This is a genomic window from Micromonospora sp. GCM10011541 (assembly GCF_042650725.1).
In the GTDB taxonomy this organism is placed as follows: Bacteria; Actinomycetota; Actinomycetes; order Mycobacteriales; family Micromonosporaceae; genus Micromonospora; species Micromonospora sicca.
This window is the reverse complement of record NZ_JBHSBP010000012.1, coordinates 113,247-228,589: the sequence shown is the minus strand read 5'-3', so window position 1 is coordinate 228,589 and position 115,343 is coordinate 113,247. Positions and strand designations below refer to the sequence as shown.

At 71.0% G+C, this 115,343-nt stretch carries 84 protein-coding genes and 4 pseudogenes (2 of these 88 cut by a window edge); 31 read left to right on the top strand and 57 right to left on the bottom strand.

Features of this window, described 5'->3' with window-relative positions; translation table 11 throughout:
* The 7 genes from ACFOYX_RS07935 to ACFOYX_RS07905 form a co-directional block, all read right to left on the bottom strand.
* Positions 1–145 carry the 5' end (the start) of an ATP-binding protein gene (locus tag ACFOYX_RS07935; RefSeq protein WP_322440241.1) on the bottom strand. 302 nt of this gene lie to the left of the window's left edge, so the window shows 145 of its 447 coding nt (coding positions 1–145); it begins with the start codon at positions 143–145; its stop codon lies beyond the left edge, outside the window.
* A 314-nt stretch (positions 146–459) separates the two neighbouring features.
* Positions 460–3,615 carry a M36 family metallopeptidase gene (locus tag ACFOYX_RS07930; protein ID WP_322440242.1) on the bottom strand — a complete coding sequence of 1,052 codons (3,156 nt, stop codon included), beginning with the start codon at positions 3,613–3,615 and terminating at the stop codon, positions 460–462.
* A gap of 365 nt (positions 3,616–3,980) precedes the next feature.
* Positions 3,981–5,996: a CocE/NonD family hydrolase C-terminal non-catalytic domain-containing protein gene (locus tag ACFOYX_RS07925; RefSeq protein WP_322440243.1), complete on the bottom strand. Its 2,016-nt coding sequence runs from the start codon at positions 5,994–5,996 to the stop codon at positions 3,981–3,983.
* A 424-nt stretch (positions 5,997–6,420) separates the two neighbouring features.
* Complete coding sequence (locus tag ACFOYX_RS07920) at positions 6,421–10,146, bottom strand: carbohydrate-binding domain-containing protein (protein ID WP_322440244.1); 3,726 nt, start codon at positions 10,144–10,146, stop codon at positions 6,421–6,423.
* A 268-nt stretch (positions 10,147–10,414) separates the two neighbouring features.
* The gene (locus ACFOYX_RS07915) at positions 10,415–11,509 is read right to left on the bottom strand and encodes a LacI family DNA-binding transcriptional regulator (protein WP_322440245.1); all 1,095 of its coding nucleotides are present in this window, start codon (positions 11,507–11,509) and stop codon (positions 10,415–10,417) included.
* A 165-nt stretch (positions 11,510–11,674) separates the two neighbouring features.
* Positions 11,675–12,448, bottom strand: coding sequence for an SDR family oxidoreductase (locus ACFOYX_RS07910; protein WP_322440246.1), 774 nt, complete (start codon positions 12,446–12,448; stop codon positions 11,675–11,677).
* Positions 12,449–12,506: 58 nt separating this feature from the next.
* Positions 12,507–13,391, bottom strand: a complete 885-nt coding sequence (locus ACFOYX_RS07905; protein WP_322440247.1) for an NAD(P)-dependent oxidoreductase — start codon at positions 13,389–13,391, stop codon at positions 12,507–12,509.
* Between the two features lie 432 nt (positions 13,392–13,823).
* Between ACFOYX_RS07905 and ACFOYX_RS07900 the strand changes: the two genes are divergently transcribed.
* On the top strand, positions 13,824–15,008 hold the full coding sequence (locus tag ACFOYX_RS07900) for a low temperature requirement protein A (protein WP_322440248.1): 1,185 nt from the start codon (positions 13,824–13,826) through the stop codon (positions 15,006–15,008).
* Here ACFOYX_RS07900 and ACFOYX_RS07895 read toward each other — a convergent pair.
* Together ACFOYX_RS07895 and ACFOYX_RS07890 are read right to left on the bottom strand one after the other, a co-directional pair.
* Complete coding sequence (locus ACFOYX_RS07895) at positions 14,973–16,199, bottom strand: low temperature requirement protein A (RefSeq protein ID WP_322440249.1); 1,227 nt, start codon at positions 16,197–16,199, stop codon at positions 14,973–14,975. The genes ACFOYX_RS07900 and ACFOYX_RS07895 overlap by 36 nt on opposite strands.
* Positions 16,200–16,319: 120 nt before the next feature.
* Positions 16,320–17,492: an ROK family transcriptional regulator gene (locus ACFOYX_RS07890; protein WP_322440250.1), complete on the bottom strand. Its 1,173-nt coding sequence runs from the start codon at positions 17,490–17,492 to the stop codon at positions 16,320–16,322.
* Positions 17,493–17,611: 119 nt separating this feature from the next.
* Between ACFOYX_RS07890 and ACFOYX_RS07885 the strand changes: the two genes are divergently transcribed.
* The 3 genes from ACFOYX_RS07885 to ACFOYX_RS07875 are packed head-to-tail and all read left to right on the top strand — an operon-like array spanning position 17,612 to position 20,750.
* Positions 17,612–18,931, top strand: coding sequence for an extracellular solute-binding protein (locus ACFOYX_RS07885; protein ID WP_322440251.1), 1,320 nt, complete (start codon positions 17,612–17,614; stop codon positions 18,929–18,931).
* The gene (locus ACFOYX_RS07880; RefSeq protein WP_377533859.1) at positions 18,928–19,905 is read left to right on the top strand and encodes a carbohydrate ABC transporter permease; all 978 of its coding nucleotides are present in this window, start codon (positions 18,928–18,930) and stop codon (positions 19,903–19,905) included. Before ACFOYX_RS07885 ends, ACFOYX_RS07880 begins: the two co-directional genes overlap by 4 nt.
* On the top strand, positions 19,902–20,750 hold the full coding sequence (locus ACFOYX_RS07875) for a carbohydrate ABC transporter permease (protein ID WP_322440253.1): 849 nt from the start codon (positions 19,902–19,904) through the stop codon (positions 20,748–20,750). Before ACFOYX_RS07880 ends, ACFOYX_RS07875 begins: the two co-directional genes overlap by 4 nt.
* Before the next feature lie 107 nt (positions 20,751–20,857).
* On the opposite strand, the gene ACFOYX_RS07870 is transcribed toward ACFOYX_RS07875, so the two are convergent.
* On the bottom strand, positions 20,858–23,530 hold the full coding sequence (locus ACFOYX_RS07870) for a hypothetical protein (protein WP_322440254.1): 2,673 nt from the start codon (positions 23,528–23,530) through the stop codon (positions 20,858–20,860).
* Positions 23,531–23,584: 54 nt separating this feature from the next.
* Positions 23,585–25,195 (bottom strand): beta-N-acetylhexosaminidase, encoded by a 1,611-nt coding sequence (locus tag ACFOYX_RS07865; RefSeq protein ID WP_322440255.1) that lies wholly within the window; start codon positions 25,193–25,195, stop codon positions 23,585–23,587.
* Between the two features lie 185 nt (positions 25,196–25,380).
* Here ACFOYX_RS07865 and ACFOYX_RS07860 point away from each other — a divergent pair, with 185 nt between their 5' ends.
* Positions 25,381–25,722 carry an MmcQ/YjbR family DNA-binding protein gene (locus ACFOYX_RS07860; RefSeq protein ID WP_109799791.1) on the top strand — a complete coding sequence of 114 codons (342 nt, stop codon included), beginning with the start codon at positions 25,381–25,383 and terminating at the stop codon, positions 25,720–25,722.
* An 11-nt stretch (positions 25,723–25,733) separates the two neighbouring features.
* Here the strand turns inward: ACFOYX_RS07860 and tnpB are convergent, their stop codons facing one another.
* The 4 genes from tnpB to ACFOYX_RS07840 all read right to left on the bottom strand — a co-directional run bounded on the left by tnpB (position 25,734) and on the right by ACFOYX_RS07840 (position 30,096).
* A complete protein-coding gene (gene tnpB, locus ACFOYX_RS07855; RefSeq protein ID WP_322440256.1) occupies positions 25,734–27,131 on the bottom strand; it encodes an IS607 family element RNA-guided endonuclease TnpB in 1,398 nt (465 codons plus the stop codon).
* A 285-nt stretch (positions 27,132–27,416) separates the two neighbouring features.
* Complete coding sequence (locus ACFOYX_RS07850) at positions 27,417–28,490, bottom strand: PIN domain-containing protein (protein ID WP_109805987.1); 1,074 nt, start codon at positions 28,488–28,490, stop codon at positions 27,417–27,419.
* Positions 28,491–28,698: 208 nt separating this feature from the next.
* Entirely contained in the window at positions 28,699–29,865 is a 1,167-nt protein-coding gene (locus tag ACFOYX_RS07845) for a low temperature requirement protein A (protein WP_322440257.1), read from the bottom strand.
* A 108-nt stretch (positions 29,866–29,973) separates the two neighbouring features.
* Complete coding sequence (locus tag ACFOYX_RS07840) at positions 29,974–30,096, bottom strand: ribosomal protein bL36 (RefSeq protein WP_238453250.1); 123 nt, start codon at positions 30,094–30,096, stop codon at positions 29,974–29,976.
* 203 nt (positions 30,097–30,299) lie between these two features.
* On the opposite strand from ACFOYX_RS07840, the gene ACFOYX_RS07835 reads away from it, so the two are divergent.
* Entirely contained in the window at positions 30,300–30,812 is a 513-nt protein-coding gene (locus ACFOYX_RS07835; RefSeq protein ID WP_322440258.1) for a DinB family protein, read from the top strand.
* A 42-nt stretch (positions 30,813–30,854) separates the two neighbouring features.
* Here the strand turns inward: ACFOYX_RS07835 and ACFOYX_RS07830 are convergent, their stop codons facing one another.
* Positions 30,855–31,940, bottom strand: coding sequence for an SRPBCC domain-containing protein (locus ACFOYX_RS07830; protein WP_322440259.1), 1,086 nt, complete (start codon positions 31,938–31,940; stop codon positions 30,855–30,857).
* 225 nt (positions 31,941–32,165) lie between these two features.
* Between ACFOYX_RS07830 and ACFOYX_RS07825 the strand changes: the two genes are divergently transcribed.
* Positions 32,166–33,356, top strand: a complete 1,191-nt coding sequence (locus tag ACFOYX_RS07825; protein WP_322440260.1) for an MFS transporter — start codon at positions 32,166–32,168, stop codon at positions 33,354–33,356.
* A gap of 52 nt (positions 33,357–33,408) precedes the next feature.
* Here the strand turns inward: ACFOYX_RS07825 and ACFOYX_RS07820 are convergent, their stop codons facing one another.
* From ACFOYX_RS07820 to ACFOYX_RS07805, 4 genes are all read right to left on the bottom strand, one after another.
* Positions 33,409–33,789 carry a carboxymuconolactone decarboxylase family protein gene (locus tag ACFOYX_RS07820; RefSeq protein WP_322440261.1) on the bottom strand — a complete coding sequence of 127 codons (381 nt, stop codon included), beginning with the start codon at positions 33,787–33,789 and terminating at the stop codon, positions 33,409–33,411.
* A gap of 278 nt (positions 33,790–34,067) precedes the next feature.
* Entirely contained in the window at positions 34,068–34,391 is a 324-nt protein-coding gene (locus ACFOYX_RS07815; RefSeq protein ID WP_322440262.1) for an STAS domain-containing protein, read from the bottom strand.
* Positions 34,388–34,903: an ATP-binding protein gene (locus ACFOYX_RS07810; RefSeq protein WP_322440263.1), complete on the bottom strand. Its 516-nt coding sequence runs from the start codon at positions 34,901–34,903 to the stop codon at positions 34,388–34,390. The genes ACFOYX_RS07815 and ACFOYX_RS07810 overlap by 4 nt, the downstream gene beginning before the upstream one ends.
* Before the next feature lie 94 nt (positions 34,904–34,997).
* The gene (locus ACFOYX_RS07805; protein WP_322440264.1) at positions 34,998–35,471 is read right to left on the bottom strand and encodes a molybdenum cofactor biosysynthesis protein; all 474 of its coding nucleotides are present in this window, start codon (positions 35,469–35,471) and stop codon (positions 34,998–35,000) included.
* A gap of 197 nt (positions 35,472–35,668) precedes the next feature.
* Between ACFOYX_RS07805 and ACFOYX_RS07800 the strand changes: the two genes are divergently transcribed.
* A complete protein-coding gene (locus ACFOYX_RS07800) occupies positions 35,669–36,532 on the top strand; it encodes an SAM-dependent methyltransferase (RefSeq protein WP_377533857.1) in 864 nt (287 codons plus the stop codon).
* 112 nt (positions 36,533–36,644) lie between these two features.
* Here ACFOYX_RS07800 and ACFOYX_RS07795 read toward each other — a convergent pair whose 3' ends face one another.
* The 3 genes from ACFOYX_RS07795 to ACFOYX_RS07785 are packed head-to-tail and all read right to left on the bottom strand — an operon-like array spanning position 36,645 to position 38,721.
* Positions 36,645–37,382 carry a class I SAM-dependent methyltransferase gene (locus ACFOYX_RS07795; protein ID WP_322440265.1) on the bottom strand — a complete coding sequence of 246 codons (738 nt, stop codon included), beginning with the start codon at positions 37,380–37,382 and terminating at the stop codon, positions 36,645–36,647.
* Positions 37,379–38,059 (bottom strand): DUF2064 domain-containing protein, encoded by a 681-nt coding sequence (locus tag ACFOYX_RS07790; protein WP_109800539.1) that lies wholly within the window; start codon positions 38,057–38,059, stop codon positions 37,379–37,381. The genes ACFOYX_RS07795 and ACFOYX_RS07790 overlap by 4 nt, the downstream gene beginning before the upstream one ends.
* Positions 38,056–38,721 (bottom strand): glycosyltransferase family 2 protein, encoded by a 666-nt coding sequence (locus ACFOYX_RS07785; RefSeq protein ID WP_322440266.1) that lies wholly within the window; start codon positions 38,719–38,721, stop codon positions 38,056–38,058. The genes ACFOYX_RS07790 and ACFOYX_RS07785 overlap by 4 nt, the downstream gene beginning before the upstream one ends.
* Before the next feature lie 134 nt (positions 38,722–38,855).
* On the opposite strand from ACFOYX_RS07785, the gene ACFOYX_RS07780 reads away from it, so the two are divergent.
* Positions 38,856–40,253: a hypothetical protein gene (locus ACFOYX_RS07780; RefSeq protein ID WP_322440267.1), complete on the top strand. Its 1,398-nt coding sequence runs from the start codon at positions 38,856–38,858 to the stop codon at positions 40,251–40,253.
* Positions 40,254–40,281: 28 nt separating this feature from the next.
* Here ACFOYX_RS07780 and ACFOYX_RS07775 read toward each other — a convergent pair whose 3' ends face one another.
* The gene (locus tag ACFOYX_RS07775; RefSeq protein WP_322440268.1) at positions 40,282–41,343 is read right to left on the bottom strand and encodes an NAD-dependent epimerase/dehydratase family protein; all 1,062 of its coding nucleotides are present in this window, start codon (positions 41,341–41,343) and stop codon (positions 40,282–40,284) included.
* Positions 41,344–41,587: 244 nt separating this feature from the next.
* Here ACFOYX_RS07775 and ACFOYX_RS07770 point away from each other — a divergent pair, with 244 nt between their 5' ends.
* The 3 genes from ACFOYX_RS07770 (at position 41,588) to ACFOYX_RS07760 (ending at position 44,000) form a co-directional block, all read left to right on the top strand.
* Positions 41,588–42,973, top strand: a complete 1,386-nt coding sequence (locus tag ACFOYX_RS07770) for a molybdopterin-dependent oxidoreductase (RefSeq protein ID WP_377533856.1) — start codon at positions 41,588–41,590, stop codon at positions 42,971–42,973.
* On the top strand, positions 42,966–43,442 hold the full coding sequence (locus ACFOYX_RS07765) for a hypothetical protein (RefSeq protein WP_322440269.1): 477 nt from the start codon (positions 42,966–42,968) through the stop codon (positions 43,440–43,442). Before ACFOYX_RS07770 ends, ACFOYX_RS07765 begins: the two co-directional genes overlap by 8 nt.
* Positions 43,443–43,709: 267 nt before the next feature.
* Complete coding sequence (locus ACFOYX_RS07760; RefSeq protein WP_377533855.1) at positions 43,710–44,000, top strand: STAS domain-containing protein; 291 nt, start codon at positions 43,710–43,712, stop codon at positions 43,998–44,000.
* A 251-nt stretch (positions 44,001–44,251) separates the two neighbouring features.
* On the opposite strand, the gene ACFOYX_RS07755 is transcribed toward ACFOYX_RS07760, so the two are convergent.
* From ACFOYX_RS07755 to ACFOYX_RS07745, 3 genes and pseudogenes are all read right to left on the bottom strand, one after another.
* Entirely contained in the window at positions 44,252–44,380 is a 129-nt protein-coding gene (locus ACFOYX_RS07755) for a hypothetical protein (RefSeq protein ID WP_322440285.1), read from the bottom strand.
* Positions 44,381–44,560 (bottom strand): annotated as a pseudogene (locus ACFOYX_RS07750) (SpoIIE family protein phosphatase); the annotation flags it as partial.
* Between the two features lie 15 nt (positions 44,561–44,575).
* Entirely contained in the window at positions 44,576–44,698 is a 123-nt protein-coding gene (locus ACFOYX_RS07745) for a hypothetical protein (protein ID WP_322440271.1), read from the bottom strand.
* A gap of 2 nt (positions 44,699–44,700) precedes the next feature.
* On the opposite strand from ACFOYX_RS07745, the gene ACFOYX_RS07740 reads away from it, so the two are divergent.
* A complete protein-coding gene (locus ACFOYX_RS07740) occupies positions 44,701–44,874 on the top strand; it encodes a hypothetical protein (protein WP_322440272.1) in 174 nt (57 codons plus the stop codon).
* Positions 44,875–45,096: 222 nt separating this feature from the next.
* A complete protein-coding gene (locus ACFOYX_RS07735) occupies positions 45,097–45,618 on the top strand; it encodes a hypothetical protein (protein WP_377533854.1) in 522 nt (173 codons plus the stop codon).
* Here the strand turns inward: ACFOYX_RS07735 and ACFOYX_RS07730 are convergent.
* Positions 45,602–45,805 (bottom strand): hypothetical protein, encoded by a 204-nt coding sequence (locus ACFOYX_RS07730; protein WP_322440275.1) that lies wholly within the window; start codon positions 45,803–45,805, stop codon positions 45,602–45,604. The two genes, ACFOYX_RS07735 and ACFOYX_RS07730, sit on opposite strands and share 17 nt — an antisense overlap.
* Positions 45,806–46,185: 380 nt before the next feature.
* Here ACFOYX_RS07730 and ACFOYX_RS07725 point away from each other — a divergent pair, with 380 nt between their 5' ends.
* The 5 genes and pseudogenes from ACFOYX_RS07725 to ACFOYX_RS07705 all read left to right on the top strand — a co-directional run bounded on the left by ACFOYX_RS07725 (position 46,186) and on the right by ACFOYX_RS07705 (position 53,202).
* A complete protein-coding gene (locus ACFOYX_RS07725; protein ID WP_322440276.1) occupies positions 46,186–47,289 on the top strand; it encodes an L-dopachrome tautomerase-related protein in 1,104 nt (367 codons plus the stop codon).
* A gap of 551 nt (positions 47,290–47,840) precedes the next feature.
* A complete protein-coding gene (locus ACFOYX_RS07720) occupies positions 47,841–48,830 on the top strand; it encodes a hypothetical protein (RefSeq protein ID WP_322440277.1) in 990 nt (329 codons plus the stop codon).
* A 421-nt stretch (positions 48,831–49,251) separates the two neighbouring features.
* A complete protein-coding gene (locus ACFOYX_RS07715) occupies positions 49,252–50,973 on the top strand; it encodes a hypothetical protein (RefSeq protein WP_322440278.1) in 1,722 nt (573 codons plus the stop codon).
* A 28-nt stretch (positions 50,974–51,001) separates the two neighbouring features.
* A pseudogene (locus ACFOYX_RS07710) lies at positions 51,002–51,238 on the top strand (transposase); the annotation flags it as partial.
* 110 nt (positions 51,239–51,348) lie between these two features.
* Entirely contained in the window at positions 51,349–53,202 is a 1,854-nt protein-coding gene (locus tag ACFOYX_RS07705) for a xylan 1,4-beta-xylosidase (protein WP_322440279.1), read from the top strand.
* 92 nt (positions 53,203–53,294) lie between these two features.
* Here the strand turns inward: ACFOYX_RS07705 and ACFOYX_RS07700 are convergent, their stop codons facing one another.
* From ACFOYX_RS07700 to ACFOYX_RS07680, 5 genes are all read right to left on the bottom strand, one after another.
* Positions 53,295–54,854: a glucoamylase family protein gene (locus tag ACFOYX_RS07700; RefSeq protein WP_322440407.1), complete on the bottom strand. Its 1,560-nt coding sequence runs from the start codon at positions 54,852–54,854 to the stop codon at positions 53,295–53,297.
* A 30-nt stretch (positions 54,855–54,884) separates the two neighbouring features.
* A complete protein-coding gene (locus ACFOYX_RS07695; RefSeq protein WP_236647344.1) occupies positions 54,885–55,694 on the bottom strand; it encodes a carbohydrate ABC transporter permease in 810 nt (269 codons plus the stop codon).
* 100 nt (positions 55,695–55,794) lie between these two features.
* Positions 55,795–56,724, bottom strand: a complete 930-nt coding sequence (locus ACFOYX_RS07690; protein ID WP_322440408.1) for a sugar ABC transporter permease — start codon at positions 56,722–56,724, stop codon at positions 55,795–55,797.
* Between the two features lies 1 nt (position 56,725).
* Positions 56,726–57,985: a sugar ABC transporter substrate-binding protein gene (locus ACFOYX_RS07685; protein ID WP_322440409.1), complete on the bottom strand. Its 1,260-nt coding sequence runs from the start codon at positions 57,983–57,985 to the stop codon at positions 56,726–56,728.
* 166 nt (positions 57,986–58,151) lie between these two features.
* Positions 58,152–59,183, bottom strand: coding sequence for a LacI family DNA-binding transcriptional regulator (locus ACFOYX_RS07680; RefSeq protein ID WP_109800475.1), 1,032 nt, complete (start codon positions 59,181–59,183; stop codon positions 58,152–58,154).
* A gap of 119 nt (positions 59,184–59,302) precedes the next feature.
* Between ACFOYX_RS07680 and ACFOYX_RS07675 the strand changes: the two genes are divergently transcribed.
* Positions 59,303–61,705, top strand: coding sequence for a beta-galactosidase (locus ACFOYX_RS07675; RefSeq protein WP_109800474.1), 2,403 nt, complete (start codon positions 59,303–59,305; stop codon positions 61,703–61,705).
* A 56-nt stretch (positions 61,706–61,761) separates the two neighbouring features.
* Here ACFOYX_RS07675 and ACFOYX_RS07670 read toward each other — a convergent pair whose 3' ends face one another.
* The gene (locus ACFOYX_RS07670; protein ID WP_322440410.1) at positions 61,762–62,499 is read right to left on the bottom strand and encodes a VOC family protein; all 738 of its coding nucleotides are present in this window, start codon (positions 62,497–62,499) and stop codon (positions 61,762–61,764) included.
* Between the two features lie 99 nt (positions 62,500–62,598).
* Between ACFOYX_RS07670 and ACFOYX_RS07665 the strand changes: the two genes are divergently transcribed.
* Positions 62,599–62,919 carry a transposase gene (locus tag ACFOYX_RS07665; RefSeq protein ID WP_369292961.1) on the top strand — a complete coding sequence of 107 codons (321 nt, stop codon included), beginning with the start codon at positions 62,599–62,601 and terminating at the stop codon, positions 62,917–62,919.
* 849 nt (positions 62,920–63,768) lie between these two features.
* Here ACFOYX_RS07665 and ACFOYX_RS07660 read toward each other — a convergent pair.
* The 10 genes and pseudogenes from ACFOYX_RS07660 to ACFOYX_RS07615 all read right to left on the bottom strand — a co-directional run bounded on the left by ACFOYX_RS07660 (position 63,769) and on the right by ACFOYX_RS07615 (position 83,435).
* A complete protein-coding gene (locus ACFOYX_RS07660; RefSeq protein ID WP_322440411.1) occupies positions 63,769–64,956 on the bottom strand; it encodes a low temperature requirement protein A in 1,188 nt (395 codons plus the stop codon).
* 415 nt (positions 64,957–65,371) lie between these two features.
* Positions 65,372–67,970: pseudogene (gene rph, locus ACFOYX_RS07655) on the bottom strand (rifamycin-inactivating phosphotransferase).
* 551 nt (positions 67,971–68,521) lie between these two features.
* A pseudogene (locus tag ACFOYX_RS07650) lies at positions 68,522–68,956 on the bottom strand (VOC family protein).
* A gap of 730 nt (positions 68,957–69,686) precedes the next feature.
* Positions 69,687–73,967, bottom strand: a complete 4,281-nt coding sequence (locus ACFOYX_RS07645; RefSeq protein ID WP_322440412.1) for a discoidin domain-containing protein — start codon at positions 73,965–73,967, stop codon at positions 69,687–69,689.
* A 90-nt stretch (positions 73,968–74,057) separates the two neighbouring features.
* The gene (locus ACFOYX_RS07640; protein WP_322440413.1) at positions 74,058–76,910 is read right to left on the bottom strand and encodes a discoidin domain-containing protein; all 2,853 of its coding nucleotides are present in this window, start codon (positions 76,908–76,910) and stop codon (positions 74,058–74,060) included.
* A gap of 140 nt (positions 76,911–77,050) precedes the next feature.
* Positions 77,051–78,706, bottom strand: coding sequence for a glycoside hydrolase family 13 protein (locus tag ACFOYX_RS07635; RefSeq protein ID WP_322440414.1), 1,656 nt, complete (start codon positions 78,704–78,706; stop codon positions 77,051–77,053).
* Positions 78,707–78,799: 93 nt separating this feature from the next.
* A complete protein-coding gene (locus ACFOYX_RS07630) occupies positions 78,800–79,687 on the bottom strand; it encodes a carbohydrate ABC transporter permease (protein ID WP_109803810.1) in 888 nt (295 codons plus the stop codon).
* 13 nt (positions 79,688–79,700) lie between these two features.
* Positions 79,701–80,660, bottom strand: a complete 960-nt coding sequence (locus tag ACFOYX_RS07625) for a carbohydrate ABC transporter permease (protein ID WP_109803811.1) — start codon at positions 80,658–80,660, stop codon at positions 79,701–79,703.
* A gap of 81 nt (positions 80,661–80,741) precedes the next feature.
* Positions 80,742–82,121 (bottom strand): ABC transporter substrate-binding protein, encoded by a 1,380-nt coding sequence (locus ACFOYX_RS07620; protein ID WP_109803812.1) that lies wholly within the window; start codon positions 82,119–82,121, stop codon positions 80,742–80,744.
* Positions 82,122–82,427: 306 nt separating this feature from the next.
* The gene (locus ACFOYX_RS07615; protein ID WP_336634370.1) at positions 82,428–83,435 is read right to left on the bottom strand and encodes a LacI family DNA-binding transcriptional regulator; all 1,008 of its coding nucleotides are present in this window, start codon (positions 83,433–83,435) and stop codon (positions 82,428–82,430) included.
* A gap of 369 nt (positions 83,436–83,804) precedes the next feature.
* Between ACFOYX_RS07615 and ACFOYX_RS07610 the strand changes: the two genes are divergently transcribed.
* Complete coding sequence (locus tag ACFOYX_RS07610; RefSeq protein WP_322440415.1) at positions 83,805–85,829, top strand: glycosyl hydrolase family 28-related protein; 2,025 nt, start codon at positions 83,805–83,807, stop codon at positions 85,827–85,829.
* A 77-nt stretch (positions 85,830–85,906) separates the two neighbouring features.
* Here the strand turns inward: ACFOYX_RS07610 and ACFOYX_RS07605 are convergent, their stop codons facing one another.
* Positions 85,907–86,416, bottom strand: a complete 510-nt coding sequence (locus ACFOYX_RS07605; protein WP_322440416.1) for a DUF5709 domain-containing protein — start codon at positions 86,414–86,416, stop codon at positions 85,907–85,909.
* Positions 86,417–86,590: 174 nt separating this feature from the next.
* Between ACFOYX_RS07605 and ACFOYX_RS07600 the strand changes: the two genes are divergently transcribed.
* Positions 86,591–88,249, top strand: a complete 1,659-nt coding sequence (locus tag ACFOYX_RS07600; protein WP_109803898.1) for an FAD-dependent oxidoreductase — start codon at positions 86,591–86,593, stop codon at positions 88,247–88,249.
* Positions 88,246–89,697, top strand: a complete 1,452-nt coding sequence (locus ACFOYX_RS07595) for an ATP-binding protein (RefSeq protein ID WP_322440417.1) — start codon at positions 88,246–88,248, stop codon at positions 89,695–89,697. The genes ACFOYX_RS07600 and ACFOYX_RS07595 overlap by 4 nt, the downstream gene beginning before the upstream one ends.
* Positions 89,698–89,704: 7 nt before the next feature.
* Here ACFOYX_RS07595 and ACFOYX_RS07590 read toward each other — a convergent pair whose 3' ends face one another.
* Entirely contained in the window at positions 89,705–90,535 is an 831-nt protein-coding gene (locus tag ACFOYX_RS07590) for a siderophore-interacting protein (protein WP_322440418.1), read from the bottom strand.
* A complete protein-coding gene (locus ACFOYX_RS07585) occupies positions 90,532–91,551 on the bottom strand; it encodes an ABC transporter substrate-binding protein (RefSeq protein WP_109803816.1) in 1,020 nt (339 codons plus the stop codon). The genes ACFOYX_RS07590 and ACFOYX_RS07585 overlap by 4 nt, the downstream gene beginning before the upstream one ends.
* A gap of 68 nt (positions 91,552–91,619) precedes the next feature.
* Here ACFOYX_RS07585 and ACFOYX_RS07580 point away from each other — a divergent pair, with 68 nt between their 5' ends.
* The 3 genes from ACFOYX_RS07580 (at position 91,620) to ACFOYX_RS07570 (ending at position 94,551) form a co-directional block, all read left to right on the top strand.
* Positions 91,620–92,684: an iron ABC transporter permease gene (locus ACFOYX_RS07580; RefSeq protein ID WP_322440507.1), complete on the top strand. Its 1,065-nt coding sequence runs from the start codon at positions 91,620–91,622 to the stop codon at positions 92,682–92,684.
* Positions 92,681–93,706: an iron chelate uptake ABC transporter family permease subunit gene (locus ACFOYX_RS07575; RefSeq protein WP_322440419.1), complete on the top strand. Its 1,026-nt coding sequence runs from the start codon at positions 92,681–92,683 to the stop codon at positions 93,704–93,706. The genes ACFOYX_RS07580 and ACFOYX_RS07575 overlap by 4 nt, the downstream gene beginning before the upstream one ends.
* Before the next feature lie 65 nt (positions 93,707–93,771).
* On the top strand, positions 93,772–94,551 hold the full coding sequence (locus ACFOYX_RS07570) for an ABC transporter ATP-binding protein (protein ID WP_375373464.1): 780 nt from the start codon (positions 93,772–93,774) through the stop codon (positions 94,549–94,551).
* 178 nt (positions 94,552–94,729) lie between these two features.
* Here ACFOYX_RS07570 and ACFOYX_RS07565 read toward each other — a convergent pair whose 3' ends face one another.
* A complete protein-coding gene (locus ACFOYX_RS07565) occupies positions 94,730–95,611 on the bottom strand; it encodes a winged helix-turn-helix transcriptional regulator (protein WP_322440420.1) in 882 nt (293 codons plus the stop codon).
* 84 nt (positions 95,612–95,695) lie between these two features.
* Between ACFOYX_RS07565 and ACFOYX_RS07560 the strand changes: the two genes are divergently transcribed.
* Positions 95,696–96,952, top strand: coding sequence for an MFS transporter (locus tag ACFOYX_RS07560; protein ID WP_322440421.1), 1,257 nt, complete (start codon positions 95,696–95,698; stop codon positions 96,950–96,952).
* Between the two features lie 32 nt (positions 96,953–96,984).
* On the opposite strand, the gene ACFOYX_RS07555 is transcribed toward ACFOYX_RS07560, so the two are convergent.
* Positions 96,985–97,644 (bottom strand): YoaK family protein, encoded by a 660-nt coding sequence (locus tag ACFOYX_RS07555; RefSeq protein ID WP_161557940.1) that lies wholly within the window; start codon positions 97,642–97,644, stop codon positions 96,985–96,987.
* A 158-nt stretch (positions 97,645–97,802) separates the two neighbouring features.
* Between ACFOYX_RS07555 and ACFOYX_RS07550 the strand changes: the two genes are divergently transcribed.
* Positions 97,803–98,483: a GntR family transcriptional regulator gene (locus tag ACFOYX_RS07550; protein ID WP_236648201.1), complete on the top strand. Its 681-nt coding sequence runs from the start codon at positions 97,803–97,805 to the stop codon at positions 98,481–98,483.
* Between the two features lie 3 nt (positions 98,484–98,486).
* On the opposite strand, the gene ACFOYX_RS07545 is transcribed toward ACFOYX_RS07550, so the two are convergent.
* From ACFOYX_RS07545 to ACFOYX_RS07510, 8 genes are all read right to left on the bottom strand, one after another.
* The gene (locus tag ACFOYX_RS07545; protein WP_322440422.1) at positions 98,487–100,277 is read right to left on the bottom strand and encodes a gamma-glutamyltransferase family protein; all 1,791 of its coding nucleotides are present in this window, start codon (positions 100,275–100,277) and stop codon (positions 98,487–98,489) included.
* Positions 100,274–101,275 carry an oligopeptide/dipeptide ABC transporter ATP-binding protein gene (locus ACFOYX_RS07540; protein ID WP_322440508.1) on the bottom strand — a complete coding sequence of 334 codons (1,002 nt, stop codon included), beginning with the start codon at positions 101,273–101,275 and terminating at the stop codon, positions 100,274–100,276. Before ACFOYX_RS07540 ends, ACFOYX_RS07545 begins: the two co-directional genes overlap by 4 nt.
* Positions 101,272–102,336 carry an ABC transporter ATP-binding protein gene (locus tag ACFOYX_RS07535; protein WP_322440423.1) on the bottom strand — a complete coding sequence of 355 codons (1,065 nt, stop codon included), beginning with the start codon at positions 102,334–102,336 and terminating at the stop codon, positions 101,272–101,274. Before ACFOYX_RS07535 ends, ACFOYX_RS07540 begins: the two co-directional genes overlap by 4 nt.
* Positions 102,336–103,220 carry an ABC transporter permease gene (locus ACFOYX_RS07530; RefSeq protein ID WP_322440424.1) on the bottom strand — a complete coding sequence of 295 codons (885 nt, stop codon included), beginning with the start codon at positions 103,218–103,220 and terminating at the stop codon, positions 102,336–102,338. The genes ACFOYX_RS07535 and ACFOYX_RS07530 overlap by 1 nt, the downstream gene beginning before the upstream one ends.
* Positions 103,217–104,173 carry an ABC transporter permease gene (locus ACFOYX_RS07525; RefSeq protein ID WP_200213248.1) on the bottom strand — a complete coding sequence of 319 codons (957 nt, stop codon included), beginning with the start codon at positions 104,171–104,173 and terminating at the stop codon, positions 103,217–103,219. Before ACFOYX_RS07525 ends, ACFOYX_RS07530 begins: the two co-directional genes overlap by 4 nt.
* Before the next feature lie 6 nt (positions 104,174–104,179).
* Positions 104,180–105,856, bottom strand: coding sequence for an ABC transporter substrate-binding protein (locus tag ACFOYX_RS07520; protein ID WP_322440425.1), 1,677 nt, complete (start codon positions 105,854–105,856; stop codon positions 104,180–104,182).
* A gap of 223 nt (positions 105,857–106,079) precedes the next feature.
* On the bottom strand, positions 106,080–107,627 hold the full coding sequence (locus tag ACFOYX_RS07515; RefSeq protein ID WP_322440426.1) for a glycosyl hydrolase family 79 C-terminal domain-containing protein: 1,548 nt from the start codon (positions 107,625–107,627) through the stop codon (positions 106,080–106,082).
* Positions 107,628–107,968: 341 nt separating this feature from the next.
* The gene (locus ACFOYX_RS07510) at positions 107,969–109,666 is read right to left on the bottom strand and encodes a glycosyl hydrolase family 28-related protein (protein WP_322440427.1); all 1,698 of its coding nucleotides are present in this window, start codon (positions 109,664–109,666) and stop codon (positions 107,969–107,971) included.
* A gap of 269 nt (positions 109,667–109,935) precedes the next feature.
* Between ACFOYX_RS07510 and ACFOYX_RS07505 the strand changes: the two genes are divergently transcribed.
* Positions 109,936–113,685: a glycoside hydrolase family 2 TIM barrel-domain containing protein gene (locus ACFOYX_RS07505; protein ID WP_322440428.1), complete on the top strand. Its 3,750-nt coding sequence runs from the start codon at positions 109,936–109,938 to the stop codon at positions 113,683–113,685.
* A gap of 48 nt (positions 113,686–113,733) precedes the next feature.
* Positions 113,734–115,343: the 5' portion of a hypothetical protein gene (locus ACFOYX_RS07500; protein ID WP_377533853.1), read on the top strand. Its footprint extends 52 nt past the window's final position; 1,610 of the gene's 1,662 nt are visible here — the first part of the coding sequence; its start codon is at positions 113,734–113,736; its stop codon lies off the right edge, out of view.

Below are 115,343 nucleotides of genomic sequence, written 5' to 3'. Positions count from 1 at the left end.
GCACCGCGTTGGTCACCAGTTCATGAACGGCCAGCACGAAGTCGTCTCCGGCTTCGCCGGGCAAGCCGACCGCCGCGACCTGCGCGGCAAGCAGATGCCGTACCTGCGTCACCGTGGCGCCCGTGAACGGCTGCGACAGCAGCACGACCGGTGGACTCCCGTGCACGCCCACGCTCACCAGGTCACCGCCGTCGAGCCGCCGTCGCTCATACCGGCAGGCTAACCACCAACGGCGGATCCGCGACCGTTGCTCTCCGGCAAGCACACTGCCAGTGACGCAAGGGTATCAAAACCTGCACAACTGGCCTCCACAAGGACGCCCGGGAGATTCAGCGCGTCGGGAGGGGTCGGACACCGGCAGGGGCAGGAGGTGGTGGCTGCCGGGCGTCCAGCAGCCACCACGCAACATACGGCACGGACAGGTTCAGGAGAAACTGCTCCAGCACCCCACGCTCTGCGTCACCTCGTGTCGGTCGCGGTGAGGGTGAACGGCACTGCGGCGCCCAGCCACAGCTGGGTGAGGACGTAGTGGGCCCCACTCGGGATGGTGCCGGACTCGTCCGCGGCCGACGAGGCCGCCGAGCCGAGCAGGGTGCATGACTCGTCGTAGAAGTACAGGTCGAAGTCGTACGGCGTGACGGTGTCGCTGTGAACCTGCGCCTCGTGTGCCCCGTCGCCGAAGCTGTCCGGCAGCTTGGTGACCCAACCGTCCGCGCCCTGCGCCGGCGCGGCCGGCACCGCACAGGCCGTCTTGAACGCGGTGGCGGTCACGCCGGTGGCGTCCTCGGCCGTGCCGGTGGACGGGTTACCCGCGACGATGAGCCCGCTGTCGGTCACCGGTGCGTCCGGCGGGGACGGCGGCAGCGGCTCCACCCCGATAGCGGTCTGCGAGAAGACCTGCAGCTCGGCGGTTTGCACGTCGCTCTTCGTCTCGCCCAGCGAGGCGTCGGTCCAGAACCGCACGTACTGCGCCTGCACCGCCTTCGGCAGAGTGAACTGCTTGTAGTGCAGGTCGGGTGCGGTGGGGCGGGGCGTCTGGTAGCCGAACGCCTCCGGCTTGGTCAGGACGGTCTGCCAGTTCGCCCCGTCGGTGGAGGTCTGCAGGGTGAACGAGCGCAGCCCCTCGAATCGGGCGGTGGTGAAGGCGCTGACCTGGACCGACGAGATCTGCGCAGGAGCGGCCAGTTTGATCACCGCGTTGCCGGTCTCCCGGCTGGCTTTCCAACTGCTGGCCTCGGTGTCGTCGATCAGCCGTGCGGCGCCGGTCGCCGTTGCCGAGACAACGGTGGCGCCGTTGGCGGCAGACGCCAGGTTGGGCGCCAGAGCGAACCGCAACGCGGAGGTGGTGCCGGCGGTGACCTTCACACCAGAGAAGGTCCGGGCGCCGAAACCCTCAGCCGTGATGGTCACCGGGTAGGTGCCGGCGGTCACCGGCGCGGAGAACCCGCCGTCCACGGACGAGGTCCGCAGCGGGGTGACCCTGGCTTCGAAGACGCCCAGGCTGATGCGGGCGCCGGGAATCGGCTTGCCGGTGGCGGCATTCACGACGGTGCCGGTCAGGGTGCCGTTGCGGGCCGGATTGACGTGCTCGTAGGACGGGGTGGGGTCGGTGTCGTCGCCGTCGTCGGTGGCGGCGTGCAGGCCCAGGCCCCGCTTGGCGAAGGCACCGTAGACGGTGTCCACCAGCGCGGCATAGTCGGATCTGCCGTGGTAGCGGTTGTCCAGTGCGGTGCGGATCGCGTCACGCATGTCGATGAACGAGGGGTCCGCCGGGGACAGCGGCATCGCGTCGGTGACCAAACGCGCGGCAATCTCACCGCCCGCCGCCTCGCCGTAGCGAGCGACGAGGGCCTTACGCATGTCCCACAGCGTGGCCGTCCAGATCTCCCCGTCGGAGTGGACCTCGGCGCCGCCGAGGTCGTATCCGATGTCACCGAAGCCGGTGGGGTTCTTGTCGTAGCTCCAGTTCCGGATGCCCCGGTCGGTGTTGCCGGTGGCGTGCTGGCCGACCACGGCCGTGGTGGCGAGCTTCTTGCCGTAGAGATAGTTCAGCGCATACCAGTCGCCCCAGCCCTCACCCATGGAGCCGGACTGGTGGGTGTTGAGGGCGTTGTCCTCACCACTGACGTACCGGTTGGACAGCCCGTGTGCGTATTCGTGCTCGATGACGGAGGCGTCGAAGTTGCCGTCCGAGTACGGCCCCTCGAAGCTGTCGTTGACCGGCTCCCACAGGAACATGCCGCTCCAGGCCGGGATACCGTCGGGCAGAGTGAGCATGTAGGCGTTGTCCCGGCCGGTGTACGTCGGTGCGCCGCCGCTGGTCGCGCCGGCGTGCACCAGCCCGAGGACCGGGTCTCCACCCGAACCGCCGTTGGCGCCGTTGCTCACCTGGAAGTTGCCCCCGGACTCAGTGAAGCCCAGCGCCCGGAACTCGTCGTGGATGCGGTTGTGGTGCCAGAACAGGTTCGTCGCCGCCGGATCGAGATCCAGGACATAGCTCGGCGGTACCGCCTGGCCCTTGCTGCGCGCCCAGTTCGCGGAGTACGCGTAGTTGAACTGCGCGGTCGGGCTCACCGGCCGCGGTCCCTGGTCCGCGGGGACCAGGAAGTTCGAGTAGTTGGCGTACGTGTTCGCGTTGTTGCCGAAGGTCGTCGGCCCGGCCACGCCCACCAGCCCGGTCGGGTCGACGTAACCCGACGGCGACTGGGCGGTCGGCCCGAACGACTTGACGACGGGTGCGCCGCCGGCCGGCGCGCCCGGGTAGTTCTCGTAGACGGTGCCCTCGGCGTCGCGCGCCACCAGGGACGTCTGGTACAGCGTCTCCCCGGTGGACGCGTCGACCACGGTGTCCCACGCCTGATCCAGGGCCTTGATAAACAGCACGCGGTAGGCCGGCCGGGCGCCGTCGCGTGTCGGGAACGCCGCCTTCTGCACATACGACTCACCGGCGAAGGGGCCCTTCGCGAAGACCTGGAATCCTGCACGGTCTGCGGTCGGCTGCGCCGTGTAGGCCACGCCGGGGGCGAGCTTGCTGGCCACACCTTCCAACACCTGGCCGGCGGACAGCTTGTGCCCAGCGGTGAGCCCGCCGCCGCGGGCGGAGTTGCCGGCGTAGGAGAGGACCTTCCCGTCGCTGGTCACCGCCACGCCGAGGCGCCCCCCGCGGACCGCAGGAACCCCGGCGAACGTCTGCGCGAAGTTCACCACGTGCGTGCCGGTGCCGACGAGTTCGTGATCCCGCAAGACCGTCAGCGCCGCGACGTCCGCCGCCGTCAGGCCGAACGCGTCACGATGGGCGTCGATGAAGGACCGGGCCACCTCGATCGCGTTCCCCGAACGCGGGCCGGTGAGCCAGCCACCGTCTTTGCGGATCGTCCGAGGCGTGCCGAACCGCCCGTCCCAGCTGACCCGCGTGCCGGCGCCCGCGGCGCCCACCAACTCGCGCACCGCAGACAGTTGAGCGTCGGTAGGTCGTACGGACTCCGACGTACGGCGGACATCGAGCCGCTCGACGCCCGGTGACCCGACATCGACGACGGCCGAAGCGGCCGATGGAGTGAGTGTCAAGACCAGGGCGAAGGCCGCCCCGACGGCCAGCGGTGGACGGATACGCATGGAAGCTCCTCTGAAGGTCGGAATCATGCCTGCGTCGTGTCGGAGGTAGTAACCCCTCGTGATGGACATCGACGTCAACCGCTGAAGCGCAACAACCATCGGCCAAGCGCCGCCGGCTGCCGATCACCACCCCGTCCCAGGACTGAGGGATGACCGGCACCTCCTTGCCGTCGAGCCGACCTGGCGACCGGTGGGAACCGGTACGCGCGGGCTAAGACGCAGGCAGCGTGGCCGGTAGGGTACCGGCGGGCGTATCGGCCGTGGCTGCCAGAGCCGGGCATGTGGCTGCGGTTTCACCGGAGCGCCCGTCACAGTCGGTGGCAGGGGGTGCACCAGCCTTGTGGTCGCCGCCCCGGTGCCGTTGACTACTGCATGGTGATCTCGGCGTCCTGCCGGACCGGCAGCACGAGGCGGGTGGCGGACAGGTCCAGTGTCGCCGTCACCGCGGCGTTCGGTGCCCGGTAGGTCGGGTGGTCGACCTGGGCCAGGTCCAATCGGATCCGGTGGCCGGCAGCGAACGTCCAGTGGTTGCCGTACAGCGGCACCTGGACAATCCCGCTGTGGGCGTCGTACCCGTTGAAGTCGAACCGGTAGACACCTCGGGTTACCAGCACGGCAGTGCCGTCGGGCGAGACGTCCCATACCCGCGCGATCAACACGGCGCCGGCCGCGCCCGGCGTCGCGGCGTACCGGGCCTGAACGTGGCCGACGCCGACGAAGGTCTGCCCTGCGGGCAGCGGCCGCGACAGCGACGTGTACCCGCCGCCGGTCGGCGTGGCCAGTCGTGCGGACATGCGGCAGGCCGGGCCGCTCGCGGTGTTGCCGCCCGCGACTGCGTCGGTGGCGGGGCCGTCCGGGTCGCTGGCGCCGGCCGTCGCTGGCAGGAGGGCCTCGCCCTGGTATTCCACGATCAGCCTGCCGTTGGCGAGGGCGGCGGGGCTGGGTGCGCTGATCGCGTCGGCGGCAGTCGCAGTGCCCTCGCACCGCGTGGGGTAGCTGGAAACGGCGGTGCGCGCGGGTCGGCCGCCGGCTATGTTCGCCTGCAGGAACGTCCACGCCCCTTGGTTGATCGCTTGCCACACCGTCGGCGGGTTCTGCGCCCGGGAGTGCCCGACGTCGCCCACCATCACGGCGACCGGCCAGTCCCGGTCGAGGCTCTTGAGATAGGTGAACATCCGAAACGACTCGACGGGCGGGAAGAGGTCGTCGGTCCAGCCGGAGACGGACAAGACCGCCGGCTCGCGGCCCGCGTTCCGGCCGATGCGCCACCCAGGCTGGTAATACGCGGAGTGCCAGGCGCTGAAGGCGGTTCTCACCTGGGCCATCATCGGGTCGTCCACACGGCCCGAGCCGCCGTACGGCTCCCCCGCGTTGACCCTGCCAAGCCAGGCAGTGAACGGCTCCGGTCCGTTGCTCTGCGGCGACAGGGACCCCTCGTCGAAGACGCCGTTGGCGGTACCCAGGCCGTAGAGGCCACCGATGTAGCTGGTCTTGGCGACGCCAATCGGGTTGCCGACCCCGAGGCTGTCCGGCTCACCCTGTGAGGACGAGTACTCATCTGTCCCGCGGTACGGCTCGCCGGGAGCCGCTCCGGAAGGGCCGCCGGGGTGGCCGTTGGGCATCAGCGAATACGCCAAATCGGTCCACGGGTACTTGGGCACGGCAACCTGCAGGCGCAGTCGTGGCAGGCCAGGGAAATCGCTCCAGTACTCGCTACCCGCCTGGGCAGCGGCCTGCAGCCAGCTCTCTCCGCCACCGTAGGAGCCGCCGCTGACCGCAACCTGATCCGGGTTGACGTCGGGGTACGCCAGCGCGGCCAGGCTGGCCAACCATTGGGTGTCACGGATCTCGACGTCTTTGTTCTTCACCCGTATCGTGCCCGTGGGCGGGCAGGCCGAGCCGCCAGGCGGCAGGCACGTCGGGGCCTCGCCAGCCGGAGTCGCCGGTTGGTAGCTCGCACGTGGACCGTTGTCGCGGAACCCGCGAGCGGTGTAGGTGACGACGTAGTAGCCGTGCCTGGCAAACCAGTGGTTGTTCCAGTGGTACTTGTCCGCCCCATCGGCGACGTCCGAGGTGGACTCCCACTCGTGCTTGTCGTTGCCGAATCCGTGCAGCAACACGATCATCGGATGGCGGTCACCGGTGCCGGGCATGGGACGCGTTACGTCCACGTCAAGGGGCGAACCATCGAAGCTGGGTACCTGGGCTGAGCATACGGTGATATCACCGTACTCCGCGCAATTGGCCCTCAGCTCCTCGGCATCCGTTGGCCCACTGAGCCCGGCGCCCGACGCAAGCGCCGCTGTGGGCACAGCGCCGGACAGCACTGCCAGCAGAACGACGCTGACGGCAAGGGTGATCCGGCCGGACGCCATACGCATTCGTGTCACAGCAACTCCCGCCCCTCCACTGGCCGCCCGCCCAACTCCGGCCACTACCGATGTTCATCGCTCCCGGCGGCCAAGCCGCAACAGCAAGCTGATTCCCATCGACACCGAACGCCACCAGCCGCCGTCGTAGATATGGGAAGGTCACTGGGTCGGCGCGTTGGTGGTAGTCGGCGGGGTGTGGCCGTGTGGCACGTGTGCGATGGCGGCCATGAATCCCTGCCCGGTGCCGGCCAGTCCCGACGTGACGCCCCGCCGCCCCATCACAGGCGGCGCGAGGATCAGTTGGGCCGGCGGAGGCCAGCCCCCACCACCCAGGGTGGAAGTCGCTCGCCCGAAGGGCGAGGATCTACAACACCCACCGGCACCCGGTGAAGTTGGTGGACACCGCCTTAGGTGTGCAGTCGCGCGAGGCTCGTCAACCTGCTTGTCCGCCGGCCACCTTCGTGAGCTTGATGTAGTCGACGACGATCGACCCGGGTCTCACGGCCTCAAAGCGGACCGGATGCCTTCCGGCGTCCGCGAAGGTCACTCGCCCCAGGCTCACCGGGATGTACTGGTTGGCCGTCGAGCTGTTCTGGTCGACCGCCGCCCCTTTCGCGACGCCGTCCACGTACGCCTGGACCGTCGCCCTCCCGGACGTGTTCGTCTTGTACTGGTATGAGACGTCATAGGTGCCCGCGACGGGAACACCGACGTCGAACTGGATCCATTCCCCGACCGGCACCGAGTTGGTCTGCAGGTAGGTCGCCCCGTTCGTCGAGGAGGTGGAAAGAGTGATGCCGGGGACACTCCGCTCGACCGTGTCGAGCTGCGACTCTCCCTCGATCACCAGGTCAGGTGAGACGACGATCCGGTACTCCGCCTCCGTCGTGCCGTCTTCCGCCGTGATGACCAGGGTGTCCCCCGTGTCGAGCAACTCGCCCGCGCTCCTCGGCCGACGGTCGGGAGCAGCGACCGCATACGTCTGGGCGGTGCCGTCCGTCGACTCGATCTGCGTGGTCAGGTCGGCCGCGGTGGACCCCAGCACCGTCGTGACGATCCTCGATTCAGTATCCAAGCCCGTCACGTTCTCGTGCCCGCCCCGCTTGAGCTGGATGGCGGTGTTGTGCGGGTCCTTCACGATCGGCGGGTAGGCCTGGGCGTCCGACACCGTCACATTGGTGAGGTCTTGGAGAGGAGTCAGTTTGTTGCCCCAGGCGCCGTCGTAGAAGGCGGAGTCACGGAGGGTGATGTTGCTGGCGTTCTTCAGTTCGATGACGCTGGGGTTGTTCCTTCCCCGCACCATTGTCAGACCGTCGAGCTTCGCGTTCTTGACGTCGTCGAGCACGAAGGCATAGCGGTCGTCGTTGCTCTCGAAGTTCGTCGTCACGTTCTTGAAGCTCAACCCTTGTACGTGCCTCGCCCAGAACCCGTAGGAAGGCTGCACCCCGAAGTCGGCGACGTTGTACTTGCCCACGCCCAGCTCCGGAGGGCTGATCTGCGAGTCCTCGTAGCTGTTGCCGCCCTTCACCAGCAGGTTCACATTCTCGAACGTGACGTTTTCGACGTAGCCAATGGTGCGACCGTCCGGGAGGGCCGGTCCGCCCTCGCCGACCTTGTAGCCGGCGATGATCGGCGTCGCCTTGCTCTGGTTGGTGTAGGGGACCCATCGCTTCGAGGGGTCGCTGTACTGACTGCCCCCGTAGACCTCCTCGATGTTGACGTCCTTGACGTGAACGTTGCGGACATGGCCGATGTTGACGTTGGTGCTGAGCAGCTCGTCCCGCTGCACGCCGTTTTCCATGAATTTCGTTCGCTGCGCCTGTCCGCCGATCACACGGCCGCGGTTGGAGATCGAAATGAAGAAGGGTGCCCGCGTGCGTCGCATCTGCGCCTGGTGGTGGACCGGTCCCGTCTTACCCGAGTTCAGGTAGATGTTCTCGACGGTCGCGCCGTCGTTCGTGGAGATGGAGAAACCGGCCTTGTTGCCAGCTAGCACATAGATATTGTCGACGTAGGCGTTCCTGATGTCGTCGGCTGTCTCGCTGCCGATCTGGAAGAGGTTGCAGTTCGTGTCGCCGATGATGTTCCGGACGTAGAAGTCGGTCGCCGGCCTGGTGAACCCGAGGGAGGAGTCGCTGCCCGGTTTGACGATGTCGTCGGACGTCCCCTTGGCGTAGATGTTCTTGACGGTGACGTAGCTGCTCTGCATGAAGTCGAAGACGTCCCGCGCTTGACCGCCCTTGCCCTTGTCGTAGTAGAAGTCGTGCGTGTTGATGTGGTCGGTGCCGGTGGCCAGCAGTGCGAAGTGTCCGGCGTTGTCGACCTTCAGCATGTTGCTGATGTCTGTCTGCTTCGACTCGGTCGTGCCGTCCTTGGCCAGGCTCTTGATGTAGTACGGCTGGTCGGTCGTGGGTGAGTCGGTCTCCTCGTACCAGAGGTCCAGGCCGTTGTCGAGCCCGCCGAACTCGAAGTTGGTGCTGAGCTTCAGGGTCACCATCTTGTCGGCCCTGAGGTCCGGAGCGTTGTCCATGACCTTGTCGGTGGTCACGATGGTGCCGTTGCCCGAGATCCGGCCGTTCCCGATGATCTTGATGTTGTCGACCCTCTCGCCAAAGAACATGCTGTTCCTGAAGTAGGTGTGGCCGACGTCCTGCTTGGTCGTGTAGTTCTCGGGGTCCTCGTAGGGCCCCGGGTCGGTCGGGGACGTACCCGAGCGATAGGCCTTGTCGGAAAAGTACAAGGCCTCGGGCATGTCGGCGCCCTTGATCGCGGAGATGGTCGCGTCCTTGTTGACGTACAGGTAGACGTTGCTGAGCAGGTGGACGGTCCTGACGTTGAACGTGCCGTTCTCGAACAGCAACGTCCCGCCGCCAATCTCGTTGAGGTAGCGGATCGCCCGATTGATCGCTTCCGTGTCGTCGGCAAGCCCGTCGCCCTTGGCCCCCATCAGCTTGGCGTTCAGCTTGCCGGCGTAGAACGATGCGACGTTCGACTGGCCGTGGTTCTCACCGCCTCTGACGTCCAGCTTGAAGTCGTACTCGGTGTTCGGTGCCAGGCCCACGACCTCGACCTCGACTTCGCCGGTGCGGGCGTCGACCGTGGCCTTGCTCTGCGTCCAGGTCGCGCCCCGGTCCGTCGACTGCAGCAACCTGACGGAGGCCGCGTGCTGAGGCGTCGTCCACCGGAATCGCGCCTTCCTGTAGGTGTCCGGGGTTTCCCTGTAGCTCAGGCTCTTGTCCAGCACCCGGCGGAAGTCGCTAACGGTCTTGACGACCTGGAGGCTGGCCATGGCTGCCGGGCTCGTCAGTTTCTCGGGCTCCGAGGTGGTGTAGGAAGCCTCGAACGAGTAGCTGCCCTGCTCGACCGAGACGTGCGTGAACCGGATCTGCAGGTCGGTGCCGTTCGACGGCCTGAGGTCGAGCCCGTGGAACGTGATGACCTGGCCGCCGTCTCGTGCGTTCTCAATCTTGACCGTTCCCACCATCGGGAACCGGTAGCCTGCTCCGACCCTGCCGACCGACTGCGTCGCGAGCCCGGACAGTTTGACCTCTCCGCGGCCGATGACGTTGACAGTCGTGTTGTCCATCGTGGCGTGGATTCCTCGTGGCACCTTCACGCGCACGTCGGTGGCGGGGCTTCTCATACCGGCTGTGAAGTTTACGACCACGTCCGAGCTGGTGTTCGCGGTGATCTCGTCGTGCTGCAGCTCCAGCCGGCCGCGCACAGCGCCCTTGACGATGTCGATCGTGTAGTGGCGTGTCTTGTCTCCTGCGGTCACGGTGAGGACGTCGCCCGGCACGACCCGGTCAGTAGCTTGCTTCTGAGTACCCTGCGAGTCCTCGACCGTGTAGGTCTGGGCGGAACCGTCCTTGGAGGTGATCTCCTTCAGCAGCTGGTCTACCGTCTCGACCTCGAGCGGGGTGCGGCCCTGACCCTCGGGGGTGTCCACGGTGTAGATGAAAGTGACACCGGAAGCCAGGGTGATCGTGTTGCTCGAAATGTCAAGGACGTGGATGCCCGCTGCCGAGGGGACGACGGACACGGAATCTGGGACAGTGGTGCGGCTGACCGGTGCGGGCGCCGCGGCTGGTGCCGCCTCAGGCACCCGCCCGCCTGCGGCCAGGGCGGGTGGGGCGATGGAGAACACCAGCGCCGTCAAAGCGCTTCCCAGGAATGTCATGCGGGTGGCGTTCGTCATCGTTCCACGACCTCTACCTTCGATCTGCCCGGCAGCGTGGGTTCGCCGACCCCGGGAAGGAGTCGCAGTGACCGTAGTTCCGGTGCAGGCCCGCAGACCATCAGTTGCCGTGAGTTGCCCTGGCGCGTGGTAAGAGGCCAGGGGTGGCGACGCTGCCGTGCCCCCGGGCGGATGACGCACTCAGCTGCTACCCGGGCCGGCGGCGGTCCGCTCCGGGGTCCGACCTGGCCTATCCGGTGGTGATCCCGGCTGATGGGGTCTGCAGCAGGTCGGAGAGTTCCGCCTGTTCGGCGGGGGCAGCGATCCGGGTCGGGCGCCGTTGATCCGTGGAGGCGCGGACCACCAGGCGGGTCGGAATCGTGACCGGCTTGTCGACCGGACGCTGGGTGCCGGAGATGAGAGCGAGCAGGCCTTGCACGGCGGTGCGTCCGAGGAGGTGCAGCGGCGCGGCGAGGGTGGTCAGGCCGGGCGTGACCAGGTCGGTACCGAAGATGTTGTCGAACCCCACGACGCTGACGTCCTGCGGCACCCGGACGCCGACGGCCGAGAGACCGCGCAGCAGTCCCAGGGCCAGCAGGTCGTTGTAGGCGATGACCGCGCTGGTCGGTCGTCGGCAGAAGTCGTCAGCGGCGGCGACGCCGCCGAGCACGGTGGGCGGATACGGGCCGAGACGGTGCAGTCGCAGGCCCAGTTCGACTGCGGCCTCACGTAATGCCTGCCAGCGCATCCCGTCCGACCACGCCGCCTCCGGCCCAGCCAGATAGGTGATGTGGCTGTGACCAAGGGCGTGCAGGTGATCCACGGCCTGCCGAATGCCGTGATGGTGATCGGTAACCACCGACGGCACACCCGCGACGGCCCGGTTGAGCACGATCAGCGGCCGGAGCTTGGCCGTCATCCGTATCGAGGTGTCGGACATCCGGGTACTGGCCAGCACGATGCCCTCCACCGTCTGGACGGCCCGGTCCAACGCCTCCCGCTCGAGCCGGTCGGACTCCTGTGCGTCGGCGAGCAGCATCGTGTAGCCGGCCTCCATCGCCGCCGCCTGAGCACCACGGATGATCTCGAAGTAATACGGGTTGGTGATGTCGGAGATGGCCAGCGCGATCATCGAGGAACGCCCGCTGAGCAGCGCGCGGGCGACGGGATTGGTGCGGTAGCCCATCTCCACCGCGATCCTGCGGATCCGCCCGGCGGTGTCGGCGTTGACCCGGCCCGGGCGGGCGAATGCCCGGGACACCGTCGACGCGGCAACGCCCGCCGCCCGCGCCACGTCGTAGATGGTTGGCGCCGCCTGTTCGTCGCTGCCGGTCGAACCTGCCACCGGGCCTCCTCGAGGTTACGGGGACGTTTCCCAACCTAGATCCTGCGACTACAGGCGACAACGGCGTGCCACCTTCGAGGCGGCCATGGCTCAATGGCTGCAATCAAGTCCTGCCGGCCTGACAGGGTCAATCCGGAGCCTCACGGCACCCGGCGGCGTCCCCGATCACGTTCCGGCGGTCCAGACCCGGGACTCGAAGTCCTTGTCCTGCTGGAGGCTGGCCGCGGGACGCACGGTCCGGTACGGGTGATGGTCGGCGGGAATCACCTCGACCATGGCGTCGACCATCTCCTGCGGGTCGTACTGGTTGTCGAGGTAGTCGCGGAAGTCCGGCGGGTCCAGCAGCGCGGTCGCCGGCTCCCACCACTGGTACATCGCCTCGACGCCCGTATCGTTGTAGCCGGTGCGGAACGGCCCCGGGTTGATGACGGCCACCCGGATACCGCGCGGTTCCATCTCGTTCTTCATGGCCCACGCCAGCGCCTCGATCGCGTGCTTGGTAGCGGCGTAGACGCCGAGCCACGGCCGGGTGCGGATGCCCGCCGCCGAGGACACCCAGACCACCTTGCCGCTGCCCCGGCGCAGCAGCTGCGGGGCGAAGCCCTGCACGAGGTGCAGGTGTCCGAAGACGTTCACCTCGAAGGACCGGCGGACGCGTTCCATGGGGATCTCCACCACAGCGCCGGCCTCCTGGATGCCGGCGTTGAGCACCAGGATGTCGACGTCGTGACCAAAGGCGTGCCGGCGGTCGAGGTCGTCGGTGACGTCGAGCTTGACCGCCTCGAGGGTGACCTCCTGCCGCTGCGCCTCAGCGCGCAGGTCCCGCACCTGGGACCAGATCTCCGCGCCGGCGACGACGTGGTGTCCGGCGCGGGCCAACCCCAGGGCGGCGCCCCGCCCCAATCCGGTGCCGGCACCGGTGATCAGGATGTTCGCCACGCCTCGACCTCCCGCCTGCGTACACCGCGAACGGCAACCGACCGGCGCCGCGGGTGCGTCACACCACCTCGCCCAGTCGGGACAGGGCACGGGTGACCACCGTCAGATCCTCGGCACCGAAACCCTGGTCGACCACCCACTGCCACTCCTTGGCGAGGCTCTCCGCGGCCGGGAAGCGACCGACCCCCACCTCGCGCAGCGCCAGGTTGACGTCCTTGAGCGCCAGCGCGAGGGGGTACTGCGTGCTGTAGTCGTCCCGACCGATCCGCTCCAGCTTCTCCGCCGCCCAGGGCGAGACCAGCGGGCTGCCCTGCAGGGCGCCCAGGACCGCCGGGCGATCCATGCCGAGCGCGTCGCCGAACGCGACCGCCGCGGCGAGCCCTTCGGCGACGAAGGCGAGCAACAGGTTGTTGACCAACTTCAGCCGCGAGCCGGCCCCGGCCGGGCCGACCCAGACCGTACGCTGCCCGACGGCGTCGAAGACCGGCGCGACCCGCTCCCGGGCCTGCTCCGGCCCGGAGGCCAGGACGACGAGTTTGCCCTGCTCGGCCGGGCCCCGGCTGCCCGCCACCGGGGCGTCCACCAGGACGACGTCGGGCCGCTCCGCGGCGACCAGGCGGGCCAGGCGCTCGGTCTCGGTGACGCCGATGGTGCTCATCTGCGCCCACACCGCGCCCTCGGCCATCGCGGCCAGCATCCCCTGGTCGGTGGCGATGGACCGGACCGCGTCCGCGTCGGTCACCATGGTGACCACCACGTCGGCCCGGCGTACCGCGTCGGCCGGGCTGTCGGCCACCTCCGCGCCCTGGTCGCCGAGCCCGCGGGCCGGCTCCGGATGGCGGTTCCAGACCACCGTCGGCAGTCCGGCCCGGAGGATGTTGCCGGCCATCGGCGTCCCCATGCCGCCGAGCCCTAGTACCGCCACCTGCCGCGCCTGCGTCATCCCGACCCCCGCTCCTCCTACCGGGGAGCGTAGGCCAGCATGCGGCGCCGGCGGACCGATCCGGCCGAAGCCGGCGCGGGGAGCGGCCCGGCGGTCACGATCGTGCGGCAGGTGGCGAGGCCGGCTGCCCGGGTTTCCATGACGGCGGGGAGACCGTGGCGCGGACCCGACCCGCTGAAGGATGGCACGCAGTCGTGGCACGCGGTCCACGTGCTCGACAGTGCTCAGTCGCGTCGGGTGACCGGCCTGGACGATCCGATTTGGCGACCCCTTTCCGGCGGCTGATCGCGGCGGCGGGGCCTGGAGCCGGGCCTGCGCCCCACTCCTGTCGTTTCGACTCTCCGCTGGCCCCCGCTTTTGTAGGTTGGCGGGGAGCACCAGGTTCCCGCGCCTCCGGCCCGCGGTACGGGCGTGCCAGAGGAGGCAGACGCGGTGACGTCCAGTCCGCTACCCCGGATCCTTCGCCGGCGCGGCGAGCCGGACTATCCGACGTTCCTGGAGCTCTTCTTCGACCTGGTCTTCATCTTCATGCTCTCCCGGCTCTCGGCGGGGCTGGCCCAGGACCTCACCGTCCGGGGCGCCGCCCAGACCGCCGTCCTGCTGCTGGCCGCCTGGTGGGTCTGGGTGCTGACCGCGTGGCTCACCGACCTGTTCAACCCGCGGCTGCCGATCATCCAGGCCACCGTTCTGACGGTCATGTTCGGCACCATGCTGATGGCGATCGCGGTGCCGCACGCCTTCGCCGACTACGGGTGGCTCCTCGTCGCGGCGTACTTCGGCATCCACCTCGTCCGGGACGCCGTCCTCATCCCCGGTACCCGGGTGAACCGCCCCATCCAGGCCAGGAGCATCCGGGTCTTCTTCTGGTTCGGCGTGACCGCCGCGCCGTGGGCGGCCGGGGCGTTCGTACACGGAACGGCCCGACTGCTGCTCTGGTCGGTCGCGGTGGCCGTCGACCTGGGATCGGCCCGGATCGGCTGGCCGACGCCGAAGCTCGGCCGCACTGAACTCGCCAGTCAGATCTTCACCGGCACCCACCTGTCCGAGCGGCACCGGGAGATCTTCATCGTCGCGTTGGGGGAGCTGATCCTCAGCGTCGGCACGGGGCTGGCCGGCAGTGGCTTCCAGGCCGGCCGGGTGGCCGCGAGCGCGGTCGCCTTCGCCAGCGCCGTCGTGCTCTTTCAGCTCTACTTCCACCGGGTGCGGCAGCTCCTGGCACCGCCCGCCGTCACGGTGGTCGAGCGGGTCCGCTCCGGCACCTCCACCTCGTACAGCCACCTGGTGATGGTGGCCGGGGTGCTGCTCGTCTCGACCAGCGTCTCGCTGGTCATCGACCGGCCGTTCGGTGCCGCGCCGGCCGCCTGGACCGCCGTCATCCTCGGCGGGCCGGCCCTGTTCCTGATCGGGAGCTGCCTGTTCGACGCGGTGCTCACCGGCCGGGTCCTCTGGTCCCGGGCGCTGGGGGTGGTGCTGCTGGGCGCCAGCGCGCCCGCGGCGGCCCTGCTCCCGCCGCTGGCCGTCCTGGTCGTGGCGAACCTGGTCCTGCTGCTCACCCTGGTCTGGGAGACCCTGCCGGCACGCTCACGGCTGGTCCGGGCCACCGTGCCGACCGGGTGAGGCTCCCCCGAGCGAGGGTGGCCTCGGCGTGCGGGCGTGCAAACGGGTGCTCACCAGGTTCGCGGCCGCGACCAGGGCCAGGACGGTCATGGCGAGCAGCGCGATCAGCACCGGCGGCAGCAGGGACGAGGCCGGCGCCACGCCGGCCAGCAGGACCAGCCCGGCCAACCGGGACCGGGAGATCCGACCGAACACCGTGTAATCCAGCACCCCGCGGCCGACCAGGAACAACGCCGGTCCGCCGAGGATGACCGCAGCCCACGAGGCCGGAGTGTCCCCGAACGGACGCACCACGACGAGGTGGCTGGTGACCGCCATGCCGCCGATGCCGGCCACCATGATCAGGTGGGTGACCGCGGCCGACTGGGTGAGCAGCGACGGGTTCGTCGACCGCGCGATGGCGTCGGTCAGCAGCTCGCCGGCCCGGTAGATGTAGATTCGCCAGGCCAGCACCACGATCAGGAAGACCACCAGCAGGGCCCGGGCCCGATCCAGGGTGTATCCGTTCATGCTGAACGTCGTCCCGGTCACGAAGAGAGCCGCGCCGAGCGCGACGATGACGAACTGCCGGTACCGCTCGGCGACCCGCTCGCCGACCAGCCGCCACTCCTGCGGCTGGGCCCGCCCCAGTCGGGGCGCCGGCCAGCCGAGCGAGGCGGCGACGTACTCGACGCCGACAGTCGCCGCCCAGAGCACCAGGCGGATGGGGCCGGCCGCCAGCCCGCCGCCGACCCAGCCGACCGCGGCGATGAGGTACCAGAACAGGACCCGGCTGCTGCGGCGCGGCTCGGACGCATCGCGCAGCAGCAGGAGGTAGTAGCTGCTCGAGCCGAGGTGGATCACCAGGTAGGTGACCGCGAAGAGCAGGCCACGCTCGCCGTACGCGTCCGGCGCCGCGGCCGCCAGCAGCAGGCTGGCGGCCGCCACCCCGATGAACTGCACCTGGACCGCGGGCCGAGCCAGGTCGAGGGTGTCCGCGGCCCACGCGGTCACCGCCCAGACGAGGGTGAACGCGAGCAGCAGGACCAACGTCTCCCCGACGCCGGTCCAGGTCAGGTCGACGGCGAGCGTCTTGGCCAGGGTGATCAGCGCAAAGATGTAGACCAGGTCGAAGAAGAGTTCCAGGTACGCGGGCCGCCCGGGATCCCGCTGGGTCGGGGCCGCCGCACCGGCGCTGCCTTCCGCTGCCATCGACCTCCTCCCGGACCGCCGCACCGTCGTCGCCAGACGACACTACGGGCACCGGTTCGACGGCAGCCACACATCCGTCTCATACCCTGCCATAGCGGGACCTGTCGCGCCCCGCGCTGGTCAGCCGCCGTCGGGACCGCTGACTGCTCTCAGGAGCTCAGCGCGGGCGGCCTGCAGGGCGACGAACAGTGCTCCCGTGAGGGACGCCGCCTCGCCCAGGGCGCTGGTCTCGATCCGCGGCGGAAACGGCGCGTACGCGTTGACGGTGTCCCGGACCGTCGGCAGCAGCAGCGGGTTGCGGCCGACGCCCCCGCCGAGGACCACGAGCTCGGGGTCGAAGATCGCACACGCGCTGGCGATCGTCAGGCCGAGTTGCCGGGCCTCGGCCTCCACCAGATCGCGCGCGGCGGGCGCGCCCGCGGCGGCCTGGGCGAACAGCTCCTCCACCGAGGACGGCCGGGTGCCCGGCCAGGACCTGCGGGCGTCGAGCGCCGCGAGTACGCCGTACGCCCCGGCCTCGTCCGCCAGCTGCGCCTTGCCGCGTCCGGCCCGCTGTCCCGGAGGCACTGAACCCGGTAACGGCAGGTAGGCGACCTCTCCGGCCGCTCCGTGCGCGCCGCGTACGAGTTCGCCGTTGTGGACCAGACCCATGCCGATGCCGGCGCCGACGGCCAGGAACGCGAACGTCGCGACATCCCGGGCGTGCCCACGCCAGCGCTCCCCCAGCGCCGCGAGGTTGACGTTGTTCTCCAGCACGATGGGCGCGTCGACGCGCGCCTCGAGCGGAGTGATCAGGTCGAACGGGCCGTCCTCACCGAGGTTGCGGGCGGCCGACATGGTGCGACCGTCGGCATGGACGGCACCGGGCGCCGACACGCCGACCCTACGAAGCGGCCCCAGCTGCTCCCCCACCGCGTTCGTCGCGGACGCGATCATCCGGGCGACCTGGGCGGCGACCCGGCCGGCGCCGACCCCTCTGGTGGCCTGGCGTTGCTCGAAACAGACAGTGCCGCTCATGTCCGCCGCCGCGACCCGGAGGTTGTCGCCACCGACATCGACGGCGACCACGTACCCGGCGGTGGGGGCCAGCCGGTAGTAGGTGGGCACCCGACCCGGTCGACCGCGGCGCACGCCGGCGTCGACGATCAGGCCGATCTCGACGAGCCGGCGTACCACCTCGGAGATGGTGGGCCGGGACAGGCTCGTCCGGCTGGCAAGCTCCGGCCGGGTCATGGGCACGCTGTCGAGCAGTGCGGCCAGCACCATTCGGCCGGACGAGTCGACGGAGACCAAGGTGTTCCACTCCCTCGCCTGTGGGATCGGGAAGGCTGCGACGACGGCCTTGACCCGTGATCGCGAACCGAGTACAAGTTTTTGTTAAGCAGCCTACCTAATGCCCCCGGAGGGCGATCATGTCAGAGAGCATGAGCGAGCTGTCCAGGCGAAGACTCCTTCAATTGTCGGCGGTCACCGGTGCGGGCCTGCTTCTCGCGGCCTGCGACGTCGGCGGCGGCAGCGACACCGGCGCGGGCGGTGACAGCGGTGCGGCGGGCACCGGCGAGGGCCAGATCAAGGCCCTGTTCATGAAGCAGGCCGGCTACTCCGAGGACGACATCCGCGCGATGACCGACGAGTTCCACAAGAAGTATCCGAAGATCACCGTCGAGCCGTCCTTCGTCGCCTACGAGGCGCTGCACGACAAGATCGTGGCGGCGGCCCCGGCCAGCACGTTCGACGTGGTGCTGATCGACGTCATCTGGCCCGCCGAGTTCGGCAGCAAACGCATCGTCACCGACGTGACCGACCAGTTCCCGGCGGCGTGGAAGAGCGACATGCTCGGTGGGGCGCTGGCGACCGCCGCCTACCGGGACCGCTACTACGGCGTCCCGTGGATCCTCGACACGAAGTACTTCTTCTACAACACCGACATGCTGACCGGGGCGGGCGTCGAGCCGGCCGGCTTGTCCACCTGGGACGGCGTGCTCGCAGCAGCCCGGGCGCTCAAGGCGAAGAAGGTGGTCGACTACCCGCTGATCTGGAGCTGGAAGCAGGCCGAGGCGCTGATCTGCGACTACACGCAGCTCGTGGGCGCCTTCGGGGGCAAGTTCCTGTCCGACGACGGCAGGTCCGTCGCCTTCAACACCGGCGGCGGCCTGCAGGCGCTGGAGTTCATGAAGAACACCCTCGACAGCAAGCTCACCAACCCCAACTCGGTGGAGTCGCTGGAGGAGGATGTTCGCAAGATCTTCTCCGACGGCCAGGCCGCGATGGCGCTGAACTGGACGTACATGTTCAACGCCGCCAACGATCCGCAGCAGTCGAAGATCGCCGGCAAGGTCGGCGTGGCCGCGACGCCCGCGGGACCGGCGGGCGGCCCGGGTGTCAACGGCTCGATGGCCTTGTCGGTCAGCTCCGGCAGCAAGAACCAGAAGGCGGCCTGGACGTACGTCAGCTACATCACCAGCGCCGAGGTGCAGGCGAAGTACGCCAAGAGCTCGCTGCCGTGCTGGACGACGTCGTACGACGACGCGGCGGTGGTGTCCGCCCTGCCGCAGGTGGTGCCGGTGGCCAGGAAACAGCTCGCCACCCTCATCGCAAGACCGCAGGTGCCCCGCTACAACGAGATCAGCCAGATCCTCCAGGTCGAGGTGCAGAACGCGTTGCTCGGCCGGAAACCGGCGAAGAAGGCACTGGACGACGCGGCCGACCAGGCCCGTACCTTGCTGTCATGACGGCGGCGCCACCGGCGCGCCCGGCAACCGCGCCGCCGGCGCGCCCGCGAACCTCGCCGGCGCGCCGGTGGCCGTTCGCCCGGCGCGCCGGCGGCGGTCAGGTCCGGCTGGCGCTGCTGCTGCTCCTGCCCGCGGCGCTCGTCGTCTTCGGCGTGGTGCTGTACCCCGCGGGACGCGCCCTCGTGATCTCGTTCTACGACGTCGACAGCCCGTTCCCCGGTCGATACCCGTTCGTCGGCCTACGCAACTACACCCAGGTCCTTGCCGACCACCGGTTGTGGACGGCCGCCGGGCACACCGCCTACTTCACCGCCGTCTCCACCGCACTCGAGCTTGTCCTCGGCCTCGGTCTGGCCCAACTGCTCGCCGCTCCGTTGCGGCTGCGTTGGTTCTTCCGCGCGATCGTGATCCTCCCGTGGGCGTTGCCGACGATCGTCAACGGGGCGATGTGGCGGTGGATCCTCAACGCCCAGTACGGCGTGGCCAACGCCCTGCTCACCGAACTGCACCTGCAGGACGGTTATCGGTCGTGGCTGGGCAACGACCCGTTTCTCGCCCTGAACATGGTGGTCGTGGCCGACGTCTGGAAGAACACCTCACTGGTCGCGTTCTTCCTGCTGGCCGGGCTGCAGACGATCCCGCGGGAGCTCAATGAGGCGGCACGGGTGGACGGGGCGGGGCCGATCCGCTCGTTCTGCCGGGTCACCCTCCCCCTGCTGGTGCCGCACATCGCGTTGGTGCTGGTGCTGCGCACCATCGAGGCGTTCAAGGTCTTCGATATCGTCTACGTGATGACCGGCGGTGGTCCCGCGGGCGGCACCCAGACGATCACGTTCTTCACCTACCTCGAGGCGTTCTCCGCCCAGCGGTTCAGCGCCGGGGCGTCGTTGGCCTACCTGACGGTCATCGCCATCCTCGTGCTGGCCCTGATCTACCTTCGGCTGCTTCGGCAGAGCGAGCTGAGGTCGCCATGAGAGCAAGCCTGCCCTACCGCCTGTTCATCCACCTCGCCGCGCTCGCCACGTCCGTGGTGATCCTCGCGCCGTTCGCCTGGCTGCTCTACTCGTCGATCGTGGGCCAGACCGACCTCGTCTCCCGGCCGATGCGCTGGCTGCCCGAGCACGTCACGCTCGACCGGTACCGCGAGATCTTCGCGGGCGGCGGCACCAGCGCCGGCGCCGCGTTCCGCGGCGCGATGGTCAACAGCTTCCTGGTCGCCGGCGGCACCGTGGTCATCTCACTCACCGTCGGGGTGCTGGGCGGCTACGCGCTGGCCCGGCTTCGGTTTCCCCTGCGACGGGTGACGCTGCTGTCGTTCCTGGTCACCTACATGTTGCCGCCGATCGCCTTGATCATCCCGCTCTACCTGCTGATGTCGCGCTTCGGGCTGCTCGACACCAGGACCGGCCTCATCATCGTGTACTGCTCGCTGGCCACGCCGTTCGCCCTGTGGAACATGAGCACCTTCTTCGGATCCCTGCCGGTGGAGCTCGAGGAGGCCGCCCGGGTCGACGGGTGCTCGCGACTCGGCGCCCTCGTACGGGTGATGCTGCCGCTGTCCAAGCCCGGCATCCTGGCCACCGCCCTCTACGCGTTCCTGCTCTGCTGGGATGAGTTCCTGTACTCGTTGATCTTCACCTCCACCTCTCAGGCGAAGACGGTGCCGGTCGCGATCGCCGAGTTCACCGGGCGCAACGCCGTCGACTTCGGTCTCATCGCCGCCGGCGGAGTCCTCGCCGCCCTGCCGCCCGTGGCGCTCGCGGTGATGTTCCAGCGCTACCTCATCACCGGCCTGGCATCCGGGGCGGTCAAGGGATGACGTCGCTTTCCGCGACGGGGTGCGCAGCAGACAACCCGCGGCGCTCGGCTGAGCGGAGCGGGGGCGGCTCTTCCGCCGCCCCCGCCGCCGGCCGCTCAGCCTTGTGGTTACGGCACCGGGATCGACGTCGTCGGGACGTTGTAGCCCCGGGTTCGTAGGTGCGGGGCCTGGCCGCCCAGGTCGCTGGTCTGGTAGGTCGCCCTGATGGTGGTCGACTCACCCGGCCACAGTGAGACATAGTTGTCGCTGTAGTTCACCGGCAGCACCTCGTTGCCGCCGTTGCCGGCGGTGATCTCCGGCCGCAGGAAGAACGCGATGTTCGTCGGGCTGTTGTTGGTCATCGTGATCGTGGCAGTCTCCTGGCCGCCGGAAACGGTCCGGGTCACGCTCGTGGCCAGGTTGGGGTTCGACGGCAGGCTGTTGAGCCCGGTGAGATTGGCGTACGTCTTGACCGCCGTCATGTACCAGTTCTTCTTGTTCGCCAGCACGTCCGGCTGAGTCGAGTACCAGTAGAGGTTGTTGCTGACCACCGCGCCGGTGGCGTCCCTCAGCTGCAGTCGGATGAAGTACGTCGTGGACAGGCCGGTCAACGCCGGCAGCGTGAGCACCTGAGTGGCGGCGTTCGCCGCCGCGGTGACCGGTACCGTCGTCGTGTACGCCTGCGTCAGGTTGGGCACGTTGTACACCGTCGTCGTGGCGGTCAGGCCGCTGCGCCCGCTGAGGGTGGAGTTGACGGCGTACACGTTCCTGGTCTTGTAGTCGTACGCGATGTGGAGCGGTTCGTTCGCCTTCTTGCTGCCGAAGTAGCCGCCGGCGGGCTTGAAGTAGTAGTCGTACAGGTTCCAGTGCACCGAGGGCCAGGCGTTGTTGAGCATCCAGAAGATGACCCCGAACGACTGGGTGTACTCGTGCGAGTTCCAGGCCTCGAAGAACGACCTGCTGTTCTCGTAGTTCTGCAGCTCCGACTTGCGGGAGTAGTCCGCGGCGCTGGTGGTGCTGCCGTACCGCTTGTTGACGCCGTCGGTGAACACCGTGATGTTGTCGAAGACGCTCCTGGGCTTGCCGGCGTGGTAGTTCCAGGTGGCGCCGATGGGCCACAGGTCCGCTGCGGGAATGAACTTCTGCAGGCTCTCCAGTGGCGGCGGCGCCTCCGTGCCCTCCTCACCGGTGGTGCCGAACGCGCTGCCGGACTGGGTGGTGTCCCACCACAGCACCGGCGGCTCCCACTTGTAGGGGCCGTCCATCTTCATGCCGGCGTTGGCGTTCGACCAGGTCGCCACATTGTCCACCGTCGGGTTCTGCCAGTGCAGCCTTGCGGCGGTGTTCTTGTACATGCTCAGGTGGGCGGCCGTCGGCGGCTGGTCGCTGCCGTAGTTCCACATGAAGGGGCTGGCGTGCGCCCGCAACGCCCGCAGCTGGCTGTCCAGCGAGGCGTTGGCCACCTGCTCCTGCTCGATCGTCCAGGTGTTGTCGTTCTCCCACGCGCTGCAGCAGACGAACCCCGGCATGATCATGATGCCGGCCCTGTCGGCCAGGTCGTAGAGCTCCTCGTTGCCGAGCGTGCCCTCCAGCCGGATGGTGTTGAGGCCCATGTCCTTGACGTACTGGATGTGGGTGGCGTTGGTCTTCGTGTCCCAGCGCTGCAGCATGTCCCAGACGTAGCCGCCGCCACGGAAGAAGATGTTCTGCCCGTTGACCTTGTAGCCGACGAACGAGGTGCCGTTGACGGTGCTCCGGTAGTCGGTGAACTGGCGGACGCCGAAGTCGATCGACCTGGTGTCCGACGTGGCGCCGGCGACCGTCGCAGACGTCGAGAGCTGGTAGAGCTCCGGGCTGCCGAACTGGTAGGGCCACCAGAGTGCGGGGTTGGTGACGTGCAACTGCGGATAGCCGGCCGGGTCGAAGGTGACCTCGCGACGCTCGTTGGCGGCCAGGGTGACGTTCTGGCTGACCGAGACGGTCGGATAGCCCGCCTTGGTGATCGTGGCGCTGACCGTCGTGGTGACCGGGGCGTTGGTCGCGTTGAGGGCGTCGACGTAGACGGTCAGGTCCGCCGCGTTGGTCGCGGGCAGCGGCAGGACGGTCTTGACGTACGGGTCACGCAACGCCACGGGCCCGGTCGTCTCCAGCAGCGTCGTGCCCCAGATCCCGGCATTCATGTCCGGAGCCTCGGGGTTCCAGTCCACGGTGCAGAAGGAGAGATCCTTGCAGTCGTGTGCCGGCGGGGTGACCAGGATCGCCAGCGCGTTGAGCGCGCCGGGCCTGATCGCGTTCGTCGCGTTGTACTCGTGCACCGCCATGGTGCCGACCGCGTCGGCGTCGAGCTGGGTGCCGTTCAGCCAGATCTGCGCCCGGTAGCTGATGCCCTTGAAGCGCAACCAGTACGCCTGGTCGGGGGCCGCGGCCGCGGCGGTGAACTGCCCCCGGAACCACCAGTTCTGGCCGGTGAGGTCCGGCACCGACTGCAGGTTCGTCCCGACGTAGATGTTCTGGTACACGTTGTTCGCAACCAACCCCGCCAGGACGGTCGACGGAAGCGACACCGGGTTCCAGCCCGCGGTGCTGTAGCCGACCTGGGAAATGGTCGCGCCCGGGTCCGTGACGGTGTTGGCTGACCTGAACGCCCAGCCCGTGGAGAGCTCGGTGGAGCCGACGGTGGCGGCGCTCGCGCTCGGCACCTGCACGCCGCCGACGCCGGCCACGAGGGTCAGGGCCAGCAGCAGCGTCGCGTACCGCCGGCGCTTGCGTTGGACAGGGTGGATGGCTGGGGGCGGTGACATGGGCGGCCTCCTCGATCCAGTCGAAGAAAAGCGGTGCGCCGCTCGGTGCGGCGCCTAGGAGCCGGTTGGCCAGGACACCTGCGTGGAGTGGTAGTAGTTGATCCCCATGACGCGCCAGCGCGGGCCCTGGGCACCGAGCCGCTGCTGGAACGAGGCCCAGTCATGGGTGCTCGCCGGCGACCAGCCCAGCTCGGCGATCGCCGGAAGGCGCGGGAAGGCCATGTACTCGACGTCGGCCAGCGTCTCGATCGTCTCCGTCCACAGCGGCGCCTCGACCCCGAGCACGGACGTTTCGCCGACGCCCGCCAGATAGGCCCCCGGGTCCCAGCCGTACGCGTCCTGGACGTCGATGTAGCCGGCCCAGCGCTGGCCGAGTCGGGTGCGGGAGTTGTACTTCATGTCCAGGTAGGCGTGGTTGGCCGGCGACATGATGACCTTCGTGCCGTGCTGGGCGGCCGTCGCCACCGCGGCGTTGGAGGTCGTGGTCCCCCAGAACTGGGCGACGGTCGACGGCAGGACCGACGCGTTGACGATGTCGTGCCAGCCGACGACGGTCTTGCCGTGCGCCGCGACGATCTGCTGTGCCCGGTTCATGAAGGTGGCGTAGTCCGCGGCGGTGGTGGAGCTGGCCTCGTCGCCACCGATGTGCAGGTAGGGCCCGGTCGTGAGCGCGGCGAGCTCGCCCAGCACCTGGTCGATGAACGTGTAGGTGATCTCCTTGCCCACGCACAGCGAACTGAACCCGACCTTGGTGCCGGTGTAGAGCTTGGGCGCCACGCCGTCGCAGTTGAGGTCCGCGTACGAGGCGAGCGCGGCGTTGGTGTGACCCGGCATGTCGATCTCCGGGACGATCATGACGTACCGGGCGGCGGCGTACGCCACCAACTGCCGGAACTCGTCCTGGGTGTAGTAGCCGCCGGCGCCGCCGCCGACCTCGGTGCTCCCACCGTAGATCGCGAGATCGGGCCAGTTGTTGACGGCGATGCGCCACCCCTGGTCGTCGGAGAGATGCAGGTGCAGGCGGTTGACCTTGTAGAGCGCGATCTCGTCGATGTACCGCTTCACCACCGACATCGGGAGGAAGTGCCGTGCGACGTCGAGCATCGCGCCCCGGTGAGCGAACCGGGGTTGGTCGATGATCCGCCCGCCGGCCACGTCCCAGGGCCCGGGCTGCACGGTCGCGCTGTCGGCGGCGGGCGGCAGCAACTGGCGCAGCGTCTGGACGCCGGCGAACAGGCCGGCCGGCGCGTTGGCGCGTACGGCGATCGACACGTCGATCACGTCCAGCTGGTAACCCTCGCTGCCGATCCCCGTGGGTGCCCCGGAGAGCAGGAGCGCTATGCCGTCCGCCGGGGTGGCACTCGGTGCGTCGACCACCGGCATGGGATAGCCGGTCGAGCGGCGCAGCACGGCCGCGAACTGCTCGGCGATGTCAGCGACCGCCGTCGAGCCGGGCTCGGCGTAGATCTTCGTGGTCGCCGTGATGCGGTAGGTGACTCCGCCCGCCGGCGTGGCGAGGACCGGTGCCGGCACGACGGATGCGAACGACACGGCGGTCGTCTCGGCCGGGGCGACGGTGGCATCGGCGGGCGCGCCCCAGAGGCCGCCGGTGGTGACCACGAGCATCACGGTGGTGAGCAGACAACGTACGCCGCCGATGGTCATGGTTGCCTCCGGAGCCCTACCGATGCCGCGGAGAGCGGATTGCGACGCCAGCCGCGGATCGACCTTCATCGTTAGGGGTCAACGTAACCGCCATCTTTTCGTAAGGCAAGCTACCTAACAAATCTCCGGGCCCGACCGGGCGGTCGGGGCGCGGATCGCCGGAGGGCGGGCGTACGGTCCCGGGCGTGATAACCGTCGCCGATGTCCGTGCGCTGACCCGGACGCTGCCACGCACCACCGAGCACCTCATCCACGACCGGGTGAAGTTCCGCGTCGGCGCCATCGTGTACGTCGCGTTCTCCCGGGACGAGCAGACGATGGGTTTCGGCTACCCGAAGGAGCAGCGGGACGGCCTCATCGCGGCCGAGCCGGACCTGTTCTTCCTGCCCCGGGCCTCCGACCTGCGGTTCAACTGGGTGTGCTGCCACCTGGCCCGACTCGACCACGCCCAGATGACCGAGCTGGTGACCGAGGCGTGGCGGCTGGTGGTGCCGAAGTTCCTCGCCCGACAGCGGCTCGGCGATTGAGCCGTTTCCTCTCATGGTGCGTTGGTGAGCTCATGATTGGATGTCCTACCTTGCGGTGGGACGGTCCCGGTGTTACCCGCTCTGGCGGTGCCGGGTTGACGTTTCACGGCCACCAGCCCCGCGAGCGGGGTCTTACGGCCGGCTCCGCGTCCGTTTCGCGTCTCCGAGCCACTCCCGGCGACGGTGACCGCCAGCGCGGCCAGGTTCCGTGCGGCGTTGACGTCCCGGTCCAGGACTAGGCCGCACAGGGTGCAGGTGTAGATGCGCTCGGACAGGGCGAGTTTGGTTTTCACCGCGCCGCAGCCTGAGCAGGTCTTCGAGGACGGATACCACCGGTCGGCCACCACCAGCCGCCCGCCACTCCACCCCGTCTTGTAGGCCAGTTGCCGCCGTAGTTCGGCGAACCCGGCGTCGGCGATGCGCCCAGCGAGCCGCCGGTTGGCGAGCATCCCGGCCACGTTGAGGTCTTCCACCACCAGCGTGCCGTACTCGCGGGCGAGCCGGGTGGTCAGCTTGTGCAGACCGTCGCGGCGCAGATGAGCGACCCGGGCATGCGCCCGACCGAGCCGGGCGGACGCCCGCTCCCACCGCTTCGACCCACGCCGGCCGGTGCGCTGGTCCGGGCCGACCCGGCGAGACACGCGCCGGGCCAGACGCCGCAACCGGCGGGCGGCGGCGTCCAAATGGCGCGGGTTGGGCTCCACCTCACCGGTGGACAGCACCGCCAGATGCGACACACCCAGATCGACACCGACCGTCGCATCCGGGCAGGCCGGCACACCCTGGACGCGCTGCACCGCGCAGGTGAACGACACGTACCAACGCCCGCCGTCACGGCGCACCGTCGCCGACAAGACCCGGGCCGTGCCCGCCTCAAGCCGCCGGGCGAGCTTACGGGCCGACTCGTGCAGCTTCAACCGGCCCAGCCGAGGCAACACCACATGCCTACGGTCCGGCTCGACCCGGATCGCCCCCGTGGTGAACCGCACCGACGGGGTCGACCTGCGCCGAGACTTGAAACGCGGGAACCCCACCCGGCGCCCGGCACGCTTACCGGTGCGGGAGTCCGACCAGTTCTTCAACGCCCTGGCCAGCGCGTCCAGACCGGTGTTGAACGCCTCCTTCGAACACTCCGCCCACCACGGCGCCACATCGGCCTTCGCCTGATTCCACGCTCTACGCAGCGCTGGCAGAGACCAGCCCTGCGTCGGAGTCAGGTCCACCTCGTCGATGCCGTAGGTGCGTTCGGCGGCCCGCTGATCCATCACCGCCTTGACCCGGGCCAGCGCCCAGTTGTGCGCCACCCGCGCCGCACCAGCATGCGCGAGCACCGCTCGCTCCTGGCGGGGTGTCAGGTCCAACGCGAACCGGTACGCCTGCACCACACTCAACCGCTCCCGGCCCGCCACGCGCAGCACGATAACCGCCCGGTAAGACACTCACCCGCAACCGCCACGATCCCGCCCCCCACCACAGCGCGCCGCCGACCACCAGATCCCCCTCACGACGCACCACCCACACCCCAAGCCACTCCTCCACGGTCACCAACACAAACCAACAACTACTCAACCGGGAGCAGTCGACAGCCCTCCGTCCGGGCGTCGGCCGGCCTTGTCGAAGACCGCCAGTCGCCCCGGGGGCTACCACCGGGGCGCACCCGTGTCGTGGTGTCGGTTCCGGGCCGGGTGGTGCGGTCACGCCGCCGGCACGGTCAGCAGGTAGTCGTCGGCCTCCGGACTCCACCGCAGGTCGACCAGCCCGCTGGTGGCGGCGGCCTTGCAGAACTGCAGGAAGCTGCGATAGCCGAGCTTCTTCTCGCTGAAGTCGGGCCGCGCCCGGCGGAGCTGGTTCTTCAGCCCGGACAACGCCACCGTGCCGTCGCCGCCGGCCAACTCCTGGACCACCGTACGCAGCAGCCCGAACGCCACCTCCCGGTCACCATGCTCGGGCAGCGACACCTCCGGATCGCCCTTTGCCGGGCCCTCCGCCAGCTCGACCACGTCCTGCCCGGCCAGGTACCGGAGCAGCTCGCCGAACGTGCGGAACCCGTAGTCGGACTCGCTGAAGGTCGGATCCTTGCGCAGCAGGGTGCGCTTCAACGTCGAGGCCGTCACCGCGCCGCCGGAGCTGCCCTGCAGACCCGCCACCGTCTGGGCCACCAGGACCGCGAGCGTGTCGACGTCGCGCGGGGCCTCCTCCTCCACCGGCTGCGGCTCGGGCTCCCGCTCCACCGGCTGCGGCTCCGGGCTGGGCCGGGCCGGACGACCGCGCCGAGCCCGGGTCTCCGGGATCTCGACGCCCTCCAGCCGGTCGTAGAAGAGGAACTCGTCGCACGCCGGCGGGAGCAGCGCCGAGGTGGAATTCTCCACGCCGACCCCGATGACCCGCTTGTTGAGCTCGCGGAGCTTGTGCACCAGCGGGGTGAAGTCGCTGTCGCCGGTGCAGATCACGAACGTCGAGATGTACTCGCGCTCGAAGGCCAGCTCCACCGCGTCCACGGCCATCTTGATGTCGGCGGCGTTCTTCCGTGAGGCGCCCATGCGCTGGGGTATCTCGATCAGTTCCACGTGCGACCGGGTGAGCATCCGGCGGTCCTCGTCGAAGTACGACCAGTCCGCGTACGCCCGACGCACCACCACCCGGCCCCGCTCGGCCAGGGCGTCGGCGACCGGCCGGAAGTCGAAGGCCATCCCGCCGCGATGGTCGCGCGCGCCCAACGCCAGGTTCTCGTAGTCGAGGAACAGCGCGATGCGATCTTCGTGGTCCACCCGAGCAGCGTACGCCGGGACCGCGGCCGGCCGGCCGGCGACTCGTGGACCACCCGGCCACGGGGACCCGGGGGCAGTCGACGTGCGCTGCCGGCCGGCGACCGGGACCGGTGCGGCCTGTTCCGCACCGGTCCGGCCACCGAGGTCGGGAGGGCCAGCCGGCCGGCCCGCCGGCATCCGGCCGCCGGCGTCTGCGGGCGGGACCCGTTCATCGCCCCGTCCGCGGCTCCGGCACGGCACGCGCGAGCCAGCGGCCCGAAACCGCCACGACGAGGAGGACGGCAACCGTCGCCGCGGCGATGCCGAGCAGCGGCAGCGCGTGCCCGGCGAGCGCGATGAGCAGCAGGGCGGGCAGGCCGAGCAGCCGGGGCCAGGACAACCGCCGGTCGATGACGGCGGACAGGGCGACCCGCCCGGCGAGGAAGAGCCCCGGCCCGGCGACGGTGAGTAAGACCGCCCCGCCCGATCCCCGTTCGGCGGGATGGGTGATCACGAGTTCGGCGGCCCCCGAGAGGGCGACCACGCCGGCGATCATGACCAGGTGCAGGTAGCTCGGGACCGTGCCGAACCGGGCGGGGTCCCGTTCGTCGATGGCGGCGCCCAACTGCCCCCCGGCCGGCGTGACGTACAGCAGGCCGATGAGCACCGTGGCGGCGAAGACCAGCAGGAACGCGGTGGAGTGCGCCACCGCCAGGCCGGTCGCCGCGTAGGCCACCCCCGCCGTGACGATCAGCTCGCCGAGCGCGATGATGAAGACCTGCTGGTACCGCTCTTTGAGGTGTTCGCCCCGCAGCCGCAGCTCACCCGGCTGGGCGCGGCCCAGCCTCGGGATCGGCCAGCCCAGCCGTGGCACTGCATAGTCCAGCGCCACGGCCGCCACCCACGCCGGCACCCGCACCGCGGGCCAGGCCGCCCCGACCAGCCAGAGGAGGCCGGTCGCTGCGAACCAGGCCAGGATCCGCAGCGTACGGAGGCGCAGCGGATGCCCCCGGAGCGCCACCGCGGTGACCACGCTGCGGCCGACGTGGATCGCGACGTACGCCCCGGCGAAGAGCCAGGCCCGACCCCCGGTCGCGTCCGGGACGGCGACGCTCATCAGGAGCACCCCGAGCGTCACGCCGACCAGCAGGGCCCGCACCCAGCGGTTGGTGCGGTCGAACCAGTCGCTGAACCAGGCCGTCACCGCCCAGACCCACCAGAGGGGCAGCAGGAGCAGGGCGGTACGCGCCGCCCCGGCGAGGCTCAACTCGGCGAGCAGGACAAACGACAGCTGCCGCAGCGCGAAACCGAAGGCCAGGTCGAAGAACAGTTCCAGGAACGACGCCTGCAACGGCTCGTTCTGGCGTCGCAGCAGCGTGGCCCGCCTGCTCGACATCGCGGCTCCCCCCGGCGCCTCCCCCCGCCTTCATACCACCGCCGCCCGTCCCCCAGGCCAGACTCAGCGGTCCCCGCCGCGACGCCCTGACGGCTCGCCGCCGACCCGTCAGCCCTGCCGGGCCTTCTGGCGCGGATCGGCCTTGTTGATCACGAAAACTTTGCCCCGCCGGCGTACCACGATCGAGCCCACTTTCCGCTTCAGCCCGCGAAGGGAGCTTCTGACCTTCATGGCAAGTCATCCTTCCCTGGTGTCGTCGGCGCATCGCGTACCCGGCGGGCCAGGGCGCATACCTGGCGCGGGCGGCAACGGGCGGTGATCGCCACCCAACCGACGAAGCCAAGCGCATCGATGCTCTTGAGCTTGGGTACGGCGTGGCCCAGTTGCGATTCGCCGACTCCGTCGGCGGTTGGCGGCGGCGCTACCCTGATCCCGTGGATCGTTGCGACGAATGCGCATTCGTCTTCGCGAGCGTGTCCGCGCGGGAGCTGCCCCGGCACCTGCGCGGGCTGGGCGCGCGGTACACCGCCGCGCTGGACGAGGTGCGGGACGTGCGCCGCAGGCCGGCGGAGGGGGTTTGGTCGCCGCTGGAGTACGCCTGCCACGTACGGGACGTGCTCCGGGTCCAGGGTGAGCGGCTCGCGCTGGCCCTGGTGGTGGAGGAACCGGAGTTCGCGCCGATGGGTCGCGACGAGCGCGCCGTCACCGACGCGTACAACGAGCAGGACCCGATGGTCGTGCTCGCCGAGGTGGCCGCGGCCGGCGACGACCTGGCGGCCCGGTTCGCCGGGCTGGGTCAGGCGGAGCTGGCCCGGACCGGCGTGTACTGCTGGCCGCAGCCGCAGGTCCGGACGCTGCTCTGGCTCGGTCGGCAGACCGTCCACGAGGGCGAACACCACCTGCTCGACATCGGACGGGCCGTCCGGTCGCAGGCCGCGGAGGCTTGACCCCGACCCGGACGGCCCCGCCCGCCGGCAGGCCGCGCCAAGCTATGGCGTCGCGGTGGCACCGGCGCAGGGTTCGTCGCCCACCGTGCAGCCCTCGGGCGCCTTGGCGCGCGGATCGGGATCGCGGACGTCGAAGGTGAACGTCTGCGATCCTCCGGCCGGTACGGGCGGCCCGGTGAAGGTGACGGTCTGCCCGTCCTGCCGCCAGTCCGCCCCGCGGGCGCCGGCGACCGTGCCCCCCTTCGACAGCGTGACGACCACGGTCCAGTCCGCCACCGGTACGTCACCCCGGTTGTCGACCACCACCTCGCCGGTGTAGCCGAAGATCCGCGTGGAAACGGTGGTGTAGCGGGCGGTCACGCCGGGGGCCGGTGGCGGCAGCGCGGTGGGGGTACGCGACGGCTTCGCCACGGACCGGGTCGAGCGGGCGGAGGCGGTGGTGGTGGTCGGCCGGGGGCGGGCGGAGACGGCGCCCCGGGGCGGGTGCGTCGCGCCGGTCCCGACGGTCGGCTCCGGAAGCGGCGTCGGGTCCGATCCGGCCACCGGCTGCGGCTCCCTCGGTAGCACCGCCCACACCGTCAGCCCGACGGCCAGGACGGCGGCGGCCAGCACCGCGATCAGCACCAGCCGGCGACCACGGCGCGCCGGTGCGTCGTCGATCGCCGCGGTGACCGGCAGCCGGGCGGTGTCCCCCAGCTCGTCGCGTCGCAGGTCGACCTGCTGGAAGGCCAACCAGTCGAGGATGGCCGGCAACCGCCCCGTCAGGGCCTGCTGGTAGCACTCCTCGCGGCGGGCCCGCTGCTCGGCCGGCCACGTGCCGTGCTCCAGGGCCTCCCGCACCGACAGTCGGCAGCCCTCCGCGGTGGGGGTGATGGTGAAGGTCAGCCGGGTGCGACGGCCCGCCTCGTCGCACCGCAACTCCAGCAGTTCCGGCTCCCGCCGCTCGGTCACCTCGGCGTCGACGGCGGCGTCGAAGCCGGGCAGCCCGGCCGTGTACAGCAGCAGGTGTCCACCGGCCACCGGCTCCACCTCGGTGAACCACCGGGCGATCAACTCCGGCTCCGTCAACGCGCGCCAGACCCGGTCAGCGGGATGGGACAGGCCGACTTCGCTGTCGATCTCAATCACGGCGAGACTGTACGGCTCTCGATTGCCGGGACTGCCTGCGGGGATCCGTCACCGTCCGGCCGCTCCTGAGCGCGGCCGCCGGACGCCGACGGCCGGCGGGGCGGGGCCGGCGCAGGTCGCGTGTAAGGGGGCGGATTGGGTACTCCGCTGCGGCCGGTCAGAAGGAGGGCGTCCAGGTCGACCGCGCCGGGCCGCCGCTTGCAGCTCACCCGAGGAGCACGTCTGATGAGTATCACCGGGCAGAGGCGGATCTCGCCGAAAGTGTCCCTGCTTCTGCTCGCCTCGATCCTCGTGTCCTTCGTGGCCGCGTCGACAGCCCCGACCCCCCTCTACGGGATCTACCAGGCGCGCTGGCACTTCTCGCCGATCACCACCACGGTGGTGTTCGCCATCTACGCCGTCGCCGTGCTGGCGTCTCTGCTGACGTTCGGCAAGCTGTCCGACCATGTCGGGCGGCGGCCGGTCCTGCTGGTTGCGATCGCGATCCAGATCATCGCGCTGGTCATCTTCATCTTCGCCAACGGCGTACCCACGCTGCTGGCCGCCCGCGTCGTGCAGGGACTCTCGGCCGGCGCCGCCACCGGCGCCGTCGGTGCCGCCATGCTCGACATCAACCGCGTCCGCGGCACGCTCGCCAACTCGATCGCCCCCGGTATCGGAACCGGCACCGGTGCCCTGCTCTCGGCGCTGCTCATCCAGTTCCTGCCCGCGCCGACCCGACTGGTGTACGTCGTCCTGCTCGTCGTCCTGCTGATCCAGGGCCTCGGGGTCGTACTGATGCCGGAGACGGTCACGCCGATGAAGGGAGCACTGCAGAGTCTGCGGCCGGAGATCAAGCTGCCCCCCGCCGTGCGCGCGCCACTACTGGCCGTCGTCCCGGTGGTCTTCGCCATCTGGGCGCTGGCCGGCTTCTTCGTCGCGCTCGGCCCAGCACTCGTGCGCGCCCTCATGGCCACCTCGATCGTGGTCGGCGGTCTGGTCGTCTTCGTCTTCTCCCTCTTCGGGGTCAGCACCATTCTCCTGCTGCGCAACGCTGCCGCGCGCACCGTGATGCACACCGCAATCACCGCACTCATCCTGGGCATGATCATCACAGTGGTGTCGGTCACCGCCGACTCCATCGCCGGCTTCTTCGTCGGCCTCGCGCTCGGCGGCGTCGGCTTCGGTGGGGGTTTCCAGGGCAGCCTCAAGACGGTCATGCCGCTCGTGGAGGCGCACGAACGCGCCAGCGTGCTCTCCCTGCTCTACATCGTCTGCTACGTCGGCTTCGGCCTGCCCACCGTCATCGCCGGCTTCCTCGTGGTCTACGCCGGCGGCCTGCCCCGGACCGCCAACGAATACTCCGTCGCCGTCATCCTCCTCGCCGTGGTCGCCCTGCTCGGGCTGCGCAGGGCCGGGAGGACGTCACCCGGCTGACCCACCACGGCGGAGGACTCGGCGGCAACCGGCACCGGCGGCACAGCCTCGCTCAGGCGGCCTCCCCGAAGACCGCGACCGCGGTCTGGTAGCTGTCGAACGCCCGGGCCGCGCCCGCGTACGCGGCCAGGTGGATGAACAACTCAACGATCTCCTCCTTGCTGGCGCCCGCTGTCAGCGCGATGCGCAACTGCCCCCGCAGCGGCTCGTGGGTGCCCAGCGTCGCCGCGATGGCGACGGAGATCAGGCTCCGGGTGCGGGTGTCCAGCCCGGGACGGGACCAGGAGTCACCGAAGGTGTGCATGGTGGCCAGCCGCCGGAAGTCCGCCCCGGCGGCTGGCTCGCCGGTGCCGAGCGGCAGCACGAGCGGCGCGCCGAGCAGCCGCTCCGCGGTGTCCAGGGCCTGCTGGTAGTCGTCGTCGCGGTCGGTCATGCCTCCTCCTGAGGAGGTGGACGATCCTCGTCCTCGGGGACCGTGGTGAAGGCGGCCTTTCCCACCGCTGTCGGGCCCAATCCCGTACCCGGAGCGAAGGCGCGCCCGCCGCGGATCCGTCGATCGCCGGACGGGCCCCGCGGCCGGCGGAGATCCGGGTGGCGGCGGGATCGAGGAGCGGCTGGTCCTGACCACTCCCCTTTCATCGACGATCGCCGTTGGCGACCGGGTACTGCCGCCCGATCCCAGCGAAGGCGGCCGGGTCGGGGCTGCGGAGGTCAGGCTCGGGACGGCGCGAGAGCGTCGAGGACGCCGGTGACGCGCAGGGTCCGTGCGACGTTCCCGGTGGGATTGACGACGCCGAAGCGCTTTCCCGCGCCCGTGGCGATGTGCCGGGCGGTGATCAGCACGCTGATCACGGTGGAGTCGATGAACTGCACGGCGTGCAGGTCGACCAGCACCTGCTGGGCGGAGTCGATCGTGGCGTCGAGGAGGCTCAGCAGCGCAGCGGCCCCGTTGACGTCGATCTCCCCGTCGAGCACGACGACGATGCCGTCCGGTTCCGTGCGGATCCGGTGCTGCCAGCTCAGCTGATCCGTCATTGCTCGTCCTCCTCCACGGGCCTGTCGGGCTCTGCCTGACGTCGTGCGATGGCGGGCGTGCCGTCCGGGGCCTCGGCCCGGGACAGGCAGGCGGTGACGGTGGCGGTGAGGCCGGGCAGCCCCCGGGTGAGGATGAGCCCCTCGGCGAGCTGGTGCGCCAGCCAGAGCCCGCGGCCGCCGGCGACGTCGACGGCGGGCAACCGCACGGGCAGGCTTCCCGCAGCGGCGCCCCGGTCGCTGACCTCGCAGATCAGCACGTCGTCCTGGCGGCGCAGGTCGAGGTGGCCGTGGCCGCCGCCGTGGCGTACGGCGTTGGTGACCAGCTCGTGCACCGCGAGGACGAAGTCATAGCCGGCGTCCCCGGTCAGCCCCGCAGCGGCCACCGCCGCCGTCAGCCGGTGGCGCAGGGTGGTGACGGTGGCGGCGCTGAAGTCCTGCGACATCAGCGCCACGCTGAGGGCAGGACCGGGAGCCGGGTGGCTCAGGTGGGATGCCACGGGCTCCTCGGTCACGGTAGGAGGCTACACATCCCTGCAAACTTCGCGACTCTTGCCAAAAGGCAACCATCCGCAGCTCACGGCACGTGCGGATGCCGGTTCCGCCCAGCTACCCACTGATGCTGAACTCGACCGGGCCGACGCGCAGCATGCCGTCGTTCAGCGGGGCGCAGCGGATGCCGCCCCGGCCCCGCAACGCCCGCCAGGCGCCCGGACCGATCGCGGCATCCATCCAGGCGCACGGGTTCGCCGGCCGGCGGACGCGGAGGCTGACCGGGCCCTGGCCGGAGTCCAGGACCAGCACGGACCCGACCAGCTCGTCGACGGCGATGCCGGCGGTGAGGATGTTGCGCCGGGCCTGCACCAGGTCGACGCCCGGCGGCAGCGACTCCTGCGCGATCACGGTCACGCTCGCCTCGCGGTGCGCCGGCTTGCCGAAGTACCGGTCGCCGACGATGCCGAGGCCGGCGCGGACGTGGATCTCCGCCACCAGTTCATCGGGTGGCGCCGGCGCCGCACCGTCGGCGGGTCGGCCCACGTAGCGGTGCACGGGCGAGGCCAGCAACTGCACGATCCGCGGCATGGCAGCGATTCTAGGAAGCAACGCCCGCGGCCGTGCCGTTCACGACGGAGCGGCCCGACGGGAGTCCGTCGGCGCCGCGCCGCACCGCGTACCGGTCGGCCGGCCGATATCCGTCGCCATCGATGCACCGGGGCCGTCCGGACGGCCGTCGGGTCGGTACGATCGCCGTGCCGTTCCCACAGCCTTTGGAGGTCGCGGTGGCCGACACCACGTCGCAGTCGCTCGGATCGGGCGGGCGACCGCCGGCGGACGACGTCCCGCCCTCGGCGCGGATCGACCCGACGGTGCCGCACGCCGCCCGCCGCTATGACTACTGGCTCGGCGGCAAGGACAACTTCGCGGCGGACCGGGAGTCGGGTGACGCGGTGGCCGCCGCCTACCCGGCGATCCGCACCACCGTGATCGAGAACCGGCGGTTCATGCAGCGGGCCACCCGCCACCTCACCGAGCAGGCCGGCATCCGGCAGTTCCTCGACATCGGGACCGGCATTCCGACCAGCCCGAACATGCACGAGGTCGCCCAGGGCGTCGCGCCGGAGTCGCGGGTCGTCTACGTCGACAACGACCCCATCGTGCTGGCACACGCCCGCGCCCTGCTGACCAGCGCGCCGGAGGGCGCCACCGCGTACGTCGACGCCGACCTGCGCGACCCCGACCGGATCCTGGGGCATCCCGATCTCCGGGCGACCCTCGACCTCACCCGTCCCATCGCGCTGATGCTGGTCGCCATCCTGCACTTCCTCCCCGACGGAGACGACCCGTACGGGGTGACCCGCCGGCTGGTCGAGGCCCTCCCCTCCGGCAGCTACCTGGTGATCTCGCACGCCACCACGGACCTGGTGCCCCGGCACATCGCGGCCACCGCCGCGCCGTCCGCCGCCACCAGCATGATCGACATGGCGTTCCGGACCCGGGACCAGTTCGCGTCCTTCTTCGACGGGCTCGAACTCATCCCGCCGGGCATCAGCCCGCTCACCGAGTGGCGACCGGACGACCCGCCGGAGCAGCGCACCCCCACGGCACAGGCCTCGATGTTCGCGGCGGTGGCCCGCAAACCCTGACCACTCGCTTCAGCTGGTGAGCCACCGGTGGATGCAGCGCAGCAGGTCGTCCGCCTGAGTTGGTCTTCGCGTCCCGCCGAGAGCTGGCCTGCGCCCACCTGTTCGTCTGCCGCTACCTGCCCGCACGACCCGACGGCGCCCAGGGCCGGACGGGAACGGCGAGTTCTCCGAACCAGCGCCGACCGGCCCGGAACACCTCCGGCACCACCATTCCCGCGACGGCGGCCACCTCGTGCACCGCGACCGCGTCCAGCCGGGCCCAGTTGAACGCCCCACCCCGCCGCATTTCCCCGTCCGCGGAGAGGCTGGCCAGGCTGCTCCGCCCGCGCCAGAGGCCGAGCCCGGGCGGCTCCAGCTCCACGATGACGGTGCCCCCCGGACGGACCAGCTCACGGCACCGGCCGAGCAGGGCGACCGGGTCGCCGCCGATCCCGATGTTGCCGTCCATCAGCAGGACGTGCGCCCAGCGTCCCTCGCCGGGCAGCGGAGCGAAGACGTCCCGGTGGACGGCGACCGCCCCGCGGCGGCGGGTGAGGCGTACGGCCTGAGCGGAGACGTCGACGCCGACGGCGGTGTGACCCGCCCGGGTGAGGGCGAGGGTGAGCCGGCCGGGGCCGCACCCGACGTCGAGGGTGGGGCCGGCGCACCGGGCGACGACCGCTCGGCTCGCCGGCTCGGGCGGGCCGTGCCAGCGCCCCACCGGCAGCGGACTGCGCCGGCCGTCGCTGTGCAGCAGCCAGTGCCGACCGGGCCGGCGGTCGAGCGCGGCAGCGAAGCCGTCCTCCCGGGTCTCCACGTCGCCCGCCCCGGATGCCGGCGGGTTGCCGGCGGCGCGGGTGCCGAGGGTCATGGCCGGCCGCCGCGCAGCAGGGCGCGGTGCAGCGGCGCCACCGCCCGGGCGAACCGGCTGTCGGGCACCTCGGCGGCGACGGCCAGCGCGTCGGGCCACTCGTCGACGTCGCGCAATACCGGCGCCGGGGCGGTGCGCAGTCCGCGGTCCCCGAGCGCCGCCAGGGTGCGCCGTCCGGTCTGGGCGGTGGACATCGGCACCTCGCGCAGCGCCGCGGCGTGCCGGGCGTCCCGCAGCCCGAGGGCCCACCAGCCGCCGTCGAAGGCTCGGCCGAGCACGGCGTCGACCGCGAGCAGCCGCCGGACCGTGAAACCCAGCCGCGCCGGGGTCACCTGTGGGGTGTCCATGCCGATCTGCACGATCGGGCGGCCCGGCCAGGCCGCCGCGACGTCGGCGTGGGCGTTGGCCAGCCGGTCGCCGAGCCCGTCGCCGCGCTGCGCCAGGACGGTCCAGCCGGTGAGGGCCGCGGTCAGCGCGGCAGCGTCCTCCGCGTCGGCGAGAATTCCCCGCAGGGCCAGCACGGGCGTCACCCCCGGCGTGGCGCGGACCGCGTCGAGGGTGTCCCGCAGCGCCGCGGCGGCGATCCGGGCGGCCCGGACCGGGGTGGCCGGCGGGCACAGCCGGGTCTTCACGGTCCCCGCCACCGGCGCCTTGGCCATCACGAGCAGGACGGTCATCGGACGCTGCGCAGGACGCCGGCGAAGTCGCGGGTGGCGCGCAGGGTGCCGCGCACGGAACCGGAGACCTTGGACCGGGTGCCGGCGGCCCGGGGGGCGTAGCGGACGTCGAGCTCGCGGATCCGCCAGCCGGCGGCGGCGGCGCGGATCAGCAGTTCGAGCGGGTAGCCGAAGGCCCGGTCGGCGACGCCCAGGGCGAGCAGGGCGTCGCGGCGGGCGACCCGGATCGGGCTGAGGTCGCGCAGCGGCACGCCCCGGTGCCGCAGCAGCGCCGCGACGAGGGCGGTGCCGGCGCGGGCGTGCCACGGCCAGACCCCGGCCCGGACGGGCCGACGCCGCCCCACGGCCAGGTCGGCGGCTCCCCCGGCCACCGGGGCGACCAGGGCGGGCAGCTCCGTCGGGTCGAACGAGCCGTCGGCGTCGAGCACCGCGACCAGCTCGGCGTCGGCGGCCTCGAGCCCGGCGTGGACGGCCGCGCCGTAGCCCCGCCGCGGCTCGTGCACCACGAGGGCGCCGTGCCGGGCGGCGACCTCGGGCGAGCCGTCCCGGGAGCCGTTGTCCACCACGATCGCCCGGTATCCGGGCGGCACCGCCGCGAGGACCCCGGGCAGCGCGGCTGCCTCGTCCAGGCACGGCAACACCACGTCGATCTGCGTCGGCATACCGCCGACGCTAGGCGGCGATCCGCCCGGCGGGAGACGGATCAGCCGTTACCCCCGCACCCCTTCCCACGGAATGGTGACGTTGCGCCGTTCCGCCGCCGCTGGCGCGGCGCGGTCCGTACCGTCCGGTCGACATGAGAGCGACCACCCTGCCCTCGGCCGCCGCCCGGGCACCGGTCCGCCGGTCCCGAGCCGACCTGCTCGTGCTGGGCGTCGAGGCGGCGCTGTTCGCCCTCGCCGCGGTGGTCGGCGCGGTCCTCAACGCCCGCGGGGTCGGCCTGTACGCCGACGCCGCGCCGCTCTACGCGACCTGGCGCCCGCACCTGGGCTGGGGCACCCCGGTCGCGATCGTGGTCGCGGTCGGGGTGATCGGCGTCGGTGCCCGCTGGGCCCGCAACTCCGGTTGGACCGCCCTGCTCGGCGCGGCCTACCTGACGTCCGTGGCGTGGACGCTGGCGCTGGCCCTGGTCGACGGCTGGTCGGCCGGATTCGCCGAGCGGCTCACCCCGCAGGCGGAGTACCTGCACGAGGTGCCCCGGGTCACCGACGTCGCGGCGGCGCTGGCCGGCTTCTCCGATCGGATCCTCGACTTCGGGCCGGACTCGTGGTCGACCCACACGGCGGGTCACCCGCCGGGGGCGCTGCTGTTCTTCGTGGAGTTGGACCGGGTCGGGCTGGGCGGTGGCGTGGCCGCCGCGCTGGTGTGCGTCCTGGTCGGGGCGAGCGTCACGATCTCCGTACCGGTGGCGTTGCGGGCGCTCGGCGCGGCCGACGCCGCCCGCGCCGTCCTGCCGTTCCTGGTGCTGCTGCCCGGGGCGGTCTGGGTGGGCGCCTCCGCCGACGGGCTCTTCACCGGTGTCGTCGCGGCGGGCCTGGCCCTTCTCGCGGTACGTGGGCGGGTGGCGCCCGCCGCCGGTGGGCTGCTGCTGGGCCTCGCGCTGTACCTGTCGTACGGCTTCGTCCTGGTCGGGGTGCTGGCGCTGGCGGTGCTGGCGCTGCGGCCGGCGGGCCGGGTCGCCGCGCTGCTCGCCGGGACGGCCGGCGTCGCCGCGGTGGCGGTCGGGTTCACCGCGGGCGGCTTCCGCTGGTGGGACGGCTACCGACTGGTGGTGGAGCGCTACTACCAGGGCTGGGCGGCCGACCGCCCGTACGGCTACTGGGTGTGGGCGAACCTGGCCGCGCTGCTGCTGTCCACCGGCCCGGTGCTCGGCCCGGCGCTGCGCCGGGCGGTGGCGGCCGGCGCCCGGACGATCCGGCCCGGCCTGCGGCCCGGCGAGGGCTGGCGCGACCGCGGCGGGCAGATGCTCGCCGCCGGGCCGACCGTGCTGCTGCCGGCGGCCGCGGCAGTGGCGGTGCTGGCCGGTGACCTGTCGGGGCTGAGCAAGGCCGAGGTGGAGCGGATCTGGCTGCCGTTCGCCGTCTGGCTGCTGGTCGCCACCGCCCACCTGCCGGCGTCCACGCGGCGCTGGTGGCTCCTCGGGCAGGCCGGCACCGCCCTCGCCGTGAACCACCTGCTGTGGACGGTCTCCTGACGCGGCCGGCGAAAGGGCCCGCCGCGGGTCAGACCGTCAGGGCCGCCGGCTCGCGCAGCGGATCGGTGGCGAAGGCGGTCACCCCGTCGGCGAACCCGACCCGGGCGGTGTATCCGAGCAGGTCGGTCGCCCGGCGCGGATCGGCGACGACGTGCCGCACGTCGGCGGAGCGGGCGCCGCCGATGACCAGCGGCGCCGGCCCGGCCATGGCGGTGGCCAGCGTGGCGGCCAGCTCGCCCACGGTGTGCGGCTCCCCGGAGCAGACGTTGACCGGCGTCAGGGGCTGCGGCGACGGCGTCGCCAGCGCCAGCAGGTTCGCCCGCGCCACGTCGCTGACGTGCACGAAGTCCCGCCGCTGCCGGCCGTCCTCCAACACCTGTGGAGGCCGGCCGGCGGCCAGCGCGGACCGGAAGATGGCGGCCACCCCCGCGTACGGGGTGTCGCGGGGCATCCGGGGGCCGTAGACGTTGTGGTAGCGCAGCGCCCAGACCCCGCCGCCGGTCTGCCGCGCCCAGGCGGCGGCCAGGTGCTCCTGGGCCAGCTTGGTGGCGGCGTACGTGCTGCGCGGCTCCAGCGGGGCGTCCTCGGGCACCAGGGCGGGAGTGAGTGCCGACGCGCAGTGCGGGCAGGTCGGGTCGTAGCGGCCGGCCGCCAGATCGGCCGACCGGCGCGGGGCGGGGCGGACCGTGCCGTGCCGGGCGCACTCGTAGCGCCCCTCGCCGTAGACGACCATCGAGCTGGCCAGCACCAGCCGGGTCACGCCGGCCCGGTGCATCGCGGCGAGCAGCACGGCGGTGCCGTAGTCGTTGTGGCTGGCGTACGCCGGCGCGTCCGACGGGTCCAGTCCGTGCCCGACCATCGCCGCCTGGTGGCACACCGCGTCGACCCCGGGCAGGAGCCGGTCGAGCAGTTCGGGGTCGCGGACGTCGCCGACCACCGGGTCGTGCCGTCGCGACCACTCCGGCAGCTCCCCGCCGTGCGCCTGCGGCAGCAGCGCGTCCAGCGCCACCACCTCGTGTCCCTCGGCGACCAGCAGGTCCGCGACCTGTGATCCGATGAAACCGGCCGCGCCGGTGACCAGTACCCGCATGCCGGTCAGCGTAGGTCGACCGGCCGGCACCACGAGCCGCGTTGCGGCAGCCGTAGTCGTTCCACAACATCTTTGGCCCGGCAGCGCCACCGGCGCCGGTAAGGCTTCCGTAATCGGGCAAGCCCCGCCGGACTGCCGACGCCGCCCGTAGCCTGCCGAAAGGGAAGCACCGCGCCGGCCGCGGGGCCGCGCGGCTCCCGCCGCCGCCGGTGGACGGCACGTCGAGCAGCCACGAGGAGGGCCGGTGACCACCGACCGTACGTCCCCGGCCGGGGACCGCCCGGGTCCTCCCCCGCGGACCGAGCCGCCCCGCCGCCCGGCGTACGGCTTTCCCCGCCGCGGGTGGGCCGTGCTGGCGGAGCATCCGCCGCCCGGCGCGCGCGGCATCGGCGAACGGTGGCGCAGCCCGCTGCGCGGGCCGTGGCTCACCGCGGTGCACGGCCTCGCGCTGCTGGTCGGCCTGCCGCTGGTGTTTCTCACCGGACTCCTCGACTACCTGGCCTACAGCCCGCAGTTCGGTCAGGCCTTCCCGCACGACGTCGGCTGGCTGCGGTTGCCGCCGTTCGACTGGCCGACCCGGCCGTCCTGGCTGTTCCGGGTCACTCAGGGCCTGCACGTGGCGCTCGGGATCACGCTGATCCCGGTCGTGCTGGGCAAGCTCTGGTCGGTCATCCCGAAGCTGTTCGACTGGCCACCCGCCCGGTCGGTGGCACAGCTGCTCGAACGGCTCTCCCTGGTGCTGCTGGTCGGCGGGATCCTCTTCGAGATCACCACCGGCCTGCTGAACATCCAGTACGCGTACCTGTTCGGGTTCGACTTCTACACCGCGCACTACTTCGGCGCGTGGGTGTTCGTCGCCGCGCTCGTCACGCACGTGGCACTCAAGCTGCGGCGGATGCTCACCGCGCTGCGGTCCCGGCCGCTGCGCGCCGAGGTGACCGTCCCGCGCGACGCCACCCGACCCGAGCCGCCGGACCCCGACGGGTTGGTGGCCGCCCGGCCCGGGCCGGGCACCGTGAGCCGGCGCGGCGCCCTCGCCCTGGTCGGCGGCCTGTCGCTGCTGCTGGCCGGCCTGACCGTCGGGCAGAACCTCGACGGCCGGTGGCGCCGCACCGCGCTGCTGCTGCCCCGGGGCCGGCAGCCCGGCACCGGCCCGACCGGGTTCCCGGTGAACCGCACGGCGGCGGCCGCCGGCGTCGGGGCCGCCGACACCGGGGCCGGCTGGCGGCTGACGCTGCGGGCCGACGGGCGGCAGGCCAGCCTGGACCGGGCCGCCCTGCTGGCCCTGCCCCAGCACACCGCCCGGCTGCCGATCGGCTGCGTGGAGGGGTGGTCGACGCTGCAGACCTGGACCGGGGTACGGCTGCGCGACCTCGCCGCGCTGGTCCGCGCGGGTCAACCCGGCTCCGCCCACGTCCGCTCGCTGGAGAAGGCGGGGCTGTTCGCCCAGGCGACGTTGCAGGCCAACCAGGTCCTCGACCCCGACTCGCTGCTCGCGCTGCGGGTCAACGGGGTGGACCTCACCCCGGACCACGGCTATCCGGCGCGGGTCATCGTCCCGGCGCTGCCCGGGGTGCACTGCACCAAGTGGGTGGCGGAGATCGAGTTCCGGGGGCGTCCCGATGCGTGACCTCACGGCGCGTTTCCGGACGGCGTACGGGGCGCCCGGGCGGCACCTGCTGCTGCTCGTGGGCTGCTTCGCCGTCGCCGGCTGGGTGGCCCTGCGGCTGGCCGGCGAGGCGACCGCCGGGCGGATGCTCCTCTGGTTCGTCGGCGCGGCCATCGCCCACGACTTCGTCCTGTTCCCGGTGTACGCCTCGACTGACCGGGCGCTGCGGGCGGCGGTGAGCGAGCGACGGGCCCGGCCGGCGGCCGGACCGTCGCTGCTGAACCACCTGCGCGTGCCGGCGCTGGCCGCGGCGCTGCTGTTCCTGGTCTACCTGCCCGGCATCCTCCGGCAGGGCCGGGCGACCTACCTGGCCGCGACCGGGCAGGACCAGCAGCCGTTCCTCGCCCGCTGGCTGCTCGTCAGCGCCGCCCTCTTCCTGGCCAGCGGGGTCCTCTACGGGTTGCGGCGGTGGCGGGCGCGGAGAACGTGAGCCCGACCCCGACTTTAGGTGACCGGGTCGGGGCACCGGCGACGCGTCCGGGTGAGCCGGCGGTTGCCGCCCCAGGGCGATCGACGCGGCCGCGATTGCCGCCGAACGGACGACATGGTGGGCTGCCGGGGAGGTGATGTGCCGGCAACAGCTGTTGCCTGTCCAGCGAAGGGTGCTGCTGCCGGATGACTGCCCTCGCCGACACCGGCCGCGCCGGCGGGGGTCGGCGTGCACTTCGAGACCAGGACGTCAACGGAACCCGGACGGATGGTCGTGGCGTTGGTCGGCGAGTGCGATCTCGCTGCCCGCGACAAGCTGACCACCTCCCTGCTGGCCGCCGTGGCGAGCGCGCCGGTCGTCGTCGTGGACGTGGCGGCGCTGACGTTCCTCGACTCCACCGGTATCCACTCGCTGGTCACCGCCCATCACGCCGCTCGCGCGGCCGGTGGTCGGCTGCACCTGGTGAACGCCACCGGGATGGTGGCGAACGTCCTGGACCTCACCGGCGTCGGCGAGCTGCTGCGTCCGTCGACCGCCGACCAGCGGCCCGAGCGCTGATGGCCGGTCCATCGGCGGGCGACCTGGCGGCGGTCGGCGCCTTCGTCTGCGCCGGGGCGATGGCCCGGGGCTTGTCGGCGCCTCTGTAGGTCGTCGACCAGGGGTCGATGCGCGCGTTGAGCCGGCCGATGCCGTCGTCGGGCGCGGTGCGCGGCCGTGGGTCGGCGATCGTGGAACGCATCTGCGACGAGGTGTCCATCTCCGCGGGCCCAGAGGGACCGTGGTGCGGATCCGGCTGGATCTGTGACCTGTCAGGGCAGGACGCGGACGGCCAGCGTGCACGTGCCGTCGTCGGGGCTGGCGTAGTGCAGCAGACCGGGCAGCCGGACCAGCATCTCGTCACCGGGCAGGGCGGACAGGTCCGACAGGGCCCGCCGCACCCTGCCCAGCAGGTCGTCGGCGCCGCCCGACCGCCGTTCCACGAGCCCGTCGGTGCAGAGAAGCACCAGGTCGTCGACTTCCAGGCGGGGGCTGACCACCGGGTATCTGGCGCCGTCGTCGGCGCCCAGCAGCAGTCCTGACGGCCGGTCGAGGGCGGCGGTCGTCCCCGCCCGGGCCAACAGCGGCGCCAGGTGTCAGGCACGCGCCCAGGACAGCAGCCTGGTCGTCGGGTCGTAGCGGGCGATCACCGCGGTCCCGGTAATCGCCAACTGCCGGCAGAGGTGGTTCAGGTGGCCGAGCAGCGTCCCCCGGATCACGGATGCCGATCGACAGCCACGCCACCGGGGCGAACCTCAGGTGCGCCATGCCGCTCGCCGCCTCCAGCCCGTGGCCGGCGACGTCGCCGACCGCGAGCGCCACCTGCCCGTCCGGCAGCGTCTGCGCGTGGTACCAGTCGCCCCCGACCCGTACGGCGCTCTCCGCCGGCAGGTAGCTGACCATCGCCTCGAGACCCGCCAGCGGGAACGGCTCCCGGGGCACCGGCTGGATCAGGTTCTGCAGCTGCCCGGCGAGACGGTGCTCCGCCAGCGCGGTCATCTCACGGGTGTGCAGCTGGTCGCTGAGCTGCTCAATGGCGGTACGCGAGTCCACGCGCGCCGTCACGTCCTGCACCACCGCGTAGATCTTCAACGGCGCGCCGTCGGCGTCCCGGGCGGTGTCGGAGAGGATCCGCAGGTACTTCACCGACGTACCCGCCCGGAACCGCACCGTCACGTCCGACGTCGCCCCACTGTCCAGGGTCTGCCAGGCGGCTTCCCGCAGCCCGAAGTCCTCGGGGACGAGGGCCGCGGCCTGCTCCGCCCGGGACAACGGGCCCAGCGCCGGGTCCCGCTCGAAGATCCGGTACATGCCGGGTGACCACTGGCTGCGCCCGGTGGTCAGGTCGTACTCCGCCCAGCCGAGGCTGCCCAGCAGTTCGGCCTTCTCCATCCGGCGCTGGTCCTCGTCCAGCCGCTGCCAGCAGACCAGCAGGCCACCCAGGACCCGGCGCACGCTCACGTCGAAGAGCGACTCGGCGATGACGCCGGCGCGCTTCTCCTCGTACCGGAAGTCGGGCAGCTGGCCGGGCTGTCCGGTGACCATCACCTGCTGGTACAGCTGCCACAGGGGGCCGCCGACCATGCTCGGGTACAGCTCGCTGAGCCGCGCGCCGACGCGGCTCACCCCCCGTCCGTAAATGTCGGTCCCCGGCCGCTGGTCGCCTCGACCCGGAAGTCGACGACCTGCCCATCACTCGTCACCGGCAGCAGCCACGAGCAGCCGGCCGGGATGCCGGACAGGATCTCCCGCACGACCGTCACGACCGGGTCGACCGCCGACGCCGTCGCCGTCGCCTGCTTTCCCCGCGCGCCAGCGTCCGACATGGCAGCAGCGTAACCACTGAACCGCCATCCGCCGATGCGCCGACCGCTTCCGTCACGGGCGGCGGCGGTCACTGCCGTCGGACCGTCCGGTCGCCGTCGGGCCTCCTCCGCCGCGCCGGTTTGCGGTGCGGATCGGCGGGAAGGTGACGCGCGGACGGATTGAGTCAGCCCGGGCGGGTCCGCGTGACGCCGACCGGCGCCCGCTCGGGTCGGAGGTGCGGGGTCCGCCCTGCCCAGCCGGGACGCCACTGCGCCCGGCCACCATCATCAGGGAGTTTCGCACCCATGACAGTTGTCGACCGTGATCGGGCCACCGACGAACGTCTCGCCAGCCGCGACCAGGTCGGTGGCTCCGTGCTACCGCGTCTGCGGGGCCACCGGTGAACGGGCCGGTGGGTGCCGAGCCGGTCGGCACGCTGGAGCTCGTGCACACGTTCACCGGGCCGATGCCGACCGGGGTGAGCGTGTCGCACACCGGCCGGATCTTCGTCAACTTCCCGAAGTGGGGCGACGAGGTCCCGGCCACGGTGGTCGAGTTGCGCGACGGCGCGGAGGCGCCCTTCCCCGACCAGGGGTGGAACTCCCCGTCCGGCGACGACGACGCCAACGCGTTCGTCTCGGTGCAGAGCATCGTCGTCGACCCGGCCGACCGGTTGTGGGTCGTGGACACCGGCAGTCCGATGTTCCAGCCCACGAAGCCGGGCGGGCCGAAGCTGGTGCGGGTCGACCTCGACAGCGACACCGTAGCCCAGGTGATCACCTTCCCGACCGACGTGGCGCTGCCGTCGACGTACCTCAACGACGTCCGGTTCGACCTGCGGCGCGGCGAGGCGGGGATCGCCTACATCACCGACTCGTCGGACTCGGGCCCGAACGGGATAATCGTGGTCGACCTGGCCACCGGCGCATCCTGGCGACGCCTGCACGAGCACCCCTCCACCAAGGCCGAACAGCTGCGGACGTTCCGGCCGGTGGTCGAGGGTCGGCCGTTCCTGGAACGCCCCGCCGAGGGCGAGCCGAAGCCGATCGGCATGGGTTCCGACGGGATCGCCATCGCCGCCGACGGCTCCCGGCTGCACTACTGCCCGCTGGCGTCGCGCCACTGGTACAGCGTCGCCACGGATGCCCTGGTCGACCGGGCGCTCTCCGACGAGGAGGTGGCGGCCACCGTCGTCGACGAGGGCGACAAGGGCGGCGGCTCGGACGGACTGGAGACCGACGACGCGGGCCGCTTCTACCTCACCTCCTACGAGCAGAACGCGGTGCTGCGCCGCCGGCCGGACGGGGAGTACGAGACCGTGGTGCACGATCCGCGGCTGCTCTGGCCGGACACGATGTCGGTGGCGGTCGACGGATACCTCTACGTCACGGCCAACCAGCTGCACCGGCAGGCGAAGTACCAGCGCGGGCAGGACCTGCGGCGCAAGCCGTACGCGCTGTTCCGCACTCGGATCGCCGCCGGACCGGTCCTGTTGCGGCGCTGAATGCGCGACCGGGCGGCCAGACCATCTCAAACACCCGCTTAAGGCCATCGTCGCGCGCTCTTCCATCACCTGCCCGACCGTTGCCCGATGCGCGGGGGTGTCGCGCACGTTCCTCTACTAGAAGCCCGATGCCGGGCCGCCGGACGGGTGGCCGAGTTGCGCTGCGACTTCCCGAAGAAGCCGGTTGATCGACGGGCGCCCCGCTGACGAGCGGCGGTTGCCTCGTCCTGACCAAGTTATCCGTGTGGCGCTACTCAGGCGGACGATCCGAAGCCGGGGGTGGTCTGTGTCTGTTCGCGGGATGGGCCGGGTGGACTTTTGGCCGATGGTGAGTAAGGTCACCTAGCTGTCGGCACCTGTGCTCCCGGAGGAGGCCAGCGACCGTGGCCGAGAGATCGACCGCTCGTTCCGCCGATGGGGCTGCCCAAGATCACGACGACCCGGCGAGTGTCATAGACAGCTGGATCGGTCGACGGTCGCGGCTGGAAGCAAGCGATTCCGACTCGTACCACGAGCAGCAGGGAACAGCCGCGCCGCAGTGGCGCGAGGATGTGTCGGACCAGTACCAGGAGTCGTACCAGCCCGAGAACACCTACGAGGACCAAGGGCGACACGCAGGGCGGCGGGCACTGGCCTACCCCGAACCGGCGTACTACGAGCCCGATCCGACCCATCAGTACGACGAGCACGACCAGGCCTATCGGGAGGAACGCCGGGCCCAAGAACCGTACGGACCGACCGAAGCCAGCTCGGTCCACGAGGACGCTTACGCCGCGCAGCAGGAGAGGTACGCGCAACCGGAGACGGGCTACGCCGACGAGGAGCACTACCCGCACGACGATTCCGCCGGCCGCAACGAGTACCGCCACGAGGAGTCCGACGCGCATGGCCCCGACGCGGACGAGGGCGGGCGACCCCGAAGGAAGCACAACCGGGACCTTGGCGCCCGCCCACGGCCAGCCAACCGGCGGCGGCGCTGGCTGATCCCGGTCGGCGGGCTCGCGTTGGGGGCGCTGCTCTGCGCTCTGGCGTTCACGTGGGGGTCGGGTCGACCGCCGGAAGGCGGCCTGCCGGTGTCGGCGGCCACCACCCCGTCGGACCCGTTGGAGGAGCCGGTCACCCTCGCGGAGATACCGTCGGCATCGCCAAGTTCCGCGACACCGAGCGGCTCCTCCGCCACGCCCAGCGCCACACCGTCGGTCACGCCGTCCGCCACGCCCAGCGCCACGCCGTCCGTCACGCCTTCCGCCGCGCCGACCCCGACGCCCACCGGGGCCACGCCGACGCGAACCCGGAGCCCGGGCCCGGCCCTGCTCGGCCCATCGAGCAGCCGTGGGGTGGCGAACATGGCTCAGCGGTACTGCGATCGGTACACCGGGGGCTCAGCGGACCCCCGCAACGACGGCCGTTGGCAATGCACGAGGCTGCTCTCCGCGTCCATCGTCGACATGGACGTCGCCTGCCGCGACACGTACGATTCCGGCGCCTACGCACGGACGTCGAACCCCGACGATCCATACGCCTGGCGGTGCTACCGCTGATCACCCGTGCTGCGGGACTGATGCGCGACCTGTCCGAGGCGCCGCTCCCAGCAGGACGGATGCTGGTCGTGCTCACTTGATGGTGGCCCCACCGCGCGCGATCCGAAGGGTCGCCGGCGGTGTCCACGCAAGCTCAACCGCAGCACCACGGGAAGCGCCGCCCACATGTTCGACTGGTTTCTCGGCTGGCCCGCCCGACGCAGCCGCACCTACCGAATGACCGCGACCGGCTCGCGGCAGGCCGAGGAAGCAGAAGCATGAGCGGCCGGTGTCGTCACCTCGCTGGGGCTGTAGCATGCGGCGGACGACGGGCGGCAGCCGGAGCGCAGCTCTGGTACGCCTCGGCGGGCGGCACCGCCGGGTCGGCCGGCCGCGGCGCCGGTCAGGCCGGGGCCCGGAGTGAGAGAGGAACCTGCTCGGCGTGTTCCAGGAAACGGACCGGACCCGGATGACCGGCGGAAACTCAATTGGCGGGGCGCCTGGCGCCACGGGCGGGGCGCCAGGCGCCGACCCGCCGGAGGCGTGGGACGCGGAGCTGGCCAAGGCGGTGCGGCACGTCGCCGTGCTGCGCACCGGGTTCTACGTTGTCGTGCTGCTGATCGCGCTCGGCGGCCAGGTGTCCGGGGCGATGGAACGGCTCGGCATGCCGTGGTACATCGCCCTTCCCGCCGTCGGCGCGTTGGAGCTGGGCGGCGTCGTGGTGCTGGCGAACGCCGACGTACGCCGTCGACTGGGCGAACGGGCGATGCTGTCCCGCGTGCTGTCGGCCGGCATCGCCACCGCCGCGGTCGCCTTCAACTGGCTGGCTCACAGCAACCACCTCGAAGGCGGTTTCTACGCGGGTATGTCCCTGCTCGGTTATCTGGTGTGGCTGATGAACACCGAGAACCAGCGGCGGGACCGGCTGCGCGCCAGGCAGCAGTTGCCGCCCACGACGCCGGCGTACGAACCGGTCGGGCACTGGTTGCGACACCCGTGGCTGACCCGCCGTGCCTGCTCGCTGGCCAAGGCCGACCCCGGCCTCGGGCTGTACGGCTCGCTCGACGCGGCCCGCGCGCAGATTCGCGCCGAGCGGCGGCAGGCGGCGCTCAACAAGGTGTTGCACCGCAAGATCACCCGAGCGCTGGACGCCACCACCGCGGACATCGCCGTGGCGGTGTACGACCTCGACGAGATCGCCCGGCGGCTGGCCGAGCAGGCGGACTACGACGGGCTCACCGCGCTGATCGCCGCCGATCTGGCACCCGCGCGCGTGCTGGCCGGGAACCTGCCGGCGAATGGCCGCCGCCGGCGGTGGCGTCGGGTCGGTCAACCCGACCCCGTCGCACTGGCCTCGGCCGCGCGGCTGCTCGCCGACGCCCCGGAGCGGCTGCTCCCCCACGCCCCCGACCCGCTCACGGACGCGGCCCCCGTAGCCTCTGCGGCGGACGCGGCCTCCGGCGGCTCAGCGCGGCCAGAGTCGACCGGGGACGCCGCTCGGCAGGCGAACGCCACCGAGCAGGCGGCAGACGGTGCCGAGCGACCGGGATCGGAGCGGTCCCGGGCGGCGACGCGGGACCGTACCGACCGGCAGCTGGAGCGGTCCGAAAGCACGGGCCAGCTCACCTCCACCGCGGATCAGCCCGACCCGCCCCGCGCCTCCGACTGGGCCGCGCTGCACGCAGAACTCGCCCCGCTCCTGCCGGCAGCCGCACCGCGCCGAACGCCGCGCAACACACCAGAGCGGTCGGCCACCAGCCGGGCGGAGGCACCGTCGACCACGACCGCGCCAGGCTCCGTCGCGGAGCCGGCCGACACCGCGCCGCCGGCAACGACCCCCAGCGCGGCACCGATGCCGCGACCCGCGACGGGACGGGCACGTGCGGCCCGAGTCGCCGACCCGGCGGGCGAGCCGGGGCAGATCACGGCAGTCACGCGAGAGCTACCCCTGGTGGCCGGGCGGGACCTGCCGGACCTGGTAGACACCGCGGCGAGCCGTACCACACCACCCGTCGCGGCCCCCGACGCCGTGGAAGGGGTCACCGAGCAGAGATCAGCGTCGCGACCGCGGCAGCGCCGGCGGGACGACGCGGACCCGCGACCGGGCTCGGAGACCGTCCGGCGTCGGTCGAACACCCAGTCGGCCGAGGCCGGTCGACCCTGACCGGAAGATCCTCAACGGCCTGATCAACGAACAGGGCGTGCGCTCGGCCGGGGTGGCCCGGCAGTACTCCGGCACCGCCGGCGGGGTCGAAAACTGCCAGGTCGGGGTGTTTCTGGCCTACCGCTCGGCCAGCGGTCATGGCCTGATCGACCGGCAGTTGCATTCCCCCGCGGCGTGGAGCGACGACCGTGAGCGCTGCCGCGCTGTGGGCATCCCCGACGACGTCGAGTTCGCCATCGAGCCGCAGATCGCCAAAGGCCTTCTGGTGTCGCGGGGTTTCCGGACCGGGCAGGCCGAGCCGAGCGACGCTCGAACTTGCCTCAGTAACCGGTTACAGTGCTCGGACCGCAGCAAGCGAAGGCCTGGAGGTGCCCGGTGACGAACGTCAACGACCAGCAGCCGTCTGCCGCGCGATCCGATTGGGAGGCGCGCATCGCCCGCCGCAGCGATGAAGAGCGCCTACGACCAGCCCCGGAACTGCCGCCTCCGACGGGGCTGACCGTCGAGGAAGGAGTTGGCCACGTCCGCCTGTCGTGGCAGCCGGTGAACGGCGCCGTGGGCTACCTCGTGCACCGCGCCCCACTGGTCGACGGCACACCGGACGGCGAGTTCACTCCGGTCGACCACCTCGGCGGTGACGTCCTCGCCGTGCCCGACACCTGGTATGTCGACACCACCGGAGAACCGGGCCGGCAGTACGCCTACGCCGTCGCGTCCGTACCGGAGGTGACCCTCACCGGCGCGCTGGGCCAGCCCGTACCGGCCGCCGCGCGGCCGGTCGGGGCCGAGCCGCCCACGGTGTCGCTGCGGGTGGATGCCGCGGCCGACGGGGCGGCCCTGCACCGGCCGTGGCGGCCGATGATCGGTAGCGAGCGATTGTCCCAGCTGTTGTGCCGGGACACCTCGGGTGGCCGGGAGATCGGCGCGGAACTGCTGGCCGCGCTGCGTCGGGTGCGCGACGAGATCAGCGTCGAGGCCGTCCGCGCCCACGCGATCCTGCACGACGACCTCGGCGTCTACCGGGAGGTGGACGGGCGGCCGGTGCACGACTTCCGCCGCGTCGATGAGGTCTATGACCTGCTGCTGTCGGTGGGACTGCGACCGGTGGTGGAGATTGGCTTCATGCCGCGCGAGCTGGCCAGTGACCCGGAGCGCACCGTGTTCGGCTACCGGGGCGTCATCTCCCCGCCCCGGGATTGGGACCGCTGGGCCGACCTGGTCCGCGCGCTCGTGGCCCACCTGCTGGACCGCTATGGCGAGCAGGTGCTCGGCTGGGACTTCGAGGTGTGGAACGAGGCGAACCTGGAGGTGTTCTGGTCGGGCAGCCGGGAGGAGTGGATGCGGCTGTACGACGTCACGGCCCGCGCCGTCAAGGACGTCGACCCGCGCATCCCGGTCGGCGGCCCGTCGTCGGCGGCGGCCGGTTGGGTGGACGCCCTGCTGGAACATGTTGCCACCTCCGGAGCGCCGGTGGACTTCATCTCCACCCACACCTACGGCAGTCCGCCACTGGATCTGCGGCCCACTCTGGCCCGGCTGGGCGTGCCGGACGCACGGATCCTGTGGACCGAGTGGGGGGTGACGCCCACCCACTTCCATCCGGTCAACGACGGTGCGTCCGCCGCGGCGTTCCTGCTCAGCGGCATGCGGTCGGCGGCGGGCCGGGTCGATGCGTTGTCCTACTGGGTGGCCAGCGACCACTTCGAGGAGCTCGGCCGGCCACCCCGCCTGCTGCACGGCGGCTTCGGGCTGATCACCGTCGGCGGGATCGCCAAGCCGCGCTACCACGCGCTGTGGATGCTCGCCCAGCTCGGCGACACCGAACTCGCGGTGAGCGCCGAGGGGGACGGCGCGGCGGGCCTGGTGCAGACCTGGGCCAGCCGGCGCGACGACGGCAGCCTGGCGATCCTGGTCTGGAACAGCACACTCGACCAGTCCAAGCGGGACGGCGACCGGGCGCTGGCCCGTCGGGTCCGGCTCACCGTCGACGGCGCCGCCGGCCGGTCGGCGATGGTCACCCGGCTCGACCGCGACCACGGCGACATCACTGCCCTCGCCCAGCGGCTCGGGCTCGGCGACTGGCCCACCGACGAGCAGTGGACGGCCCTGCGCGCCGTGGACACCCTGGCGGCGGAGAAGGTGCAGCCGACCACCGAAGGCGACGCCTGCGTGATCGAACTCGCGCTACCGCAGCCCGGTGTGGTGCTGGTCGAGGTCCCCGGGTCCTGAGCTGGACGACGACCCGGTCTGCGGCGGGAAACCGGCCGTGGACCGGGTCGTCGTCCGCGGCCGGAGCCGGCGGGGCTCCGGCCGCGGATTCACTACTGCCCAGCGGGTACGGAGAACTCCTCCATCCGCATCACCGGGCGCAGGAACCGCTCGGCGCCGCCGCGGGTGAACTCCTTACGCAGGACGTCGCCGCCGTACAGGTTGCCGAGCGCGGCCATGATCATGCCTTGGTCGAGCGCCAGGTACCGCTTCGCGACGGTGCCGCTGCCCACGGCCACCGAATCGTAGAAGCCGCCGGGCCCGTAGCTGTCGAACTGGCTGCGCAGCCGCGCCAGCTCGGCCTGTGCATCGGCCGGCGCGTAGCGCATGGCGAGGAACACCGCGTGCGGGGTCACCACACCGTCGCCGTACGCGGCGGGCAGCGGCTGGGCGGGTCGGCCCTCGCAGCCTGCAAAGCCGTAGTCCACGCTGGTGCGTTCCTCGTCGCTGGTGTAGCCGTTGGTGTCGAGCCCCATGGCGTCCACGCCGTACTCCCGGTAGCCGCCCTGCGGGTCTGAGGCGGGCGAGAAGCCCCAGTGGCCGTACTTCGCGTCGTCCATGCCGTGCGCGATCTGGCCGCGTACGTAGATCGGGTGGTTGCGGGCCCAGCTGTCCGGGCCCCACTGCTCCTCGGGCACGAACATGTCCGGCATGAGCGCCTCGAACATGTCGCCGCCCCAGGTGGGCACGAACTGCAGGCCCTGGTAGCGGTAGGCGCCCTCGTAGACCGGCACACCCAGGTACTCCCGCCACTGACCGACCGGACGCATCTCCTGCCAGGACCAGTCACAGGTGTCGGGGAAGGTACGCCACGGCCCGAAGTAGTGGGCGGGCGGCACCTGGCCGAGGGCGATCGCCACGTAGCTGATCATCCGGGTTTCGCTGTTGAACGACCCGTATGTGTGGCAGGTGTAGTAGACGTCCGGGCCGCGGTGCTGGTAGTTGCCCTTGGTGGAACAGCCCGGGGGCGGCTCGGACCAGAAGCCGCCGCGCATCAGCCCGGCCGGCACGTCCGGCCCGCGCGCCTGTGAGTCGTAGTAAAAGCCGAAGTCCATGGCGCCGAGCAGCGGGTCGGATTTGTGGCGCAGCTCCGGCACGGCGTTGTGGACGATCATCAGGGCGGCGGCGAGCCAGGCATTGTCCACGCTGGACGCGAACGGGTGGACCTCCGAGCCGTTCTCCGGCCAGGTACGCAGCAGTTGCAGGGTGGACGGGTCGTACCAGTTGTAGTACATGCCGGAGTCGCGGTGCCGCTCCAACCTCGCGAGCGAGTCGAGGGCGCGCGAGATACGCCGCACCTGCTCCCGCTCCCCGATGACGTGCAGCTCACGGGCCGCGACCGCCGACCAGATGTACGCCCCGATGTTGGTGGGCGAGGTGTACCGCGCACGGCTGGCGGGCGACAGGTCACCGCCGATGTTGTCGGCGGGCAGCCCGGTGCTCGGGTCGGCCATGGCGGCCATGGACCGCCAGGTGTCGGCCGCCCAGGAGGCGGCACCGGCGGGCGCGCCGACCGCGGCGGACGGTGGTGCGGCGGCGGCGCTGGCCGCGCCTGAAGCCGCAAGGGTGAGGGCGAGCGCCGCCGACAGGGCGACGCGGGCGGGACGGATCATTGGCTACCTCCGGAGATGGTTCCGGGCCGGCTACTTGAGGCCGGTGGTGGCGATGCCGCGCACGAAGTGCCGTTGCAGCAGAAGGAAGACGATCAGCACGGGCAGCACCACCACCACGGAACCGGCGAGCAGCAGCCCGAACTTCGTCTGGTTCTGGCCCACGCTGAACAGGGCGAGAGCGACCGGGAGGGTGTACTTGTCCTCGGTCGTGGCCACCACGAGGGGCCACAGGAAGCTGTTCCAGAAGGTGAGGAAGCTGAGGATGCCCAGCGCGGCGAGCGCCGGGCGGCACAGCGGCAGGACGATACGGAGGAAGATGCGCAGCTCTCCGGCGCCGTCCACCCGCGCGGACTCGATCAGTTCGTCCGGTATGGAGAGCATGAACTGGCGCATCAGGAACGCCCCCAGCGCCCAGGCCAGGAAGGGCAGCACCAGGCCGGCGTAGGTGTTGGTAAGGCCCATGTTGGCGACCAGCACGAACAACGGGACGAAAGTGACCATCCCGGGGACCATCACCGACCCCAGGACCAGGCCGAACAGCGCCCTGCGCCCCGGAAAGCGCAGCTTGGCCAGGGCGTAGCCGACCGCCGAGCAGAACATCAGATTGCCGAGGGTGATCAGGCCGGCGACAATCGCCGAGTTCAGGAAGTACGTGGGGAAGTTCAACCTGGCGAACAGATCCCGATAGTTGTCGAGGGTCGGATGGTGCGGCCACCAGGTGGTGGGGACGAGCCGGATCTCGCCCTCCGGCTTCACCGACGACAGCAGCATCCACACGAACGGGCCGACCATGGCCACGAGTCCCACCACCAGCACGGCGTGCAGGACGAGGCTGGCCACCCGATCACGAGGACGACGCGTCGAACGCCGTCCCGCTCCCTCCGGCAGCTCCGGCGCACGTCGCCGACGGCTGGATGCCCTCATCGACGTCGACATCGGATCACCTTCCCTCGTCGGAGCGCAGCAGCCGGAACCACAGGATCGACATCAACACGATCGACAGGAAGAGGACGTAACTCATCGCCGACGCGTAGCCGTAGTTGCCGAAGCCGAACTGGTTGTAGATGTGGTACGACACCGACAACGTCGAATTGAGCGGGCCGCCCTGGGTCATCACCAGTGGCTCCTCGAAGAACTGCAGGTAGCCGATGGTGGCGATGACCCCCACGAAGAGCAGCGTCGGCCGCAGCGCGGGCAGCGTCACGTACCGTAGCTGCTGCCAGCTGGTCGCCCCGTCGATGCGCGCCGCCTCGTACAGCTCCTGCGGGATGGCCTGGAGCCCGGCCAGGAAGATCACCATCTGGTAGCCGAGGTTGCGCCAGGCGGCCATCACGATCAGCGACGGCAGCGCAAGCCGGGTGTCGTAAAGCCAGTTCGGCCCGTGCACGCCGACCAGTCGCAGCAGGCTGTTGAGCAGGCCGGAATCGGGTTGGAGCAGGAAGCGCCAGACCACGGCGATCGCCACGATGCTGGTCACGACCGGCAGGTAGTAGCCGACGCGGAACAGCGACCGGAACCGGGTCAGGCCAGCGTTCAGCCCAAGCGCAGCGGCCAGCCCGCACACCATCGTCAGCGGCACGCCGGCCAGCACGAAGATGGCGGTGTTCACCGCCGATTTGATGAACAGCTCGTCGTGGAACAGCCGACTGTAGTTCTGGAAGCCGACGAGGTTGACGCCGAGCGGGTTGCGCAGATCGGCGCTGCGGATGTCGGTGAAGCTCATCAGCAGCGACGCGATCACCGGTCCGGCCATGAAGACCAGGAAGAGGACGGTGAAGGGCAGGGCGAAGCCCCAGCCGACCAGGACCCGGCGGAGGCGCGGGACACCGCGCCCCCGCCGGGTGGACGCGTCGGACGCGGCCGCGGTCATGTCAGGCCCCGGTGCCGATCGAGGTGGCCTGCTGCTGCATCGCCTTTGCGGCGTCCTCCGCCTTCTCGCCCGTCTTGCACATCTTCTCGACCTCGGCGTCGATCGCCGCGGACACCTGCTCCCAGGTGGCGATGGTGGGCGGGGACTTGGCGTCCTCGAGCTGCTTGCCGAACGCCGACAGCTGCGGGTCGCCGCTGAGCGCCGGGTCGTCCCAGCCCTTCTTGACCGCGGGCAGGTCGTTGACCGTCTTGTACCACTTGGCCTGCACCTCGGGCCGGGACAGGTAGGAGACGAACTTCCACCCGCCGTCGCGGTTCTTGGCGTCCTTGAAGACCGCCAGGTCGCCGCCGCCGACGAACGACGTGCCCGACTGCTTGGTGGGCATCGGCCACAGGTCGTACTTGCCGGCGCCTCCCTGGTCCTTGAGGACGGAGATGTGCCAGGGGCCGGAGACGAACGCCCCGATCTGGCCCTTGACGAAGGCCGGCTCAAGGGCGCCCTGCGGCAGATCCTTCGGTGCGAGACCCTCGTCGAAGAAGGACTTGTAGTAGGCGAAGGCCTCGACCGCCTCCGGGCTGTCGAGGGTGAACTTCCCGTCCTTGGCCACATCGCCGCCGTTCTGCCAGACGAACGGCATGACGGTCTGCCAGGAACCGGTCTGGCCGGGCTGGAGGTTGACGCCCCACTTGGCGCCGCCCTTGTCCTTGAGCGCCTTGATCGCCGACTTGAGCTCGTCCCAGCTCTTCGGCGGGGTGCTCACTCCGGCCTTGATGGCGGCCGCCTTGTTCACATAGAGCAGCCGCGTCTCCACGTACCACGGCACGCCGTAGGAGGTGCCGTCGACAACCGTGGTGTTCCACGCACCCTCGTAGAAGTCGTCCTTCTTGACCAGGTCGGGCGGGGTCGCGTCGAGTCCGCCGGTCTTGGCGAACTCCCCCATCCAGGTGGTGCCGATGAGGCTGACATCGGGTGTCTGCTTGCCGGCGATCGCGGTGGCCAACTTGTCGTGTGCCCCGTCCCACGGCACGGCGGTCACGGTGACCTTGGCGTCCGGGTTGTCTTTCATGAAGTCTTCGGCGAGGGCCGAGAGCTTCTCGCCCTCGGTGCCCATCGCCCAGACCGTGATGTCGCCCTTTGCCGTGCCCTCCCCGACGGGCTTTGCCTTGTCCTGACCGCCTCCGCCGCCGTCGCGGCCGCAGCCGGCCAGCGCCAGCGCGGCCACCAGGGCCACGGCGACGCCCCTGCGGGTCCCTGACTTCATCACGAAACCTCCGTCTTGGCATGATGTTCGCCGCAGCTCGTGCGGACGACGACCTGCGTGGGAAGCACTGCTCGGTGCACCCGGTCGCGGCTGCCGGCGGTCCGGCCCCGCAGCCGCCGCGCCGCCGTCGCGCCCGGCGGGCGAGCGCTGGCGACCAGGAATCTCCTCATGAGCCGGAACCGCCGGCCGTCAGGTTCGCCGGGCAGCCGCAGCTGCGGCGCAGGACGAGTTCGGTGGGCAGCACGACGTCGCCGGAGGAGGCGCGCTCGGGTTCGCTCACCGCGGTGAGGATCAGCCGGGCCGCCTCGGCGGCCAGCTCGCGGACCGGCTGGCGGACGGTGGTCAGCGCCGGGTTCACCAGCGCGGCGACCGGGGCGTCGTCGAAGCCGGTGATGACGACGTCCTGCGGCACCCGCAGGCCCCGACCGAGCGCTCCGACGAGGACGCCGAGTGCGATCTCGTCGTTGGCGCAGACCACGCCGGCGGGTCGCGGGTCGCCGCGCAGCAGCTGCTCGGCGGCGAGCACGCCGTCGGCCTGCTGCATGCTCACCGCGATCGGCGCGGCCGGCGGAGTTACCCCCACCGACCGGTGGGCGGCGAGGAAGGCGGCCCACCGTTCGCTCACGTCGGGCGACCCCTCAGGGTTGCCCACGAACACCAGGTCAGTCAGCTCGTGCTCGACCAGCAGGTGACGGGTGAGCATCGCCATGCTGCCGGCGTTATCGGCCCGCACCGACGGCACCGCGCCCGGGCCCGTGCCCGCGACGACCACCACCGGCACCATCTCAGCCAACCGGAGGAGGGCCAGCTCCGAGATCGTGCCGCCAATGACCGCCACGCCGTCCACCCGCCGGCCCATCTCCAGCACCTGCTGGTCGGAGTCCGACCGCAGGTGCGTGCAGAGGATGTGGACACTGGCCCGCGAGGGTACGGCCTCGGACTCGAAGCCCTGGATCAGCTCGGTGAAGTACGGGCCGGACAGGCCCGGGAAGACCAGGCCCAGCGCGCCGTGCCGCCCGGCGGCCAACGCGCGGCCGAGGTGGTCTGGGCGGTAGCCATGCTTCTCGATGGCTTCGAGCACCCGGCGGCGCATCTCCTCCGACACCTGGCCGGTGCCGTTGGAGACCCGAGAGACGGTGGCGACCGAGACCCCGGCCAGCCGGGCGATCTCCCGGACGGTGAGCCGACTGTTGCCCATGACTCCCTCGATCCGTAACGTGCGGTTAACGGAAACCGGTTTCAGGCGACCATAGGCAGGTGAGTCGAAGTTCACAAGTGTCGGGTCCACAATCTCCGGTGAGGGGAGCTCTGCCCCATATGTCTACGGTGCTACTCGAGGACCGCAGGATCGTCATCGACGGCCGTCCCCAGCTGCTGCTCTGCGGGGAGGTGCACTACTTCCGGCTGACCCGCGCCGACTGGGCCGACCGGCTCGACCGGCTGCGGGAGTGCGGCGGGGACACCGTAGCCACCTACGTCCCATGGCTGTGGCACGAGCTGCCGGACGGCTCGATCGACCTGACCGGACGAACCCACGAGCAACGGGATCTCGCCGGTTTCCTGGACCTGGCGCACCAGCGCGGACTGCGCGCGGTGGTGCGACCCGGTCCCTTCATCATGGCGGAGGTCAAGAACGAGGGCATCCCCTACCGGGTGTACGAACAGCACCCGCACCTGCTGCCGACCACCTGGGACGGCGCGCCGATCAGCACCCGCACCGTCGACTACCTGGCACCGGAGTTCCTCGCCGCCGCCGACGCCTGGTACGCCCAGGTGATGCCGGTGATCGCCGACCGGCTCGCCGGGCGCGGCGGCCCCGTGGTGGCGGTGCAGCTGGACAACGAAATCGGGATGCTGTCCTGGGTGACCAACTCCCCCGACCTCACCGACGGGCTCTGCGCCGACCTGGCCCGCTGGGCCGTCGACCGGTACGGCAAGGACGGCGCCACGCAGCGGGTCGGCGCCGACCCCACCGACCCCCGGGCCTGGGCGACGGCCCTGCGCACCCCGGCCGAGCAACAGTCCCTCGCACTCCACGACGACCTGGGCCGTTACATGCGGGACCGCTACCGCCGCTACGTGGCCGCACTGCGCGACAGTGCCGAACGGCACGGCGTCCGGGGGGTGCCGATGCTGGTCAACGTGCACGGCACCGGCGGCGGACGGGGCCGTACCTTCCCCGTCGGGATCAGCCAGCTCTTCGAGTCCTACCGCGGCCAGCCGCAGCTCACCTCCGGCTCCGACTACTATCTGGGGGACCTGACCGTCACCAACGTCGCCGACCTGTACGTCTCCAACGCCTTCCTGGCTGCGACGCACGGACCCGACCAGCCGCTGACCTGCCTCGAGTTCGAAGCCGGCAACGGCGACTACGGCGAGGACCTGACGGTGCTCTACCCGCCCGAGGCGACCGAGCTGAAGACCCGGCTCTGCGTGGCCCAGGGCAACCGGCTGCTCAACCTCTACCTCTTCGCCGGCGGCCACAACCCGCCGCTGGCGGAGCCGGTCGGCGACGGCAACGACCGGATCGCCTTCACCGGCGAGCGGCACGGCTTCGCCGCCCCGGTCGATCCCGAGGGACGGCTGAACTCCACCTACGACGCCGCCCGACGCGCCCTGCACGCCGTCCGCGGCGTGGCCGACCTGCTGGCCGACGGCGACGAGGAGCACGACGGGCTGGCGTTGGGCTTCGTGCCCGACCACTACCTCACCGAGTACGCCCACCCTGCCTCCACCGCTCGGACGGCTCAGGTCAGCGAACTGGAGCGATTCCGCGGCATGGGCTCACGGGACGTGCTGGCCCGGGCGCTGCTGCTCGGCGGCTTCTCCTTCCCGGCGGTGAACCTCCAGTCGCCGCCACCGGCCGACGCCCCACCGGTGATCGCCCTGGCCAGCGCACCCACGCTCGGCGCGGACGTGCAGCGCCGGCTCGTCGACCACCTCCGGGCCGGCGGACGGCTGCTGTTGCACGGACCGCTGCCGGAGCGGGACCACGACGGCACCCCCTGCACCCTGCTGGCCGACACGCTCGGCGTGACCGCCGACGGGTGGATGGAGGGCGGCCTGCACTACTTCCCCTCCGTGGTCGGACGCGACTGGGCAGCGGGACCGGCGGAGGTACGGGTCGGTTACGCCCAACTGCTCGCCGGCGCGGGCGAGCCGCTGCTCGTCGAGGTGGGCTCCGGCCGCCCCTGCGCGATGGAGGTCGCGGTCGGCACCGGGCGGGCCCTGATCATCGCGGCTGACTATCCCTGCCACCTCGGCTTTTGGCGGGCGGCGCTGGACCGGCTGGGGGTGCGACGTCGGCTGCGGCACGACGCCGACGAACCGGGACTGGTGCTCACCTCCACCGTCGACCGTGCCGGTCAACGCCTGCTGCACCTGCTCAACGTCGCCCCTTCAGCGATCGAGTTCGGCCTGCGGCATCGGGACCGGCCGCTCCTGTCCGGGCGGCGGCTGCGCATCCCCGCGCGGACCGGACTCATGCTGCCAGCGGATGTGCGGGTCGGGACCGCCACGCTGGTGGAAACCAGCTGCGAACTGCTTTCCCGGTCGGACCACGAAGTGCTGCTGCGACCCACACAGGCCGAGGACGTCGCGGTGTTCGCCACCGACCGGAAGGTGCGGGCCGACCGGGGGGAGGTCCATGTCGATGGCGCAACGGTCACCGTGACCATCCGCTCGGCCGATCATGCGCCGCTCAGGGTGGCATTCGTCTAGGGCGCGTCGCAAAGTCCGAGCTGGTGGCCGTAGTGAGCGGCTGACGAGGGTTCGGGTCAGCCTGGGGTGAGGAGGCAGAACTCGTTGCCTTCCGGGTCTGCGAGGACGGTCCACGGGACATCGTTTTGGCCCAGGTCGATGGCGGTGGCGCCGAGAGTCCGCAGTCTGGCCGCCTCGGCCTCTAGGTCGTCACCTGGGTATGGGCGGACGTCGAGATGGACGCGGTTCCACACGGTCTTCACGTCGGGTGTGCGGAGGAACTGCAGATATGGGCCGACGCCCTTGGCGGAGCGCAGTACCGCCTTGTGGTCGGTCACCTTGTGCAGAGTCCAGTCCATGGCCTTGCCCCAGAAGCGGGCCATGGCTCGCGGATCCGCGCAGTCGACCACTACCGCGGCGATCGGTCCGGTGTCTCGGTAGAGCGGTCGGGGGTCCAGCACGCAGAACTCGTTGCCCTCTGGGTCGACCATGACCGTCCATGGGACGTCGCCCTGGCCTACGTCGGCAGGTGTTGCGCCGAGATCCTTCAGGCGCGTGACCACCTCCGCCTGATGGGCCGCCGAGGTGGTGGCGAGGTCGACGTGCACGCGGTTCCTCACCGTCTTGGGTTCCGGGGAGACGATGAGGTCGAGGCAGACAGCGACCGGGTCGGGGTAGACGAAGCCGTCGGGTTCGAGGTTAGTCACGCCGGGTCCCTCGCTGGAGACTCCCCAGCCGAGCGCCTCCGCCCAGAAACCGCCCAGCGCGGAGTCGTCCCGAGCCTTCATGTTGATTTGAACGAGCCGCGTTGCCATGCCGACGATGCTAGGGCCTGTGTCGAGTCGGCGGTCGTGCCCGAACTGGAGTGATCGTTCGGCGTGTCGAAGATCGGCATATGGCGAGGTCTCCGGTAGATGGTTCAGCGACCAAGCAAACCTCAAACCGGAGACCTCGTGGACACCCTAGCGGTGACGAGGCGGTTCGATCTGACCGACGTGCAGTGGGCGGTGCTGGAGCCGTTGCTGCCGGCGCCGAAACGCCCGGGTCGACCGTCGTCATGGAGCAGGCGGCAGTTGATCGACGGGATCCGGTGGCGGATCCGGGTGGGCGCCCGTGGCGGGACGTGCCACCGCAGTACGGATCCACCGTCATGCTGTGGGCGGTTCTGGTCACCACGATCCTGTAGGCGCCGCTTGTCGAGGTGGACTGACCACGAAGATCCATCTCACGTGTGACGCTCGATGATCGAGTGCGGAAGGCTGTACAACGTACCTGGAACGCTGTGCCAGGTCCGATCGACGACATTGCCGTCCCCGGCGGACGTCGAGCTTCAGCGTTGACATCACGGCGCCCTCTCGTGCCGTGGCGCCCGAGGTGCGAGGTTGGCCGCAATGGACAGTCCCGAGTAAGCGCCCCTTCCGTTAGTCGAGAGGCACCTCGTCATACCGTGGTGCGACGGCAGCGGCGTCGGTGTTCCCACGGTTCGACGGGATCTAGTGTCGAGCGGTCTCGTCAGCCGTCTCGCGGTCAGGGCCCCCGAACGCGAACGGGGTGCGCAGGCGGGTCATTGTGGCTGGGCTTACGTCCACGGTCTGCCCGCGGTCGCGGTTGGTAGCCCCATCCCCCTTGCTAAGGAAGGGATTCAGGGCGGGCGACGTCATATCGGTCAAAATGTACTCCAAAAGATGTGCGCGGCAGCGCAGGACTCATTCACTGGTAGCTACGAGCCGTGGGGAAGCGGGTGGGTCCGGCCGTCGGCCATAGGCCATCGGTACCCCCGCTCGACAGCCTACCGCTCTTACACGTGCCCAGGTTCAGGCGTGCCCAGGTTCAGGCAGAGACACTTGGGTGGGATCGACAGTCGCGCGGGTGCATGGACCTGCATCGGCGGCGCGACACCTCGTCGCACCGCAGCGATCACGCTCGTTTATCCGGCTACTCAGGGTTGCCTTTCGCCTGCTATTGGCGCCCGGATCGCGACATGAGCGGAATATCTTGGCCCGCGTGTGTCGTGGCGGCGGTTCCGGACAGGGTGCGGCGGCCATGGCCGCGGCGTCGGTGTCCTCCGGATGCGCCGAGAATGATCACCAGCGGGTGCGGACGTTCCTGGACGACAGGTAGCGCGACGCCCCGGCGTGCGGGATGTAGGCGATGGCCAGGAGTGCGGCGTTCATAGCCGTGGCCACGCCGAGGGGAGGTAGCTGCGCGAGCAACGGCGCTGCCGCCACGAGAACGAGCGCACCGATCGGCAGCCGCCACAACATCGAGCGGAAGACTTGCAGTGCGTACACGGCGCGCCCGATGAGGAACACCACGGGTCCGGCGACGAGGACGGCCAGCCACGCGTGTGAGGTCCCGCCCGTCGGCTCCGTGATGATCAGGTCGCCGCTGGCAGCGATCAACACGACACCGGCGACCATGATCAGGTGTGCGTAGGCCGCGACCAGCGCGACGCGGCCCGGGTTGGATGACTGGTCGATCCCGATCGCGAGGCGCTCGGCAACGTACACGATGTAGATCCGCCACAGCGCCACGGCGTTGACGAAGAGCAGGATCAGCCCTGCCATCCTCGCCGAGCCGAAGTCGGCACGGCCGTAATTGATCGCACCCATCAGGAGGATCTCGCCCAGCGTCACGATGAACATCTGCCGGTAGCGTTCCGACAGGTGCTCGCCGACCACCCGGAATTCCTCAGTGCTCGTCCTGCCCAGCCGCGGGAGCGCGTAGCCGAACAGACCGACCAAATAGTCCAGGGTGATCGCTACCGCCCAGAGCGCCAGCCGGGCGGGACCCGGCAGGAATGCTCCGCCGAGCCATAGGACGCCGGTTATGGCGAACCAGATGGCCACTCGCAGGGACCGCAGGCGCAGCGCACGGCCGCGCAACGCCGTCACGAGCACCAGGCCGCGGCCGAGATGCAGGCCGACGTACGCTCCGGCGAAGGCGAGGCCTTCGCTGTCCTCGAACGCGCCGAACACAGCCGCCGACATCAGCAGTCCACCGAACATCACGCCGAGGACGATCAGCTGGACCAACGGCTGGCCGGGGTCGTACCAGTCAGTCGTATACGCGGTCACTGTCCACACCCACCAGACGGCGGCGAGCAGGATGACCGTCTCCAGGGCGTTGAACCAGCTGAGGTCGGTGGTCAGTCGCTGGGAGAGCCGGGACAGTGCCACGACGAGGCCCAGGTCGAAGAAGAGTTCCAGGTAGGAGATCCGAGTTGGATCTTCACGGGCACGCAGAACCCATCCCGAGCGCTTCCGTGTCACGAGCCCTCCGCCCCACCCGACTACTCGCCCAATTTCGTACCACGTCCGCAAGGTGTCGGTGGGCGGTTGCCGACAGCGGCGGCAGGGGACATGGGTGCCGGGGCCCACCCGCGCGTGCCGGGTGGACCCCCGGACGGTCAGCGCAGCTGGATGAGGTGGATCTGCTGGATATGGTCGCGCTGCGTACGGCTGGCTCGCCGGTCGCTGGTGAAGACCCACGACGCCGTCAGTCACGCCGGCCAGCAGCGTCGCTTTGGCGCCATCACGGTCCTGCCAGCTGGAGGTCAAACGCCTCGACCACACTCTCGTCGGCAAAGTCGCGCGGTCAGCGGCAGATCCGGATGCCGAGCAGGTCAGTGCCGCTTGGAAAATATGTGCTTGGCAAGGCAGACGGGCCTTCTCGGTGAGTGGTCGGTCAAGGCAGAATCTCGACGTACCCGTCGCTTCCGTGCACGCGGATCCGCTGCCCATCGGGAATCAGCCGGGTGGCATCTACCACACCGACGACAGCCGGCAGGCCGTACTCCCGTGCGATCACTGCGCCGTGTGTCATCAATCCTCCGACCTCCGTCACCAGGCCTGCGATGGCGACGAAGAGGGGCGTCCAGCTCGGGTCCGTGTGGGCCGTGACGAGGATGTCACCCGGTTCGAGATCAGCCTGGGCCATGTCCAGGATGACGCGGGCGCGCCCTTCGATGGTCCCGGCGGAGACCGGTAGGCCGATCAGGGCGCCGGTCGGCACGTCGTCGCGTCGGTACGCCCCGGCGATGACCTCGCCATCCGATGTCAGCACCCGGGGCGGCGTGAGCGCGTGGTACGACCGGAACGCGTCCTTGCGCTGCTGGATTAGCTTGTCATCCACCTGGTTCGAGCGCACGACGTCGTGGAGCTCCTGGAACGTGAGGTAGAAGATGTCTTCCTTCTCACGAAGCACGTTGGCCTGCACGAGGCGCTCGGCCTCTTCCAGCAAGGCCTGCTTGTAGACGAAGTAGCGGCTGACGATGCCGTACTTCGGGTACTCCCGGTAGCCGATGAAGGTCCGGACCCGGTCGATCATCCGCTTGGCCTCGTTGGCCTTGTGCTCCCCGTCCGGCAGGGCCCGCAGGTGTTCGAGCACCTCCTGCGCCTTCCTCTGCGCCGCCTGCCGTCCTTGCTCGAAGCGCCGCTTGGCGGCGCCCGGCTCGAAGTTCCTGACGTGGTCGAGGATCACGGGCACGAGCGTGGTGGGGCGTTCGCGCCAACGCGGCCTCGTGATGTCGATCTCGCCGACGCAGCGCATGCCGTACCGGTCGAGGTAGGCCTCGACGGCGTGGCGCGCTTCGGTCCCGCCCGCGAACTTCGGCAGCTCGTCCAGGAAGCCGTCGTCCTCGACGCCCTGCAGGAACGCCACCACCTCCGGATGCGGGCGGATCACGTCGGCGACGTCGAGCAGCGCCAGTCCCATCTCCGACGTGACGTTGCCGGGGGCGGACAGCGTGAGGGTGTCGGCCGCGTTCTTCTCGCCCAGCCATTCCTGCAGCTGGTCGTTGAGCCACCAGGTGGCCTCCATCCCCGCCATGATCGCCTGCATGCTCAGCGGATCACCGAGGACTCGCTTGTGCTCCTGGAATGCCTCCAGCAGGAAGTCGAACAGCGCCGGTCCGGTCTTCGTCCGGATGTCGCACCGCAGGGCGGCGATGGAGGCCTGGCTGCGCTCGATCAGCTCGGTGACGATGGCCGGATCGGTCTCGATCGGGGCGGACGCGCCGCTGGCCGGCGGCCCGCCGGGACCCGCGTCCGGGAGAGTCGGGACGAAGTCGTGGCGGTCGAGGACGGTCTCCAGCGCGTCCCTGATCAGCGGATCGCCCCTCCCCGCCACCTCCAGGAGGCCGGCGCGGCTCGCGGGCGAGGCCAGGCGCCGGGTGACGTCGACGAACAGCCTCCCGCCGGCCTCGTGCATCGGCGCCATGGCCGTCAGCTGCCACACGGAGACGCCCAGTGGCTTCATGGGGTCGGTCATCATCTGCTGATGACCAACGGAGACGTAGACGTGGTTCTCCCGGTCGCGGGCCGCGGGGATGGGGAACAGCGTGGTGATTGGCCGGCTCTGGACGATCTGGAAGTCTTCGTCGACCAGGCACCATTCGATGTCCTGGGGGCGGCCGAAGTGCGCTTCGATCCGCCGCCCGAGCTGCACGAGCCGCACGACCTGTGCATCCGTCAGCGCCGGCTGCTCCTGCCGCTGCGGGTCGATCGCCACTTCCTGCGTCCCGCCAGCCGGCAGGGCGTGAACGGCACGCTGTTTGGCGGCGACCGCCTTGGCGATGACCTCGCCGTCGCGCACCTTGACGACGTCCGGGTTCACCAGGCCGGAGACCAGGGCCTCGCCGAGGCCGAAGCTGGCGTCCACGGTGGCGACCTTCCGGTTGCCCGTGACGGGGTCGGCCGTGAACAGGATGCCGGCCGCATGCGGGAAGACCATCTGCTGCACGATCACGGCCATGTCGACCGTACGGTGATCGATGCCGTTGCGCTGGCGGTAGGTCACGGCCCGCTCGGTGAACAGCGACGCCCAGCACCGGCTGACGTGCTGGAGGATCGCCGCCGGCCCCCACGACGTTCAGGTACGTGTCCTGCTGGCCGGCGAAGGATGCCGTCGGCAGGTCCTCTGCCGTCGCGCTGGATCGCACGGCGTAGGCGGCTTGCTCGCCGAGCTGGGCGAGTGCCTGGGTGATCGCCGCCGCGAGATCGCCCGGGATGGCAGTCCCTTCGATGGTCCGGCGGATCTCCGCGCTGAGCGTGCGGATCGCCTCCCGGTCGTCCGGGTTCAGGCGGGACAGCTGATCGAGTCGATCGTCGATCGACGGCGCTTCCGCCATGATCCGCCGGAAGGCGGCCGTCGTCACGCAAAACCCAGCCGGCACGCGGATGCCTTCGATCCGCGACAGCCCGCCCAGGTGCGCGGCCTTGCCGCCAACGACCGCGACCTGCGTCTCGTCAACCTCTTGAAGATCCAACACGTACTGCTCGATCATTCCGATACCTCCGAGGCAGCCGTGCTCCCTTGCACTGCACTGGCCGATCGAATCACCGGCGCCTCGAGCTGTGTCGAACCTCTTGTTGGGCACGTCCTCATGTCTGGTTGGCTTCCCTCTGACGAGTCGGCCAGCCGCTGCGCCCGGTCGGGCGGCGCGCACCCCCGCACCTCCGCGTCAAGCGCCCGCAACTGCACCGCCAATCTCATCAGCGGTTCGAGGTCGCCGCGTCCCCCGTACATCGACAACACACCCACGTCGGGTCCCCCATTTCCTCGTCGGTGCTGGGTCCGGCCGCCGATTCTGCGGCAAGACCCGGGTCTTGCCGCAAGCCCCCCTGTGCGCTATACGTTAGAAGTGGCAAGGAGTGAGATCTTCTTGCCTTTGCTTTTGTCGTCCGCCGCGGGCTGAGACCCTTCGACCGCCTGCAGGCCCGTGCTCGTGGACGAGGGGTGGTTCTGGATCAGGACCGTTGGCGCGCCGCGGGACGGCGACCCTCGTGATGGCGAACTGCACCAGTCGACTCGCGAAGGCGCCACGTTCGCGGCCACTCAGTCGAGACAGAACTCGTTGCCCTCGATGTCCTGCATCACGAGGCACGACTCGTTGTCGCCATCGGCAGGCAGTAGTCGCACGCGTACCGCGCCGAACGCGACCAGTCGTGCGCATTCGGCCTCAAGTGCGGCCAGGCGCTCTTCACCCACGAGCCCGGTGCCGACCCGCACGTCAAGATGCAGCCGATTCTTGACGACCTTGCCTTCGGGAACGCGCTGGAAGAACAGTCGCGGGCCCACGCCTGAGGGATCAATGCATGCGAACGCTGAACCCTGATGCTCAGGCGGCAGCGCGCGATCGAAATCGTCCCAAGTAGCAAACCCCTCCGGCGGCGGCGGTACGACCTACCCCAACACCTCGCACCAGAAACGAGCGACGCGCTCAGGTTCTGCGCAGTCGAAGGTGACTTGGATCTGCTTGACCGACGCCATCGGTCCACCATAGAAGCGGGGTCTTTCGTCGTCTCCACGGGCCCGCCCCTGGGTAGGTTGTGGCGCAGCGGCCGACTCTTGACGATGAGTGGGACCTTGAGCCGTGGGATGACGATCCCGACGGTGTCCATGCCCACTACATTCGGGAGTCCAGTGAGCCCGAATCGACGACGAGGGTCGAGAGATCTGGCTTTACGTATACAGCCCACGCAGCTAGTACGATGACCCGGCGCGTAGTGCCCGGCATCGTCTTGACGTCCGCTCATCGGAAGCGGATGTGGCGCCCGGTCGATGCCGCATCGCTGGTTACTGATCCTCACGACGGCGCCGACAGTCTCGTGGATTTCGCCGGGTCCGCTGCTCGGCTTCGCAACCGGTTGGAGCGTCGGATTTGCCTCCGCTCATCGCATCGTCTACCTGCAGGACGCTATGCGCGTTCAGCCGTACCTGGCTGGCACGTTGACCCGTACGCCGACACGAGTGCGTGGGCTGCCCACCGTGCCCGACCGCGAATGGGATCGGCTAGTACCTTCACCTGATCACTGCTCGCCCGGCCCACCATGGCGCAAGCCAGCCAGTGACCGTCGAGCTGCTGGTAACACGGCAGGCAGGCAACGCTGGCGTGCGTTTGGCAGGTCACCGGCCTGATTACCTGACCGGGCGGCAACGACACGGTGGCCGGCGACGCCGCCGGAAGGGCCTCCCCCTCCCGGCGGCGTCGGCCACGCCGTCAGTTGCGGGTGATGGTGAACGTGCTGGTGGTGTTCCGGATGTCCTGGTAGTTGTCGGTCAGTCGCAGGTTGGTGAAGGTGGCCGAGCCGACCGCCGGCCCCTGGCCCGCCTCGGGCATCTCGTTGACCCAGATCCCGAAGCCGGACTTGGCGTCGAACGCGTCACCGCTGCGCCGGGCCCCGGAGATCGACACGTTGGTGAAGACCGTGTCGGTGATCGGGTTCTCCGGCTGGCCGCCGGTGTACTTCGTCTGGAACATGATCCCCGAGTATGTCGGGTCGACGATGTCGACGTCGGAGACCCGGATGCCGCGGAACTCCTTCGAGGCGGAGAAGACCCAGATCGCCGGGAAGGTCTGCGCGCCCCAGAAGTGGCCGCCCGCCCGGATCAGCGAGATGTTCTGGAACTGCGTCGGCGGGCTGGCCGCGAACCCGACGAACGGGTAGCCGAAGTCCAGCGAGCTGATCGTGATGCCGGCGTAGGTAAGCATGTCGGCGATGTAGAGGTTGCGGAAGACGTTGTCGTAGCCGCCGTACACGGCCACGCCCGCCGCCCGCCAGGTCAGCGTCGCGGTCAGGTTCTCGAAGACGTTGCCGTGGTTGCCGGTGGACCCGCCCTGGTCGGTGGCCGAGAAGAGCGCGAACGCGTCGTCGCCGTTGGACCGCCCCTCGGTGTTGGTGACCGTGTTGCCGGTGCTGGCGTTGGTCATGTTCACCCCGTCGGCGAAGGTGTCCCGGAACCGGCTGTCCCGGATGGTCAGGCCGCTGACGCTCACCCCCCAGTACGCGCAGACGGTGTGCTCGACCCAGACGCTGTCCAGGGTGAGGTTGTCGACGTCCTTCAGCTCGCCCCAGACCTTGCCCGGCCCGTCGATCCGGTTGGTGTAGTTGCCGAAGAAGGCCAGGTGGGCGAAGGAGGAGCCGCTGGCCGAGGACTGCACGGCGAAACCGGCGTCGGTGTTCTGCTGGGTCGGTGGGGTGCGGAACCGGGTGTACCACATGCCCGCGCCGACCACCTTGACCGGCTTGCCGTACACCTGGAGCTTCTGGGCGGTGTCGTAGGTGCCGGCCGGTAGGTAGACGCCGAGCAGGGTGCCGGTGGTGTCCATCCGGACCGCGTCGAGGGCGTTCTGCACGTCGGCGTGGCTGAATCCGTTCGGCACCTTGTAGCGGGCCGGATCCGGGTTGGCCCGGGGCGCCACCAGCTCGGTGTTGACGAAGTCGATGGCGTACGTGGTGCTGTTCGCCGGGTCCTTCTGCAGCCGGATCGTGCTGCCCGCCGGAACCGTCGAGTCGAGCATCACGTTGGCCTCGTCGTACAGGTGCCGGGGTGCGCCGGCGCCCGGCGAGTCGCTGGGCCCGGCCTCGGCGCCGTAGAGCCAGATGTGCTTCGAGGTGAGGTTGATCGGCTTGTGCAGGACGCCGTTCACGTAGACGTTCAACGTGGAGTCGATCCCCCCGCCGCCCGCCGAGTCCGGGATGGAGAAGCGGGTGACCAGGGTGTTGGTCGCCGCCCGGGTGGTCCATTCGACGTACGCGCCGGTGCTGTTCAGGGTGACCGCCCGGCGGCCGGAGGCCTCCCCGGCGAGGTCGCCGATGGTCCGGTTCGGCCCGATCACCTGCGCCCCGCCGCCGACCCGGCCGTCCTCGGCCTCGTACATGTCGTACGGCAGGTTCGCTCCCCGGCCTACGAAGAGCGGCCGGTCGCTGGTGTTGTTCTGCTGCTTGACCGGCAGCTCGTTGGCGTCCGCGGCCAGCGCCACCCGGACGGTGTAGCGACCGTTGGCCGCGGTCCAGGTGCCGAGGTCGACCGGCGGGCTGCTCGCCCCGGCGGCGATCGTGCCGCTGTACGAGCCGGTCAGCGTACGGACCGTCCCGCCGGTGTCGTTGAGCACGGTGAGCGTGATGCCGTGCGTCCCGCCGGCCGAGGCGACGGTGCCCTGGTTGCGGAGGGTCACCGCGAAGCCGACGGTGGCGCCGGCGCTGGGCGTGCCGGGAGACCAGGTGACTGCCGAGGCGACCAGGTCGGAGCTGGCCACCGGGCTGACCGTCAGCGAGCCGGTCCGGCTGTTGTTCGACTCGTTCTGCTCGATCACCGTGTTCGCCTCGTCGACCGTGGCGGTGACCGGGTAGGTGGCCGCGTCGCGGACCCCGATGTTCGCCGAGACGGTGGTCGAGGCCCCGGCGGCGAGGGCGCCGACGGCGGCGGTGCCGACCTTCGTCGTACCCAGGTAGAAGGTGACGTTGCTGGCGGCGGAGGCGGCGGTGCCCGCGTTGCGGACGGTCGCCGACAGGGTGACCGGGTCGGTCTCCACCGGCGCGGCCGGCGCGGACGACAGGCCGGTGACGGTCAGGTCCGGGTTCGGCGCGGGGGTGCCGATCACCTGGAGTTCGGCGACCTGCCCGTTGGACGAGCCGGAATTGGCGGTGAACTGGAGCCGCACGTCGGCGGCCGTGGCGGAGAGCGGGATGGTCACGGTGTTGCTGCTGGTCGGGCTGAACGAGTAGGTGGCCGCCCCGACCAGGCTGGTGTACCCGGACGCGGACTGCTCCCGGCCGAGCACCTGGAAGGTCTGCGTCCGGGGTCCCCAGACCGGGTCGGGGTTGAGCTTGACCACGATCGCGCTGATGCTGGCGTTGGCGCCCAGCGCGACGGTCAGCGTGCTCGGGTACGCCCCCGGCGCGCCCTCCCAGTAGGTGGTCACGTCGTCGTCGTTGGCGTTGGCGGCGGCGTAGACGTGCACCACCGAGGAGGCGGTGATCGGCTTGCCGACGGCCAGGTTGCCGCCGCTGGGCGTGCTGCCGGTGCGGGTGACTGTGTTGCTGGTCGCCGAGACGTTTCCGGCCGCGTCCTTCGCCCGGACGTAGTAGGAGACGGTGGCACTGTCCGGCTGGGTGTCGGTGTACGACAGGGTGGAGCCGCCGACGCTGCCGCGCAACGCGTTGTCGGCGTAGACGTCGTAGCCGGTCACCCCGACGTTGTCGGTCGACGCGGTCCAGCTGAGCCGGATCTGCCCGGCCGCCGGCTGGGTGTAGGCCAGGTTGCCGGGCGCGGTCGGCGCGGTGGTGTCCCCGGTGTTGCCGGTCCGGGTGACGGTGTTGCTGTTCGCGGACTGGTTCCCGGCGGCGTCGCGGGCCCGCACGAAGTAGGCGACGGTCGTGCCGGCCGGCTGGGTGTCGGTCCAGGTCAGGGTCGAGCCGCCGACGCTGGTGCGCAGGACGCCGTTGGCGTAGACGTCGTAGCCGGTCACGCCCACGTTGTCGGTCGACGCCGTCCAGGTCAGCCGGACCTGGTCGGCGGCGGGCTCGGTGAAGGCGAGGTTGCCGGGGGCGCTGGGCGGCTGGGTGTCCCCGGCGCTCGGTCCGTAGATCTCCAGCTCGGCGAGCTGACCGGCCGGCCAGGCGGTGTTGGCGGTGAACAGCAGTCGGACGTACCGGGTGCTGGCGGTGGCGAAGCTGATGGTGACGGCGTTGCCGCCGGTGGGGGTGAAGGCGTACCCGGCGGAGGCGACGATCGGGCTGAACGTGGCGCCGTCGGTGCTGCCCTGCACGGTCAGGGTCTGGGTGCGGGCCTCCCAGCCGGGAGGCAGCTTGAGCACCAGCTTGTTGACGCCGACCGTGGCGCCCAGGTCGGCCCGGAGCCACTGCGGGAAGGCGTTGTTTGCGCTCTCCCAGTAGCTGCCGGCGTTGCCGTCGTTGGCGTTGCCGGCGCCGTAGACGTCGGCGTGGCTGCTCTCGGCCATGGCCCGGCCGAGCGCCAGGTTGGTCGACGAGGCGGCGGCGCCGTGTACCGCCAGCTCGGCGAGCTGGGCGGCGGGCCAGCCGGTGTTGGCGGTGACGGCGATCCGGACGTACCGGGTGGTGGTGGCCGGGAAGGTGAGCGTCACGGCGTTGCCGTTGGCAGGGCTGAAGGTCTGCCCGGCCGAGCCGACGATGGTGCTGAAGCCGCTCCCGTCGGCGCTGCCCTGCACGGACAGGGTCTGGGTGCGGGCCTCCCAGCCCGCGGGCAGCTTCAGCACGACCTGGTCGACCGACTGGGCGGCGCCGAGGTCCACCTGGGCCCACTGGGGGAACGCGCCACCGCTCTCCCAGTAGCTGTCCTGGTTGCCGTCGGTGAGGTTGCCCGCGGTGTACGGGCCGTTGGTGCTGCTGGCCGAGGCGGTCCGGCCGAGGGCGAGGTTGGGGCCGCCGGCCGCGGCGGCCGGCGACGGGGGCGGGGCGGTGACGGCCAGGCCGACCACGGCGAGCACCGCGACGAGTCTGGTACGGAATCTGGACATGGTGGAGGGACACCTGCTTCCGGGGACGTGGAGAGGTGGGCGGGGTGAGGGTGGAAGGGGGCCCCTCCCGTGCGGGAAGGGCCCCCGGTCTCAGGTGGCGTAGACCTCGAACTCGCCGAGCTGGCCCGCCGGCCAGCCGGTGTTGCCGGTGCAGGTCAGCCGCAGGTAGCGCTGGCCGGTCGCCGGGAAGGTGATGGTGACGGTGTTGCCGGTGGCCGGGTCGAACGGGTAGCCGGCGGACGCCTTCAGCGTCGAGTAGGAGGAGCCGTCGGTCGAGCCGAGCACGGCCAGGGTCTGGGTCCGGGTCTGCCAGGCCGACGACGGTGGCAGTTTCAGCACGATCCGGGACACCTGGCGGGTGGCGCCCAGGTCGACGGTGAGCGACTGCGGGAAGGCGTTGTTGGCGCTCTCCCAGTAGCTGCCGGCGTTGCCGTCCACCGCGTTCGCCGCCACGTACACGTCGGCGTGGCTGGTCTCGGTGACCGGCCGCCCGGCGGCGAGGTTCCCGCTCGGCGGCGGGGTGGTGGTGGGCGGGGGCGTGGTGGTCGTCGGGCCGTACACCTCGAACTCGGCGGCCTGGCCGGCCGGCCAGCCGGTGTTGCCGGTGAAGCTGAGCCGGACGAACCGGCGGTCGCCGGCCGGCAGGGGAATCGACACCGTGTTGCCGGACGCCGGGTCGAAGCCGTAGGCCGCCGACGCCTTCACCGTCGCGTACGCCGACCCGTCGGTCGAACCGAGCACCGACAGTGTCTGGCTGCGGCTCCCCCAGCCGGCCGGAAGCTTCAGCACCACCCGGTCGACCGGGCGCGCCGCGCCGAGGTCCACGGTCAGCGTCTGCGGGAAGGCGTTGTTGGCGCTCTCCCAGTAGCTGCCGGCGTTGCCGTCCACCGCGTTCGCCGCCACGTACGTCTGGGTGCTGCTCGACGCGGTCGCCGGGCGGCCGAGGGCGAGGTTGCCACCGGCGGGCGGCGGGGTGGTCGGCGACGGGCTGGGTGTGGGTGAGGTGGTGGGGGTCGGGCTGGGCGGAGTGGTCGGGCCGCCACCCCACTGCGGCTCCGGCCAGGGACCGCAGTACGGGTTCGCCGAGTACCAACCGGAGTTGCCGGCGCCCTGGGTGATCTGGAAGCCGCTGCCGACGCAGTTGTACATCGGGTTGGCCTGGGCGATGTTGGTGGCCCGGACGTTGGTGAAGGACACCTGGCTGGATGCCTGCACCTGGAGGGCGAAGGTGCCCGCGCCGTCGATGCGGACGTTGTTGAGGTTGATTCCGCTGGTCTGCCCCTCGATCCAGTGCAGCGCCGCGTACGAGCTGTCCAGGATGTCGGTGTCGGTGACGTTGATGGTGGCGCCCTGGATCGGCTCGTTGAGCGCGGAGAACCAGACCGCGCCGACGCCGAAGCGCCAGTTGTAGTCGGAGTTGCCGTTGCGGATCAGGGTGTTCCGGGCGACCGTGATGGTGCCCGCCACCGCGGTCGGGCCCTGCACGCCGGGATAGCGGTTGGCGACGTGGATGCCGCCGCCGTTGGTGACCGAGTCGGCCGTCACGTTGTCGGTGATCCGGATGTCCCGGCCGCCGTAGGTGACCAGGTTGTTCGCCAGGATCGTCACGCCGACGGTGTTGAAGGTGAAGGCGTTGTTGACGTTCGGCACGTTCTGCGCCCACATGGCGAGGCCGTCGTCACCGGTGTTGCGGACGAAGGTGTTGGTCACCGTGGAGTTGGTGACCCCCCAGTGGAAGTTCACCCCGTCCGCGGTCTGGTCCAGGATCCGGCTGTCGCGGATGGTCAGGTTGTCCATCGGGCCGTCCATCCAGGCCCCGACCTTGGTGTGCTGGAGCCAGAGGTTCTGCACCACCGAGTTGGACATCGCCCCGCCGAGGGCGTTGACCTGGTCCTCGTCGACCCGCTCACGGATGTCGCCGACGATCGCGAAGTCCCGCAGCGTGACGTTGCGGCTGGGCCCGCCGGCCTCGTGCGGGCGGATCTCGCCGCTGTACCCGCCGCCGGGGACGTACTTGCCGTAGATGCCGACGGCCCGCTTGCGATCGGTGGGATGCCGGCCGCCGAGCACCGAGTACCAGGGCCCGGCCCCGCGCAGCGTCACCCCGTCGACGACGACGTGGTCCCAGAGGGTGAAGGTGCCGGCCGGGACCCAGACCGCCTTGCCCTGCGCCTTGCCGGCGTCGACCGCGGCCTGGAACTTCGCGGTCGAGTCGGTCGCGCCGGTCGGGTCGGCGCCGAAGTCGGTCACCACGTCGAGGACGCCGGCGGGCTTGGCGATCGGCGCGCCGACCAGCTCGAAGTCGGCCAGGTCGACGGTGAAGGTGGGCGACTGGGCGGTCGAGGAGACCTGCAACCGGATCTTGGTGCCGGCCGGGTAGGTGGCCCCGAGGAGGGTGCGGGCCTCGTCGTAGAAGTGGTGCGGGTTGGTGTCGCCGGGGTTGTTGTTGAACGGGTATCCGCCGTAGTACCAGCCGTACTTCGAGGTGACCGGGACCGACTTCACCAGCGAGCCGTTCGCCCGCAGGTCGAGCGCGGCGTCCCGGCCGGTGCCGGCGGCGTTGTCCGGCAGGCTGTAGCGGAAGGTCACCGCGTCGGCGGGGGCGGTGAGGGTGAACTCGACGTACTCGCCGACCGCGTCGAGGGTGACCGCCTCCCGGCCGGAGGCCTCCGAGGGCAGCGTGCCGTAGTGCCGGTCGGGGCCGATCCGGGTGCCGTTGTGCACCGCCTTCTCGGCCTCCTGCTCGACGAATCCGACGGTGGCGCCGCGGCCGGCGATGTCGAACGGGGACAGGCCGGCCGCGCTGGCCGGGGTCGCATTGGTGGTGAGGGCCACGACGGTTACCGAGGCGGCGGCGAGCAGGGTGCCGGCGAGGGCGGCCACGCCCGCGCGGACCGGTCTTCTTCGCAGGTGTTGCGGGGTGCCGATGGTGTGGTGGGCCATGAGCGACGCTCTCCCTTTCGTCAGGCGGCCAGGTCCCCCGTGTCCGTGCGGTGTGGCGGGTTGCTGTCTCGTCGCTCCTTCCGGTGGTGGGGCGCCGGCGCCGGCGGTCGGGACGGACCGTCGGCGCCGCGCCGCGCGGGTCAGGCCGACGCCGCCGGCCCGCCGGGCTCCTCGGTGGTACGCAGCCAGACGGCGGTGTCCGGCGGCAGCAGGTCGTCGTCGAGCGGGCCGCTGGCCAGCAGCAGCCGCTCGTGCGGCGGCAGCGGCGCCGCCGCGTCGGAGAGGTTGACCAGGCAGCGGAATCCGCCGCCCCGGCTGAACGCCAGCACGCCGTCGGGCGCGGGCAGCCAGCTCAGCTCGCCGTCGCCCAGTGCCGGATCGGCCCGGCGCAAGGCGATGGCGGCTCGGTACAGCTCCAGCATCGAGTGCGGGTCGCCGGTCTGCGCGCGGACCGTGCGGTCCTTCCAGTCCGCCGGCTGCGGCAGCCAGGGTGCCGCCGCCGCGCCGTCCGGGCTGAAGCCGAAGGGCAGCGTGTCGCCGGTCCAGGGCAGCGGCACCCGGCAGCCGTCCCGACCCGGGTCGACCCGGCCGGACCGCTCCCACATCGGGTCCTGGCGCAGCTCGTACGGGATGTCCTCGACTTCCCACAGGCCCAGCTCCTCGCCCTGGTAGACGTAGGCGGCGCCGGGCAGCGAGAGGGAGAGCAGCGCGGCGGCCCGGGCCCGCCGGGTGCCCAGTTCCAGGTCGGTGGGGACGCCCTCGCGCTTGGCGGCGAAGCTGAACGTGGTGTCCGTCCGGCCGTACCGGGTGACGTGCCGGGTGACGTCGTGGTTGGAGAGCACCCAGGTGGCCGGGGCGCCGACCGGGGCGTGCGCCGTGCGGGTCGTGTCGATGCAGGCCCGCAGCGCGGCCGGCTCCCAGGCACAGCCGAGGAAGTCGAAGTTGAAGGCCGCGTGCAGCTCGTCGGGGCGGAGGTAGTTGGCGAACCGCTCATGGTCGGGCAGCCACACCTCGCCGATCAGCGCCCGCTCGCCGGGGTAGCTGTCGGCGATCCGCCGCCAGCTGCGGTAGATCTCGTGCACCGCGTCCACGTCGACGAACGGGTTCGGGCCGTCCGCGGTGGCTTCGGGCAGCGTCGGGTCCTTGGCCAGCATCGCCGCCGAGTCGATCCGGATGCCGTCCACGCCCCGGTCGAGCCAGAACCGCAGGATGTCCTCGAACTCGGCGCGCACCCGGGGGTGGTCCCAGTTGAAGTCGGGCTGCTGCGGGGCGAAGAGGTGCAGGTACCAGTCGCCCGGCGTGCCGTCCGGGTTGGTGGTCCTGGTCCAGGTGCGGCCCCCGAACGAGGACACCCAGTCGGTCGGCGGCAGCTCGCCGTTCGGGCCGCGTCCCTCGCGGAACCAGAACAGTTCGCGTTCCGGGGCGTCCGGGCCGCCGGCCAGCGCCGCCTGGAACCAGGGGTGCACGTCGGAGCAGTGGTTCGGCACCACGTCGACGATGGTCCGGATGCCGAGTGCGTGTGCCTCCGCGATCAGCGCCTCCGCCTCGGCCAGGGTGCCGAAGACCGGGTCGATGTCGCGGTAGTCGGCCACGTCGTAGCCGGCGTCGGCCATCGGCGACGGGTACCAGGGGCTGTACCAGATCGCGTCGACGCCGAGCGCGGACAGGTGGTTCAGCCGGGACCGGATGCCGGCGATGTCGCCGATGCCGTCGCCGTTGCCGTCGGCGAAGCTACGTGGGTACACCTGGTAGATCACCGCTCCACGCCACCACGGACCACTGTCTGGTGTGGACACGAGCACCTGCTTTCTGCGTCAGTACGTCGGCGGGTTCGCCGGACCTGGATGTGTATCGGGCGAACTGTCGTTGTTCGCCGCGCACCTTCGGGGCTATCCCTTGAGGCTGCCTGTGGTCAGACCGGACATGATGTTCCGCTGGAAGATCAGAAAGACGATGACGGTCGGGATCGCGGCGATGACCGACGCGGCGACCACCACGTTCATGGGCGTACCGCCCGAGAAGGCGTAGATACCGACGCTGACCGTCCGGGTCTCGGGCGACGGCATGACCAGCTTCGGCCAGAGAAAGTCCTTCCAGACCGCCGTCACGGCGAAGATCGAGACGACGCCGAGGATGGGGCGCGACATCGGCAGGATGATCGACCACAGCGTGCGCAGCGGCGTCGCCCCATCCATGAGGGCGGCCGCCATCAGCTCCTCCGGGATCGAGTCGAAGAACCGTTTCAGCAGGAAGATGTTGAACGCGTTCGCGACTGCGGGCAGCCAGATCGCAAACGGCGAGTCGAGCAGGTTGATGTGCAGGATCGGCAGGTCGATCACGGTCACGTACTGCGGAACGATGAGGACCATCGCCGGGATCATCAGCGTTGCCAGCATCAGGCCGAGGATCACGTTGCCGAACACCGGTCGAAGCTTCGACAAGGCGTACGCCGCGGCGGTGTCGAGGACGAGCTGGAACAGCAGCGCGCCGGCCGCGTAGTAGAACGTGTTGAACAGCAGCTTCGCGAGGTTCAGGTTGTTCCACGCATCGGCGTAGTTCTGTGACTGCGGATCCTTCGGGAACAGCGATGGCGGGGTCTGCGCGATCTCCTGGCCGGACTTGAGCGCGCCGGTGACCATCCAGTAGAGCGGCCCGAGGAAGACGAGCGTGAAGCCCACGACGACGACGGCCAGCAGCGTCCAGTAGATGACCTTGCCGCGCCCCCGCCGAAGCTGAGCGTGGGAGATGAGGGTCCGGGTCCCGGAGTCCTGTGCCATTCCTCGTCCCGTCCTAGTCCTGTCTCGAGCTGAGCCGCACGTAGACGGCGGAGAAGCCGGCCAGCACCACGAGCATGATCACGCCGAGCGCCGCGGCGCCGTTGAGGTCGTTCTGGAAGAACCCGTGCTGGTAGATGAGGTACGCCACCGAGGTCGCGGAGTCCTCCGCGCCGGTACCGTTCGCGAGGATCAACGGTTCGATGAAGAACTGCATCGTGGCGACGATCTGCAGCATCGCCAGGAGCACGAGGATCAGCCGGGTCTGCGGGATTGTGACGTGGCGGATCCGCCGCCAGATGCCGGCGCCGTCGAGCTCGGCCGCTTCGTAGAGCTCGCCGGGGATGTTCTGCAGTGCCGCCAGGTAGATCAGTACCGCGCCGCCCATGTTCATCCAGGTCGACGCGATCACCATCGCCGGCATCGTCATCTCGGGGGACTGCATCCACTGCGAGGTCGGCAGGTGCAGCGCCTTGAGGACCGAGTTGAAGAGTCCCGCGTCGCCGGGGTCGTACGCGTAGAACTTGAAGAGGAAGAGCGCCGAGGCCGGCGGCAGCATCACCGGCAGGTAGACCAGGATCCGCAGGTACCCCTTCGCGTGGCGAAACTCGTTGAGCAGGATCGCCACGAGGAACGGCACCGCGTACCCGAGTACCAGCGCGAGAATCGTGAAGTAGAACGTGTTCTTCCAGGCCGTCCAGAAGCTGGGGTCGGCGATGATCCGGTCGTAGTTGTCCCAGCCGACCCAGGTGGTGACGCCGCGCCGGGTGCGCTGGAAGCTCATGACGACGCCGCGGATCATCGGATACCAGGAGAAGAACCCGAAGCAGATCACCGCGCCGATCAGGAACGCGTGCCCGGTGAGATTGTCGCGTACCTTGCGACCGAGGCTCGTACGCCGCCGCGGCCCTGCCGGGTACGGCGACGCGGGGCGACCCGGTTCTCGCTTCGTCCCCGCGACGGTGGTGATCGCCAAGGCAACTCCTGGGTGAGTCGGTGACCGAACGGTGCGGCGCGGACGGTGTGGGGGCCGGCGGCCGGCCCCCACACCTGCGGATCATTTCTCGGCGGCCAGGAGCTGGTTGACCTTGTCTTCGGCCGTCTTGAGCAGCGCGTCGATGTTCGCGTTCGGGTTCGTCAGCACACCGGACATCGCGGCGTCGAGCACCGCATAGATCGCCTGCGCGTTGCGTGGCTCACCCTTGATCGGGACCGGGTTCGCCTCGAAGATCGCGAAGTTGGCGGTGTCGACGTTCGCGTTCGCCTTGCGCAGCTCGAGTTCCTGCTTCTGCGCGTCGCTGCCGCCCGCGAAGAGCAGCGGCTGGGGCAGGCCCACCGGGTAGTTCTGCGGCTTGGACCGGACGTAGTCGAACTGGCCCTTGCCCGGGGTCAGCTTCTCGTACGCGATCCACTTCAGACCGGCCTTGACCTGCTCGGGGGTGAGGCCCTTCTTGAAGAAGTAACCCTCGCCGCCACCGAGCGTCGCCTTCGCGGCGCCGTCCTGGCCGGGCAGCGGAGCCATCGCCCAGTCCTGGAACTTGCCCTGGAACTGGCTGACGATCGCCTGGGTGGCGTCCGGCGCGCCGACGAACATGCCGACCTTGCCCGCGCCGGCGTTGGTCAGCAGGTCGGCCCACTGCAGCAGTTGGCGGTCGCCCATGCTGTTGTCGCCGTACCGCATGTCCTTGAGGTTCTGCAGGACCTGCTTGCCCATCGCGTTGTTGAAGTCGGCCTTCTTGCCGTCCGCGGTCAGCACCTGGCCGCCCTGGGAGTAGAGCAGGGAGGTGAAGTGCCAGCCTCCGGTGTTGCCGGCGCTGTACTCCGAGTAGCCGGCGATGCCGTTGCCGAGGGCGGAGATCTTCTTGGCGGCGGCCCGGACCTCGCCCCACGTCTTGGGCGGGTTGTTCGCGTCGAGCCCCGCCCGCTGGAACAGGACCTTGTTGTAGACCAGGCCCATCGAGTAGTTCTTCACCGGCACGGCATAGAGCTTGCCGCCGTCGGTGAAGACCTCCTTGAGCGCCGGGTCGACGCTGTCCCAGGTGGGGACCGTGTCCTTGTTGGCGAACTCGGTGATGTCCATCGCCTGACCGGAGTCGAGCACCTGCTGGAGATCGGTCATGTACCCGTAGAACAGGTCGGTCACGGTGCCGCCGGCGAGGCGAGCCGTGAAATCCGGCGGGTTGTTGCACTGCTCGCCGACGCTGACGCTCTTGACGACGATGTTCGGGTTCTGCCGCTGGAACTCGACGACATCGTCGTTCCAGTTCTTCAGCAGCTCTTTCTGGGCGCCGACCGGCTGGCAGTCGACGGTGATGGTGACCTTGCCGCCGGCATCGGTCTTGGCGTCGTCACTCTTCGTGGAGCAAGCCACCAGGCTGAGCCCCAGGCCGGCCACGAGCGCTGACGCCGCAGCCTTCCGGTATTTCGGTACGGACATCTGTCCATCCCTTCGGGAACGGGAGTCTCCATGACGTTCGCTGATCTGCGGTGATCGTCACCGCGGCCGAACCCTGCTACTGATCCGTCTCCGCCAGTGACCCGCCGCCTGGATCTGCGGCGGACCGGCGTGCGGGATGGTGATCTAGCTCTCGTGCACGGCATGTTTCGTGGCGATGACGATACAAAGCCGGACCCTATCGCGCAAGAACCGAACCGAAACATGAAAGACAAGGACTGGCGTCGTTTCGGACGCAAAAAAGGACGGACCTCGGGAGGGTCCGTCCTTTTTGTGCTCCGTCCCGCGCTACCCGGTCGCGGCCCGCGCCGGCCCGGTCGAACCGCGCACCACCAGCTCAGGTTCGAAGAGCAGTTCGTCGCCGAGCACGCCGGCGCCCTCGATCTGGGTCACCAGCAGGTCGACGGCCGCCTGACCCATCGTCTCGATCGGCTGCCGGACGGTGGTCAGCGGCGGATCGGTGCAGGTCATGAACGCCGAGTCGTCGAAGCCGACCACCGAGACGTCCTCCGGCACCGTGCGGTCCAGCCGGCGCACCGCACGGATCGCTCCCAGCGCGAGGACGTCGCTCGCGCAGACGATGCCGGTGATCCCCCGGTGCACCAGCTTGGTGGCGGCCACCCGCGCGCCCTCCATCGAGAAGCTCGACCGCTCCACCCACTCCCCCGCCTCGCTCCAGCCGGCGATCCGCTGCATCGCCGCGAGCTTGCGCCGCGACGGGACGTGGTCCTCGGGGCCGAGCACCATGCCGATCCGCTCGTGCCCGAGCGAGCGCAGGTGCCCGTACGCCTGCTCCACGGCCACCGCGTCGTCGGTCGACACCCGGGGGAACTCCAGGTCGTCCACGCCCGCGTTGACCAGCACCACCGGCAGCCCGCGGTCGATCAGCCGACGGTAGTGCTCGTGAGTGGCATCGGCGAGGGCGTACGAGCCACCGGCGAAGATGACGCCGGAGACCTGGTGGTCCAGCAGCATCTCCACGTAGTCCGCCTCGGACACCCCGCCGATCGTGCGGGCGCAGAGCGCCGGGGTGAAGCCCCGCTGGGCCAGCGAGCCGGTCACCACCTCGGCCAGCGCCGGGAAGATCGGGTTCTGCAGCTCGGGCAGGACCAGACCGACCAGCCGGGCCCGTTCGCCGCGCAGCTTGGTCGGCCGCTCGTAACCGAGCACGTCGAGCGCGGTGAGCACCGCGGTCCTGGTGGCCTCGGAGACGCCGCCGCGGCCGTTGAGCACCCGGCTCACGGTGGCCTCGCTGACGCCCGCCTTGCGGGCCACCTCACTCAACCGTTTCGTCACGGCCGCAATCCTACGTCGGATTCTTGCAAGAAATGAACCACGTACTGCCCGATGATTTCAGCGTGTGGCTGCACGACGACCTGATGCCAATCCCGTCATGGCCGACACCGCGCGCCGGACCCTCGACACCCTCCTGGCATGACCGGCGGCGCGCCTGTCGGAGCCGGTGGCCACCCTGCCGGCACCGGCCCGACCGCGACGTCATCGCAAGATGTGAACAAAGCGATGCTTGAATATTTGCAACTTGTAGCAATAACATGAGCGGGCCACGCCCATGGCCGCCCCAGCGGGCCCCGTCCCCGCGACGGCGCCATCGGAACCTCGGGGCGGCGGCATCCGTCAGACCAACCCGAGAGAGTGGGTCATCCGATGTACGGAAGCTTCGACGAGGACGCCGCGTCGGGACGCCGGCGCCGCCGCGCCGCCCGGGCCGCCGCGGTCACCGCGGCGGTGGCGCTGAGCGTGCTCACCGGGGGCGCCGCCGCGGCCGGTCCGGCGCCCGTGGTCACCCGGGCCGCCCTCGATCCGTCGCTCGTCGCCGGCCGTGGCGCCGCCGTCGGCTTCCTCGAGCAGGAGGCCGAACACGCCCGAACCACCGGCACGGTGATCGGTCCCGACCGGTCCGCGTACACGCTGGCGGGCGAGGCCTCCGGCCGCCGGGCGGTCCGGCTGAACCCCGGGCAGTACGTCGAGTTCACCCTGCCGGCGGCGGCCGACGCGATCACCGTCCGGTACAGCATCCCGGACTCGCCCGACGGCGGCGGCATCACCGCGCCCCTCGACGTCGCCGTCGGCCACGGTCGGCCCCGCACGATGACCCTGACCTCGCAGTACGCCTGGCTCTACAACCAGTACCCGTTCAGCAACGACCCCGACGCCGGGCTGCTGCACCCCGACTGGTGGATCACCGAGTGCTCCTGCGTCCCGGCGGCCACCACGCCCGCGCCGACCATCAGCACGCCGTTCCGGCCGCACCACTTCTATGAGGAGCAGCGCCTGCTGCTGGGCCGCACCCACCGCGCCGGCGAGATCGTCCGGCTGACCGCGCCGGCCGGCAGCGCCGCCGCCTGGACCGTCATCGACCTGCTGGACTCCGAGCTCGTCGGCCCGCCGCACGTCGCACCGCACGCGGTGAACGCCGTCGCGCTCGGCGCCGACCAGTCCGGCCGACGCGACTCGGCCGACGCGCTGGACCGCGCCATCGCGGCCGCCCGCCGCACTCACCGCACGGTCTACCTGCCGCCGGGCACGTACCAGGTCAACCGGCACATCATCGTCGACGACGTGACGATCGAGGGCGCCGGCAGCTGGTACACCGTGTTCCGGGGCCGGGAGGTCGCCCTGGACACCCCCGCCCCCGACGGCTCGGTGCACACGGGGGTCGGCTTCTACGGCCGGGACGCGGCGGCCGGCGGCAGCAGCAACGTGCACCTGTCCGGCTTCGCCATCGAGGGGGACGTCCGGGAGCGGATCGACCTCGACCAGGTCAACGCCATCGGCGGGGCGCTCAACCACTCCACCATCGACGGGCTGTACCTGCACCACACCAAGGTGGGCATGTGGTTCGACGGACCGATGACCGACCTGCGGGTCACCGACACCGTCATCGCCGACCAGATCGCCGACGGCGTCAACTTCCACACCGGCGTCACCCACTCGTCGGTCTCGAACAGCTTCGTCCGCAACACCGGCGACGACGGCCTGGCCATGTGGTCCGAGCGGACCGGCAACGCGCACAACACCTTCGACCACAACACCGTGCAGTCACCCGTCCTGGCCAACGGCATCGCGCTCTACGGCGGCACCGACAACACCGTGTCGCACAACCTCGTCGCCGATCCGGTCCGCGAGGGCAGCGCCATCCAGGTCGGCTCCCGGTTCGGCGCCGAGCCGTTCACCGGGCACCTGTGGATCACCGACAACACCACCGTGCGCGCGGGCACGTACGAGCTGAACTGGAACATCGGGCTCGGTGCGATCTGGTTCTACGCCCTGGACCGCAGCATCGACGCGGACATCCAGGTCGTCGGGGACGCCTTCCTCGACAACACCTTCAACGCGATCATGCTGGTCAGCGACTGGCCGGTGAAGGACCAGGTGTCCATCACCGGCGTCCACTTCCAGGACATCCGGGTCGACGGCACCGGCACCTCGGTGGTCAGCGCCCGGGCGGCGGGGGCCGCCTCGTTCGCCGACGTCGACGCCCGCAACGTCGGGGCGGTCGGGGTCAACAACTGCGGATCGTTCCACTTCACCCCGGCCGGCTCCGAGTTCAGCCTGACCGACCTCGGCGGCAACGACGGTGGCTGGCTGGCGCCGTGGCTGCTGCCGAACACCATCACCTGCAACGACCGTCCGACGGTCGTTCCGCCGCCGGCGCCCGCGCCCTGGTGAGTCGGCGACCGGCCGGTCACCCTGTCCGGGCCCCCAGCCCTGGACGGGGTGACCGGCCGGACCCGGCGAACCGGCCGCTACCGGTCGTTCACCAGGCCGCCCCGACCGCCTTCGACGTCGGCGTCCCACAGCGGTGTCTCCGACTCGGCATAGGGCTCATCGATCACGTGCACCGCGGCTTCCTCGGCGCTGGCGCCACCCCCGTCGACCCCGACGTCCCTGCCCACGGAGTCCGCCTCGACATCCTCGCCGAAGCCGTCGTTGGTGTCGACGAGCCGCCCGGCCCGCAGGTCGCGGTCGAACCCCCGCCGGGTCAGCTCGTCCTCGTCGCCGTAGGGGGCGGGATCTTCGTCGGACGAGAGGTCGGGCTCCTCCTCGGCGAGCCGCTGCGCGAGCGACTCGCCCGCGTGCTCCTCGGCTGCGGTGGTCCCGAAGCGGTTGGCGCCCGACCACCGATCGCTCGCCACGATCCCGACGTCGAGCGGGTCCTCGACACCGTCCTCGAGGGTGTCGGAACCGTCGAGGACGCCGTCGTCCTCGATGTCGTCGTACTGCTGCACCTCGTAGCTACCGGCATCGGCGCTCATGGGGAACCTCTCAAAGGGTGGCGCGATCGTTGCTCAGCTGCCGATGTTACTCACTTCCGCGGCTGGGCCACCGCGCGGCCGATCCGGGTCACGGCTCGTGCCCGAAGGGGCGAAGCGGGAACTCCCGTCGCAGGCCCGTTCACCTGGCGCGGGCGAGGTGGTTTTATGGGCGCCATGGCGAACCCGGTGATCCTGACCGTCGACGACGATCCGGTGGTGTCCCGGGCGGTCGCCCGCGACGTCCGCCGCCGGTACGGCGACCGCTACCGCGTGGTGCGGGCGAACTCCGGGCCGGAGGCCCTGGACGCGCTGCGCGAGATCAAGCTACGCAGCGAGCAGGTGGCGCTGCTGCTGGCCGACCACCGGATGCCCGAGATGACCGGCATCGAGTTCCTCGAGGCGGCGATGGACCTCTTCCCGGCCGCCCGCCGGGTGCTGCTGACCGCGTACGCGGACACCGACGCCGCCATCGACGCGATCAACGTGGTCGACCTCGACCACTACCTGCTCAAGCCGTGGCATCCGCCGGAGGAGAAGCTCTACCCGGTGCTGGACACCCTGCTCGACGCCTGGGCGGCCAGCCCGGACGCCGCCCTGGCCGAGCTCCGGGTGGTGGGGCACCGCTGGTCCGCGCCGTCGTTCACGGTCCGCGACTTCCTCGCCCGCAACCTGGTGCCGTACCGCTGGCTGCTGGTGGACGAGCCGGAGGGCGCCCGGCTGCTCGACGCGGCCGGGGCGACCGAGGCGGACCTGCCGCTGGTGGTGACCGCCGAGGGCAAGACCCTGGTGGCGCCGACCCAGACGGAGCTGGCCGCAGTGGCCGGGCTCACAGTGGCGCCGGCGACGGACTTCTACGACCTGGTGGTGGTCGGCGGCGGCCCCGCCGGACTCGGCTCAGCGGTGTACGGGGCGTCGGAGGGGCTGCGGACGGTGCTGGTGGAACGCCGCGCCACCGGCGGCCAGGCCGGGCAGAGCAGCCGGATCGAGAACTACCTCGGCTTCCCCGACGGGGTCTCCGGCGCCCAGCTCACCGACCGGGCCCGGCGGCAGGCGACGAAGTTCGGCGCCGAGCTGCTGAGCACCCGCGAGGTGGTGGGGCTGAGCGCCGCCGGGTCGGCCCGACTGCTGCGCTTCGACGACGGCGGCGAGATCGCCGCCCACACGGTGGTCCTCGCCACCGGGGTGTCGTACCGGGTGCTCGACGCGCCCGGATTGTCGGACTTCACCGGCCGGGGCGTCTTCTACGGCAGCACCGCCACCGAGGCGCCGAGCTGCGTCGACCAGGACGTCTACATCGTCGGCGGGGCCAACTCGGCCGGCCAGGCCGCGGTGCACTTCTCGCGGTACGCCTCCCGGGTCCACCTGCTGATCCGGGGCGCCGACCTCACCGCCTCGATGTCCCGCTACCTCATCGACCAGCTGGAACGGATCGACCAGATCACCGTGCACCCGCACACCACGGTGGTCGGCGGCGCGGGCGCGGACCACCTGCGGGAGCTGACCCTCTGCGACGCCCGTACCGGGCAGACCCGGACCGTGCCGACGTCCTGGCTGTTCATCTTCATCGGCGCGGAACCCCGCACCGACTGGCTGGACGGACTGCTGGTCCGCGACCCGCGGGGCTTCATCGTCACCGGCCCCGATCTCCTCGCCGGCGGGCGACGCCCCGCCGGCTGGCCGCTCTCCCGCGACCCGTACCACCTGGAGACCAGCGTGCCCGGGGTGTTCGCCGCGGGCGACGTCCGGGCCCAGTCGGTCAAACGGGTCGCCTCCGCCGTCGGCGAGGGAGCGATGGCCGTGTCCCTCGTGCACCGCTACCTGGAGGCGCAGTGACCACCCCGGCCGACCGGCTCACCCCCGACGAGCTGCGCACCCTGTTCCTCTTCGCGGCGCTCGACGACGGCCAGCTCGCCTGGCTGGCCGAGCACGGACGGGTGGAGCAGCGCGCCGGTGGGACCGTCGTGTACGGCGAGGGCGAGGCCGCGACCTGCTTCTTCGTCCTGCTGCGCGGGACGGTCTCGCTGCACCGGCGGGTGGGCGGCGACGACGTCGAGGTCAGCCGGACCGACCAGCGCGGCGTGTACGGCGGCGCGACCCAGGCGTACCTGGACGACCAGGTCGAGCAGGTCTACCGCAACTCCATGCGGGCGGTGACCGACGCGGACTTCTTCGTCCTGCCCGCGGAGCACTTCGCGCACGCCCTGCGCTCCTGGTTCCCGATGGCGATGCACCTGCTGGAGGGGCTGTTCTTCGGCATGCGGGACAGCCAGGCGATCGTGGGTGAACGGGAGCGGCTGCTCGCCCTCGGCTCGCTGTCCGCGGGCCTGACCCACGAGCTGAACAACCCGGCCGGCGCGGCCGTCCGGGCCACCTCGGTGCTGCGGGACCGGGTCGCCGGGATGCGGCACAAGCTCGCGCTCATCGCCGACGGCCGGCTGGACGGCCGTGCGTTGCAACGGCTGGTGGAGTTGCAGGAGGAGGCGGTGGCCCGGGTGGCGACCGCACCGAAGCTGTCCCCGATGGCCGCCTCCGACGCCGAGGACGCGGTGACCGACTGGCTGGACGAACACGAGGTACGCGGCGGCTGGGACCTCGCGCCGACCCTGGTCGCCGGCGGGCTGGACGCCGCCTGGCTGGACCGGGTGCAGCCGGCGGTGGGCCGGGCGGACCTGGAGTCGGCGGTGCGCTGGCTGACCTACACCGTGGACACCGAGCTGCTGATCCGCGAGATCGGGGACGCGGTCACCCGGATCTCCGGCCTGGTCGGCGCCGCCAAGCAGTACTCCCAGCTCGACCGCGCGCCGTTCCAGGTCGTCGACGTGCACGACCTGCTGGACGCCACCCTGGTGATGTTCAAGGCGAAGATCCCCGCCGACGTCCGGGTGGTCAGGGAGTACGACCACGCGCTGCCGCCGGTGCCCGCGTACGCGGCCGAGCTGAACCAGGTCTGGACGAACCTGATCGATAACGCGCTGGGCGCCATGGGTGACCGGGGCGTGCTGACGCTGCGTACCGGACGCGCGGGCGACCAGCTGGTGGTGGAGGTGGCGGACACCGGCCCGGGCATTCCGCCCGAGATCCGCCCGCGCATCTTCGAGCCGTTCTTCACCACCAAGCCGGTCGGCACCGGCACCGGACTCGGGCTGGACATCTCGTACCGGATCGTGGTGCGCAAGCACCACGGCGACATCCGGGTCGAGTCCGCGCCCGGGATGACCGTCTTCCGCGTGCTGCTCCCCCTGCCCACCCGGCGTCCCGCGGGCACGCCCGGCGGCGGGTGACCACCTCCTAATCGCCGGCGGCTCGCATCTCCTCTTCGGACAGACCCCGGCGCCAGTACCCGGCGAAGGTCACGTGCCGGCGGTTCAGCCCGCGCTCGCCCACCAGGTGCCGCCGGACCGCCCGGACCATCCCCGCCTCGCCGGCGACCCAGGCGTACGGGGTCGTGGTCGGCAGGTCAACGGCACGCAGGGCGGGCAGCAGCGCGACCCGACGCCCCGCGCGGAAGACCCAGGTCACCTCGACCTCGGCCGCCGTGGGCAACGGCCGCAGGTCGGCCGGGTCCGGCGCCTCGACGAGGACCCGGGCGCGGGTGCCCGCGGGCAGCCAGGCCAGGATCCGCTCGACGGCGGGCAGCGCGGTCTCGTCGGCGACCAGCAGCACCCCGTCGGTGTCGGCGGGCGGGCGGAAACGGACGGTGCGCTCGTCGCGCACCGCCGGACCGAGCAGGACCACCCGGTCGCCGGGCCCGGTCCGCCCGGCCCAACGGGACGCCGGGCCGGTGTCGCCGTGCCGGACGAGGTCGATGTCCACCTCGGTCCGCTCCGGGCGGTGCTCCCGGATGGTGTACGAGCGCATCACCGCGCGGACGGCGGGGTCCATGGCGCGCCAGGCGGTGAACCAGTCCTCCTCCGTCTCCGGGGGCAGCACCGGCTCGAGCTGACCGGGGTGCGGGAGGAAGAGGGAGACGCTCTGGTCGCGTCCGCCGCCGGCGAAGCCGGCCAGCCCGTCGCCGCCGAGGGTGACCCGGACCAGGGAGGCGCCGACGCGCCGGGTGCCGACGACGACCGCTGGGTAGCAGCGGTACCGGGGCGGGGCCGGTGCCAGGGCGGTGCTCATCCGGCGACCTTCTTCGCGCCCCGGATGGCGGTGGCGAGGTTCTCCAGCAGCGGGGCGGCGCCGGCGTAGGAGAAGCGGGGCACCGCGTCCCACGGGGCGACCTGGCCGGCGCGCACGGCGGGCAGCTGCGCCCAGGTCGGCTTCCGGGCGAGGTCGGCGGCCTGCAACGCGGTGCCGCGGTTGTCCAGCAGGATCAGGTCGGCCGGGAACTTCCCGGCGTTCTCCCAGCTGAGCGACTCGAAGTAGTCGCCCTGCGCCAGCTTCGTGGGCACGACGATGTCGACGCCCAGCTCGGCGAAGTACATCAGGTCGGTGCTGATCTTCGGGTTGGAGACGTAGAACAGATCGGGGCTGCCGGAGGCGGCGAGCACCCGGATTCCCGGGTTGGCCTTGACCGCCGCCCGGACCGCGTCGCCGGCGGCGGCGAAGCGGGCCCGGGCGTCGGTGACCTTCTTGGCCGACAGGTCGGCGCCGAGGGACTCGGCGAGCTGCGCGTACCGCTCGATGGGGCGGGTCATCGGAACCCGGGCGGTGGTCAGGGCGACGGTGGGCGCGAGCGGGAGGATCTTCGCCCGGCTCTCGTCCGGCACGTACCAGAGCGCGCCCGGGTCGTACATGTGGGTGACCAGCAGGTCGGGTCGGAGGGTCGCGTACCGCTCCAGGTTGAACTCGCCCCACGCGTTGCCGAGGATCTCGACGCCTTCGACGTCGAGGTCGCCGGCCTGCGGGTCGCGGCTGCCGTCGGCGCGCCGGGTCTCGCCGAACACGCCGGCGATCTGCTCGTCCAGTCCGAAGTCGACGAGCGCGGCGGCGACGCCGGTGAAGGCGACGATCCGCGCGGGACGGCTGGCCGCGCTGACCTTCTCGCCGCGGTCGTCGGTGAAGGACCAGGGGCCGCCGGTGGGCTTCGCGACGGGTGCGGCGGGATCGCCGCCGCGTCCGCAGCCGGCGAGCAGCGCGGCGAGGCCGGCGCCGGCGGCGAGCAGCCCACGACGGGTGACGGTGGATTCGAGCATGGCGAGGTCCTTCGGTACGGGTCGGGATGACCATGGACAGCGGAGTTAGGTTAGCCTAACCTAAAGCGCTGTCAAGAAGGTCTGCATCGGAGTCCGCCCTGTCCCCCACCCGTACCGCCCCGCCCCCGACGACACCGCCGGCGGCCCGGGCGCCCCGCCGCACCGCCCGCCGGCTCGCGGGTCTCGCGCTGAGCCTGCTGCTGCTCGCCGTGGTGGCCGGGCTCAGCATCGCCGTCGGGGCGAAACAGCTCTCCCCCGCCGAGGTGTGGCACGGCCTGCTGCGACCCGACTCCCCCGAGTACGCCGTCGTGCACCGGATGCGCCTGCCCCGTACGCTGCTCGGCCTCGTCGCCGGCGCGGCGCTCGGCGTCGCCGGCGCGGTCACCCAGACGCTGACCCGCAACCCGCTGGCCGACCCCGGCCTGCTCGGCATCAACGCCGGCGCCTCCGCCGCGGTCGCCACCGCCACCGCCGTCCTGGGCGTCGCGTCCGGCGACATCTGGTACGCGCTGCTCGGCGCCGCCGTCGTCACCGTCGCCGTGTACGCGGTCGGCGGTGGTCGCGGTGCCACCCCCACCCGGTTGGCCCTCGCCGGCGCGGCCCTCAACGCCGTCCTCTACTCGTACGTCAGCGCGGTGATGCTGCTCGACGCGGCGTCGCTGGAGCGGCTGCGGTTCTGGACCGTCGGCTCGCTCGCCGACGCGCGCGACGACACCGTCCCGCGGGTGCTCCCCTTCGTCGCCGTCGGACTGCTGGTCGCGCTGGTCAGCGCCCGCCCGCTTGACGCGCTCGCCCTCGGCGATGACTCCGCCCGGACCCTTGGCGCCCGCCCCGGCGCCATCCGGGCGGCGGCCATCGTGGCGGTCACCCTGCTGTGCGGGGCGGCGACGTCGGCGTGCGGGCCGCTGGTCTTCGTCGGGTTGCTGGTGCCGCACCTGGTCCGGGCGCTCACCGGGCCGGACCTGCGCTGGTCGCTGCCGTACTGCGCGGTGCTCGCGCCGGTGCTGCTGCTCGCCGCCGACCTGACCGGTCGGGTGCTGGGCCGCCCCGGCGAACTGCCGGTGGGCACGATGACCGGGGTGCTGGGCGGCCTGGTCTTCCTGCACCTGGTCCGCCGGGGAGCGCGCCGATGATCGTGCTGCGCCTGCCGGGCGGTCTGTCGCTGCGCCTGCGGGCCCGGACGCTCGCCGTCGGCGCCGGGATCACGCTGCTCGCCCTCGCCCTCGCCGCGCTCGCCCTGGCCGGCGGCGACCAACTCCTCCCCCTGGCCGACGTGCTGCGCGCCCTGACCGGCGGGGGCGCACCGGCCGACCGGTTCATCGTCCTCGACCTGCGGCTGCCCCGGCTCGCCACCGCCCTCGGCGTCGGGGCGGCCCTCGGCCTGGCCGGCGCGGTGTGCCAGGCGCTGCTCCGCAATCCACTCGGCAGCCCCGACGTGCTCGGCTTCACCCAGGGCGCGGCGACCGGCGGGCTGACCGTGGTGGTGCTGGGCGGCAGCAGCCTCGCCCTGGGCGCCGCCGCCGTCGCCGGCGGACTCGCCACCGGCGCCGCGGTGTACGCGCTCGCCGGGCGGCCCGGCCTGTCCGGCCACCGGCTGGTGCTGGTCGGCATCGGCGTCACGGCGATCCTCGCCGGGGTGAACGGCTTCCTGCTGACCCGGGCGCCACTGACGGACGCCGCCCGGGCCACCCTCTGGCTCACCGGCAGCCTGGATGGGCGGGGCTGGGTGAACGCGCTGCCCCTGCTGGCGGCGCTGGCCCTGCTCGGGCCGGCCGTCCTCGCCGCCGGGCGTGCGCTGGGCGTGACCGGGATGGGCGAGGACCTGGCCACGACGCTCGGCGTACCGGTGCGATGGCTGCGGCCGCTGCTGCTCGCGGCGGCGGTCGCGCTGGTGTCGCTCGCCGCGGCCGCCGCCGGACCGGTGTCGTTCGTCGCGCTCACCGCGCCGCACCTGGCCCGCCGGCTGACCCGGGCGCCGGGACCGAACCTGCTGCCGGCCACCCTGCTCGGCGCGGCGCTGCTGGTCGCCGCCGACCAGTTCGCGCAGCACGCAGTCACCGGGCACCAACTGCCGGTGGGCGTGGTGACCGGGGTGATCGGCGGTGGGCACCTGGTCTGGCTGCTGACCACCGAACGTCGAGCCGGGCGGCTGTGACCCGCCCCCACGAGAACGGAGCACCACCCATGCGCGCCGACACCCCCCGGCTGGTCGGCCGGGCGATGACCCTCGCGTACGAGCGGCGGACCGTCGCCGAGGACCTGACGGTGCCCGTACCCGACGGCTCGTTCACCGTGATCATCGGTCCCAACGCGTGCGGCAAGTCCACGCTGCTGCGCGCGCTCGCCCGGCTGCTCCGCCCCGCCGCCGGCGCGGTCCTGCTCGACGGCGCGGACATCCACCGCCGCGGCACCCGCGAGGTCGCCCGGGTCCTCGGCATGCTGCCGCAATCCTCCGTCGCCCCGGACGGCATCACCGTCGCCGACCTCGTCGCTCGCGGTCGCCACCCGCACCAGGGACTGCTGCGCCAGTGGTCCCGCGACGACGAGCGGATCGTCGCCGGGGCGATGGCCGACACCGGCGTGGCCGACCTCGCCGACCGGCCGGTCGACCAGCTCTCCGGCGGGCAGCGGCAGCGGGTGTGGATCGCCATGGCGCTCGCCCAGCAGACCCCGCTGCTGCTGCTGGACGAGCCGACGACGTACCTGGACATCGCCCACCAGGTCGAGGTCCTGGACCTGTGCGCCCGGCTCCACGAGGAGCAGGGGCGCACCCTGGTGGCGGTGCTGCACGACCTCAACCAGGCCGCCCGCTACGCCACCCACCTGGTGGCCATGCGCGACGGCGCGGTGGTCGCCGCCGGGGAGCCGCGCCGGGTGGTGACCGCCGCCCTGGTCGAGGAGGTGTTCGGGCTGCCCTGCCGGGTCATCGACGACCCCGAGACCGGGACGCCGCTGGTCGTGCCCGCCGCCCGCCGCCGGGTCGGCCCGGCGCCGGCGTAACGCTCCGCCGATCCGTCGACCCCGATGTAGGTTCCGGTCGAACAAGGGAAGGAGCCGGCGATGCCGGTGACCGCAGGAGAGTTCCGGGAGTGGCTCAGCCAGTTCCCCCCGGATACGCCGATCCCGCCCCCGTTTCGCTCGCCCCGCGCGGCCGCACCGAGGTTTCCGCAACGGGTGCTCAGGGGAAACGCTGCCGCGCGACGAGGTCCAGCATTTCGTCTACCGAGCCGGCCGGGTCAGCGACCGGGAACTGCACCGCGCGCACCACGGCGTCCGGGTCGAGCAGCAGGGTGAGCCGCTTGAGCCGGTCCACCCCGCCGGCCCGGAAGGTCGGTAGGAGCAAGCCGGCGGCGAGCCGGCCGTCCTGGTCGGAGAGCAGCGGGTACGGCAGCCGGGCGTGCTCCGCGAACGCGCGCAGCTGGTCGGGGCGCTGGGTGCTCACCCCGCGCACCTCGGCGCCGGCGGCCCGGAAGAGGTCGTGCCGGTCGGCGTACGTGCGGGACTCGAGGGTGCAGCCGACGGCGCCGGGGATGTCCTCCCAGCCGGGTGGCAGGCCCTGGGCGCCGGGGGCGAAGGCCCCAGGGAAGAGGTAGAGCACGGTCCAGCTGCCGGGCACGGCTGGGGCGTCCTCGCCACCGTCGTGCCGGGCCAGGGTCATCGTCGGTACCCGTCGGCCGACCAGCTGGTGTACGCGGCGAGCCTCGGCGGAGTCCGCGTCGGCGGTGGCGGTGAGGTCGCCGGCGCCCATGACGTGCCGGGTGCCCCAGCCCTGCAGGGCGACCAGCACCGGCAGCAGGCCCTCCCCCTTGGCCGTGAGCAGGTAGTCGTGACGCGGCGGGTGCGCCGAGTACGGCTGGCGGCGAAGCACGCCGTGCTCGACCAGCGCGCCGAGGCGTTCGGTCAGTGCCCGGCGGCTGACGCCCAGCTCCCGTTGCAGGGCGTCGAACCGGGTGGTGCCGCCGGCGATGTCGCGGACGATCAGCACGGTCCACCAGTCGCCGAGCACGCTGAGGGCCTGCGCGATGCCGCAGTCGGCGTCGCCGAGATCCGTCCGCTTCACCTGCCACCTCCCGCCCGGTCGCCCTCGTCGACTATAGTCCGTTTCAGATTGGAACTCACCGCCTCGTGAACGGGGGTCGACGGCATGACCGTCAGGCAGGGGGCCGGAGTGTTCTGGCGCTGGTGGACCGCCGGCACGACCAGCTCGGTCGGGTCGGCGGTCGGCGCGGTGGCGCTGCCGCTGACCGCCCTGACCGTGCTGGACGCGTCCGCGTTCGAGATGGGTCTGATCGCCGCCGCGAGCTACGTCGCCTGGTTGGTGGTCGGGCTGCCCGCCGGCGTCATCGTGCAGCGGCTGCCGCTGCGCGGCGCCCAGGTCGGCGCCGACCTCGCCCGCGCCGTGGCGGTGGCGTCCATCCCCGTCGCCTGGTGGTGGGGCTGGCTGACCGTCGCCCAACTGGTCGTCGTGGCGCTGGTTGTCAGCTTCGCCAACGTGCTCTTCGACGTCGCCAACGCCACCTTCCTGCCGGCCCTCTTCGGCCGGGAGCAGTTGCATGCCCGCAACAGCCTCACCTCCGCCACGCACGCCGCCACCCAGCTCAGCGGCCCCGCCCTGGGCGGGCTCGCGGTGCAGGCGCTCGGCGCGGTGCCGACGGTGCTGGTCGACGCGGCCAGCTACCTGGTCTCGGCCGCGCTGCTGCGCTCGCTGCCGGCCCGGCGGGTCGACGCCCCGGACCGGTGGCCCCCGCTGGCCGAGATGATCGGTGAGGGCTGGCGCTACGTGACGCGCCACCCGGTGATGGGGCCGACCATGTGGACGGCCACGGCGGTGAACTTCGTCTGCGGCGCCCAACTCGCCGTCTACCCGTTCTACCTGGTCCGGGAGCTGCACGCGCTGGTCGGCGTCCTGCTGGCCGTGGAGGGCGTCGGGTCGTTGGTGGGCGCCACGTTCACCCCGTGGATCACCCGCCGGTGGGGCACGGCCCGCTCCCTCGTGGTGGCCTGCCTGGTCGCCGTCGGCGGCGCGTTCGCCGTCCCGGTGGGTGTCGCCTGGCCGGCGTACCTTGCCTTCACGGTCGGCAACGTGGCCTTCGCCGGCGGCGTGGTGGTGCTCAGCGTGACCACCCGCACCTACCGACAGACCGCGAGCCCACCGGAGCTGCTCTCCCGGGTGATGGCCACGGTCCGGTTCGTCTCCTGGGGCGCCATCCCGGTCGGCGGGCTGGCCGCCGGCGCCCTCGCCGGGCTGGTCGGTGCCCGGGTCACCCTCTTCGCCTTCGCCGGGGCGGCAGTGCTGGCCCCGCTGGCCCTGCTCCTCTCCCCCGTCCGCAGTCTGCGCGACCTGACCGACCTGGCGGTCGACGGACCGACCGCGCGGGAACGCGTGGCAGCCGCGCCCTGACGTCGCCGCGCCCCCGCCGTACTGTTTCTGCCCTACCGAGCGGTGGGCGACACCTCGACGCCGGGTTCCTCAGCCATCCGCGACGACACGGCGATGACGAACACGAGTGGCACGATCAGCAGTGCCGGTGACCACGCGGACAGGTGTACAGCCACCAGGGCACCGACAGCGGCGCCGCTCATCAGGGCCGCCAGGACCTGAGCCTTGGGCCGCAAGCCACGCCAAGGGGTCCGAGCGGCAACACCGGCGATCAGGCTCGTGAGCGTGCCTGTCAGGTATGTGGAGGAGAGGCCCGGTACGCCGAACCGCTGGATGGCACTGCTCTGCACGCCCAGCGCCGCTGCCGACAGCATCAGGAGAGCAAGATCGACGTGCTCCGAGCGGTTGGCAGGGTTGAGCTCCCAGACGACGAGAAAGACGACGAACACCAGGAGTTCCAGGACGAGCGCCCGGGTGACCCGACCCGGCCAGACGGGGTCGCCCGGCTGCGCCGAACCGGCGAGTCGGGCTCCCGCGAGGACTCCGGCGATGAAGCTGACGATGGCGCAGCCTGACGTCAGGGCCAGATCTGCTTCGCCTCTGCCCGCGGAGAGCCCGAGCAGGACCATGTTGCCCGTCATCACGCTCGAGAAGGCGCCACCCAGGGAGAGGAAGCCAACGGCGTCGGCGCAGCCGGTCAGGAACGTGAGCACGACAACGAGGGCCTGCCTTCGCCTCAGCAGATCCGGGTTTCCTCTCGCTGTGACGCGGAAGCGCATGACGCGGGGCATTGTTCTCAACACTGTCGGCTGTCCTCCACAAATTGTTCTTCGTATACACTTCGGCTGGACGTTCATGGAGAGGCGATCAGGTGGCTGAAGACCTGCGGGACAAGCTCGGTGCTCAACACCTGCCGCTACGCGACCAGGTCCTCGCCGCCCTACGGACCGCGATCATCAATGGCGACTACCCTCCCGGTGAGCGGCTGACCGAGGACCGGTTGGCCGAGGACTTCGGCGTCTCGCGCAACCCGGTCCGGGAGGCACTGCGCGTCGCAGAGGCAGAGGGTTTCGTCGTGATCCTGCCCAGACGAGGGGCGGTTGTCGCCTCCCCCAGCAGCGGAACCATCGCCGACATGTTCGCCGTGCGCGAGCGCCTGGAGGCGCTGGCCGCCCGGCTGGCGGCCGAGCGGGCGACGGCGGCGGACGTGGCCGCCCTGAGGGCGCTGCTGGAGCAGGGCCGCGAGGCGACGGAGCAGCAGGACCTGCGGCGGGTCGCCGAACTGAACACGGCCCTGCACCTGCGCATCCTCCGGATCAGCGGAAACCCCTGGCTGTCATCGATCGCCAAGGCGCTGTACCTCCATGTGCAATGGGTCTTCCGGCTGGGCGCCGCGGAACGAGCACCCCACTCGTGGAGCGAGCACATTCAGCTGGTGGACGCCATCGAGTCGGGTGACGGTGAGCGAGCCGAGCAGGCCGCGCTCTCCCACCTCGACGCGGCATCCGCGGCCGCCTACGAGAACGCCGAAGGCGGGTACGGAGCCCACTAGTGGTCAACGGCCGCAGGCATAGCCCTGCATGCCCCGCGGGTTCGCCCCGGCCCCGAGCACACCCGTAGCCGGGTCGCGGGTCACGGCGCAGAGCCGGCCGAGGCTCCACGAGCCGGAGAGCCGTACCTCATGCCCGTACGCGCGCAGTGCCGTCAGGACATCCTCGTCCAGGCGGTCCTCCAGCACCAGGACGGCGGGCTCGAAGTCGCGCGGGTAGAACGACGCCGGCAGGCTGGTGGTGTGCCACATGGGCGCGTCGATGGCCTCCTGCAGGGCCCGACCTCCCGCGAGATGGCGAAGCAGGAACAGCAGTTGCCATTGATCCTGCTGGTCGCCGCCGGGGGTGCCGCACGCCAGTACGGGCGCGCCGTCGCGGTGCACCATCGTCGGGCTCAGGGTGGTACGGGGTCGGCGCCCCGGGGCAAGCGACGAGGCGAGACCTTCCTCGAGCCAGAACATCTGGAGTCGGCTGCCGAGGGGGAAGCCGAGGTCCGGAATGGTGGGAGAGCTCTGCAGCCAGCCGCCGCTCGGGGTGGCGGAGATCATGTTGCCCCAGCGGTCGACCACGTCGACGTGACAGGTGTCGCCGCGGGTCACGCCGTCCGGCTTCACCGTCGGCTCGCCCGTCGTGGGATCCACCACGTCGGCCCGACGTCCGGCACTCCGTTGGGCATGGGCAGGGAGGCGGGGTTCCGCTCCATCGGGACGCCCCGGTCGTAGCTCCGCCGACGCCCGTCCTCCGATCAGACCTGCCCGCTCCCGCGCGTACTCCCTGGAGAGGAGCGCCTTCACGGGCACGTCGATGCCATCGCCGTACCAGGCCTCGCGGTCGGCGAAAGCGAGCTTGAGCGCTTCGGCCTGGGCGTGGATGCCGCGAGCGGTTGACGGGTCGTACGCGTGGGGGTCGTCGAGCGCGTCGAGGACCGACAGCGTCTCCAGCAGCACCGGGCCCTGGCCCCAGAAACCGGTCTTCGCCACCGAGTAGCCGTTCCAGTCGAGGGTTACCGGCTCCTCCCAGGTCGCAGAGTAGGCAGCCAGGTCCGCGCCGGTGACGAGGCCGGCGTGGGGACGCCCGCTGGAGTCCTGGAACGGTTCCCGAGAGAACCGGTCGATCGCCTCGGCGACGAAACCTTCACCCCAGGCACGACGTGCGGCGTCGATCTGCGCCTCGCGGTCGGAGCCGCCTGTCTGTCCGGCCTTGACCAGTCTTTGAAGAGTCCGCGCGTAGGCCGGGTTGGCGAACATCTCGCCCGCCGCCGGCGGCTTGCCGTTGCGCAGCCAGAGCTCCGCAGAGGTCTGCCAGTGCTCCTCGAACAGCGATTGCACGGCTGCCACGGTGTCGCCGACCCTGCCGATCAGCGGATGGCCGGCGCCGGCGTATCCGATCGCCGGCTCCAGCACCTCCTCCAGGAAGAGCGTGCCGTGGTCCCGCAGCAGGAGGAGCCAGGCGTCCACGGCGCCGGGCACGGCCGCCGCGAGCGGGCCGGATCCCGGGATCAGGTCCATCCCGAGGGACCGGAAGCGCTCGATGGTCGCACCGGCGGGCGCGGGCCCCTGCCCACACAGCACCTTCGGGGCCGGGTCCTGGGCCGTCGCGACGATGGCGGGCACCTCACCGGCCGGCCCGTTGAGGTGTGGTTCCACGACGTGCAGGACGAACCCGGCGGTGACGGCCGCGTCGAAGGCGTTCCCACCGCGCTCGAGGACCCCCATGGCGGCCTGGCTCGCGAGCCAGTGCGTCGAGGACACCATCCCGAAGGTTCCCTGCAGGGTGGGCCTGGTCGTGAACGTCATGAAAGCACCTCACTGTTGTCAGCGGTCCGGACGTCAGGCCGGGTGCCGTCCGGCTGAACCAGGTGGCACGCGGCCTTCCCGCCACCGGTCTCAACCTGCGCCGGCACCTCCGTCGCGCACCTGTCGAACGCGAGCGGGCACCGGGTGCGGAAGCGGCAGCCGGAGGGAGGGTCCAGGGCGGACGGCAGGTCGTCGCCGAGCAGGACCGGCTGACGCTGCCGTTGGCGGACCGGGTCGGCCACCGGTGCGGCCGCCAGCAGCGCCTGTGTGTAGGGATGGGCGGGTCGCGTGAAGATCTGCTCACGTGAGCCCGTCTCGACGAGTTGCCCGAGGTACATGACGGCGATCTCGTCCGCCAGGTACTCCACCGCGGACAGGTCGTGGGTGATGAAGAGGCAGGCGAACCCGATGTCCCGCTGCAGGTCGGCCAGGAGGTTGAGCACCGACGCCTGCACCGACACGTCGAGCGCGCTCGTGGGTTCGTCCGCGATGAGCAGCGTTGGCTCGGAGATCAGCGCCCGGGCGATGCTGACCCGTTGGCGTTGCCCTCCGGAGAGCTCATGGGGATAGCGGCGCGCCACTTCGGCCCGCAGGCCCACCCTCCCGAGTTCCGTGGCGACGCGCGCCTCCCGGTCGCGTCGCGAGATCCGCTCACCCGACAGACGCAACGGCTCAGCCACCACGTCGCCCACCAGCATGCGCGGATCCAGCGAGCCGGCGGGGTCCTGGAAGACGATGGACACCTCACTTCGGTGCCGACGTAGCTGTCGCCGGGACAGATGGGTGACATCGGTCCCGCCTATCCTGACCACGCCGGCGGTGGGCTCCACGAGCCTCACCACGCACCGGCCCACCGTCGACTTCCCGGAGCCGCTCTCGCCCACCAGCGCCGTGACCCGGCCCTTCGGAATGGCGAGGGACACACCGTCCACAGCTCGCACCGGCCCGAAGTGCATCACCAGGTCCTCGAGTTCGAGGGCGTTCGGCTGCGGCGTCATATCTCCGTCTCCTGAGGCTGCGTCCGAGGTGCCGGGCAGGGGTGCCAACATGCCGCGAGGTGGTCCTTCGCCGCGAACGCGCCTCCGGTCCCGACCACCTCGAGGGGCGGGGCGGACTCACGGCACTGCGAGTCGGCGGCCGGGCACCGGTCCGCGAACGTGCACGCGTCGGGCTGGCTTGACAGGACGGGCACGAGGCCGGGGATCTCCTGCAGCCGCGCGGTGCCGGCATGCTTTCCCGGGGTCGGTGAGGCCGACAGCAGCCCGGCCGTGTACCGGTGCAACGGATGTGCGAACAGGTCGGTGACCTGCGCCCGTTCCACCACCCGCCCGGCGTACATGACGACGACGCGGTCCGCGACGTCGGCGATCACGCCGAGGTCGTGCGTGATGACGAGGATGGTCGTGCCCAGCCTGTCGCGCAGGTCGCGGAGCACCTGGAGGATGCCGGCCTGGACCGTGACGTCCAAGGCGGTGGTCGGTTCGTCGGCCACCAGCACCTTCGGGCCGCAGGCCACCGCCATCGCGATCATCACCCGCTGGCGCATGCCTCCGGAGAGCTGATGCGGGTAGTTGTCGACACGTTTCGAGGCGGACGGGATCCCGACGAGCGACAGCAACTCCACGGCCCGCGCCCGAGCGGCCGGCCTCGACATCCGCTCGTGAACCTGCAGCACCTCACCGATCTGGCGCCCGACGGTGAGCACCGGGTTCAAGGACGTCATCGGTTCCTGGAAGATGTAGGCGATCTCCTTACCGCGCACTCGGCGCAGCACCGACTCCCGGGTGCCGACCAGCTCGGTTCCCCTCAGCCGCACCGAACCGGAGATCCGGGCGCTGCTCGGCAGCAGGCCCGCGATGCTCATCGCGGTGACGCTCTTGCCGCAGCCTGACTCGCCCACCATGCCGACGATCTCCCCGGGGGCGAGATCCAGACTTACCCGGTCGACCGCCGAGACCGTCCCGCCCTCGGTCGTGAACGAGACCGAAAGATCGCGTATCTCCAGCACGGGTGCGCCGAGCACGGAGGAGGCGGTGCCCGGGCGTTCCACCGTGGTCATCACCGGTCTCCCTTCGGGTCGAGGGCGTCACGAAGGGCGTCACCGAAGACGTTGAACGCCAGTGCCAGGATCATGATCACCACACCAGGGAAGATCGCTGCCCACGGGGCGCGGGCGGCGAACTGCTGAGCAGTGGCCAGCATGGTTCCCAGGCTGGGGGCCGGGGGCTGAATGCCGAGGCCGAGGAACGACAGCACCGCCTCTCCCAGGATCGCCGCCGGGATCGCGACCGTGGCCTGCACCAGGATCACCGACGTGGCATTGGGCAGGATGTGCCGGGCGAGCACCCACAGGTCGCTCGCACCGTCCACGACGGCCGCGGCGACGAAATCCAGCGACTTGAGCCGCAGCGTGTCCGAGCGCACCACGCGGATCACCCCCGGGATCTGCGCGATCCCGATGGCCACGGCGGCGTTGCCGAGGCTGGCGCCCCGGATGGCGGCCAACCCAACTGCCATGATCAGGAACGGGAACGTGAGCAGGAGGTCGGTGAACCGTGAGATCACCGCGTCCCATGCCCGGAAATAGCCCGCCGCGAGCCCGAGCGGCACGCCGATGATCAGAGAGGTGGCCACCGCCAGGAGTCCCACCTCGAGGGACGCTCGTGCCCCCAGCATGATGCGGGACAGGACGTCACGGCCCAGGTCGTCGGTTCCCAGGACGTGTCCGGGAGTGCCCGGAGGCGAGAACGTGTGCCCAAAGTCGGTCTGCTCGACGGAATAGGGGGCGATCCAGGGCGACAGCAGGGCGACGACGGCCGCGAGCGCCAGCACGACGAAGCTCACCACGGCGAGAGGGTTCCTTCTCAACCGTCTGAGGACCCGGGTGCGCCGAGTGAGGCTGGCAGGCCCGGCTTCCGCCAGCGGAACGGTGAGGACGGTCATGCCGGATCCCCCGTCACACGAATTCGTGGGTCGATGACCGAGTAGAGCAGGTCAACGAAGAAATTGATCACGATGTAGGCCGTCGCGGTGAGCAGGACGACAGCCTGGATCACCGGGTAGTCCCGCTGGAACACCGCATCGATGGTCATCTTGCCGAAGCCCGGGAGCCCGAAGATCTGCTCGGTGACGACCGCGCCGGATATCAGGCCTCCGAGTTGGAGGCCCACGATCGTCACCACCACGATGAGGCTGTTCCGGAGAGCATGCCGGGTGATGACCGCTCGCGGCCGAAGCCCCTTCGCCTTCGCCGTACGCACGTAGTCCGAGGAGAGCGAGTCCAACATCGCGGATCGCGTCTGTCGCATGATGATGGCGGCGAGCCCCGTACCGAGAATCACGGCCGGCAGGACGATGTGGTGCAGGTTGTCCACCGGATCCTGCAGGAGCGGCACGAAACCGGAGGCCGGAAACAGCCCCGTCGCCACGGAGAGGTAGAGGATCGCGAGCAGTCCGAGCCAGAAGTGCGGCACCGACAGACCCACCAGTGCCAGTCCGTTGGCCAACCACTCCGCCGGGTGCCCGCGGCGTACCGCCGCGAGCACACCGGCGCCGACGCCCAGCACCGCGGCGATGAGGATCGCCAGGACGGAGAGCTCGGCCGTCACGGGCAGGGCGGTCGTGAGCATCGACGAAACCGGCGTCCCGGTTCGGATCGAGACCCCGAAGTCCCCTTGCACAGCGCGTTCCACGTACTGCGCGAACTGGAGTGGCAGCGGCTGGTCCAGCCCGTAGTGGTGACGGATGGCCTCCAGCGCCTCGGGCGACCGGTCCTCCCCTGCCAGTGCGAGCGCCGGGTCCCCGGGCAGGGCCCGCACGCCGAGGAACACCACGACGGTCGACAACAACAGGGTCAGCGCTGACTGCCAGGCGCGCCTGAGTAGGTAGCGGATCACGAGGACCTACTTGGTGAACCCGGCGAAGGCCGCTCGGATCACGCCGTCCGGGAAGACCTGCAGGCCCTGCACCTTCTTGGAGACGGCGGTCAGGTTCCGCTGCCGGTAGAGGTAGATCAGCGCGTCATCCTGCTGAAGGATCGTCACCGCCTGCCCGTACAGCTTCTTGCGCGCCTCGACGTCGTTCGACTGACGAGCCTCGGTCAGCACGGCATCGAGCTGGGCATTGCTGTAGCCCGAGACGTTCTGGCTGCCGCCGGTACCGACGAAGTTCGTGATGTTGGCATCCGGGTCGATCCGCCCGCTCCAGCCCAGCTGCAGCAACTCGAAGTTGCCGCGGTCCTGCTCGTCGAGCAGGGAGGAGTACTCCACCGGATTGATCTTCAGGTCGAATCCGCCCTCCTTGACCATGGCCTGCAGCGCCTGCGCGAGACGCAGCGTGTCGGGCGTGTTCGACGCGAGCATCGTCACCGGGTACGGCGTCTGAACACCCGCTTCGGCGAGCAGCTGCTTGGCCTTGGCGGGATCGTGCGCCGGGCACGTCTGCGCCTCCGGGGACGAGAACGGGCTGGCGGGAGAGATCGGCGAGCAGGCGACACCGAAGAGCCCGTTGAAGACCGCTTGGACCAGGGCCTTCCGATCGATCGCGTACTCGAAGGCCTGTCGGACCTTGGCGTTCTTCGCGATGGGGCGGTCGATGGGCTTGGGCGGTGTCCCGACGCCGTCGACGTTGCCGATGTTGAAGGTGAGGCCCTGGTACCCGAGAGACTGCGACTGCAGGACGGAGACAGCGGCGTCCGCTCGCAACGAGCCGACATCCTGGGTGGAGATGCTATCGGCGACCTGGGCGTCGCCGGAGCGCAGGTTGGCAGCGCGGATGCTCGCGTCGCTGAGAATGTGCCACGAGATGGCGTCGAGGTGGACCTTGGCAGCGTCGTAGAAGTTGGAGTCCTTCACGACGTCGATGGAGTTCTGCGGCACCCGCTTGGCGAACTTGAAGGGTCCGACGCAGACCGGCGCCGAGGCGAAGTTCTCTCCCAGGCTGCCCAGCGCCTTCGGGCTCATGATCATGCCGGCGCGGTCCGCCAACGCTCCGACCAGGGGTGCGAACGGCTGCTTCAGGTGAACGACGACCGTCTGGGGATCAGGCGTGTCGACGCTCTCGATGGGACCGAGTTCGCTCTTGCGCGCGGACCTGGGGAGGGTCAGGTGTCGTTGCAGGGTGGCCTTCACCGCGGCGGAGTCGAACTGGGTTCCGTCCGCGAAGCGTGCGCCCTGACGCAGCGGGATGGTCACCGTCCTACCGTCGCTGCTGATGGCGGGGAGGGCGGTCGCGAGCTGCGGCACGACCTGCGCCTGCTCGTTCACGTCGTAGAGCTTCTGGCACATCGCCTGGAAGACGTAGCGCGAGTAGAGGCTCCGCGACAGGCTCGGGTCCAGGGCGTCGGGCTCCGCGGAGAGGGCGATGACCAGCTTGCCGCCTTGCTTCACCGCAGCGGGGTCGGCCGGCGTGCCGAAGGAATCCTGGCTTGCGGACTGGTTCCCGTCGGACTGGCCGCCGCCCCCGTTGTCCGACACCGGTGAGCAGGCCACGACGGTGCAGGCAACAACGACCGCCGCCACCGCGGCCCGGAGTGGAGCGAGCCTCCCCGGGCTCGTTTCGCTGAAGAAGAGGTTCGTCATTGGGAGCTCCTCAAGTGGGCGATTCGGGGAGCGTATGTTGTATACGATGCATGGCGCAAGGGATCTCCAGGTAGCCGCCGCACGGCCGCACATACGAAGATCATGGATAGACCCGGCCCGTGATCCGGGTCGGCCAGCTGGCAGACATCCAGTCAGCAGTGACCGGCGGGGTCGGGCCGAGGGATGACGGTGACGCCACTGCGCCACCGTCATCCGACCCCGACTAGTGCGAGAAGGTGATGATCTGGGCGGTGCCCGGCGCGACGGTCACCGTCGACGAGGTGTGCTCGACCGGGACGGCGGTGGACTGTGCCGTACCGGCGGCAGTTCCCGCCGGCGTCACGGTGCGGCCGCCGAGGGTGATGCGACCGGCGTCCAGCGAGGCGAATCCCTCCGGCGCCGAACTCCGCAGCGTCACCTGCTGTCCCGTGCGGTACGACGATGGCAGGTGGAGGGTCACCGAGTCGTAGGCGCTCTCCGCCCTGGCCGGGTCCTGGACGTTGATGAGCACCACCGTCAGCGTGCCGTTCAGCCCCATGACGGCGTACGCGCGGAGCTTGTCCAGGTCGGCGTCGGCGAGGTCCAGGTCGACGAACCGCCCCTGCGGCACCTGCCGGAACGCCCAGATGCCGTAGTACAGCGGAGTCGCCGACAGCTCGTTCGCGTCGAGCGCCGACTGGTCCGCCGCGCAGAAGGCGCCGTAGTAGCGGTAGGAGATCGGGTAGTCGGCGGAGTCGCGGGGCTTGAAGTCGCCGCAGATCGCTGCGGTGTTGGTGTGGAACTGCAGCCTGTCGACGCCGCTCTGGGCCGCCTGGAGCAGGTAGTCCAGCGACCACAGGGAGGTGGCGTAGGAGTTGCTCACTTCCGGCATCCCGCTGCACGAGGCGGAGTTCGACTCGTTCAGCGTCATCGGGATCGTGCCGGGCAGGCGGTCGCCGACCGCCATGATGCCCGCGAGCTTGCTCCGGGTGTTCGTGTACGTGAGGGGGGACATCAGCTGATCGATGGTCACCCGGGACGAGCCGCAGTGGCTCCACGGATACCAGTGGGAGGCGAGTTCCGAGAGCACCTGCTGGGGGTTGGTGGCCTCGTCGGCCAGCGCCGCGGTCACGAACCCGTCCAGCCTGGTGTTGGTCTTCGCCGTGTTGGCCGATGGAGCGATCACCTTCAGGCGCGCCTGCGGCAGTGCCCGGTCGATGGCGGCTTGATACTGCTTGGCCGTCTCCCACATCTCGGCATCGGTCAGCGTGGTGACGTTGTCGTACTCGTTGCCCAACTCCACGCCCAGCAGGTCCCCGCCGAGGGTCTCGTAGGCGGCTGCCACCTCAGCGACCACCTGATCGAGACTCACGTCGGGGGACGGGTCCCGCGCCGGGTTCTTGATCTTGGAGGGGTCGATCACCGTCTTCAGCGGCGCGCCGAGGGTCACCCTCCAGCCCGTGTCGTCCAGCAACTGCTTGAGGCCGTTCAGGTCGGACTGGTCGACGGTGCCGCCGATCGCCTGCGGCGGAGCCGGCGCGTCACTCCACGCACCGAAGGCCGGCCACACCAGGTCCATCGAGTAGCCACCGAGTCGGATCACGCCATGGGGCCCGAGGGTCCGCAGCCGCTCGGCCATCCGCTCCCTCGTCAGGAAGCCGTGCGCGAAGTCCGCCGACTCCACCGAGAAGCCCTGGAACTCGTCGCCGAGCCCCGCGTTCTGCCCGTTCACGGTGGCGGTGAGGGTGAGGCTTGCAGTCGGGGGAAGGGCGTCGTCGGCGGCGGCTCGCATGCCGCTCCCGGCCGCCACCAGCCCGGCCGCCAGCACGCCGGCGACCAGCGACCGTCGCAGGAGGCGACGTCGGCGAACGGCGGCAGACGTCGCGGTTCGGGCTCCGCGATCCGGCTCGACAGGTGGGCTTGCGGTTTGAGCACTCATGCGCACTCGTTCTCCCTTGCAGCTGTGACCCCTCGCCGGGCCTCTCACCCCTGAGCGGGCGGGACCGGGCGTACGGCCGCGCAACATCGGCCCGAGATCGTCCGAACTGGTGGCGGTGCAATCGTTTGCTGCGTGATGGCAAGTCCAGCACCAGCGGTACGACTGGGCAAGGATTCACACCGATGAAACAAGTTTCAGCCGGACAGGGGCACCTGTCCACGCTGCGCGGCGTACAGGTCGGCGACGGACGGCGCCGACCCGTGATCGGCGAGCAGCGATTCGAGGTCGCCGGAGAAATCGCGGGACAGCCCACTGCTGGTGTCCTCGACGCCCTGCACGCCGACGGTCACGCTGCGCGGCGCCACATCGGCGATCGTGACCGCGTACGGTCGGCCGTTCGTGATCCTGACGTTCCAATGCGCCATCCGCGCGCCGAAGAGGGGGCCCGACGCGGCGGAACCACCCACCCGCCCGTTGTTCTCGAGCGTGATGTCCGTCCGCGCGTTCTCGAAGGGCAGGGCGCGGTGGGTGTCGAACGTCCCCTCCGCCATGCGCCCCCGGCGGTAGACGTTCCCGGCCGAGAGCCCCTCGAGGTTGAGACCGTGATGGATGGCGCCGGAGGGAACGGGGACGCTGAACCGCTCGATCTCGAAGTCTTCCACGAGGTTGTCGTTGGACTGCATGCGGCAGGCGAAGCTGTGGTGGGCGGCCCGCCCGCCGACGGTCACGTCCGTGATGGTGATCGACTTGGCTGACGTGAGCCCGAACCCGAGGTCGCAGTTTTCGACGCGTACGTCCCGCGCCCAGCAGTCGTGGACCGCTTGGAAGCACACCCCGTTCGAGCCCGGGTGCCGGTTGTGGGCGGTCTGGGGGACGAGCTCGTTCCTGACCGTGAGGTGCTCGACGCCGGCGTCCCGCACGGTGGGGCCGATCGCGCGCAGCCGCGCCGGCCAGCCGGGCCGAAGGTCGTACTTGAGTGGCTGTGCCAGCCGGACGAGGCGCTCGCCGAGCACCGCTTCGACCCGCACGGGCCATTGCAGCGTCGCGTACTGCACGTACTGCCCGCCGGATCCCGTCACCAGTTGGGGCGCCCCGCGTGGCCAGTCGTAGTCCCGGGTCCCGGGAACGTCGCCGGCGAGGTGCTTCAGCAGGCCGGCGTCCGGCGGGTTCTGGCACTCGAGGACGACCATGTCACCGGGAGTCAGCCGGCTCGTGCCGGACACGACAAGGGTCCGCTGTCCGCGGGATGCGGCGCCGACCTCGGCGAGCACGTCACCGAGCAGCCACCCCTCGGTCCCGGCGTAGTCCTCCGCCTCCGACCGGGCGCGGCGCTCGGGCGAGACGAACCAGATCTGCCCGCCGGTCCAGGACCAGCGGCTGTTGCCGTTGGACTGGCGGTTCGGCCGGTAGCCGTCGTCAAGGGTGCGCGCGAAATGCAGCACGGTGGAGTCCCGGCCGACCCCGCGGAGCACCACTCCGGACCAGTGCATCCAGACCGGCCCGGACAGCGTGTAGGTCCCCGGCGGGACCAGCACGACGCCCCCACCGTGCTCGCCCGCCTGTCGTACGGCCGCATTGAACGCCGCCGTGCAGTCTGTCCCGTCGGGACGGGCGCCGAAGTCGGTGACCTTCGTGACCACCGAGGGCGTCGGCGGCCGCTCGCCGAGCCGGTAGCCGGCGGCCGACACGTCCGGCACGAGTGGATGACAGCCGTGGGCCGCCCGCCATTGTTCGAGGAGGTCAGCGGAGGCGTCCCTCGGCTGCGAGACGGCGTCCACCGACGCCGCCCGGGCCGGGCGAGCGGCGCCGGCCAGGGTTGTGGCGACGGTGGTGGCCGCCCCCAAGCCGAAGAGCCCTCGTCGGCTGATGGCGGGATGCGTGATCGGCGGCATGGCGTTTCCTCCGAGCCCTCGTCGCTTACGGAAAGCCTTGAAACCGTTTGCGGTCCGACGTTCACGACACCAAACACCTGGGCCAGCGGTCAATGCGTTCGAAGACTGAAACTTGTTTCATCCCACCGAATGCATTGACTGATGTACCAGCCGTTTGCTGGCATCAGGGGAACCGCAAACGGTTTCAGGAAGCTGCGCTGCTCCGGACGCACGCAGGCGCCTGACGAACCGGAACCCGTCCATCCCGGCACCAACGCGAGGACGTAGTCATGAGGATCCGCCTTCCCGGACCGATCACCGCCTGCCTGTCCGCCCTCGCCGTCGCCCTGGCGATGGTGCTGGTCGCGCCCGCCCACGGCGCCGGCGCGGCCGAAACGGGGATCCGTTTCACGTCGCCGAGCGACAGCCTGCTCGGCGGCACCGTGGATCTCGAGGTCGACGCTCCGCCGGATACCACGGCCGTACGGTTCTACCTGGACGACGTCCAGCTGTCCGAGCTGACCGACGTGTATGCGCGGCAGACCAGGACCACCCCGGTCTGGGCGACCGCCACCGACGCGGCCTGGTTTCCGACCGGCTCACACACGCTGAAGGCCGAAGCGGACACCCCGTCGGGCACGCTCACGGCGACCAAACGGGTCGTGACCGAGGCGCCACCGGCCGGCCCCGGAGTCCAGCACCTCGACGGCGGGTGGCAGTTCGCGACGGCCGCGGAACTGCCCGAGGGCGCCCTGGCGGGGACGGTACCGCCGGCGGTGCGGCCGGAGTACGACACCGGCGCGTGGCCGACCATCGTCGTACCCGACTCGTTCGGGGCCGTGCGGGCGAAGTGGAACGACGACAACGGCGTGGTCGGCGTCTACCGCCGGACCGTCGACCTCGACGCGCCCGATCCGGGTGACCGCACCGCCCTGGCCTTCGAATCGTGCTTCTGGACCTGCAGGTACTTCGTCAACGGCGTGGACGTGGGCAGCAGCACCGGCGGGTACCTGCCCACCCGGCTCGACGTGACCGGGGCGGTACGGCCGGGTACGAACACGATCGCGGTCGTGATCGACAACCGGGTCTCGACCATGGGCGAGTACGCCCGTCCGGTCCAGGGCCTGTACTGGAACTGGGGTGGCCTGCTCCAGCAGGTACGCCTGGAGCGCACGCCCGCTGTGGCGCTGACCGAGACCCGGGCCGAGGGAACGGCGGACGGGCAGCTGACCCTGCGCCCGACCGGCGTCAACGCCACCACGTCCCCCCGGCAGGTGACCGCGCTGCTGACCGTCGAAGGGCCGGACGGCTCACGCGTGCTCGGCCCGCAGCAGGTGCACACCACCGTGCCCGCCGGCGGCGGAGCCGCCACCCCGATCGAGCTCGACGTCCCCCGACCCGCCCTCTGGGACCTCGACCACCCCAACCTCTACACCGTGCGCCTTCGTCCGCTGGGCGACGCCGCCTGGCAGGAACTCGTCGAGCAGACCGGCTTCCGCACCGTCGCCGTCCACGGCCTCGACCTGCTGCTCAACGGCAAGCCGATCCAGGACCTGCCCGGCTTCAACCGGCACGCCGACTACCCCGGACTGGGTCGCACCCAACCGGACGGGCTGGCCGACCGCGAGATCAAGACACTGCACGACAAGGGCTTCCGGATCTTCCGGCCCGCCCACTACCCCACCACCCCGGCCGAGCTGCACGCCGCCGACAAGTACGGCCTGCTGGTCATCGAGGAGATCAACAACATCAGCTCACAGCCGGGCACCTTCCTCGGCAGGTCGGAGGTGCAGGAGTTCGGCAAGCGGACGCTGGCCCGGATGGTCGCCCGGGACCGTAGCCACCCGAGCCTGTTCGCCTGGTCCGTCGGCAACGAGAACGCCACCGAGACCGACGGGGCCGTCGACTACGTCCGCGACGTCATCGGCTACGGGCGCAGCATCGATCCGACCCGGCTCTACACCCAGGTCTCCCACCGGCACACCCGCGACCGGGCCTACCCCTACCAGGACTTCTTCGCGACCAACTACTACGCCGGCTGGTACTCCACGCTGGAGAGCCTGACCTCGCACCTGGACGCGTTGCAGAAGATGACCGGGCAGCCGATCCTGCTGAGCGAGTACGGGGCGGAAGCGGTCCACCAGCGGGACGGGGTGGGTCGCGGGACCGAGTTCTACCAGGCCTCCCTGATCGACGAGCACAACCGGCTGTTGAACAACCGGCCGCACCTCATCGGCAAGATGTACTGGACCTCGACCGAGTTCTGGTGCACTCCGACGTGGGGATCCGGACAGAACCCGGAACCGGTGCCGCCCTTCCACACCAAGGGGCTCGACACCTACCACCGATCCCACAAACTCGGCTGGCGGGTGATGTTCTCGCCGGTGCGGATCGCCCGGGCCAGCGTCCTCGCAGCGCCTCTGGACCAGCCGGGAACGCTGCGCCAGCGGGTGACGATCGTGGACGCGCTCGGCCACGGCGGCCACGGCACGGTCGTGGTCGAACCCCCGCCGGGCTTCGCCGCGCAGCCGGTGCCCTTCACGGTGCCCGCCGGCGGCGAAACCACGGTCGACGTCACGCTGACCGGGACACTCACCGCCGACCACCTCTCCTCGGTCGGGTTCGTGCGGGCCGTCGTCGACGCCGACACCGAAGCCCTGCCGGCGCCGTTCACCGTGCGCAGCAGCGACACCGTCACCAGCCCGGCAGGTGACGACTTCGACTCCGGCGCGCTGGACGCCGGCTGGCAGATCATCCGGCCGGACGGCTCCGGCTGGAGTCTCCAGGACCGGCCCGGCTCGCTCCGGCTGTCGACCCTCGCCGGTGGCGAGACGGGTGCCGGCGGCGACGGCCGGAACCTGTTCGTGCGCACCGACACGCCGCAGGCCGATTTCAGCGCCACCGCCACGCTCGACGCGCCGCAACTGTCCGCGGACTTCCAGCAGGTCGGGCTCTACGCGTACGTCGACGACGACAACTATGTGAAGGCCGACCTCGGCTGGGTCGACGGGCGACGCGCACTGGAGTTCCTGGCCGAGTCGGGCGGAAAGATCGGCAGCCGACTGTCGATCCCGTACGGCGGACAGTCCGCGCACCTACGGCTGGTGCGCCGGGGCGCGGACGTCGCCGCGGAGTATTCGAGCGACGGCCGGGACTGGTACCCGCTGGGCACCGCGAGCCTCGGCGGGTCGCCGAAGGTGGCGGTGCAGGCCGTCGGGGGCGGCGCCGCACCACCGGTTGTCCCGACATACGTCGACGACCTCACCGTCCTGACCTCCGGGCACGTCTCGGTGCAGGGCCTGACGCTCCCCGACCAGCCGTTGTTCACCGGCGAGGCGGGGCAGGTCGGGATCACCGTCGCCAACGGCACCGACCATCCGGTCTCCGTCGACGCCCGCCTGGCCGTCCCTGCGGGCTGGGTGTCGGGGGCGACCTCGCAGGCGGTGCCGGCGTTCGCGAAGGTCACCATCCCGGTCTCCGTGACCCCCGCGCAGGCGCCGCAGGTGGCGACCCTCGCCGCAGCGGTGACGGCGACCGACTCGCCGGTGTACGGCCGGCCGGAGGCACGAGCGGTGACCACGCCGCGGGGTGACCAGGTGCGGCTCGCGCTCGATGCCGGCACCGCGAACAGCCCGCTGTTGCCGACGTACCGCCGGTTGTCGCCCTCCGACGGCTGGGATCCGGCCAGGGGCTACGGCTGGATCGGCACCCCGCCGCAGTCCCGCGACCGCGGCGGACCGGACAGCCTGCGCCGGGACATCGTGACCGACCGCGCGGCCGCCACCCTGCGACTCGACGTACCGGCCGGCAGCCACGAGGTCCACCTCCTCGTCGGCGACGCCGGCTTCGCCGCCGACCCGATGACGGTGTCCAGCGAGGGCCGTACGGTCGCCCACCTGGAAAGCCCGTCGCCGACCGGCGAGTTCCGCTGGCTCACGTTCCCGATCGACGGGGGGCCGAACGGCCGCACGGTCGACCTGACCCTCGCCGCGGACAACGCCGGCCAGTACTGGCGGTTCGCCGCACTCGCCATGTCCTGATCCCGACCACGGAACATGTGCTGATCCGACCACGAAAGGCGTACGCGCATGAGAAATCGTCCCGCCCGCGGCGTCGCCGCCGCTGTGGCGCTGGTGGTGCTCGCCTGTCCCGGCGTGAGCTTCGCCGAGTCCCCCGGTACGGCGACGGGCCCGGTCCACGCGTCGGTACGGCTCGACCCACGGCCCATGGTCGGCGGCGGGTCCGTCCCCGCACACTTCGTCGGCTTCAGTGTCGAGTGGTCCCTGATCGAGCGGTACATGGGCCCGACCGCCCGGCCGGCCTTCGCCAACCTGCTGGGCAACCTGGGGACCGGCGTGCTGCGGATCGGTGGGTCGTCGCAGGACGTCATGCCCTTCGACGCGACCGCGGTCAACACCGATGAGGTGATAACCCCGGAGGACCTCGCCGACATCCGCGCGACCCTCGACGCCGCGAACGCCGACCACATCGCGGGCGACGGCACGCCGAACTGGGGTGTCATCCTCGGCACCGCCATGTCGCCGCCCACCGCTCAGCGGCCGTGGCGGGTCCCGGAGCACGCCCGGGCCTTCGTCACACAGGGGGTCGGACCGGCGTTCGCGGGGGCTGACGAGGACGTGGCCGCCGTCTCGCTCGGCAACGAGCCGGACCTCTCCTACCGCTATGACCTGCAGCAGTACCTGGGCGACTTCGCCGCCTTCTCCGGCGCGAACGCCACCCGGCCGTACCCGATCGTCACCCCGAACACGAGCGAACCCATCGCGCCCTGGACCAGCATCGCCGACCGCAGCGTGGAAACGCGCTTCTTCTGGGACTGGCCGGCCATCCTGGACGCCACCGCCCCGGCGACGAAGGCGAACGCCGGCGCGTTCGGGGCCTGGGCCGCTGATCACTTCTACCCACTGGCCCGCACGTGCGCCACGGACCCGTACCGCTGCCCGACGATCCCGGCGCTGCTCTCCGACGAGCGGTCGGCCAACTTCAACTACCAGGTGTACACGCACGCCAACGAGGCGGCCCGCCGCGGCCTGGGCTACCGGGTCGAGGAACTGAACACCGCCGCGGGGCGGGGCGCGCACGGTGTCAGTGACGTCGCCGCCAGCGCCGTCTGGGCGCTCGACACGATGTTCAACGCGGCGTGCCCGCAGCCGCCGCACGCCCCGTCGGTCAACGCGGAGTGCGGCACCGGCGCCATCGGGGTGAACTTCCACAACGCCGAGGTGCGGGCCTTCTTCCACCCGGAGGAGGGCAACGGCTACTACAACGCGATCAACTTCGACCCGTCGGCGGCAATGGGCGCGCCGACCCCGGCGCCCGAGTACTACGCACTGCTGCTGTTCGCTCGGTTCGCGCAGGGCACGACCGGGCTCCGGCCGATGCCCGTGGCGGTCAACGCACCGCAGGGCGGGCAGGTGAAGGCCTGGCGCGTCGACGGCGGCGCGTCGGAGCGACGGGCGTTCCTCATCAACAAGGGTGACCAGCCGGTGTCACTCGACGTGGCGGCGCCCGGCGCCACGTACGAGATCGACCGGATGACGCCGGACGACCCGAGCGGCGCCGGCCGCACCCTCGACGCACCCGGCGTACGCATCGACGGGCGCGTGGTGTCCGCGGACGGCAGCTGGCCCGGATTCCAGCCGACCGTGGGCACCGCCGAGGCGGGGCACTTCCAGGTCAC

Coding starts and splice junctions, on each gene's coding strand:
- ACFOYX_RS07930 (WP_322440242.1), bottom strand. CDS start 3,615: ATGCGTATCCGTCCACCGCTGGCCGTCGGGGCGGCCTTCGCCCTGGTC.
- ACFOYX_RS07925 (WP_322440243.1), bottom strand. CDS start 5,996: ATGCGTATGGCGTCCGGCCGGATCACCCTTGCCGTCAGCGTCGTTCTG.
- ACFOYX_RS07905 (WP_322440247.1), bottom strand. CDS start 13,391: ATGACGCAGGCGCGGCAGGTGGCGGTACTAGGGCTCGGCGGCATGGGG.
- ACFOYX_RS07895 (WP_322440249.1), bottom strand. CDS start 16,199: ATGGCAGCGGAAGGCAGCGCCGGTGCGGCGGCCCCGACCCAGCGGGAT.
- ACFOYX_RS07885 (WP_322440251.1), top strand. CDS start 17,612: ATGTCAGAGAGCATGAGCGAGCTGTCCAGGCGAAGACTCCTTCAATTG.
- ACFOYX_RS07880 (WP_377533859.1), top strand. CDS start 18,928: ATGACGGCGGCGCCACCGGCGCGCCCGGCAACCGCGCCGCCGGCGCGC.
- ACFOYX_RS07875 (WP_322440253.1), top strand. CDS start 19,902: ATGAGAGCAAGCCTGCCCTACCGCCTGTTCATCCACCTCGCCGCGCTC.
- ACFOYX_RS07870 (WP_322440254.1), bottom strand. CDS start 23,530: ATGTCACCGCCCCCAGCCATCCACCCTGTCCAACGCAAGCGCCGGCGG.
- ACFOYX_RS07865 (WP_322440255.1), bottom strand. CDS start 25,195: ATGACCATCGGCGGCGTACGTTGTCTGCTCACCACCGTGATGCTCGTG.
- ACFOYX_RS07845 (WP_322440257.1), bottom strand. CDS start 29,865: ATGTCGAGCAGGCGGGCCACGCTGCTGCGACGCCAGAACGAGCCGTTG.
- ACFOYX_RS07840 (WP_238453250.1), bottom strand. CDS start 30,096: ATGAAGGTCAGAAGCTCCCTTCGCGGGCTGAAGCGGAAAGTGGGCTCG.
- ACFOYX_RS07825 (WP_322440260.1), top strand. CDS start 32,166: ATGAGTATCACCGGGCAGAGGCGGATCTCGCCGAAAGTGTCCCTGCTT.
- ACFOYX_RS07820 (WP_322440261.1), bottom strand. CDS start 33,789: ATGACCGACCGCGACGACGACTACCAGCAGGCCCTGGACACCGCGGAG.
- ACFOYX_RS07815 (WP_322440262.1), bottom strand. CDS start 34,391: ATGACGGATCAGCTGAGCTGGCAGCACCGGATCCGCACGGAACCGGAC.
- ACFOYX_RS07805 (WP_322440264.1), bottom strand. CDS start 35,471: ATGCCGCGGATCGTGCAGTTGCTGGCCTCGCCCGTGCACCGCTACGTG.
- ACFOYX_RS07795 (WP_322440265.1), bottom strand. CDS start 37,382: ATGACCCTCGGCACCCGCGCCGCCGGCAACCCGCCGGCATCCGGGGCG.
- ACFOYX_RS07790 (WP_109800539.1), bottom strand. CDS start 38,059: ATGACCGTCCTGCTCGTGATGGCCAAGGCGCCGGTGGCGGGGACCGTG.
- ACFOYX_RS07785 (WP_322440266.1), bottom strand. CDS start 38,721: ATGCCGACGCAGATCGACGTGGTGTTGCCGTGCCTGGACGAGGCAGCC.
- ACFOYX_RS07780 (WP_322440267.1), top strand. CDS start 38,856: ATGAGAGCGACCACCCTGCCCTCGGCCGCCGCCCGGGCACCGGTCCGC.
- ACFOYX_RS07775 (WP_322440268.1), bottom strand. CDS start 41,343: ATGCGGGTACTGGTCACCGGCGCGGCCGGTTTCATCGGATCACAGGTC.
- ACFOYX_RS07765 (WP_322440269.1), top strand. CDS start 42,966: ATGCGTGACCTCACGGCGCGTTTCCGGACGGCGTACGGGGCGCCCGGG.
- ACFOYX_RS07760 (WP_377533855.1), top strand. CDS start 43,710: ATGGTCGTGGCGTTGGTCGGCGAGTGCGATCTCGCTGCCCGCGACAAG.
- ACFOYX_RS07740 (WP_322440272.1), top strand. CDS start 44,701: ATGCCGATCGACAGCCACGCCACCGGGGCGAACCTCAGGTGCGCCATG.
- ACFOYX_RS07730 (WP_322440275.1), bottom strand. CDS start 45,805: ATGTCGGACGCTGGCGCGCGGGGAAAGCAGGCGACGGCGACGGCGTCG.
- ACFOYX_RS07700 (WP_322440407.1), bottom strand. CDS start 54,854: ATGATCCGTCCCGCCCGCGTCGCCCTGTCGGCGGCGCTCGCCCTCACC.
- ACFOYX_RS07690 (WP_322440408.1), bottom strand. CDS start 56,724: ATGACCGCGGCCGCGTCCGACGCGTCCACCCGGCGGGGGCGCGGTGTC.
- ACFOYX_RS07685 (WP_322440409.1), bottom strand. CDS start 57,985: ATGAAGTCAGGGACCCGCAGGGGCGTCGCCGTGGCCCTGGTGGCCGCG.
- ACFOYX_RS07680 (WP_109800475.1), bottom strand. CDS start 59,183: ATGGGCAACAGTCGGCTCACCGTCCGGGAGATCGCCCGGCTGGCCGGG.
- ACFOYX_RS07675 (WP_109800474.1), top strand. CDS start 59,303: ATGTCTACGGTGCTACTCGAGGACCGCAGGATCGTCATCGACGGCCGT.
- ACFOYX_RS07670 (WP_322440410.1), bottom strand. CDS start 62,499: ATGGCAACGCGGCTCGTTCAAATCAACATGAAGGCTCGGGACGACTCC.
- ACFOYX_RS07665 (WP_369292961.1), top strand. CDS start 62,599: ATGGTTCAGCGACCAAGCAAACCTCAAACCGGAGACCTCGTGGACACC.
- ACFOYX_RS07645 (WP_322440412.1), bottom strand. CDS start 73,967: ATGTCCAGATTCCGTACCAGACTCGTCGCGGTGCTCGCCGTGGTCGGC.
- ACFOYX_RS07640 (WP_322440413.1), bottom strand. CDS start 76,910: ATGGCCCACCACACCATCGGCACCCCGCAACACCTGCGAAGAAGACCG.
- ACFOYX_RS07630 (WP_109803810.1), bottom strand. CDS start 79,687: ATGGCACAGGACTCCGGGACCCGGACCCTCATCTCCCACGCTCAGCTT.
- ACFOYX_RS07620 (WP_109803812.1), bottom strand. CDS start 82,121: ATGTCCGTACCGAAATACCGGAAGGCTGCGGCGTCAGCGCTCGTGGCC.
- ACFOYX_RS07610 (WP_322440415.1), top strand. CDS start 83,805: ATGTACGGAAGCTTCGACGAGGACGCCGCGTCGGGACGCCGGCGCCGC.
- ACFOYX_RS07605 (WP_322440416.1), bottom strand. CDS start 86,416: ATGAGCGCCGATGCCGGTAGCTACGAGGTGCAGCAGTACGACGACATC.
- ACFOYX_RS07600 (WP_109803898.1), top strand. CDS start 86,591: ATGGCGAACCCGGTGATCCTGACCGTCGACGACGATCCGGTGGTGTCC.
- ACFOYX_RS07590 (WP_322440418.1), bottom strand. CDS start 90,535: ATGAGCACCGCCCTGGCACCGGCCCCGCCCCGGTACCGCTGCTACCCA.
- ACFOYX_RS07585 (WP_109803816.1), bottom strand. CDS start 91,551: ATGCTCGAATCCACCGTCACCCGTCGTGGGCTGCTCGCCGCCGGCGCC.
- ACFOYX_RS07575 (WP_322440419.1), top strand. CDS start 92,681: ATGATCGTGCTGCGCCTGCCGGGCGGTCTGTCGCTGCGCCTGCGGGCC.
- ACFOYX_RS07570 (WP_375373464.1), top strand. CDS start 93,772: ATGACCCTCGCGTACGAGCGGCGGACCGTCGCCGAGGACCTGACGGTG.
- ACFOYX_RS07560 (WP_322440421.1), top strand. CDS start 95,696: ATGACCGTCAGGCAGGGGGCCGGAGTGTTCTGGCGCTGGTGGACCGCC.
- ACFOYX_RS07545 (WP_322440422.1), bottom strand. CDS start 100,277: ATGACGTTCACGACCAGGCCCACCCTGCAGGGAACCTTCGGGATGGTG.
- ACFOYX_RS07540 (WP_322440508.1), bottom strand. CDS start 101,275: ATGACGCCGCAGCCGAACGCCCTCGAACTCGAGGACCTGGTGATGCAC.
- ACFOYX_RS07535 (WP_322440423.1), bottom strand. CDS start 102,336: ATGACCACGGTGGAACGCCCGGGCACCGCCTCCTCCGTGCTCGGCGCA.
- ACFOYX_RS07530 (WP_322440424.1), bottom strand. CDS start 103,220: ATGACCGTCCTCACCGTTCCGCTGGCGGAAGCCGGGCCTGCCAGCCTC.
- ACFOYX_RS07520 (WP_322440425.1), bottom strand. CDS start 105,856: ATGACGAACCTCTTCTTCAGCGAAACGAGCCCGGGGAGGCTCGCTCCA.
- ACFOYX_RS07515 (WP_322440426.1), bottom strand. CDS start 107,627: ATGCGAGCCGCCGCCGACGACGCCCTTCCCCCGACTGCAAGCCTCACC.
- ACFOYX_RS07510 (WP_322440427.1), bottom strand. CDS start 109,666: ATGCCGCCGATCACGCATCCCGCCATCAGCCGACGAGGGCTCTTCGGC.
- ACFOYX_RS07505 (WP_322440428.1), top strand. CDS start 109,936: ATGAGGATCCGCCTTCCCGGACCGATCACCGCCTGCCTGTCCGCCCTC.